At 38.5% G+C, this 85,000-nt stretch carries 51 protein-coding genes, 20 tRNA genes, 1 rRNA gene, 11 pseudogenes, 1 riboswitch and 1 other annotated feature (2 of these 85 cut by a window edge); of the genes and pseudogenes, 64 read left to right on the top strand and 19 right to left on the bottom strand.

Features of this window, described 5'->3' with window-relative positions; all coding sequences use genetic code 11:
* From MKX69_RS11535 to MKX69_RS11425, 23 genes are all read left to right on the top strand, one after another.
* Positions 1 to 85: transfer RNA gene (locus MKX69_RS11535), tRNA-Leu, on the top strand (it extends 1 nt beyond the left edge of the window).
* A 10-nt stretch (positions 86 to 95) separates the two neighbouring features.
* Positions 96 to 169: transfer RNA gene (locus MKX69_RS11530), tRNA-Arg, on the top strand.
* A 9-nt stretch (positions 170 to 178) separates the two neighbouring features.
* Positions 179 to 252 (top strand) — tRNA-Pro (locus MKX69_RS11525).
* Between the two features lie 19 nt (positions 253 to 271).
* Positions 272 to 344 (top strand) — tRNA-Ala (locus tag MKX69_RS11520).
* A gap of 27 nt (positions 345 to 371) precedes the next feature.
* Positions 372 to 445, top strand: a tRNA-Met gene (locus tag MKX69_RS11515).
* A 13-nt stretch (positions 446 to 458) separates the two neighbouring features.
* Positions 459 to 532, top strand: a tRNA-Ile gene (locus MKX69_RS11510).
* A gap of 23 nt (positions 533 to 555) precedes the next feature.
* Positions 556 to 645, top strand: a tRNA-Ser gene (locus MKX69_RS11505).
* 12 nt (positions 646 to 657) lie between these two features.
* Positions 658 to 731, top strand: a tRNA-Met gene (locus MKX69_RS11500).
* 18 nt (positions 732 to 749) lie between these two features.
* Positions 750 to 822: transfer RNA gene (locus tag MKX69_RS11495), tRNA-Asp, on the top strand.
* A gap of 3 nt (positions 823 to 825) precedes the next feature.
* Positions 826 to 898, top strand: a tRNA-Phe gene (locus MKX69_RS11490).
* A 4-nt stretch (positions 899 to 902) separates the two neighbouring features.
* Positions 903 to 973, top strand: a tRNA-Gly gene (locus MKX69_RS11485).
* Between the two features lie 12 nt (positions 974 to 985).
* A tRNA-Ile gene (locus MKX69_RS11480) sits at positions 986 to 1,059 on the top strand.
* Positions 1,060 to 1,070: 11 nt separating this feature from the next.
* Positions 1,071 to 1,142 (top strand) — tRNA-Glu (locus tag MKX69_RS11475).
* Between the two features lie 22 nt (positions 1,143 to 1,164).
* Positions 1,165 to 1,254 (top strand) — tRNA-Ser (locus MKX69_RS11470).
* A 12-nt stretch (positions 1,255 to 1,266) separates the two neighbouring features.
* Positions 1,267 to 1,340, top strand: a tRNA-Met gene (locus tag MKX69_RS11465).
* 18 nt (positions 1,341 to 1,358) lie between these two features.
* Positions 1,359 to 1,434 (top strand) — tRNA-Asp (locus MKX69_RS11460).
* A gap of 1 nt (position 1,435) precedes the next feature.
* Positions 1,436 to 1,506, top strand: a tRNA-Gly gene (locus MKX69_RS11455).
* 12 nt (positions 1,507 to 1,518) lie between these two features.
* Positions 1,519 to 1,592: transfer RNA gene (locus MKX69_RS11450), tRNA-Ile, on the top strand.
* Positions 1,593 to 1,616: 24 nt separating this feature from the next.
* Positions 1,617 to 1,704 (top strand) — tRNA-Ser (locus MKX69_RS11445).
* Between the two features lie 21 nt (positions 1,705 to 1,725).
* Positions 1,726 to 1,797 (top strand) — tRNA-Glu (locus tag MKX69_RS11440).
* A gap of 188 nt (positions 1,798 to 1,985) precedes the next feature.
* Positions 1,986 to 2,065: riboswitch (SMK box riboswitch) on the top strand.
* The gene (metK, locus tag MKX69_RS11435) at positions 2,063 to 3,256 is read left to right on the top strand and encodes a methionine adenosyltransferase (RefSeq protein WP_002289731.1); all 1,194 of its coding nucleotides are present in this window, start codon (positions 2,063 to 2,065) and stop codon (positions 3,254 to 3,256) included. (Overlaps the previous riboswitch by 3 nt.)
* 129 nt (positions 3,257 to 3,385) lie before the next feature.
* Positions 3,386 to 4,858, top strand: coding sequence for an MDR family MFS transporter (locus tag MKX69_RS11430; RefSeq protein ID WP_341010284.1), 1,473 nt, complete (start codon positions 3,386 to 3,388; stop codon positions 4,856 to 4,858).
* A gap of 82 nt (positions 4,859 to 4,940) precedes the next feature.
* Positions 4,941 to 5,729 carry an alpha/beta hydrolase gene (locus MKX69_RS11425; protein WP_002299077.1) on the top strand — a complete coding sequence of 263 codons (789 nt, stop codon included), beginning with the start codon at positions 4,941 to 4,943 and terminating at the stop codon, positions 5,727 to 5,729.
* Positions 5,730 to 5,795: 66 nt separating this feature from the next.
* On the opposite strand, the gene MKX69_RS11420 is transcribed toward MKX69_RS11425, so the two are convergent.
* Positions 5,796 to 6,464 (bottom strand): TetR family transcriptional regulator, encoded by a 669-nt coding sequence (locus MKX69_RS11420; RefSeq protein ID WP_341010280.1) that lies wholly within the window; start codon positions 6,462 to 6,464, stop codon positions 5,796 to 5,798.
* 162 nt (positions 6,465 to 6,626) lie between these two features.
* Here MKX69_RS11420 and MKX69_RS11415 point away from each other — a divergent pair, with 162 nt between their 5' ends.
* Complete coding sequence (locus tag MKX69_RS11415) at positions 6,627 to 8,288, top strand: ABC transporter ATP-binding protein (protein ID WP_341010542.1); 1,662 nt, start codon at positions 6,627 to 6,629, stop codon at positions 8,286 to 8,288.
* A gap of 2 nt (positions 8,289 to 8,290) precedes the next feature.
* On the top strand, positions 8,291 to 10,060 hold the full coding sequence (locus tag MKX69_RS11410; RefSeq protein WP_341010278.1) for an ABC transporter ATP-binding protein: 1,770 nt from the start codon (positions 8,291 to 8,293) through the stop codon (positions 10,058 to 10,060).
* A gap of 204 nt (positions 10,061 to 10,264) precedes the next feature.
* Here MKX69_RS11410 and MKX69_RS11405 read toward each other — a convergent pair whose 3' ends face one another.
* Genes MKX69_RS11405 through MKX69_RS11395 form a run of 3 tightly spaced genes read right to left on the bottom strand, consistent with a single transcriptional unit; the run spans position 10,265 to position 12,443 of the window.
* Positions 10,265 to 10,831 carry a class I SAM-dependent methyltransferase gene (locus MKX69_RS11405; protein ID WP_341010277.1) on the bottom strand — a complete coding sequence of 189 codons (567 nt, stop codon included), beginning with the start codon at positions 10,829 to 10,831 and terminating at the stop codon, positions 10,265 to 10,267.
* Positions 10,831 to 11,787, bottom strand: a complete 957-nt coding sequence (locus tag MKX69_RS11400; protein ID WP_341010275.1) for a TIGR01212 family radical SAM protein — start codon at positions 11,785 to 11,787, stop codon at positions 10,831 to 10,833. Before MKX69_RS11400 ends, MKX69_RS11405 begins: the two co-directional genes overlap by 1 nt.
* A complete protein-coding gene (locus MKX69_RS11395) occupies positions 11,787 to 12,443 on the bottom strand; it encodes a phosphatase PAP2 family protein (RefSeq protein WP_002297384.1) in 657 nt (218 codons plus the stop codon). Before MKX69_RS11395 ends, MKX69_RS11400 begins: the two co-directional genes overlap by 1 nt.
* Positions 12,444 to 12,812: 369 nt before the next feature.
* On the opposite strand from MKX69_RS11395, the gene MKX69_RS11390 reads away from it, so the two are divergent.
* From MKX69_RS11390 to MKX69_RS11370, 5 genes and pseudogenes are all read left to right on the top strand, one after another.
* Positions 12,813 to 14,831 carry a LysM peptidoglycan-binding domain-containing protein gene (locus MKX69_RS11390; RefSeq protein WP_341010272.1) on the top strand — a complete coding sequence of 673 codons (2,019 nt, stop codon included), beginning with the start codon at positions 12,813 to 12,815 and terminating at the stop codon, positions 14,829 to 14,831.
* A 69-nt stretch (positions 14,832 to 14,900) separates the two neighbouring features.
* Positions 14,901 to 15,107: a binding site (T-box leader), on the top strand.
* Between the two features lie 150 nt (positions 15,108 to 15,257).
* On the top strand, positions 15,258 to 17,672 hold the full coding sequence (gene leuS, locus MKX69_RS11385) for a leucine--tRNA ligase (protein WP_002285916.1): 2,415 nt from the start codon (positions 15,258 to 15,260) through the stop codon (positions 17,670 to 17,672).
* A 327-nt stretch (positions 17,673 to 17,999) separates the two neighbouring features.
* Positions 18,000 to 18,885: pseudogene (locus MKX69_RS11380) on the top strand (IS30 family transposase).
* A gap of 908 nt (positions 18,886 to 19,793) precedes the next feature.
* A pseudogene (locus tag MKX69_RS11375) lies at positions 19,794 to 20,087 on the top strand (IS607 family transposase); the annotation flags it as partial.
* 671 nt (positions 20,088 to 20,758) lie between these two features.
* On the top strand, positions 20,759 to 23,848 hold the full coding sequence (locus MKX69_RS11370; protein ID WP_341010270.1) for a SpaA isopeptide-forming pilin-related protein: 3,090 nt from the start codon (positions 20,759 to 20,761) through the stop codon (positions 23,846 to 23,848).
* A gap of 361 nt (positions 23,849 to 24,209) precedes the next feature.
* Here the strand turns inward: MKX69_RS11370 and MKX69_RS11365 are convergent.
* Positions 24,210 to 25,048 (bottom strand): annotated as a pseudogene (locus MKX69_RS11365) (transposase); the annotation flags it as partial.
* Between the two features lie 152 nt (positions 25,049 to 25,200).
* On the opposite strand from MKX69_RS11365, the gene MKX69_RS11360 reads away from it, so the two are divergent.
* Positions 25,201 to 26,313: an FUSC family protein gene (locus tag MKX69_RS11360; protein ID WP_002321621.1), complete on the top strand. Its 1,113-nt coding sequence runs from the start codon at positions 25,201 to 25,203 to the stop codon at positions 26,311 to 26,313.
* 77 nt (positions 26,314 to 26,390) lie between these two features.
* Here MKX69_RS11360 and MKX69_RS11355 read toward each other — a convergent pair whose 3' ends face one another.
* Positions 26,391 to 26,684: a putative quinol monooxygenase gene (locus MKX69_RS11355; protein WP_341010266.1), complete on the bottom strand. Its 294-nt coding sequence runs from the start codon at positions 26,682 to 26,684 to the stop codon at positions 26,391 to 26,393.
* Positions 26,685 to 26,851: 167 nt separating this feature from the next.
* Here MKX69_RS11355 and MKX69_RS11350 point away from each other — a divergent pair, with 167 nt between their 5' ends.
* From MKX69_RS11350 to celB, 5 genes and pseudogenes are all read left to right on the top strand, one after another.
* Positions 26,852 to 27,166: a PTS cellobiose transporter subunit IIB gene (locus MKX69_RS11350; protein ID WP_002297720.1), complete on the top strand. Its 315-nt coding sequence runs from the start codon at positions 26,852 to 26,854 to the stop codon at positions 27,164 to 27,166.
* 20 nt (positions 27,167 to 27,186) lie between these two features.
* Positions 27,187 to 29,166, top strand: a pseudogene (locus tag MKX69_RS11345) (BglG family transcription antiterminator).
* A 12-nt stretch (positions 29,167 to 29,178) separates the two neighbouring features.
* On the top strand, positions 29,179 to 29,505 hold the full coding sequence (locus MKX69_RS11340) for a PTS cellobiose transporter subunit IIA (RefSeq protein WP_002285954.1): 327 nt from the start codon (positions 29,179 to 29,181) through the stop codon (positions 29,503 to 29,505).
* Between the two features lie 15 nt (positions 29,506 to 29,520).
* Positions 29,521 to 30,039 (top strand): hypothetical protein, encoded by a 519-nt coding sequence (locus MKX69_RS11335; protein ID WP_341010263.1) that lies wholly within the window; start codon positions 29,521 to 29,523, stop codon positions 30,037 to 30,039.
* Positions 30,039 to 31,391 (top strand): PTS cellobiose transporter subunit IIC, encoded by a 1,353-nt coding sequence (gene celB, locus MKX69_RS11330; RefSeq protein WP_341010261.1) that lies wholly within the window; start codon positions 30,039 to 30,041, stop codon positions 31,389 to 31,391. Before MKX69_RS11335 ends, celB begins: the two co-directional genes overlap by 1 nt.
* 82 nt (positions 31,392 to 31,473) lie before the next feature.
* Here celB and MKX69_RS11325 read toward each other — a convergent pair whose 3' ends face one another.
* Both MKX69_RS11325 and MKX69_RS11320 read right to left on the bottom strand, forming a co-directional pair.
* On the bottom strand, positions 31,474 to 32,979 hold the full coding sequence (locus MKX69_RS11325) for a UDP-N-acetylmuramoyl-L-alanyl-D-glutamate--L-lysine ligase (RefSeq protein ID WP_002294486.1): 1,506 nt from the start codon (positions 32,977 to 32,979) through the stop codon (positions 31,474 to 31,476).
* A 91-nt stretch (positions 32,980 to 33,070) separates the two neighbouring features.
* Positions 33,071 to 33,661 (bottom strand): YitT family protein, encoded by a 591-nt coding sequence (locus MKX69_RS11320; protein WP_002285964.1) that lies wholly within the window; start codon positions 33,659 to 33,661, stop codon positions 33,071 to 33,073.
* A 178-nt stretch (positions 33,662 to 33,839) separates the two neighbouring features.
* Here MKX69_RS11320 and MKX69_RS11315 point away from each other — a divergent pair, with 178 nt between their 5' ends.
* From MKX69_RS11315 to MKX69_RS11280, 8 genes and pseudogenes are all read left to right on the top strand, one after another.
* Complete coding sequence (locus tag MKX69_RS11315; RefSeq protein ID WP_341010260.1) at positions 33,840 to 35,486, top strand: putative polysaccharide biosynthesis protein; 1,647 nt, start codon at positions 33,840 to 33,842, stop codon at positions 35,484 to 35,486.
* A 48-nt stretch (positions 35,487 to 35,534) separates the two neighbouring features.
* Positions 35,535 to 36,254, top strand: a complete 720-nt coding sequence (locus MKX69_RS11310; protein ID WP_002285969.1) for a pseudouridine synthase — start codon at positions 35,535 to 35,537, stop codon at positions 36,252 to 36,254.
* A 358-nt stretch (positions 36,255 to 36,612) separates the two neighbouring features.
* Positions 36,613 to 37,560: an ABC transporter permease gene (locus MKX69_RS11305; protein WP_341010258.1), complete on the top strand. Its 948-nt coding sequence runs from the start codon at positions 36,613 to 36,615 to the stop codon at positions 37,558 to 37,560.
* A gap of 11 nt (positions 37,561 to 37,571) precedes the next feature.
* Positions 37,572 to 38,492 carry a carbohydrate ABC transporter permease gene (locus MKX69_RS11300; RefSeq protein ID WP_341010256.1) on the top strand — a complete coding sequence of 307 codons (921 nt, stop codon included), beginning with the start codon at positions 37,572 to 37,574 and terminating at the stop codon, positions 38,490 to 38,492.
* A 40-nt stretch (positions 38,493 to 38,532) separates the two neighbouring features.
* On the top strand, positions 38,533 to 39,990 hold the full coding sequence (locus MKX69_RS11295) for an ABC transporter substrate-binding protein (protein WP_002285974.1): 1,458 nt from the start codon (positions 38,533 to 38,535) through the stop codon (positions 39,988 to 39,990).
* A gap of 343 nt (positions 39,991 to 40,333) precedes the next feature.
* Complete coding sequence (locus tag MKX69_RS11290) at positions 40,334 to 40,948, top strand: DUF624 domain-containing protein (RefSeq protein ID WP_002297732.1); 615 nt, start codon at positions 40,334 to 40,336, stop codon at positions 40,946 to 40,948.
* Complete coding sequence (locus MKX69_RS11285; RefSeq protein ID WP_341010252.1) at positions 40,941 to 42,665, top strand: sensor histidine kinase; 1,725 nt, start codon at positions 40,941 to 40,943, stop codon at positions 42,663 to 42,665. Before MKX69_RS11290 ends, MKX69_RS11285 begins: the two co-directional genes overlap by 8 nt.
* Positions 42,662 to 44,113: pseudogene (locus tag MKX69_RS11280) on the top strand (response regulator transcription factor). Before MKX69_RS11285 ends, MKX69_RS11280 begins: the two are co-directional and overlap by 4 nt.
* Before the next feature lie 595 nt (positions 44,114 to 44,708).
* Here MKX69_RS11280 and MKX69_RS11275 read toward each other — a convergent pair.
* Together MKX69_RS11275 and MKX69_RS11270 are read right to left on the bottom strand one after the other, a co-directional pair.
* Positions 44,709 to 46,862, bottom strand: coding sequence for a GH92 family glycosyl hydrolase (locus tag MKX69_RS11275; RefSeq protein WP_341010250.1), 2,154 nt, complete (start codon positions 46,860 to 46,862; stop codon positions 44,709 to 44,711).
* 1 nt (position 46,863) lies between these two features.
* Positions 46,864 to 47,889, bottom strand: a complete 1,026-nt coding sequence (locus tag MKX69_RS11270) for a GntR family transcriptional regulator (RefSeq protein WP_341010248.1) — start codon at positions 47,887 to 47,889, stop codon at positions 46,864 to 46,866.
* 149 nt (positions 47,890 to 48,038) lie between these two features.
* Between MKX69_RS11270 and MKX69_RS11265 the strand changes: the two genes are divergently transcribed.
* Genes MKX69_RS11265 through MKX69_RS11255 form a run of 3 tightly spaced genes read left to right on the top strand, consistent with a single transcriptional unit; the run spans position 48,039 to position 52,885 of the window.
* Positions 48,039 to 49,328: a glycoside hydrolase family 125 protein gene (locus MKX69_RS11265; RefSeq protein WP_002294491.1), complete on the top strand. Its 1,290-nt coding sequence runs from the start codon at positions 48,039 to 48,041 to the stop codon at positions 49,326 to 49,328.
* 12 nt (positions 49,329 to 49,340) lie between these two features.
* The gene (locus MKX69_RS11260; RefSeq protein WP_341010246.1) at positions 49,341 to 52,043 is read left to right on the top strand and encodes an alpha-mannosidase; all 2,703 of its coding nucleotides are present in this window, start codon (positions 49,341 to 49,343) and stop codon (positions 52,041 to 52,043) included.
* A complete protein-coding gene (locus MKX69_RS11255; protein ID WP_002285988.1) occupies positions 52,028 to 52,885 on the top strand; it encodes an ROK family protein in 858 nt (285 codons plus the stop codon). Before MKX69_RS11260 ends, MKX69_RS11255 begins: the two co-directional genes overlap by 16 nt.
* A 70-nt stretch (positions 52,886 to 52,955) precedes the next feature.
* On the opposite strand, the gene MKX69_RS11250 is transcribed toward MKX69_RS11255, so the two are convergent.
* Positions 52,956 to 53,813: an RluA family pseudouridine synthase gene (locus MKX69_RS11250; protein WP_341010243.1), complete on the bottom strand. Its 858-nt coding sequence runs from the start codon at positions 53,811 to 53,813 to the stop codon at positions 52,956 to 52,958.
* 210 nt (positions 53,814 to 54,023) lie between these two features.
* On the opposite strand from MKX69_RS11250, the gene MKX69_RS11245 reads away from it, so the two are divergent.
* Entirely contained in the window at positions 54,024 to 56,189 is a 2,166-nt protein-coding gene (locus MKX69_RS11245; RefSeq protein ID WP_341010241.1) for a PBP1A family penicillin-binding protein, read from the top strand.
* A 67-nt stretch (positions 56,190 to 56,256) separates the two neighbouring features.
* Positions 56,257 to 56,598: a YlbF family regulator gene (locus MKX69_RS11240; protein ID WP_002285994.1), complete on the top strand. Its 342-nt coding sequence runs from the start codon at positions 56,257 to 56,259 to the stop codon at positions 56,596 to 56,598.
* Between the two features lie 276 nt (positions 56,599 to 56,874).
* On the opposite strand, the gene MKX69_RS11235 is transcribed toward MKX69_RS11240, so the two are convergent.
* The 7 genes and pseudogenes from MKX69_RS11235 to MKX69_RS11205 all read right to left on the bottom strand — a co-directional run bounded on the left by MKX69_RS11235 (position 56,875) and on the right by MKX69_RS11205 (position 65,719).
* Positions 56,875 to 58,629, bottom strand: coding sequence for an ABC transporter ATP-binding protein (locus MKX69_RS11235; protein WP_341010238.1), 1,755 nt, complete (start codon positions 58,627 to 58,629; stop codon positions 56,875 to 56,877).
* 10 nt (positions 58,630 to 58,639) lie between these two features.
* Complete coding sequence (locus tag MKX69_RS11230) at positions 58,640 to 59,476, bottom strand: sugar phosphate isomerase/epimerase family protein (RefSeq protein WP_341010236.1); 837 nt, start codon at positions 59,474 to 59,476, stop codon at positions 58,640 to 58,642.
* A gap of 1 nt (position 59,477) precedes the next feature.
* On the bottom strand, positions 59,478 to 60,161 hold the full coding sequence (locus MKX69_RS11225) for a rhamnogalacturonan acetylesterase (RefSeq protein ID WP_341010233.1): 684 nt from the start codon (positions 60,159 to 60,161) through the stop codon (positions 59,478 to 59,480).
* Positions 60,162 to 60,319: 158 nt separating this feature from the next.
* Positions 60,320 to 61,714, bottom strand: coding sequence for a glucuronate isomerase (gene uxaC, locus MKX69_RS11220; RefSeq protein ID WP_341010231.1), 1,395 nt, complete (start codon positions 61,712 to 61,714; stop codon positions 60,320 to 60,322).
* Between the two features lie 38 nt (positions 61,715 to 61,752).
* A complete protein-coding gene (locus tag MKX69_RS11215) occupies positions 61,753 to 63,252 on the bottom strand; it encodes a UxaA family hydrolase (protein WP_341010229.1) in 1,500 nt (499 codons plus the stop codon).
* Positions 63,245 to 64,667, bottom strand: a pseudogene (locus MKX69_RS11210) (tagaturonate reductase). The gene MKX69_RS11215 and the pseudogene MKX69_RS11210 overlap by 8 nt, the downstream one beginning before the upstream one ends.
* A 59-nt stretch (positions 64,668 to 64,726) precedes the next feature.
* A complete protein-coding gene (locus tag MKX69_RS11205; RefSeq protein ID WP_002332384.1) occupies positions 64,727 to 65,719 on the bottom strand; it encodes a LacI family DNA-binding transcriptional regulator in 993 nt (330 codons plus the stop codon).
* Between the two features lie 231 nt (positions 65,720 to 65,950).
* Between MKX69_RS11205 and MKX69_RS11200 the strand changes: the two are divergent.
* Positions 65,951 to 68,036, top strand: a pseudogene (locus MKX69_RS11200) (AraC family transcriptional regulator).
* 581 nt (positions 68,037 to 68,617) lie between these two features.
* Here MKX69_RS11200 and MKX69_RS11195 read toward each other — a convergent pair.
* The gene (locus tag MKX69_RS11195) at positions 68,618 to 69,472 is read right to left on the bottom strand and encodes a carbohydrate ABC transporter permease (RefSeq protein WP_341010541.1); all 855 of its coding nucleotides are present in this window, start codon (positions 69,470 to 69,472) and stop codon (positions 68,618 to 68,620) included.
* 275 nt (positions 69,473 to 69,747) lie between these two features.
* Between MKX69_RS11195 and MKX69_RS11190 the strand changes: the two are divergent.
* From MKX69_RS11190 to MKX69_RS11125, 14 genes and pseudogenes are all read left to right on the top strand, one after another.
* A pseudogene (locus tag MKX69_RS11190) lies at positions 69,748 to 69,849 on the top strand (sugar ABC transporter permease); the annotation flags it as partial.
* Positions 69,850 to 69,958: 109 nt separating this feature from the next.
* Entirely contained in the window at positions 69,959 to 70,867 is a 909-nt protein-coding gene (locus tag MKX69_RS11185) for an IS982-like element ISEfm1 family transposase (RefSeq protein ID WP_002343056.1), read from the top strand.
* A 20-nt stretch (positions 70,868 to 70,887) separates the two neighbouring features.
* Positions 70,888 to 71,769, top strand: a pseudogene (locus MKX69_RS11180) (ABC transporter permease); the annotation flags it as partial.
* Positions 71,770 to 71,790: 21 nt separating this feature from the next.
* Positions 71,791 to 72,483, top strand: coding sequence for a YesL family protein (locus MKX69_RS11175; protein WP_341010226.1), 693 nt, complete (start codon positions 71,791 to 71,793; stop codon positions 72,481 to 72,483).
* A pseudogene (locus MKX69_RS11170) lies at positions 72,449 to 73,957 on the top strand (extracellular solute-binding protein). Before MKX69_RS11175 ends, MKX69_RS11170 begins: the two are co-directional and overlap by 35 nt.
* 73 nt (positions 73,958 to 74,030) lie before the next feature.
* Positions 74,031 to 75,074, top strand: coding sequence for a glycoside hydrolase family 88/105 protein (locus MKX69_RS11165; protein WP_341010224.1), 1,044 nt, complete (start codon positions 74,031 to 74,033; stop codon positions 75,072 to 75,074).
* Between the two features lie 2 nt (positions 75,075 to 75,076).
* Positions 75,077 to 76,413: pseudogene (locus MKX69_RS11160) on the top strand (glycoside hydrolase family 28 protein).
* A complete protein-coding gene (locus tag MKX69_RS11155; protein WP_016627941.1) occupies positions 76,400 to 77,278 on the top strand; it encodes a dienelactone hydrolase family protein in 879 nt (292 codons plus the stop codon). Before MKX69_RS11160 ends, MKX69_RS11155 begins: the two are co-directional and overlap by 14 nt.
* A complete protein-coding gene (locus MKX69_RS11150; RefSeq protein WP_341010222.1) occupies positions 77,275 to 78,198 on the top strand; it encodes a pectinesterase family protein in 924 nt (307 codons plus the stop codon). The genes MKX69_RS11155 and MKX69_RS11150 overlap by 4 nt, the downstream gene beginning before the upstream one ends.
* Positions 78,195 to 78,605, top strand: coding sequence for a DUF4064 domain-containing protein (locus tag MKX69_RS11145; protein WP_341010220.1), 411 nt, complete (start codon positions 78,195 to 78,197; stop codon positions 78,603 to 78,605). Before MKX69_RS11150 ends, MKX69_RS11145 begins: the two co-directional genes overlap by 4 nt.
* A gap of 3 nt (positions 78,606 to 78,608) precedes the next feature.
* Positions 78,609 to 80,177, top strand: a complete 1,569-nt coding sequence (locus MKX69_RS11140) for a glycoside hydrolase family 43 protein (protein ID WP_341010218.1) — start codon at positions 78,609 to 78,611, stop codon at positions 80,175 to 80,177.
* Positions 80,178 to 80,414: 237 nt separating this feature from the next.
* Positions 80,415 to 81,833 carry an MFS transporter gene (locus tag MKX69_RS11135; protein ID WP_341010216.1) on the top strand — a complete coding sequence of 473 codons (1,419 nt, stop codon included), beginning with the start codon at positions 80,415 to 80,417 and terminating at the stop codon, positions 81,831 to 81,833.
* A gap of 11 nt (positions 81,834 to 81,844) precedes the next feature.
* Complete coding sequence (locus MKX69_RS11130) at positions 81,845 to 83,167, top strand: glycoside hydrolase family 28 protein (protein ID WP_341010214.1); 1,323 nt, start codon at positions 81,845 to 81,847, stop codon at positions 83,165 to 83,167.
* 522 nt (positions 83,168 to 83,689) lie between these two features.
* A 16S ribosomal RNA gene (locus tag MKX69_RS11125) occupies positions 83,690 to 85,000 on the top strand; it runs 249 nt beyond the window's last position.

Below are 85,000 nucleotides of genomic sequence, written 5' to 3'. Positions count from 1 at the left end.
CCGGGGTGGCGGAACTGGCAGACGCACAGGACTTAAAATCCTGCGGTGAGTGATCACCGTACCGGTTCGATTCCGGTCCTCGGCATTTCAAATATGCGCCCATAGCTCAACTGGATAGAGTGTTTGACTACGGATCAAAAGGTTAGGGGTTCGACTCCTCTTGGGCGCGTTAATTAAACGGGAAGTAGCTCAGCTTGGTAGAGCACTTGGTTTGGGACCAAGGGGTCGCAGGTTCGAATCCTGTCTTCCCGATAATTATAAATTTAAACACGGGGCCTTAGCTCAGATGGGAGAGCGCCTGCTTTGCACGCAGGAGGTCAGCGGTTCGATCCCGCTAGGCTCCATTTCATTTAAATAATGAATATCTTTTTCGCGGTGTAGCTCAGCTGGCTAGAGCGTCCGGTTCATACCCGGGAGGTCGGGGGTTCGATCCCCTCCGCCGCGATTTTTAAGAGCCTGGACCTTTAGCTCAGTTGGTTAGAGCAGACGGCTCATAACCGTCCGGTCGTAGGTTCGAGTCCTACAAGGTCCATTGTGGCGTTGTAAGTTTCATATGGAGGATTACCCAAGTCCGGCTGAAGGGAACGGTCTTGAAAACCGTCAGGCGGGTAAAACCGTGCAAGGGTTCGAATCCCTTATCCTCCTTTTTCATATTATCGCGGGATGGAGCAGTCTGGTAGCTCGTCGGGCTCATAACCCGAAGGTCGTAGGTTCAAATCCTGCTCCCGCAATTAAAAACTAAAAACACTGGTTCCGTGGTGTAGGGGTTAACATGCCTGCCTGTCACGCAGGAGATCGCGGGTTCGATTCCCGTCGGAACCGTTTGGCTCGGTAGCTCAGTTGGTAGAGCAATGGATTGAAGCTCCATGTGTCGGCAGTTCGATTCTGTCCCGCGCCATTATGCGGGTGTAGTTTAGTGGTAAAACCACAGCCTTCCAAGCTGTTGTCGCGAGTTCGATTCTCGTCACCCGCTTTTAGTTTTTATGGGCCTATAGCTCAGCTGGTTAGAGCGCACGCCTGATAAGCGTGAGGTCGATGGTTCGAGTCCATTTAGGCCCATTTATTTTATTGGCCCGTTGGTCAAGCGGTTAAGACACCGCCCTTTCACGGCGGTAACACGGGTTCGAATCCCGTACGGGTCATTAATTTAATATAGTTTTACATGGAGGATTACCCAAGTCCGGCTGAAGGGAACGGTCTTGAAAACCGTCAGGCGGGTAAAACCGTGCAAGGGTTCGAATCCCTTATCCTCCTTTTTCATATTATCGCGGGATGGAGCAGTCTGGTAGCTCGTCGGGCTCATAACCCGAAGGTCGTAGGTTCAAATCCTGCTCCCGCAATTAAAAACTAAAAACATTGGTTCCGTGGTGTAGGGGTTAACATGCCTGCCTGTCACGCAGGAGATCGCGGGTTCGATTCCCGTCGGAACCGCCATGCGGGTGTAGTTTAGTGGTAAAACCACAGCCTTCCAAGCTGTTGTCGCGAGTTCGATTCTCGTCACCCGCTTTTAGTTTTTATGGGCCTATAGCTCAGCTGGTTAGAGCGCACGCCTGATAAGCGTGAGGTCGATGGTTCGAGTCCATTTAGGCCCATTAGTACAAAATCTTATTGGTTTTGGGGAAGTACTCAAGTGGCTGAAGAGGCGCCCCTGCTAAGGGTGTAGGTCGGGAAACCGGCGCGAGGGTTCAAATCCCTCCTTCTCCGTTTCAATATTTTGTTTTACCTGGCCCGTTGGTCAAGCGGTTAAGACACCGCCCTTTCACGGCGGTAACACGGGTTCGAATCCCGTACGGGTCATGGAAGATACTTTTTGAGTATCTTTTTCTTTTTATCTGAAAGAATGATTTTAAAAAGCTTAGCAGAGTTATCTTTATGGATGATTGTGCTAAGCTTTTTTGGACAGTTCTAATGTAAAATATTTTTATATTTTTTAAGCAAAAAAATGAAAAAATACGAGCAGAAAACTGTTTTATCTGCTATACTTGGTTCGTTGCAAGTTCCCGAAAGGATCCGCAAGACGGAGATGCCTTGTAACCGAATTTAACTAGGGGGAATCATTATAATGGTAGAAAGACACTTATTTACATCAGAATCTGTTTCTGAAGGACATCCAGATAAAATTGCTGACCAAATCAGTGATGCAATCTTGGATGCAATTTTAAAACAAGATCCAACAGCACGAGTAGCGTGTGAAACGTCTGTAACAACTGGTCTTGTTTTAGTATTTGGAGAAATATCTACGACGGCATATGTAGATATTCAAAAAGTCGTACGGGAAACAATAAAAGAAATTGGTTATACACGTGCAAAATTCGGATTTGATGGAGATACAGCAGCTGTATTGGTTGCGATTGATGAACAATCTCCTGATATTGCTCAAGGAGTTGATGAAGCACTTGAGATCCGGGATGAAGATAAAAAAGACGTATTAGATGAGATTGGTGCTGGTGACCAAGGTTTAATGTTTGGGTTTGCTGTAGATGAAACACCAGAATTGATGCCTTTACCAATCGCTTTGAGTCATCGTCTGGTACGCCGCTTGGCAGATTTGCGTAAATCAAATGAATTAACGTATTTACGTCCAGATGCAAAATCTCAAGTAACGGTTGAATATGATGATCAAGGACAACCGGAACGCGTAGATACAATCGTTATTTCAACACAGCATGATGATGCAGTAGATAATGAAACAATTCGTCATGATGTCATCGAAAAAGTAGTGAAGGAAGTTATTCCAGCTGAATTATTAGATGATCAAACGAAATATTATATCAATCCGACTGGCCGATTTGTCATTGGTGGTCCTCAAGGGGATGCCGGATTAACAGGAAGAAAAATCATTGTTGATACGTATGGCGGTTATGCTCGTCATGGTGGCGGTGCTTTTTCTGGTAAAGATGCGACAAAAGTTGACCGTTCTGCCAGCTATGCTGCACGTTATATTGCTAAAAACATTGTTGCAGCAGGGCTTGCTCGCAAAGCAGAAGTACAGCTAGCTTATGCGATTGGTGTTGCTCAACCTGTTTCGATCTCAATCAATACTTTCGGTACTGGAACGGTTCCGGAAGAAGAACTGATTGCTGCAGTGAGAGAAAACTTCGATCTTCGGCCAGCAGGAATCATCGAGATGCTTGATTTGCGTCGTCCGATTTACAAACAAACAGCTGCTTACGGTCATTTTGGTCGTACAGATGTAGATTTGCCTTGGGAACATACGGACAAAGTAGATGCGTTGAAAGCAAGTTTAGCAAAATAAGTTATATTCAGCTGGAACGATCGCCAAGTGGTGGTTGTTCCAGCTTTTTTTATGGCAGTTAACCTCTTGAAAAAGATAGTAATTATTTATATATTTTTAGATCCTGTCATAATGAAAGGGAGGAATAAGATGAAAAAAGAAACAAATGTTACTTTGGTCACAGTGAGTATTTTCATTGCAACGTTCATGACGGCTATTGAAGGTACAATCGTAACAACCGCTATGCCAACGATTGTCGGTTCATTACATGGAATGGAAATCATGAACTGGGTATTTTCGATTTATTTGCTGACAAACGCTATGCTTACTCCGATTTACGGAAAACTTGCGGATAAAGTGGGACGGAAACCAATCTTTATTTTTGGGACATTATTGTTTATTATCGGTTCGTTATTTTGCGGTTTATCTCAAAGCATGATTGGGTTGATTGCTGCTCGTGCGATTCAAGGGATGGGTGCTGGGGCAATGATGCCAGTAGCTTTGACAATCATCGGCGATCTTTATTCTATTGAAAAGCGAGCAAAAGTTTTAGGTTTGAATAGTTCAGCCTGGGGGATTGCCAGTGTTTTTGGACCGCTTGCGGGAGGATTCATCGTTGAAACGATCAGCTGGCACTGGATCTTTTTTATCAATGTGCCGATCGGTATTCTATTAATTATTTTGATTTGGCTATATTTAAATGAACCAAAAATCATACATGAGTCTAAACCAATGGATATTTTTGGTAGTTTTAGTTTGATGGCTATGCTGGTCTCATCGCTGTTAGGGTTCCAATTATTAGGAGACGAGGGAATGAGTCCGCTTGTTTCTGCTTTGTTGCTATGCAGTATCGTACTGTTGGGTGTTTTTATTTTTGCTGAAAAAAGAGCTAAAGATCCTGTCATCATGATGCATTTATTCAAAAATCCACTATTTGTTGTGGTAAACTTGGCTGCAGCATTGGCTAGTGGTTTTTTGATGGGAATCGATGTTTATATTCCTATGTGGATGCAAGGTGTATTAGGACTGAATGCAGCAATTGGTGGGTTGGTATTAGCACCATTATCACTAGTCTGGATGGTCGGTTCTTTCCTTGCAAGCAAGTGGATGACTCAAATGAAAACTCATTGGGTCTTGAGAATTGGACTACTAATCGCAGCTATTGGGGGCGCTTGGTTGTATCTTATGCCTTTCAGAAGTAACTATTTATGTTTTTTTGCTATATCAACGGTCATCGGTATAGGCTTAGGTGTGACCATGACTACCTCGACTGTCAGTGCACAAAATAGTGTATCTCGTGACCAGCTTGGTGTAGCAACTTCTTTTAATACGTTAGTTCGAACAATTGGTCAAACAGTCATGGTTTCTATTTTTGGTTTATTGATAAATGGGGTAACTAAACGAGAACTTGCAGCAGCAAATTTAACAAATGATGCAGATATCATGAATAAACTGGTGAATCCACAAACGGCTAAATATATTGATGCGGATATTTTGTTACCATTAAGAAAAATTCTTTATGATGGGTTACATTCCGTTTATCTAGTTGGCTTGTTACTCGTGATCATTGCTTTGGTCTTAACGCTTTTCGTTCATGAAAAAAGTGGTAAAATAAAACAGTAGTTTCGGTTAAGATATGTACGTAGCCGAATCATTCAAATTTAAAGTTATTCAAAAATAACTTCTTACTAAGGAAGGCGAAAATATGGCATTTATTCAAGCAAATATTTATTCGAATGTGTTAGAAATGGAAGTCAATCTAAATGTGATACTACCGCAAACAACAAAAAAGGTGATTGGCACCAGTTCAGAGCAAGAGACAACGGATATACCTGTTTTATATTTACTTCATGGAATGGGTGGCAATCATAGTGTATGGGAAAGACGTACGTCGATTGAACGTTATGTAGCAGACTACGGATTAGCTGTCATCATGCCATCTACTGATCTTGGCTGGTACACAGATACAGTTTATGACATGAAGTATTGGACATTCATTGCAGAAGAGCTACCTGAGATTTGTCATGAATTATTCCCGCAATTAACAAGAAAAAGAGAAAAAACATATGCCGCTGGATTATCGATGGGCGGATATGGCGCGTTAAAACTAGGCCTTGCAAAATCAGAAAATTTCGCAGCAGTAATCTCTCTTTCAGGCGCTGTTTCTGTAGGAAATCGAATGGATGATCTTTTGATGGTTCGTAAAGCAGCTTTTTGGGAAGGGATCTTTGGACCATTGGATCAAATCGAAGGTTCAAAAAATGATCCGCAATACTTATTGAAAGAACTAGTAAAAAGCGGAAAACCAGTTCCAAGATTTTATATGGCTTGTGGGGAATCTGATTTTCTTTATCAGGCAAATCAGGAAATGGTATCTGCTATGCAGGAACAAGGCTTGGCGGTCACCTTTGAACAAGGACCTGGCGATCATAACTGGATCTTCTGGGACCAATGGATTCAACGTGCATTGGCGTGGCTAATGGAAGAAAAATAAAAAAAGAGTCTTAAAAAGATAGCTCCTATAGAGATCACTATGTTTGTGATCTCTATAGGAGCTTTTTTACTGCTCGTTTTCTCTTCTTTTATTTTGTTGGCATAAACCTTCAATATAGGTTTGTGCACTCGTTAGAAAGAGTGCTTTTTCATTCAATTCTGCATGGGACTGCATACTTTCTTTAAATCCCTCTAATTGATTTTCAACTACATAATTACGCATAAATAGAACTGTTTCTTTCAAAAATTCATTTCCGTCCATAATCTTTTGCCGAAGCTGTTGTTCATGCTGCTGATCCATTAACTGTCCAATCAATAAATTGTGGAGAGAGGCAATGGCCTGATGACTTTGGGTGACTGAAAATCCTTCACGAACAAGTGATTGGATCATTTGCTCCAAATGTTCTAATCGACTCGGAAAAGCGGGCACAGTATTGATTTCTAATTCTGCCCCACAAGGGAAACGTGTGTAAAGGTCATAGTAATTTTCCATATACTGCAGCAACTGTTCATTCCAAGGCAAAGTTGGATCTGGAAGCGCTAATTCTTCTTCCATTGTTTCAGCCATTTTCTGCAAGAGCTGTTGTTTGTTTTTGAAATACCAATATAAAGCAGGTGCTTGAACATGAATTCTGTTTGCGATGTTTCGCATGGAAAGCTGCGAAAGAGCTTGTGTTTCAGCCAGGATATCAAAGGCGGCCTGAATGATGATTGCTTGAGAAAGCTTTATTTCCATTTTATCAACCTCGTGTATTGCATTATCTTTTTAAACATGGTAAATTGTTAGTCGGTCTAATTTTACAGTGTTAAATTAGTCCTGTCAATTTAAACAAAGGGGTGTAATCAACGAATGAAATTAATCTTATGACATGCGAAAAAATATAAAGTAGCTGTTTTTATTTCCTTGCTGTCCGTAGCAGTCATGGTTGCAGCAGCATTATGGCAACCTAAGTTACTACAGCAAGTATTGGAAGCTATTATTACAGAAGATAATGATGAAATGAAAACAATTGGTATTTACCTGATCAGTCTGGCTTTGCTAGGATTAGCCGCAGGTGTAACGAACACGATTTTCTCTGCAAAAGTAGCTCAAGGCGTAAGTGCAGATATCCGAGAAGAAGCATTTCGAAAGATCCAGACATTTTCATTTGGAAATATCGAACAGTTCTCTGCTGGAAATCTTGTTGTTCGTCTAACAAATGATATCACGCAAATCCAAAATTTAGTGATGATTTCTTTGCAATCACTTTTTCGAATTCCATTCTTATTTATTGGTGCCTTCATTTTAGCTATGATCACGATGCCGCAATTATGGTGGATCATCGTAGCGCTTATCGTTACGGTATTTCTGATTACGGCACTTTCATTTACAAGGATGGGCAAGCACTTCATGATCATTCAAAAACTGATTGATCGTGTGAATAGCATTGCAAAAGAAAACTTACTAGGGATTCGTGTAGTGAAATCTTTTGTACAAGAAGAAAACCAATTGAAGTCATTCAGCAAAGTAAGTGAGGACTTAACAAAACACAACATCATAGTCGGTACATTATTTTCTGTGATGATCCCGTCCTTCATGCTGGCTGCCAATTTGGCTGTGGTTGGGGCGATCTTTTTTGTGAGCGATCTTGTTAAAGATGATCCTACGTTAATTGGTGGAATTGCTTCATTCATGAACTACTTGATGCAGATTATGATGGCAATCATTATTGGCGGAATGATGATGATGACTTCCAGAGCAGCCGTATCGCTGAAGCGGATTGCGGAAATTTTAGATGCTGAACCAGATCTTACTTATTTAGACGTTCCAGAACAAGAGTTGACGGGTTCTGTCACTTTTGACCATGTTTCTTTTCGTTATCCTGGTGAGGATACAGATACGCTTAAAGATATCAGCTTTTCTATCAAACCTGGAGAAATGGTTGGTATCGTCGGGGCGACTGGTGCCGGGAAGTCAACACTAGCACAATTGATCCCTCGTCTATTTGATCCGACAGAAGGCAAAGTTGAAGTAGGTGGTGTAGATCTTCGTCAAGTAAATGAAAAGAGTTTAAGACAAACGGTGTCCTTTGTTTTGCAAAAAGCAATTTTATTCTCAGGAACGATTGCTCAAAACTTGCGTCAAGGGAAAAAGAATGCAACAGAAAAAGAGATGGAACATGCTTCTTCTATTGCTCAAGCAAAAGAATTCATCGAAAAGTTATCTGATCGTTACGAAGCACCAGTAGAAGAACGTAGCAGTAACTTTTCTGGTGGTCAAAAGCAACGTTTATCCATTACTCGTGGCGTTATCGGTAATCCAAAGATCTTGATCCTAGATGACAGTACGAGTGCATTGGATGCTCGCTCTGAAAAGCTGGTCCGAGAAGCACTCGATCGAGATTTGAAGGGAACAACGACGATTGTCATCGCACAAAAAATTGCTTCTGTTGTCAAAGCAGACCGCATCTTAGTATTGGATGAAGGCAGATTAGTCGGCGAAGGAACCCATGAGGAATTGGTAGCTGGAAACCGTGTCTATCAGGAAATCTTTGAAACTCAAAAAGGAACGGAGGAGTAAGTATGACTGATCTAATAAAAGCAAGTAAATTTTTCTATCACTATTTGAAGCGGTACAAACTCTCCTTTTTCTTTATCTTTATCACAGTGATCATTGCTACCTATCTACAAGTAAAGGCACCTCAATACATCGGGGAAGCTTTTCAAGAATTAGCTAATTACGTAGGAGGCTTGATGCAAGGCGTAGACGATAAAAGCAAATTTGTTTCTGTAATATGGAAACTCTTGCTGTTTTATGTACTAGCTAGTGCAGCCAACTTTATCTATAGTATTTTGTTCACACAAGTAGTAGGGAAGTCAACGAACCGAATGCGTATCGGTCTATTCAACAAATTGGAAAAATTGACGATCCGTTTCTTTGATTCTCATCAAGACGGTGAAATTTTAAGTCGTTTTACCAGTGACTTAGATAATATTCAAAATAGTTTGAACCAAGCTTTGCTTCAAGTCATCACGAATGCTGTTTTACTTGTCGGGATCTTGATCATGATGTTCCGCCAAAATGTAGAGTTAGCTTGGGCTACAATTGCTTCCACTCCAGTAGCCGTTTTGATAGCTGTCTTGATTATCCGCAAAGCACGGAAATATGTGGATCTTCAGCAAGATGAAGTGGGGAAACTAAATGGTTATATGGATGAAAAAATCAGCGGACAACGTGTCATCATCACAAATGGCTTACAAGAAGAAACGATTGAAGGATTCTTAGAGCATAATCAAAGTGTTCGCGAAGCAACCTTCAAAGGACAAGCTTATTCTGGTCTATTATTTCCGATGATGCAAGGAATGTCACTGGTCAATACAGCGATAGTTATCTTTTTCGGCGGCTGGTTAGCATTAAATGGTGATTTGGAACGTTCGGTGGCATTAGGCTTAGTTGTGACATTCGTCCAGTATTCACAACAATATTACCAACCACTGATGCAGATTTCATCTGGATACAGCATGATCCAATTAGCGATTACAGGGGCAAGACGATTGAATGAAATGTTTGATGAAAAAGATGAAGTCAAACCAGAAAACGGTAAAGCATTTGATGGTGTTGAAAAAGGTCTTGCGTTGCAGCACGTAGATTTTGGTTATTCTCCAGAAAAACTAGTCTTGAAAGATGTCTCGATCAATGTGGACAAAGGAGAAATGGTTGCTCTTGTTGGTCCAACAGGATCGGGGAAAACGACGATCATGAATCTGCTAAACCGTTTTTACGATGTCAATGATGGTTCAGTAGTCATCGATGGAATAGATATCCGAGATTATGATCTTGATGCATTACGTAGACATGTAAGAATCGTTTTGCAAGAATCTGTATTGTTCTCCGGAACGATCAAAGACAATATCACATTCGGCAAACCGGACGCTTCAGATGAAGAAGTCATCAATGCAGCAAAACAAGCGAATATTCATGACTTCATCATGACGTTAGAAAAAGGTTATGATACAGAGATATCCGAAGAAAATAACTTATTCAGTACAGGTCAAAAGCAGTTGATCAGTATTGCTCGAACGATTATCACAAATCCATCTTTATTGATTTTGGATGAAGCAACAAGTAATGTAGACACGGTAACAGAAGCAAGGATCCAAAAAGCAATGGATGAAGCAATCAAAGGAAGAACCAGCTTTGTGATTGCTCACCGGCTGAAAACAATCTTGAATGCAGATAGAATCGTTGTCTTGCGTGATGGGGAAGTCATTGAAGAAGGCAGTCATCACGAGTTATTAGCAGAAAATGGATTTTATGCGGAACTTTATCATAATCAATTTGTATTTGAATAAAGAGGTTGTGAAAAAGCTGTCCTGCATCAAGTAATAAGAACAGCCAATCAAAAACAGCTTCTCATGTTTTTGATTTGGTTGGACTTATTACCGCAGATATAAGCTTTTGAGCACCGTGAATAAAGAGGTTATGAAATCAACGCCTTAACCTGAGTATTAGAGAAAAAAACGCAAAACATATCATTTATGTTTTGCGTTTTTTATTTATCTTTTTTTCTCAATACAATATAAAATAGGCGGCTGGTTCTTTTGGTTGATAAACCGATAATTCAGCACATTATATGTTTCCTGTGGCAGTTTGGAACAAAAAGAATCAACCATATCCAGTTCTTTTTCTCCACCTTCATGACCATAGTAGACGACAAGGATCAATCGTCCGCGAGGCACAAGTCGTTTCAATATTTCTTCCATAGCTGTGCGTGTAGTCTCTGGCATAGTGATGATTGCTTTATCACTTTTTGGGAGATACCCTAGATTGAAAATCCCTGCTTTGAGATTTTGTTGTTCAGCTATCACTTCTCCTAACGTTTCGTGGCCTTGTAGAATCAATGAGACACGTTCTTCTAACTGACGCTGTTCTAGCCTTTCACGAGTAGCATCGATTGCTTGTTGCTGGATATCGAAACTATAGACATGACCAGTTTTTCCGATGTGTTCTGCTAGAAAAACCGTATCGTGGCCATTGCCCATCGTTGCATCTACGACGTGATCCCCTGGTTGCAAGATTTCTTGCAGTAATGTATGGCTGAAATGCAAAGCAGTTTGCAACATCAGACGCTCACCTTTTTCCGTACATCATATTTTCCTTGGAAGCTATCTCTGCGAAGAAGTTCTTCATCAATTGCATTCAAGACTTCCCATTTTTTCAAGCTCCACATTGGTCCAATCAAGGAATCCCACGGCGCATCCCCTGTCAAACGATGGATGATGATCTCTTTTGGTATCATTTCCAGCTGGTCGCAAATGACATTGACATAGTCAGGACGGCTCATTAATTGAAGGCGACCTTCATGATAGTCCCGCAACATTCTCGTTTTGCGCATCAGATGCATCAAATGGAGCTTGATTCCTTGGATATCTGAATCTAAAATGGTGCGTCTGACATTTTCTTTCATCATTTCTAAACTTTCGCCTGGTAATCCGTTGATCAAATGCGTACAAACACGGATATTATGTTTGCGCAATTTAGCCACGCCATCTAAATAAGTTTGATAATCATGTGCTCGGTTGATCAGTTTTGAAGTTTCTTCAAAAGTTGTTTGCAATCCAAGTTCTACCCATAAATACATCCACTCGTTCAGTTCAGCAAGGTAATCAACTACTTCATCTGGCAGACAATCCGGTCGTGTACCGACTGATAATCCTACGACACCTGGTAAATTGACTACTTGCTCAAATCGTTCTTTGATTATTTCAACTGGCGCATGGGTGTTTGTAAAATTTTGGAAATAAACGATGTATTGTTGGACATGAGGCCATTTTTGATGCATCATGTCGATTTCTTTCTGGAATTGGATTGGAAGAGGGTCTTCAGGTGCAACGATCATGTCACCCGAACCAGATACACTGCAAAAAGTACATCCGCCATGGGCAACAGTCCCATCTCGATTCGGGCAGTCGAACCCTCCATCGATAGGCACCTTGAAAATTTTCCCGCCAAACTCATTTCGTAAAGCGTAATTCCAAGAATGATATCTTTTATTTCCTTCTGAATAAGGAAAAGTCATTAAAAGTCCTTCTTTCTGTAAGAGTTATCTATTTGTTTTCTTTTTTCTCTATACACTGGATAAGTCAGGCACAGCCAAGAAAGACTGAGTAAGTAGCCGCCGATGATATCAGTAGGAAAATGAACGCCCAGATAAATGCGGCTTATCCCGACACTTACTATAATAAACACCATCAGCAATTGAAGCAATGTGCGTAAGGTTCTTTTTTGAACAAAAGCTGGAAGCAGAAATAGTAAAGAACCGTAAAGAATCATACTGCCTGCTGCATGTCCACTAGGGAAACTGTAACTTGTTTCAACTACTAAGTGCGCCAATGAAGGACGCTCTCGCATGAAAAATAGTTTGATCACCGGGTTGATGATTCCAGCAATTACAATAAATCCAGAAACGAACCAAAATGTTTCTGCCCTTTTTTTCTTATACCACATCCATAAAGCCGCACAAGCAAATAAAATGATGACGGTAAGAGGATTACCGAATTTAGTCATAAAGAGTTGGTAGCTGTTCAGATCAGGATAAGAAGCTCTGACAATGCCTGTAAACCACTGATCGAAACCAGAAAGCCACGACAGATGGAACTTTACGATCCAGCCCAAAATGAAAAACAGGACAAGAAAGAAGCTACCAGCCACCTGAAATGATGTTTTATATTTCATACAATTCCTCCTTTGAAGCAATGACTTATTATAGCATTTTTGGTCCAGCGAAAAAAACGGTAAAGAGATAAAACCAATGTATGATTCCTCTTTGAATAACCAATATTCTTATAAAAAAAATAACTGTAATCGGAAAGACATTTTTTGGTAATGCAAATGAAATGTTAGGGAAATAAAATCAGTGTTTTTCGAAATCCTTTTAAACAAGAACGTAGACGTAGGAAGAACTTGAAAATGAACAGAAGTTGTTCATTACGGTAAATTACAATATGATTACAAAAAACAACAAAGCTCTTAAATAACTTTTAATAAATATTAAGAGAAGTTATAATTATTAATAATAGATAAATTGAAGTTGGAGGATAGAAGATGGAAAACATTGCAAGAAAAGAACGGAGACGTTTAGAACAGACCAAACGTTTTCGAAAAGCAAAACGAGGGGCAGCAATCGTGGGAACTGCGATGGTAGGCTGTTCTGTCGCTGCCCCATTAGTACAGCCGGTTCCTGTTCAAGCGGATGAAACACCTGTTCAGTTCGGCGCAAGAATCAATACAGCGGCATTTATCACAGAAATTGCTACTTATGCTCAACCAATCGCTCAAGCCAACGATCTATATGCATCAGTGATGATCGCACAAGCAGTTGTAGAAAGCGGTTGGGGCAGTAGTGCGTTATCTCAAGCACCTTATTATAATCTTTTTGGGATAAAAGGCAGCTATCAAGGACAAACCGTCTACATGGATACGCTTGAATTTTTAAATAATCAATGGGTAAATAAAAAGGAGCCTTTCCGACAATATCCTTCTTTTGCTGAATCTTTCAATGACAATGCCTATGTACTTAGAAATACTTCATTTGGCAACGGTTATTACTATGCCGGTACTTGGAAGAGCAACACGAAATCCTATACAGATGCGACAGCTTGTTTGACAGGGCGTTATGCGACTGATCCTGGTTACGCAGGCAAATTAAATAATATCATCGCAACTTACGGATTGACCCAATATGATACACCAGCTAGCGGAAACGCAGGCGGTGGAGCGACTACAGGTGGCAATAATACTGGAAGTGCAGGTAGTACTGGCGGTTCAAGCAATTCTGGTAATACAAACTCAGGTTCAGCAACTTCGACCACTTATACTGTCCAATCTGGTGATTCTGTTTGGGGAATCTCAAATAAATTCGGTATCACAATGGATCAATTGATCCAATGGAACAACATCCAAAACAATTTCATTTATCCAGGACAAAAACTGACAATCAAAGGTAGCCAGGAAAATGGCTCTTCGACGAATAATTCCGGTAACAATACCAATTCTTCAGGAAATGCTGGTACATCAAACGGAGGACAAACAACTGGTGCGAAATACACTGTTCAATCTGGTGATTCTGTTTGGAAGATCTCAAATGATCACGGAATTACGATGGCTCAATTGATTGAATGGAACAATATCAAGAACAATTTCGTTTATCCAGGACAACAGCTAATCGTATCAAATGGCGGTTCTTCTAATGCTGGAGCAAATACTGGCTCAAATACTGGGAATACAAGTGGCTCTAGTTCGTCCAGCTCAAGTTCTTCTAATACAGCTTCAGGAACGAAATATACAGTTAAAGCCGGAGACTCTGTTTGGAGCGTCTCAAATAAATACGGAATTACGATGGCTCAGATAATCCAATGGAACAATATCCAAAATAACTTTATCTACCCAGGACAACAACTGACTGTTTCAAACAGTGGATCAACAAACAGCACGTCAGGTAATACAGGTTCGTCAACCAATACAAATAACAGCAGTTCAGTTAATACTGGCAGCAGTTCGTCTCAAGGCACTTATACCGTGAAAGCAGGTGAATCTGTTTGGAGCGTGGCAAATAAAAACGGCATCACGATGGATCAGTTAATCGAATGGAATAATATCAAAAACAACTTCATTTATCCAGGACAGCAATTGATCGTTAAAGGTGGAACTTCGGCAAATACAAATACAGGTTCAACTACTTCTGCAGCGAAAACAAATACACCGAATACGTCTGCTACGACAAGTACATCATCCACTGGTAATACGATGTATACCGTGAAAGCGGGCGAGTCAGTTTGGAGCGTAGCGAACAAACATCATATCACGATGGATCAGTTAATCGAATGGAATAATATCAAAAATAATTTCATCTATCCAGGACAGCAAGTGATTGTGAAGAAAGGTTCATCTCAATCAACAAACCAACAATCAGTTACTGGTTCGAAAACCTATACTGTGAAATCTGGAGAATCTGTTTGGAGTGTTGCTGACAGTCATGGAATTACAATGGCTCAACTAATCGAATGGAACAATATTAAGAACAACTTTATTTATCCAGGTCAAACGTTGATTGTAGCTAAATAAAATAGCTGTTCGAAGAAATAACGATTGAATTCCACAAAAATATTTGTTACTATAAGGCTACTTAAATATGACAACACTTGAAAAGGAAGTAGTAAAAAGACTGAAGTTTCAGAGAGCGCATGGCTGGTGAGAATGTGCACGGATGCTTTTGAACTCGCCTTTGAGTTGCCCTTGCTGAATACCCGAGTAAGCAAGCGGCGGTGACGGCCGTTACAACGTTCGAGGCCTTTTCACTAAGGTAAAATTAGGTGGTACCGCGTAGATTACGTCCTATAAAAAGAGCAATCTTTTTATAGGATTTTTTTATTTCTTTTGTGAAGTTTGAGAAAACAAAGCAAAAGGAAATAAAAATAAACAGATTCTGCCGGTTTTTTCGTTATATTTATAATAGAAACAAGTGTTTTCAATAGAACAGGAGGACAGCAAATGAGTTACAATCATAAAGAAATTGAGAAAAAATGGCAAAAATACTGGGCAAAAACGAATACTTTCAACACCCATGATGATCCTGAAAAGCCAAAATTTTACGCACTGGATATGTTTCCCTATCCATCTGGTCAAGGGCTACATGTAGGGCATCCTGAAGGTTATACGGCAACGGATATCCTTTCACGTGTGAAAAGAAGTCAAGGATACAACGTACTGCATCCAATGGGGTGGGATGCATTCGGTCTGCCTGCTGAACAATATGCGCTAGATACAGGAAACGATCCGGCTGAGTTTACCCAAAAAAATATCGAAACATTCCGACGCCAAATCAATTCTTTAGGATTTAGTTATGACTGGAATCGCGAAGTGAATACAACTGATCCGGAGTATTATAAATGGACACAATGGATCTTTACGAAGCTTTATGAAAAAGGTCTAGCTTATGAAGCAGAAGTAGCGGTAAACTGGGTACCTGAATTAGGAACAGTTATTTCAAATGAAGAAGTGATCGATGGGAAAAGTGAACGTGGTGGCTATGATGTAGTCAGAAAACCAATGCGCCAATGGATGCTGAAAATCACTGCTTATGCTGATCGCTTATTGGATGATCTAGAATTAGTTGATTGGCCAGAAAGCATTAAAGAAATGCAAAGAAATTGGATCGGTCGTTCAGTAGGAGCAAATATTGAATTTAAAGTGGCTGGTACGGATAAATCCTATACCGTATTTACGACACGACCAGATACTCTATTCGGTGCAACTTACTCGGTTCTTGCACCTGAACTAGATCTTGTTAGAGAAATTACGACCCCTGAACAAAAAGCTGCTGTAGAAGCTTATATCGAAGAGACAGCTAAAAAATCAGATCTAAAGAGAACCGATCTTGCAAAAGAAAAAACAGGAGTATTTACTGGTGCTTATGCAATCAATCCAGTTAATGGCAAAGAAATCCCAATCTGGATTGCCGATTATGTATTATCTTCATACGGCACAGGAGCCATCATGGCTGTTCCAGCACATGATGAACGTGACTTTGAATTCGCTCAAACTTTCGGACTAGAGATTCTTCCAGTTATCGAAGGTGGAGATGTTGAAAAAGCTGCTTACACAGAAGATGGTACGCACATCAACTCTGAATTTCTAGACGGCATGAACAAACAAGAAGCAATCGATAAAATGAATGAATGGCTAGAAGAAAATGGCGTAGGGAAAAAAGAAGTCAGCTATCGCTTACGTGACTGGCTATTCTCCCGTCAACGTTACTGGGGTGAACCAATCCCAATCATCCATTGGGAGGACGGAACAGTCACAGCTGTCCCAGAAGAAGAGCTACCATTACGGTTGCCTAAGACAAAAAACATCAAGCCAAGCGGTACTGGAGAATCTCCATTAGCAAATATCGAGGAGTGGGTCAATGTCGTTGATCCTGTAACAGGTAAAAAAGGCCGTCGCGAAACGAATACAATGCCACAATGGGCAGGAAGCTCATGGTATTACCTGCGTTATATCGACCCTCATAACAAAAAAGAACTAGCAGATTATGAAAAGTTGAAGCGTTGGCTACCAGTTGACATCTACATTGGTGGAGCAGAACATGCGGTACTTCATTTACTATATGCACGATTCTGGCATAAATTCTTATACGATATCGGTGTTGTTCCTACAAAAGAACCATTCCAAAAACTATACAATCAAGGAATGATCTTAGGCGAAAACAACGAAAAAATGTCAAAATCTCGTGGTAATGTAGTCAATCCTGATGATGTGGTCGAAACTTACGGTGCAGATACACTGCGCATGTACGAAATGTTCATGGGGCCATTAGATGCTTCGATTGCTTGGAGCGAAAATGGCTTAGAAGGAAGCCGTAAATTCTTGGATCGTGTATGGCGTTTGATCGTTGATGAGAACAATAAAATGCGTGACCGTATCACTACATTGAATGATGGCAAGCTTGATAAAGTGTATCATCAAACAGTGAAAAAAGTGACAGAAGACTATGAAAATCTTCATTTCAATACAGCAATCTCCCAATTGATGGTCTTTATCAATGAAGCCTATAAAGTGGACGCTCTGCCTTATGAATATATCGAAGGATTTGTTCAACTACTCGCACCGATTGCTCCTCACATGGGTGAAGAACTATGGGCAATCCTTGGAAATGATGGTGGTATTTCTTACGCACCATGGCCAACATACGATGAAGCAGCACTTGTTGAAGACGAAGTAGAAGTTGTTTTCCAAGTAAACGGTAAAGTTCGTGCGAAAAGCAATGTTCCCCGAGACTTAGGAAAAGATGAGCTAGAAAAAGCAGCATTAGCCAATGAAATAGTGCAAGAATATATTGAAGGCAAAACAGTCAGAAAAGTTATTGCGGTACCAAACAAGTTAGTCAATATCGTTGCTAATTAATTGGCTCTTTGTCAATAAGGACTGATGAGTTGTGCAAAATCAAATCTGGGCCAGAATGAACTTCATTCTGTCTCAGATTTTTTGTTATTTCAAATTGATTAATTGATTGATCAAAAAGGTTTTGATTTTCATGTTCTCAAACACGTTCAATGTCTTTTTCTTCTGAATGGTCTTGTAAGAGATCTCTGTAATCATCAAATTTTTGTCTATTAATCTTAGTATTTTTTGATGCGCGAATTGTAAAATTAAGTTAGAAAAATAAAAAGGCATTTATGGTACACTCAAATTGTATTTCCGACGAAAGAAAACAAAGGAGTGTAACCATAAATGACCTACAAACATCTTACCATAGACGAACTGACAATGATAGAATCATATTATCTTCAACATAATAAGCCGGTTGAAATCGCTAACCGAATGGGACGTGCTATACAAACTATTTATAATGTAGTCAATAAGTTCAAGCAAGGTAAGACTGCTCTTGATTATTGGCACCAGTATAAAGAAAAAATGTGGTAGAAAAGTCATTCAATTACCTGCTCATGAAGTAGATTACATTAAAGAGAAAGTCACTCTTGGTTGGACGCCTGACGTCATTATCGGGCGAAAAGAAAGACCTGTTTCATGCGGTATGAGAACACTTTATCGTTTATTTTCTAAAGGAATATTTGATATTGACACACTACCGATGAAAGGTAAAAGAAAACCCAATGGCCATCAGGAAAAACGGGGAAAACAACAGTATCAGCGCTCAATCCATGATCGACCTGATAATTATCCTGATTTCAATTTAGTTGAAAGATTATCTAAAGTCATTATCACGATTAAACCCAACGGCCGTAAGGCATTAGATATTGAAACTGCCCTTAATCAATGGTTTTCTCGCTTCCCTAAAAACTTCTTTAAATCTATTACGTTTGACTGTGGAAAAGAATTTTCTAACTGGAAAGCCATTAGTAACCAACATGATATTGATATATATTTTGCGGACCCTGGAACACCTTCTCAACGCCCATTAAACGAGAATTCTAACGGGATTCTGCGTCGTAATGGACTGCCGAAATCAATGGATTTTAGAGAAGTGAATCAGACATTTATTTCCAGTGTCAGCAATCAACGTAATCATATTCCAAGAAAATCATTGAATTACAGAACACCAATCGAAATATTTTTGAGCTATGTACAAGAAGCATTTTATTCTAGCTTAATTTGACAAATCATATTATAAAGAAAAATTTTCTGGTTCGATTACGGGTTTAATGTGGGGGATTATTAGTCGTGGATAGATAGAATTTTAGTTTTTTAGAGGAAATATGTCTTTAAAAATGGAATGGTTGCAATTCTTAGCGATATATACGATGTAATTGTCCTCTTAAAAAAGTATGGAAAAATAATTGTATTGGGTGTTATGTATAATTCATGGTGAACTGAGACTAATGAGAAGAAAAATTCATATTGTTATGAGTGAGATTGTATCAGATGAGAATGATAAATTAAATAGGTGCATAAAAGCATTACACTTAAAATACATTGTTGCTTACATTATTACAATATGTTAATAAGGCAAAAATAAATAGATGGATTGAATAAACATATTTTTTAATCAAATAGTCCCTACTGTGACTTTCCTCAGCTATCGGTGATACTACCGATAGCATTTTTTTTGCTTATAAAATAATTATAAGTATTTAGAGATTTTTCTTCTAACATTCTTCAAACAAGAAAAATCACAAAGGTTATTGTTATTTTTATATATTCTTTTTAAGAATGATTATTTTTTTATAGAAATTTTAAAAAATAAAACACGTTATTGATGGATAGTTAGTTTGTTATTTGGTAATATTATAGAAGTTGACTGGTAGTGATTTATTTTTCGTCGTTTTATAAAAATGTTATTTTTTGGAAAAATTCACAAATATGTAACGAATGTTTTTCTGGAATTTGCTGCGTTAAAAAGCAGTATGACTAATATAAATACTATTGTCATTTATGCAATTTTTTATGGATAGTAATTTTAGAGGGGAATCAATGAAGGAAGAATAGAAGGGAAAAATAGTTGCAAATACGCCAGTTAGCAAAAATAGCAATACATCTTCAAGCTTTAAAATTCGAGAGAATCATCTTGGTAGTGGAATCAACTACAACAAAAGGATTAAACCAATTAATAGACAGAATTACCAATGGAAAAATAGAAAAGGTAGTTATTCTATACAAAAGTTGTTTAATTCGCTTCGGTTATGAACTTAGTGAAACCCTTTGCAATATATGGTACAGAATATAGAAATTATTGACATTACAGAAAATGATGAAGATTTAATACAGATTGTCACTATTTGTAGATACCTTTTACAAGGAAACCGAGCCAATAAAGCTAAGAAGATGATTAAGGAGTTGATGGAAGACGATACAAGTTAAGAAAGTAAAACTACGCCCAAATAAAGAGCAAAAAGAGTAATTGGACGTGGAAAATACAAGAAATGTACCATCGATTCGGTGGACAGTTTATTAGTAATGACGGTTTGAGAACATCCATGACGAGAATGAAGGAACATCCTAAATGCGTTTAGTTGAACCAAGTGCCAAATAATATGGCCAAATAAGCGATCAGTTATCGATGAATCCCAAGTATTCTAAACTATATATTCATTTTGATGCTAAGCATTGATATATTTTTTTGGGATTGATGAAGGTTAACCAATACAGGGACTCACTGATGAAATTCTAGAGTCTGACCTTGGTATCAACGATTTAGTGATTGTTTCTAATGGAAAAGTATAAAAGTATATAAGTACATTAACAAAATAACTATTAGGGTTACGCTCCAGCTTGTGCAAGGCACTGGCAGGAGGAATCGTGAAATCATAATTATGGTTAAGCCACACGGACAACTAAAAGTCATACAAAGCTATCGAATCAATCAACAGAAGACAATCGGCAATCATTAGCTTTGTTTACAGCTTACATTGCAACGCTTGAGTTGAACCGAAAATACGAGGGAGGTAACGCAGCCATTTTGAGTTGGGGAATCTTTTTAGAAAATTATCGGGTACCTTGTTGTTTAGTCAAAATTATAAGGGGGAGTAATAGTGAGGAACAAATTTCATAAACTGTTAAGTATGTTTCTAGTTATGCTTATTGTGATCAATCAATTTGGGAACATAACGGTTCTAGCTGAGTCTTTAGCAGAACAGCCAGAGCGTTCGCTGACGATCGAAGTTGATCAAGAGGAGGCTGCTTTGGGTGAGCAGTTCCAGTTGCGAGTCAGAGGAACACCAGACCTGCTAAATGCATTGGTCATTGATAAGAGTGAGGATTTGATTGAAGGGGAAGTGAAGCAACTCAATGATTACGAACGTCTGATTACTTATTCTTCCCAGCATTCAGGTAAATACGAATTGACCGCAAGAAGCGGTGATATTCAATCAAATACGGTCTCAATAGAAATCAGTGTACCAGAAGAAAGCACAAGTGAGTCTTTAAATGTACCAGAAGAAAGCACAAGTGAATCTTTTAATGAAGCGAGATCATCTGAGCCATCTATAACGCAGGAATCTCAGATTGAAAGACAAGAGGAGCTCTTGAATTATGACATCGGCATCTCTGCTGAGCGCCCCACTTTGCCGAGCAGGCATACACAAACGTTAAAGGGATACATTCAAGGAGGCGCTGGCGATATTCTTGAAGAATATGGGGAGATGGTCGTACGAGTTCCTAGAGCATCGATTGGCTTAATTGAGTTCATTAGAGTGGAGGTCGCTGATGATTCACCTTTAAAGCCACTGGCATTTTACCAAGAAGGCACAGACGTTGTTTTTCCATTTACCTTTGATTATGAAGGATTAAATGAAGCCGCTCAGTCGTATACATTCAGTATCACGTTTGAAGTTGCTTTCTTTCAATCAGGCGGTACTGAGCCAAATAATGACTTTCAAGTGAGTCTTACTTATGCTGAGCGAGCAGCAAACACGGAATTTTTAATTACGCCTATTCCTTCATCAAGACCCATTTTTTCGAAATTATACTATGGCTCTAGAGAAATCGACAGCCAAGGAAATCTTGGGAATCTGCTGATTGACGGGCAAGACGTGACCAACAGTAATAAATTTATTTTGCAGGTAAATTATGAAGGATCACGAAAAGACGGTGTAGTGGTTACCGATGTACTACCGCAAGGAACAACTTTGGCACCGAATCCGACTACATGGAGTTCCACTGGAAATAGAGAACCTATTTCAGGTGGGGTTCGGATCGCAGAAGTAACGAATCCAGGTGAAGCAAACGTTAGAACTCATTATGTTTCCGAGGAATTTGTGGACAAAGTATCTTTTAATAAGGAAACGAATACACTTGTTGTGGACTTTGGTAATCTAGCAGAGGGTCAATCGTATTTTATTGAATATGCTCTTGAAGTGACCGATGTCGACTTGTTCAATGAAGGAAGACAAGAGGATGGGTTTTCTCGGAATCGAGCGAGTATGACCTACAATAATCAGGTAATGAGCCGAGACTACCGCTTGAGAATCCCTGAAAGTAATCTTCCGGCAATCTCTTTAAGAAAAAGTGTGGATAAAAATGTTATCAATCTCAATGAAAATGAACTAACGTATACTCTGCATGTCTCGATGTTTTCTGGAACAAGCAATACGCTTGTTATTGAAGATGTTTTGGAAGAAGGCATGGAATTTGTGTCATTTCTATCAGATATTCCCTCTTTCATTGATGCCGAAGTCAATAATGGAATAGTTCGTTTCAGTGCGAATAATACGATTGGTGGTCCGACAAGTTTTACCCTCTCTTTTAAGGTCAATGTAGAGGCGTATGCGGTCGGCGATCAAATTTTAAACTTTGCAACGCTTGTGAATAGTGACAATCGATTGAATACGAGTACTGTAAGAACAAGGAAAATCGATGGGCGTATTAAAGTAATTAAAACTGATGAGAATGGCCAAAGGCTGGCAGGAGCAAAATTTGAAATTTTATCAAGCGATTCACAAGTGATACAAGAAGGTATAACGGCAGAAAACGGAGAATTTTTAAGTGAACCGCTTCCTGTAGGCAGCTATCAAGTCCGAGAAATAGAAGCACCGGAAGGGTATCTTTTAGATGCGACGGTACATGATGTTTTTATAAATGAATACTCCATAGAAGAAGTGACGTTAACCATTGAAAACATCCTTGATACGGGTGGTGTTGAACTAATTAAACATGCTGAAGGCAGCGGTGAGGTCCTGCAAGGAGCTGTTTTTGAGTTACAGAACCGAGAAGGAGAAACGCTACAAACCGGTTTAACTACAGGAGAAGAAGGAAAACTGGCAATTGAAGGCTTAGCACCAGGAGCATATCAGCTGGTAGAAACTCAAGCGCCAATAGGGTATGAATTGGATGCGACACCGATCGAGTTTGAGATCGAAAGAAGTCAGACAGCGGTGGTAGAATTGACGAAAGAAAACCGACTTACACCAGGCGGTGTCGTGTTGACAAAGATCGATGACCAAAGCGGGGAAGTCCTGCAAGGAGCTGTTTTTGAGTTACAAGATGCCAATGGAACCGTTCTGCAGTCAGGTTTAACCACAGGAGAAGAAGGAAAACTGGCAATTGAAGGCTTAGCACCAGGAGCATATCAGCTGGTAGAAACTCAAGCGCCAATAGGGTATGAATTGGATGCGACACCGATCGAGTTTGAGATCGAAAGAAGTCAGACAGCGGTGGTAGAATTGACGAAAGAAAATCGACTTACACCAGGCGGTGTCGTGTTGACAAAGATCGATGACCAAAGCGGAGAAGTCCTGCAAGGAGCTGTTTTTGAGTTACAAGATGCCAATGGAACCGTTCTGCAGTCAGGTTTAACCACAGGAGCAGATGGAAAACTGGCAATTGACGGTTTAGCACCAGGAGCATATCAGCTGGTAGAAACTCAAGCGCCAACGGGGTATGAATTGGATGCGACACCAGTAACTTTCAAGATCGAAAAAGAACAAGAAGTGGCGATCTTTTTAACAAAAGAGAATAGAAAAGTTGCTGATAGCTCAGATATAAGAGGAAACAATCCAACAAGCAGTGGAAATAAGCATCTTCCAAAAACTGGAGAAACCATCATTAGCCAGTTTATATTGTCAATATTGGGTGTGCTACTTGTTTTCATCAGTATAAAATTTAGAAAGAAACGAAATATATGAGCTAAAATAAAAAATTGAATAAGCATAGTTTTTAAAATCAACTAGTACCCATCAATTGAATGGAAACTACCGATTTTAGAAGGGGTATACAAACAAATATTAGTATCGGAGTAGAGAAGGTTGAACCCAACCAGTAAATAAGTAAAGACAATTTTGTGCTGCGTTGAGAAGTGAAAAATAAACCTTTGTAGTAATACTAGTTAATAAAAAATATACAAAAACACTGCGAAAATCATTCTTGAGTTTCGCAGTGTTTTTTGCCTAATGACTCAAGTTTATTGGGTAATACTTTGATTTTCTTTCTACAAATAATCAGCGATCAGTTGTAATTTTTTCTCTAGTTTTAATGGCTCTTTGTCAATAAGGAGAAAAACAAGTCGGGTCTTTTGTCTCGGAAAGCTTCAACCAACTCGTGAATAAAGGTTACGCTTCCTTGAAAGGCGTGGAAAAACCAAGTAATCGATCAATCACCAATTTCGCATTTGGTAGAACATGTTTGGTGAGCTGAAAGTAGGTGGCGTTCATGTCTGTAACTAAGAATTCTATTTCTTTAGGATTAGTGCAGCTAAGGAAATAGTTTGTTAATCGAGGAATTTTTTGTGTAGGTAAATTTTCTCGATTAATTTTACTGTCTCGCCATCCGCGGAAATAAAACTCAGTTTATCCTCAACGGAAACGTGAGAACGAAATTCACAACCCTCAACACTCAAGACAGAATTCTTTTGGAAGACTTTGGTAAATAGCTTCTCAACTCTTTCAATGTGCGAATAACGGTTGTCAAAGATACCTAACAACTTTTCGAAATAAAAAATAGCGACACTTTTTCAGTCAGTAAAGAAGTGATTTTATGTCTGACATGATTTGAAATCGAGTGCCTTGGACGGATAAAATAACTTTGAGCGGTCCAATGGCTTCGACAGTTTTTACAGGTATAGCGCTGCTTTTTTAGGCGTATAACCATTGGCATATGATTATATTATTCAAAGTGGACAATGGTTTCCTTCTTCTTGTTTTTCACCACCATTAATTTCCTATTTCCATCTACCACAGCAGAACCACAATTTCTACAGACACATGGAGCAGGGAAGAGAACTGCAGCAACGATCAATGTTTTTTCTTCTGTAAGGTTTCGTAAGAGACCTCTGTAATCATCAAATTTTTGTCTATTGATCTCAGAATTTTTTTGATAGAACCATTCATAAAGCATATCGTTCTCTCAGTTGTTTATTTTGTGGTGATTTAATCATACAAGAAAACGATATGTTTTTTTATAAAAACATGAATAGGAAAAATAGTTGACAAGAAAATGACAACGCCATATGATGTTCCATAGTATTTACAACCTGTCATAGATGACTGTAAAAAATAAAAGTAAAAAGAAAGGACGACAACAGGTGGATTTTTATCAGTCTCTACAACTAGATCCGTTTATTTTAAAACAAAAAATACGAGAAGCAGCTTCTAAAAAAGAAAAGTGCATGTATATTTGTTCATTGTTTTTACGATCATTATTCATCGTATTGTTTGCCATTTGTTTTATCATTATAATTACAACATTATTTGAATCGAAGCATAAACCATACGCTGTCGTTTTATTCTGTATGTTGATGAGTATTCGTTTTGTTGACTTTGGTTATAAGATTTCCCATTCGATCATAGGTTTAGCAATCGTCATGTTCTCACTATTAGTAGCACCGTATGTCCAGCTGATCAAATGGTCAGTTATGGGCATGTTGATTCATTTTATTTTACTAAGCAGCATATTAATGGCAACCGCTAGTGATCCCAAAATGGGGAATGCTTCTTTGTACGGCTTTTCATATCTCTTTATTGTTTATTCGTTACCTAAAGATTCGTTGAACAAGAATTTCTTTACACAAACAAGTAGCTTATTATTTTTGTTTTTTTGTTGGTTTTCAGTTCTCCTTTACAGAAAACATCGAGAAAAGAACAAAGACAAAAGCTTGTTTAAAGAGATTTTTTTGAAAGGCATGTATTCGCAGGAAAAAATTTGGATGCTCATCTATGCATTTGGCATTAGTCTTTTGATCGTTGCAGGAGAGTATGTCCCTTTTCAGCGATTGATGTGGGCAGGGTTTGCATTTTCTTCTATTGTATCTAGCTATGGATTGATGTCGATTGGTTTCAAAGAACGAGCAGTAGACCGAATCATTGGCTCATTGATTGGATGTGTTTTATTTATTGGTATCAGCCAATTTATTCCTTTTAACTGGGTCGGTATATTAGGTGGTCTAGCTTTAGGTGTTTGTTCTACCTATAGATATAAAACAGTTTTTAATTCTTTTGGTGCTTTGGCAATCACTGCCAGTTTATTCGGGGTTCCAGGAGCAGTAACGATCCGCATTTTTGAGAATATCCTTGGGGTATGTTTAGGAATCATGTATATTGGGGTGACTGAAATACTTATCCGAAAAATAAGAGAAAAACACGGTTTGAATCATTAGATGAGATCGAATAAAAAATAAGGAAAAAGTGAAGATACACATGGATGATAAATTGCTATCATTCCATGTGTATCTTTTTACGGTAAATCAGTGAAACGTTCGACTTTCATTTTTAATTTATACTTTTTATGGAGTTCGTTTATTTGAGCCATCATTTCGGATTTGTGATGCTTTTCGATTGCTTCTTCATCTTTCCAACGGTCGATCAGTAAAAGAGATTCTGGATCTTCTAGTGGAAAGTAATAGTCATATTTCTCGTTTCCTTCTTCTGCACGAATCGCTTTGACAATGTTTCTTTCGACCATTTCTTCTGTAAATTTTCTGGCTTGTCTATTTGTACTTGTATACAAAATATTCACTGTGATACTCACTAAATCCCCTCCTGAAAAAATTCTATCACTAGTATATCACGGTGCCAGAAATTATTATTCAAGATATGATACACATTTTTTCCGCAATACTACGGAAATATATATTTTGAATAGAAAACGATTACAAGATATGCTTGGTTTATAAAAATAAAAGGAGTGATTGATTTATGAAAAAAGCATTGATTATTTGTGCGGCAGGAATGTCATCCTCGATGATGGCCTCAAAGACAACAGATTTCTTTAAGCAAAAAGGAGAAGAGGTACTCGTAGATGCAGTTTCAGCTACAGAAGGCGATAATATGATTAAGAATAGTGATTTTGATTTATTTCTGATCAGCCCGCAAACGACGATGTTTTTGGATAAATTCAAAAAATTAGGAGAATCTGTTGGAAAGCCTGTTGTTAGTATCCCTTTCCAAGCGTATGTCCCAATCCCTACAGGCATCCAGAAGTTAGCAGAGGTGATCGAAGAGAACATATGATGGAATAGGAGTGGATGATAATGAAACAGAAGGAAAAATTGCTGTTGAGATATTTGATTGATCACAAGAAGGAGTATGTCACCAGTCAACGTTTAGCTTCTGAATTGTTATTATCTGATCGGACAATCCGTAATTACTTGCAGCGGATCAAAGAGTTAGTAGAAAAAAACGGAGGTAAGATCATTGCTAAACCAGGTTATGGCTACCAACTGCATATTTTACAAAGACTGACATTTGACTTGTTCTTGAGTCGGCAAGAAATAGTACCTGGATATGCTAGAGAACCGCAAGGATTTTATGAGTCCGAAGATCGACAAAAGTATATATTGAACCAATTGCTTTTGGAAGATGCCATTCTTTTTATGGATGATTTGGCAGAAGAGCTTTATATCAGTCGTTCCAGTTTGACAAAGGACATGCAAGAAATCAAGGAGCGATTGATTCCATATTCACTAAAAATCGTTTCTAAGCATGGTCAAGGAACATGGATCGAAGGGGAAGAAAGAAATCGACGGCATTTTATCATGGATACTTTTTTTGGAAACTATTATGGAAATTCATTGAAAGAATATTTAGGACAAAGCCGTTTTTTACCAGACATCAGTTTTGAAGAGCTAGTCATTATCATTCTCGATGAAACAAGAGAAGCTAAGTTAAAAGTTTCGGATTTTATCATACAGAATCTGACTTTACACTTGGCTTTGGGGATCAAACGGCTCCGAGAAGGGTTTGAAATCAAGGAATTAGGCATCGAACAAGAAGTTTCTAAGCGAGTAGAGTATCAAGTGGCGCAGCGGATCGTTCAACGTATTGAGGTAATCGCAGGTGTATCGTTTCCCGAAGAAGAAATTGCTTATTTGACATTACATCTCATGGCTAAGTCGAATCACAAAGAAAATAAAAATGATCAGGAACTATCAAAGGAATTAGCGAAAGTTCTGAAAAGATTGTCTCAGGAATTTCATTTTTCATTAGTAGAGGATCTCCAGCTTTTCAATGGACTACTCGATCATTTGTCATCGATGATGATTCGATTGAGCCGAGGTATTCGCATTGAGAACCCATTGACTGAGGAGATAAAGAAAGAAAATCCCAAAGTCTTTGACGCAGTAAAAAGGCATTTCAGCAACATGCCGGCTTTGAAAAACTATACCATCAATGAAGATGAATGGGCCTATTTGGCTTTGCATCTCATGGCGGCATTGGAAAAAGAAAGAGCTGCGCATAAACTACATGCATTGATTATCTGTGCAACGGGTTACGGCAGTGCCCAACTATTAAAGAATCGTGTAGTCAGTGAATTCGGTAAAAATATTACAGTGGTAAGTGTAAAAGGCTATTATGAGATCAATGAAACAACTTTAAAAGGAATCGACCTGATTATTTCTTCTATTGATCTTTCGACAATGTTTTTCAAAATTCCAGTTTTACATGTCAGTATTTTTTTGAATGAAGATGATGTTCGTAAAATACGAAAGGTAGTTGGAGAATCTATACCCTATCATTCCTCAGATAGACCGATACCAGCATTTTCTCTACAGCAAAAAAAGCAGATTTACACCGAACAGTTGTCTGAAAAATTTTTCAAGACTTATACGTACGAACCGAAAAAGGAAGAAATTCTTCATGATTTGCTGCAAAAGCTGAGCATAAATGAAGAAGAAGGATATATAAGAGAAATGCGAAAGCAGATCTAACAACGTGAAAATATGGGACCAATCATATTCAGTGATACAGTGGCAGTCCCACATCCCGCTGTTCCAGTTGGAATCGAAACAAAGGTAGCCGTTGCATTGATTCCTTCTGGGATGCAGTGGGATCAATATCAAGAAATTCATTTTGTTTTTTTAGTTTCGCCTTCTTATATCGAAAATGAAGGAATTACGGTCGTGACTAAAGCAATCGTTAGGTTAGTTGACCAGCTAAAAGTACAGCAGGAAATCTTAGCTGAACCTATTTTTGAGAATTTCAGCAGTAAATTTATCAAACTGATCGAATAAGGAGGAAAACAGATGGCTGAAAAAATAAACAGTGAAACACTACAAGTGACTTCTTTTGATATCATTTTCCATAGCGGAAATGCACGTACACTGATACATGAAGCATTTCGCTCGATGCGTAAAGAGATGTTTGAAGAAGTAGAAGAGAAGTTGCGACAAGCAAATGAAGAGATTCTTCATGCGCATCAGTCACAAACTCAACTTCTGAAAGAATATGCCAGCGGGACAAAAATAGAAATGGAAATTATCATGGTCCATGCACAAGATCATCTGATGACGACGATGACATTATTGGAAGTTGCACAGGAAATGAATTATTTGTATCAAAAAAATAAATAGAAAGGAAGGATCATTGTGCAGGATACAGTAAAAAGGAAAATCGAATTAGAAAAAAAGCAACTTAGTTTGAAAAACATGTATTTCAATCGTTATCTAATCGTACGTTACCTGACTGCCTTTTTCTTTTTCATGAACATGCAATGGATGATTCTGCTTCTATCAGCTAAAAGTTTAGGAAGTAGTTTACCGATGATTCTGATTTTAGCTATTTTGCCTGCAGTAGGAGAACAAGTAAAGCTTTATCGAAAACACCAAACGAACGTTCCATGGACAAAGTGGTATTTTTTGTTCCAGAGTGTCTTTAATTTATTATTGATTCCAGTGTTGTTTACCTCAGGATTTACATTCTTGTATCCTTTTATGGCAAATAACAATGGAGGACAGTTATTTGTTTTCATTCTTTTTGTAAGCGGTATTTTTACCAGTGCATTTATACAGTATCGTTTAAAGAAAATTTCACTCAACCAAGACCAACAGTATATCCGTATTAAACAATATGAAAAAGCGTTATATTTAGGAAAGGAGAATAACTAATGTTTGATTTTTTGCAGAAATACCTGATGGGACCTATGGGGAAAATTGCGCAACTTAAAATCGTTCGGGCTGTCATGGCAGCGGGGATGGCTTCTATTCCTTTCACGATTGTAGGCTCGATGTTTTTGGCTTTAAATATTTTGCCATTACCGTTCCCATTTTTAGAAGGATTTTTTAATGCAACTTTTTTCAAAGTTAGTGACTTGTACATGATCGTCAATACAATGACGATGGGGATTTTATCTATTTACTTTGCCATTGTGTTTGCTTATGAATTAACGTCAATTGAACGAGATGAACAAAAATTAAATGTTAATCCGCTCACGGGGGCATTACTATCTGTTTTTGCATTCTTTATGTGTATCCCTGAATTGATCATGACTGATGGTAAAATCAGCTTGATTGCTTCTATCAATGAGACAGAAACTGTAGTAAATGGTATTAGGATGGGCTCTTTTGTCGAACGTTTAGGAACTTCAGGAATCTTTACAGCTATTATTATGTCGATTATTGCGGTCGAATTGTATTGTATGTGTGTCAAGAGAAATTGGGTCATAAAAATGCCAGATGTTGTTCCGCCAGGAGTTTCTCGTTCTTTCACTGCTCTGATCCCAACATTTGTCATTGCGTTTGTGGTGATGATCATCAATGGATTATTAGTTGCACTAGGAACGGATATCTTCAAAATGATTGCTATCCCATTTGGGTTTGTTACGCAGTTGACGAATACATGGCTTGGTGTCATGGTGATTTATTTCTTGATCCATGCATTGTGGATCGTAGGGATCCATGGAGCGAATATCATCACTTCTTTCTTGACCCCGATCGTATTAGCTAATATGGCAGCTAACGCACAAGGCGCAAATTATCCGTTGGCAGGAGAATTCAACAATTCTTATGTAACCGTTGGTGGATCAGGTGCGACTTTAGGATTGATCATCTTTATTGCATTCCTCGCGAAATCTGATCAGCTGAAAGTGTTAGGAAAAGCCTCACTTGTACCAGGATTATTCAATATCAATGAACCAATCATTTTCGGGATGCCAATCGTCTACAATCCCTATTTAGCGGTTCCGTTTTTCTTAGCTCCGATGGCTTCTGCTACACTCGCTTATTTTGCCATTCGGCTGGAAATCGTCAAACCGATGCTTGCACAGATGCCGTGGCCTTCACCAGTCGGGATCGGAGCATTTGTTGGTAGTGGTGGTGATTGGAAAGCGGCTGTGTTAGCAGTCATTTGTGCAATCATCGCATTCATTATCTGGTTCCCATTTATCAAATTCTATGATAATAAATTATTAAATGAAGAAAGAGAAAAGGCAGCAGAATTAGCTAGTGAAAAGTTAAAATGATTTCTAAGAAAAAAGGAACTGTGACAAAAAATCACAGTCCCTTTTTTCTTAGAAATGGGAAACCACTAGTATATAAATACCATTATTCTTCAATCAACCGCTTCACGATTGCATAATCCCCTTCATAAGGTTCATCTACACCATTGATTTTTTGATAGGGATCCACGCCTTTTCCCGCAATAACGACTGAATCTTGCGGAGCGCTTTCTGCTAAAGCGCGTCGAATCGCTTCAGGACGATCCATTTCATAATGAACGATCAAATCTGGATTAGTAATTGCTTCATTGATTTCTTCCGCGATTTTTTTCGGATCTTCAAATGCTGGGTCATCTGCCGTCAAAAAGGCGATGTCAGCTGTTTCTGATAGCACTTTTCCAAAATCATGTCGACGGGAGATTGCTTTGTTTCCTGGGCTGCCTAATACAACAATTACACGGCCATCTGGATGTTCATTTTTGGCAAATTCCAGCAATGTTTTCAAGCTTAGATAATTATGTGCGTAGTCCACATAGACATGCGCTCCATTGGATTGGATCAATTGATCCATTCGGCCTGGTACACGAGCTTCTTTTAATCCGTCTTGTGCATCTTGACTGGAGGCACCTGTTAGTGCTGCGGCAATGATCGCACTGGCTGCATTTTCTTGGTTGAATCCTCCAGCCAGCAAAATATCATAAGCAGTATCGCAGATAGCTAAGCGATCTTCATGAGAAGATAAAGTAAAACCGTGAGTACCTTTATCTGAACGGATCACTTGATAATTGCTTTCTTCCGAACGACCATAAGTGATCGTTGGAATCTGGAATAGATCGGCTGTTTCCCTAAGTAAATCAAAATAGTCACTTTCATGATTTAAAACAACTGTTTTTGAATTCAAGATCAATTGTCGCTTGCAATAGAAATAGTCATCAAATGTCGGATGTTCGATCGGACTGATATGGTCAGGCGAGATATTCAAGAAGATTCCGACATCTAAAGTCAAGCCGTATACGCGTTGTGTTTTGTAAGCTTGTGAAGAAACTTCCATCACTAGATGAGTCATACCATTTTCAACTGCTTCTGACATCATACGATATAAATCTAATGACTCAGGCGTTGTCAAATGGGATTTGAAATATGTTTTGCCATCTAACGTTGTATTCATAGTAGAAAGCAATGCTGTTTTTTTATTTGTTGTGTGATCCAAGATTGCTTTTGTAAAGTACGCAGCAGTTGTTTTACCTTTTGTTCCAGTGAATCCGATCACTTTCAATTTATTTTGCGGATAGTCGTAAAAAGCCATAGCAAGAAGCGCCATTGCTTTACGGATATCCGTTACGATGATTCCTACTGCTGAATTTTCGTATGGCTGTTCTGATACATAATATTGAATACCCTGTTCGATTGCTGAATCCAAATATTCTTCTTTGAAATTCATTCCTTTACAGAAAAACAAAGTAGAAGCATCAGCTTTTCTTGAATCATAACTTAACTGAAGAAATTCAGCTTTTTCTGGTACATCAAGATGCCAGCCTCTTGTTGAAACAAATTCTTTTAATAGATTTTCTTTTAATAGTAAATGACGGATGTCTTCTAAAGAGAAGCTCATTGATTGATCCCTCGCTTCATTCAATTTCTTGGTTTATTATAGCACACTCTTTTTAATATATCGTTTGTTTCCGCTATGACAAAATCCAGCTTTATTCAAATTTTCTTGACACAGGGGACAAGCGGATGAGTATTTTCATAAACAATGAACTGACTGTAATAGATAGGAGAACGAATAGTGTCTCCAACAATCCAAAAACATAATAATTCAAAAAGACGATAAGACTATTGGTAAGTAAAAGTCCTTGCGGCATTGGAAGCCGAAAAAATTTGTGGAAAATAATCGGCGGTATCGTTATACCGCCATTTGAGGCCCCGACTGTGTACAATGTGTAAACCCCAAGACTGAACAAAAGACTTCCTGAAATCAGTGAAAAGAAATGTGAGGAGATCATTTCCACTTTTGGAACAATCTCTAAAACAACAGGAAAAAGCAGACTTCCCGCTACAGTCTTAAAAAATACTGATTTTCCTAATAGGACAGCGGCTAGAAGCAGCATCATAAGATTGATGCTCCAAACAGTAACTGAGCGTTGGATAGAAAAGGCCGTTTCAACTAAATGTCCGATGGCGCCCACTCCGGCGGAAGCTATATCGTGAGGGAGCAAGAACCAATTCAATCCAACTGTGATAAAGAAAAGACCTAAAAATATAACGGGTAGTTTTTTTATTTCTTGTGTCATTGATATCTCCTATAAATGTTAGCCATAAAAGGCTGTATATTTCTTTACTTTACCAAAAAAACGAAACCGAATTCAAAAAAACAATTGTTCTTATAAAAGTTATATAAAATCGATTGCCAGTTTCTGTTTTACCAATTAAAATGATAGTAATGTTTTGTAGAAAGTTGGAATCTGACCGATGGATAATCAAAGAAAACCAGCATTAGATCAATTAACACCGCAAGAAAAAATGGCACGAGGCTCTGCTTGGATGACCGCCAGTAATATCATTTCAAGATTGCTAGGCGCTGTCTATATCATTCCCTGGTATGCTTGGATGGGCGAAAATGCTAAGGCTGCCAATGGATTATTCAATATGGGATACAATATATATGCATTGCTTCTACTGATCTCTACAGCAGGAATACCTGCTGCGATTGCAAAACAAACTGCACGCTATAATTCATTGAATGAATATGGCACTTCACGACGATTATTTATCCGTGCATTACAGATGATGGGCGGGTTAGGTCTATTGTTTGCTTTGTTCATGTACATCGCCTCTCCTTGGCTAGCTCATGCTTCTGGTGGCGGAGAAGAACTGATTCCAACGATGCGTTCTTTGAGTATCGCTGTATTGGTTTTTCCTTTTATGAGTGTGATACGAGGGTATTTTCAAGGCAATCAAGAGATGATGCCTTATGCGCTGTCGCAGATTGTAGAACAGGTGGCACGTATTTTTTATATGCTATTGGCTACATTCATCATCATGAAAGTCATGGATGGTGACTATGTGACGGCGGTCACGCAATCAACTTTCGCGGCATTTATCGGTATGCTAGCAAGTATTCTTGTCCTTTTGTATTTTTTGAAGAAACATCAAGCGTATACATCGGCGTTTATTCACTACAGCGAAAACAAAGTAAATATTGCAACGAAGGAATTGTTGTTAGATACCGTTAAAGAAGCGATTCCGTTTATTATTGTGGGTTCAGGGGTAACGATCTTCAAATTAGTCGATCAGTTCACTTTTATGAAGATCATGTCTGCATCCACCGAATATTCCAATGCACAGTTACTGGATCTTTTTTCGATTTTTAGTGCCAATCCAGATAAGTTGACGATGGTAGTTATCGCATTGGCAACATCGATCGCGTCTACTGGGTTACCGTTGATTACAGAAGCTGTTACGTTGAAAGATCGAGTAGGTCTGGCAAAATTGACAAGCGGAAATTTACAGTTGTTTTCATTTTTTATGTTTCCGGCGACATTTGGTGTTATGTTACTTGCCTATCCGCTAAATACATTATTTTATACACCGGATTCTCTAGGAAGTAATGTACTGATCCAAGCAAGTTTTGTAGGACTCTTCCTAGGACTATATATGCTAGTTTCCAACATGCTGCAAGGAATGTTTGAAAACAAGGCGGCAATTAATTATTTGGTTATTGGGTTTCTAGTGAAACTCCTTCTTCAATACCCAGCCATTCGTTTATTTGAAGTATACGGCCCTTTATTGGCGACAATGATCGGATTTGCTGTGTCTTGTACCTTGATCTTAAAGAGAATCCATGAAGTAGCCCGCTTTAAACCAAGTTTTGTCTGGCGCAGGACATTGCTGATCTTTATTCTTACCTTGATTATGCTTTTGGCTTCGTGGATCACAAAGATGATTTTTGGTGCTTTTTTAAACGAAGATAGCAAATTCCAGTCTCTATTGTTGATTCTTGTAGTAGCAGGTATAGGGGCTTTAGTGTATGGTTATTTAGCTTTGAAAATCCGCTTGGCAGAAAGACTACTAGGACCAGGAATAGCGCGTTTACGACATAAATTAAAAATAAAATAAGTGAATCAGAAGAGCTAGATTGATGCTCTTTTGAAATGGGGGAAACGCATGCGTTTAGATAAGTTTTTAGCAGATATGGGACTTGGCAGCCGCAAAGAAGTCAAAGGATTGATCAAAAAAGGAACGATCGAAGTCAATGGACAAGTGGTGAAAAGCGATAAAGCGCAAGTAAATGAATTCGAAGATGCGGTTACTTATTTAGGAGAAATCATTACGTATCAAAAAGATTTTTACTACATTTTGCATAAACCTGCAGGAGTCATTTCTGCTACTCAGGATAATCATGATCAAACCGTAATCGATTTATTGGAAGACCAGGATTATCGGGAAGATCTTTTTCCAGTCGGCCGATTAGATAAAGACACAGAGGGCCTCTTGATTTTAACGAATGACGGGGTGTTTGCCCATCAGTTACTATCACCTAAAAAACATGTGGAGAAAGAATATCTAGCTGAGGTTAGCGGTATAATGACAGAAGAAGATATCCGTTTATTTGCGGAAGGACTGATTATTGATGGCGATGAGCAGACATTGCCGGCAAAACTCCAAATTGATCAAGTAGATCAAGAGACAGAAACTTCAATTATCCGTCTGATTTTGCATGAAGGAAAGTTTCACCAAGTTAAGCGAATGGTCAAAGCAGTAGGAAAAGAAGTCTTATATTTAAAAAGAATCCGTATGGGAAAATTTTGGCTGCCTAAAGATTTGAATAAAGGGCAATATCGACCCATGACCAAAGAAGAGCTAGAACAAGTGAGAGAAAAATAATTGAATGGATAGCTAAAAGAATAAGCAGAGTAGTTGTAGCGCCATCTGAAAAGCAGACTTGTCCGTCTGACTTTCGGATGGCTTTTTTGTGAAATTTCGGCTTATTTCCGTAGAAGCTACTTCTGGAACACCGTTTGTTCGGAATAAGGGACTGTGACAAGACTTTTGTCACAGTCCCCATTGTTCCTTGTGACTCAGAGTTAGATAGTAAGGACACGATCTCCCTAATACTCAGGCCAAAACGCTGAATTCACAACCTCTCCTATACTTTGTTTCATTTTCCCTATACTTTGTTTATTTATTCTCATTATTGAAAGCGCTATAATTGAGTTGCGAATGAATCGAAAGGGGTTTTTAGATGAAAAAACGAAAGGGGTTCAATTATTTTTTTATGAATCTATGGCGTTATAAAGCACTTGTCCTGATGGCTGTACCGGGTATGCTTTGGATGATTTTTTTCTTTTACATACCTGTAATGGCGAATGTCGTAGCATTCAAAAATTTTCATATTTCAGCAGATGGGTTCTTGGCTAGCTTGAGGGAAAGTCCTTGGGTGGGTTGGGAAAATTTCAAATTTTTATTTTCTTCGGATCAAGCATTTCTCATCACTAAAAATACAATTTTATATAATGTAGCATTTATCCTTTTGAATCTGCTGATCTCAGTCGTATTTGCAATCATTATGAGCGAGTTGAGAAATAAACGACTCGTTAAAGTTTATCAAACGATGTCCTTACTACCTTATTTTCTATCTTGGGTCATTATCAGTTACTTTGTTTACGCTTTTTTAAGTCCCGACAAAGGAATATTCAATCAGTGGATCACTGGACATGGAGGAGAAGCTGTCAATTGGTATAATGAACCGAAATATTGGCCGTTTATCTTGGTGTTCATCGGTACATGGAAAGGGATTGGTTATAACAGCATTATTTACTTTGCATCTGTTATGGGAATCGATCCGACTTATTATGAAGCTGCTATGGTTGATGGAGCTAGCAAATGGCAGCAGATCAAACATGTGACGATACCACAACTTATTCCACTAATGACGATTTTAACGATTTTAGCCGTAGGAAACATTTTCCGAGCTGATTTTGGCCTGTTTTATAACATTCCTAGGAATTCCGGTGCATTATATGATGTGACTCAAGTTTTGGATACGTATATCTACAATGGCCTGACATCCACAGGAGATTTTGGTATGACGGCTGCTGCAGGACTTTACCAATCAGTTGTCGGCTTTGTCTTGTTGATGATCACAAATACGATCGCCCGACGTTTTGATAGCGATTCTGCATTATTCTAAGGAGGAAAAAAATGAAAAAAAAGAAAGTGGAGAGAGTCCAAGTCCGCTCTTTCAATAAGACGGCTAATTTTTTCTCTAATATAATGATTGCACTCTTTGCTATTTCCTGTATTTTGCCATTTATATTTGTTATCGCCATCTCTTTTACCGATGAGTCCATATTGTCGACTCACGGGTACAGTTTTTGGTCAGAAAAGTTCAGTATATTTGGTTATACGTACTTGTTCGACCAGATGCAGGATAAAATTTTCCAAGCGCTTTTCGTCACTGTACTTGTTACTGTTTTAGGTACACTGATCAATAGCACGGCTACTTCTTTATATGCTTATGCGATTTCACGGTCAAACTTTCCATTCCGTCGTTTTTTTACCGTTTTTTGTTTGATTACGATGTTGTTCTCACCAGGGATGGTGGCCAATTATCTTGTTATGACAAATCTTCTTCAGTTAAAAGATACGATTTGGGCATTGATCTTGCCAATGGCTGTCAGTCCCTTCAATATTATTGTGATGCGCACATTCTTTAAACGTTCGGTCTCAGATTCGATTATTGAATCGGCACGGATCGATGGAGCTAGCGAACTGCGAATATTTGTTCAGATCGTTTTACCGTTAGCTGTTCCAGGTATTGCGACAATCAGTTTATTTGCCGCATTGGGTTACTGGAATGACTGGTTCAATGCTTTACTATACATCCAAGATGATAAGCTAGTTCCACTACAGTATCTTTTGATGAAAATCCAAAGTAATATTCAATATCTGACACAAAATTCAGGAGCAGGAAGCCAATTGACAGGCGGATTAGCCTCAGTTCCAGGAGAATCTGCCAGAATGGCGATCGTAGTCATCTCGACGTTGCCTATTGCGATCAGCTATCCATTTTTCCAGAAGCATTTTGTCAAAGGTCTAACAATCGGCGGAGTAAAAGAATAAAGAAACAAAAATATAAATCATAAAATTAGGAGGAAGAAAAATGAAGTTATGGAAGAAACTAGCCTTTACAGGTGTTTCAGCGTTGTTGTTGGGAACATTAGCAGCATGCGGAGGTTCTGGTTCTAAAGACCAGGCAGAAGCTAGCAATTCGGACACTTTGCAGATGTATCAAATCGGAGATAAACCAGATAATTTCGATCAATTGATGGAAGTAGCAAACAAACGAATCGAAAAAGAGATCGGTGTAAAAGTCAATATCAATTACATTGGCTGGGGCGATTACGAAAAGAAAATGAACGTCATCATTTCTTCCGGGGAAAATTATGATATCGCCTTTGCGAACAACTATGTTTCCAATGCCCAAAAAGGAGCCTTTGCTGATTTGACTGAATTAGCGCCTAAGTACGCTGAAAAAGCTTATAATGATTTAGATGAAGCATATATTAAAGGAAATCTGGTCAATGGAAAATTATATGCTTTCCCAGTCAATGGAAATGTCTTTGCTCAACAAGTACTTACTTTTAACAAAGCTTTACTAGATAAATACGATCTTTCAATTGATGGAATCCAATCTTACGCTGATGCAGAAAAAGTCTTGAAGGAATTCCATGAAAAAGAACCAAACACGGCAGCTTTTGCCATTGGACAAGGCTTCAAAGTCCAAGGGAACTTTGATTATCCTTTAGGGAATACGTTACCGTTTGCTATTGATCTGGATGGAGATGATTCGAAAATCATCAACCAATACGATAATGAAACGTATATCGGACTGTTACGTACAATGCATAGCTGGTACAAACAAGGACTCATTCCAAGTGACGCTGCAACGAGCAATAAGGATTATCCACTAGAAGGAAATACTTGGCTAATGCGTGGAGAAACACAAGGACCGTATGATTATGGCGATACAATTTTGACAAATGCAGCAAAACAAGAACTTGTCTCAAAAGCAATTACTGTTCCACTAAAATCTACAGCTCAAGCACAAATGGCAAATTTTGTCGTATCAAATACTTCAAAAAATAAAGAAAAATCAGTAGAGCTTCTAGGGCTGCTTAACAGTGATCCAGAATTATTGAATGGGCTTGTTTGGGGGATCGAAGGAGAAGCATGGGAAAAAGTCGATGGTTCAGATGATAAAATCAAATTGCTAGATGGTTATCAGCCAAATACACATATGTCTGCTTGGAATACAGGAAACAACAAGATTCTATATACACAAGAGTCTATTACGGATGACATGATTGCCAAACGTGATCAATCGATTGCTGATGCAGAAACTTCACCGATTTTAGGATTCAGCTTCAACACTGACAGTGTCAAAACAGAATTAAGTAATATTTCTAATGTCATGAATCAATATTTAGATGGATTGAATACAGGGACTGTTGATCCAGATGAAACATTACCGAAATTGAAAGACGCTTTGGACAAGGCTGGCTATGATAAGGTATTGAAAGAAATGCAAAAACAATATGATGAGTTCCGACAAGAATAATAATGAATAAAGACAAAGGGGTTGTGACAAAAGACGTGTCACAACCTCTTGTTCCGAATAAACGGTGTTCAAAAGCCAGTTTCTCGGTATTAAGCTAAATATATGTAAAAATGTGAAAGCCATATTCACAAAATTTTTCTTACTACTCGAAACTAAGCGGCTATTTCACAACCTCTTGGTAAACGGTGTTCAATCAGCTGACCCTTGGTATTCGCTCACAAAACGACAAAATATGAGGAACTATTTTTCCGTTTGTTTCTCTAATAATCAGGTCAAGGTGCTGATTGCCTAACCTTTTTTTGTATAATGAGAAAGTATAAACTTAATGTTTGGAGGAGAAGATATGTTAGGGAAGGTTTTGGAAGAGTTATTTATCCGGATCTGGGTCGTTATAAAACTAACCTTGTATTTCTGGATATATACATTTGCCGGCGGGATCATCTTTGGATTAGGTGCGGCATGGAAAACAGTCAATGAACTATTTTATTTGTACGGATTCGAGTATAAAGAAATCACAATAAAAAGAGGCTGGAATATATATAAAAGAAATTTTTTAAGAGGCAATCTGCTATTTAGTTTATTTTTATCTGGTACTGCTTTATTGAGTTACAATTTATATTTATCTGTTCAAATCAAAGGGCTCATTTTTTTAGCTATTGATTTTATTTTACTTTTTGCCTTGCTCTGCTTATTTGCTACTTATCAATACAGTATGATTTTAGATAGTGAATATACGATCTCTGTTCCTAATCTGCTAAAGCTAAGTTTTATTTCGGTTTTTTCCAGCTTTTCGTCTTTTCTAAAAATAATTATTGGTAGCGGTATAATTTTAGGCGTGACTTGGCAATTCAAAGGATTGATCCTGTTTGGTGTCATTGGTCTTTTGACAGTTTGGAATGGTACGATGACAACACACTGGCGTGAAGAATTAGATAAACAGTTGGAAAGTTATGAATAAGTTTCGGATTCTATTTTCAAAAGGAACCTTACTCAATCGTCTGTTGCGGAAATACGCGGTTATCATGATCGGTGTAACGATGACTGCTACCGTTATTTTTAGTATCCATACTTGGGAACAAAATCAAAAACAGGCAGAAAACATGACAAGTGATGCCGTTCAAAGCACAAGCAGAATGCTGAATGATAAAACAACCTTGAGTAGGATCATCAAAAACCAGCTTGTAGGGAATTCCAAAAAGATCGAAAATGTGACGACCTACTTAACAAAACCCATAGATCAGTATCTGATGTATGTATACGAACAGCAAAACAGTACTGATGAATTAGTTTCTTTCCCAAATCAAATCAAAGATCTCTACGCAAATTATGAAGAACTAAGTGCGATATATATCGTGTTGAATCAACTACCGGAGTATTATGAATCTTCTAGAGAAAACAAAGGTGGGGAAATAAAAAAGGGGACACCAAAATTACTAGACGCTTTTTATATCAAGTTGCCTATCACACAAGGAGGAGCTGAGTCAGGAAGTATTTTTATTGGTTTTCAAAAGAAAGAACTAGATATGATTTTAGAAAATCTAACGTCATTCAATGGACTCTCTTTATACATGATTTCTGGAACGACAAATCGACTATACACATTCCATGATAATAAAATAGCTAAAGAAACGTTTGAAAGACAAGAAATGATCATCACAGAGAGTCTGCAGAAAAATTCACAATTGCCGATTGACGATCTGGAAAAAAACAATTTTGTTCAACACCAAGAACTGTCTGATGATTATCGTATATTAGCTGTACTAGATAAAAAAAGTGTAAAAATCGAAACGGGAAAAAATCTTGCCCCGCTGATCATTGGTATCATTATTTTAGACAATATATTGCTTATCTTTCTTTATAAAACATTCAAGCGATATTCACAGCAAGTATCTATCGTCATGCAGGCCATGGATCAAACAGCAGCAGGGAATTTAGAGACGCGGATCGACATAACAAACACGGAATATGAACTGAAGGAACTTTCAATCGGTATCAACGAAATGTTGGATAGCATCAATCAGTTTGTAGAAGACATCTACAAATTAGAAATCAAACAGCAAGACGCACATATGCGGGCGCTTCAAGCACAGATCAATCCACATTTTTTATATAATACATTAGAATATATCCGAATGTATGCAATCAGCGAAGGAAGTGAAGAATTAGCAGATGTTGTATATGCGTTTTCCGCTTTGCTTCGAAACAATACGAATCAAGAGAAAACGATCACTTTAAAAGAAGAACTGGACTTTTGCGAAAAATATGTCTATTTGTATCAAATGCGTTATCCTAATCGAGTAGCCTATCATTTTATGATCGATCCTGATTTGGAAAAGATCGAAGTACCTAAATTTGTGATCCAGCCATTAGTTGAAAATTATTTTAAACACGGTATTGATTTTACTCGATTCGATAATGCGCTAAGTGTCAAAGTCTTGCAGGAAGGCAAACGGGTAAGGATCATCATCAAAGATAATGGAAAAGGGATGACTGAAAAACGGCTAAAACAGGTGGAAGAAAAACTGTCTCATCCTAAAGTGGAACTTCACGGATCTATCGGTCTGCAAAACGTGAATGAACGTTTACGTGCCAGCTTCGGCAGCAGTTATTATATGTCGCTTGAGAATAATGAGACAGGTGGACTGACCGTTTCTATTACATTCAAGGAGGGATGAGCGTGTATCAAGTGTTATTGGTAGATGATGAATACATGATTTTGAATGGGTTAAAAAAGATAATTGATTGGCAAAGTTTAGGCTTTCAAATAGTAGCAACAGCAGAGAATGCCAAAGAAGGACTAGCTGTACTTGAACAGCGACAGATTGATTTAGTAGTAACGGATGTGACAATGCCAGAAATAAATGGACTGGAATTTATTGAAGCGGCTCAAAAAGAACGTCATAATTTTGAATTTATGATTTTATCAGGATACCAAGAGTTCGATTATTTGAAAGGAGGTATGCAATTAGGCGCCGTGAATTATTTGATGAAACCCGTGAATAAGTTCGAATTGGTTGAAAGCCTCAAGAAAATCAAAACACGGTTAGATCAGCAAAATGAATAAAAAAATCAACAAGAAATCTATCAAGAACTGTTATTCAGTCAATGGTTGAATGAAGAATTGGATGAAATAAGTGAAGAAGAAATAATAGGACAAATAAGTGAGAAGCAACATAGGATAGTATTGATTCAACTGGCAAGAACTCATGATACTCTTATCAATAGATGGTTGCAAGAACGGCAACAAATCTTTTACTATCAACGAAATTACGGAGACCGTGTATTGATCACGTTGTTGTTGGAGGCAGATGAAGTTGATGGCTTCTGTTGTTTTGTTCAAGAAAACTTTCCTGATCAGGAATGGCTGATCAGTATCGGGGAAGAGACAGATTCTTTGGACAAAATCCCTGAAACATTCCAACAAGCGAAAGACAATCTACAGTTGCATCAATTTTATGGAGATAAAGACGAGCATGTTTTTTACGCAGTACAAGCAGAAACAAAAGATCAAACCATCGATTTTTCAAGTTTCAGACGCGTGCTGCAAAATAAACAATTGGAAGTCGCTCAAAAAATGATCACTGATTTTTTTGAACAGTTTCAGTTAGCAGCCATGATGCCGGAAGATATACGATATTCCAGTTTTTTACTGTTTATGGAGATTCAACGGGAATTGATTGATCTGGAAGATGAGGAATATTTACAAGGAATCGAAAAAATCCATCAGGCAAAAACGGTGCAAGAACTTCAGCAGCTACTTCTGTCATTCATCAAAAAGCATCAGAGACAGAAAAAGTACAGTGACAATGTGGAAAAAGTAATCGTAATCCTGCACCAGCATTATCAAGAACCACTTACACTCAAAGAAGTGTCAGAAAACCTGCATTTAAATGTCATGTATCTAGGACAGCTGTTCAAAAAAGAAACGAAAAAAAGTTTTTCAGCTTATTTGAACCATTTACGTATGGAAAAAGCGAAACAACTGCTTTTGCACAGTAATCAAAACATCAATGAGATAGCAAGTGAGATTGGCTACAACAACACCACGTATTTCTCTAAATTATTCAAGAAAATCGTCGGCAGATCCCCTAAAGAGTACCGAGAAAACAGTGGAGAATCATAAAAGAAAAAGCCAATGTAATGAAATAACTTATAAAAAATTGTCTAGAAATCTAATTTTTGGCTGTTCTTATTACTTGAGGCAAGGCAGCTTTTTCACGACCTCTCGATAAACGGTGTTCAAAAGCTTGCATCTGCGGTAATAAGCCCAACCAAACGAAAAATATGAGGAGCTATTTTTGCTTGGCTGTTCTTATTACTTGATGCAGGGCAGCATTTTCACGACCTCTCGGTAAACGGAGTTCAAAAGCCAGTTTCTCGGTATTAAGCCAAATTTATGCAAAAATGTGGAAAGCCATTTTCACAAAATTTTTCTTAATACTCGAAACTAAACAGCTTTTTCACGACCTCTCCACTAAACGGTGTTCAATCAGCTGACCCTCGGTATTAGCTCAAAAAATGGCAAAATATGAGGAACTATTTTGCCATTTGTCTCTCTAATACTCAGGTCAGAACGCTGATTTCACAACCTCTCAATAAACGGAGTTCAAAAGCTTGCATCTGCGGCAATAAGACCAACCAAACGAAAAATATGAGGAGCTATTTTTGCTTGGCTGTTCTTATTACTTGATGCAGGACAGCTTTTTCACAACCTCTTGTTAATTATAGTTTGATAAGGAAAAAGGCAAATCTTTTGCTTGATATTTCTTAGGGTGAGGGACGATCCCTAATTGGTAAGAGATCGTGCCGCCTTTCAGCAAATCTTGATGGGTAAAATATAATTTCGTATATTCTTTGTCCATCCGTTTGATTTTATGGATAAATTGTTGCTGCGGCCGATTAGGCGTTGCTTCAATCGTCAATTCCTTTCCATTTGACAAAAGCAAAACAGCCTTGTCAATTAATGGCATACCGATAACATATTCACCGGTTCCAGGCGTGACAGGATAAAATCCCAGACTATTGAAGATATACCAAGCGGCCATACTTCCATTGTCCTCATCTCCAGGGTAACCCATTGGAGAATCGTCGAAGGTCTGAGTCATCAACTGTTTAAGCAGTGGCTGTGCCATTTCAGGTTGTCCTATATAACTGAACAAGTAAGGATAGTGAAAACTTGGCTGGTTTGAAATAGCTAATTGTCCAAATTCTATCGCGGCCATCTCACTCATTTCGTGGATCTCAAAACCATATCCTCCTGGGTCAAACGTTGGGGGCTGATTGCACAGCTCAATGAGTTTTTCTTTATATCTCTCACTGCCACCATATTTTCCGATCAGTCCTGAAAAATCGTGATAAACAGCAAAGCTGCTTTGCCAAGCACTTCCTTCTGCATAATCTTGTCCCCAACGATTAGCTGAAAATGGTTCTCTGAACTTGCCATCTTTATCTTTTGAACGCATAAATCCTGACTCATAGTCAAAGATATTTTGATAGTTCAATGATTGCTGCTGATATTTCTTCGCCATTTCCTCCTCTTCTAGTACCTTGGCAACTTGGCTAATACAAAAATCGCTATAAGCATAGTCTAATGTGTGATTGACTGATTCGTGGTAGTGATTAGGAACATAGCCATATGTCAAGTAATCTTCTGTTCCTTGTCGTCCATAATTTGGATGTTTGCTTTGAACCGTAGCACCTTTTTCCATTGCCGTTAGAAATTCAGGCATCAAGTCTCGTCGGATATCTTTTACAGCAGCATCTGCAATGACCGCATCGATCAATGTCCCAGGCATAAGTCCACGTTCATCAGGAGACAGCCATTTTGGCAAATAGCCACTTTCTCTATAGCTGTTCAAAAAACCTTCCAGCATTTCTTCGTATTTTTCTACAGCAATCAAAGAATAAAGAGGATAAACCGTTTTATACGTATCCCAAAACCCATTATTTGTATAGAGAACACCAGGTTTTATAGATCGACTAGTCGTATCATAGTGGATTTTTTGCCCACTAGGATCAATTTCATAAAAAGTTTGTGGAAATAAAAACACCCGATATAAATTATGATAAAACGTCCGCAATTGTTGTTGATCATGGTGTGTGAGCTGTATACGATCAAAATAGGACTGCCATTGTTCTTGACTGTGAGCAAGGTAAGTCTCTTTGCTTTGGTTTTGTTCTAGTTCCAGGTTATAAGCTGCTTGTTCCGAGCTGATAAAAGATGTCCCAAATCGGATAGTTTGTTTTTTTGTCTGTTCAAAATACAACGGGATCGAGTCGCTATTTTTGTTGGAAACAGCTAACTCATCAATTGTTAAAGGATATTCAAATCTCAATATAAAATAAAAAGAAAAATCAGGATCTTCTGAACCAGCAAAATGTGTGATTTTTCCTTCCACTGTGTAAGGATCTATAACAAAGAGCTGATGGCGTCCCGGAAAGGATAAAAGTAAACCGCTGTTATTTTTGCTGTAATCAATAGATAAGATTCCGCCATACATGCTAGGTATCAATGTAGAACAGATGCCATAACGTAATTGACAGATCGACAGATGAGTCGGGCAAAATATACTTTCTTCTGGGCGGTAAGAACTTTGAGCATGGAAAAGGGTGTTCTCCTGTAGTTTTCCATTGATCGGCGTAAACAGCATATGACTGAAATCACCCATCCAAGGACTTGGTTGATGGGTAAGACGGTAGCCTTGAAAAACACGGTCATCAGGATGAAACCACCAGCTGCCGTTTTGATCCGTAGTTTGCGGTGCAAAATAATTCATCCCAAAAGGAACGCCAGTATAAGGCTGGCAGTTCCCATTAGAGAAATTTGGCTGATTCGCTGTTGCATGTCTAGTATCTATTTGACCGATATTCATTTTATTTCTCCTTTGTTGATTGTCTTTTGATGAATGAAACTGAAAATTTACTATCGGATGGTCGATCTTTTGTCTCTAACCAAGTGACCAAAGCATCTCCCGCAAGCTTACCTAACTGTTCAAAATCTTGTGCGATGGTTGTCAGTGGCGGGTCAACAAGAGCTGCTGCTTGGATATCATCAAATCCGATAATTGAAAAATCTTCAGGGATATGATAACCATGCTGTCTCAAGAGATTCATGGTCTGGATAGCGACAACATCGTTTTCACAAACAAAAGCAGTTACTTCATACTTAGTGATATAAGAAAGCAATTCATCTAATGTCGCGCTTTTGTCATCCAGTGAAGTGTGGAAAGTCAAACCAGCTTTGTCCAATGCTTCAAGGTAACCAAGGTAACGCTGTCGAACGGATTGTGGATGAGTCTGCGTACCAAACAAATAAGCGATTTTTGAATGACCCTGTTCGATCAAATAAGAGGCAGCAAGCGCACCGCCTTGGAAATTATCGGAAAGAACGGTAGGAAAAGATAACTCATAGATTTTTTTATCTAATATGACGACAGGGAATTCTTTCAATGAAAGCTCAAAAAGTAAGTCGAGATGTTGTTCTGTATCAAGAGCATAATAAATCAATCCGTCAAATTCATTGATTAGCTCTTTTGCTGTTTTATTTTGTAGAAAGTCAAGCGTCGTCATCATGACATCAATCTGTTTATCTTGCATCACAGGGTTCAATCCCTTGCTAAAATCACCAACAGACAAATCAGCGACATATGGAAGAAGAAACAGAATCCGTCGTGTTTTTGTAGGAGAAGCGGATTTAACGAAACTGCCTTTCCCGCGAACGCGATAAATAAGTCCTAATTGCTCTAATTCGGTCAATGCACGTTTGGAAGTGATTCTGCTTACTTTATAGGTACGTGAAAGTTCTTTTTCAGTTGGTAGTTGGCTGTCTACAGGTAATTCACCAGTTAAAATAGCCGTTTGCAAATCATTAAATATTGTCTGGTACAATGGTTGATTCATATAAACACCTCTTAATGATATATCATATTTAAATAATACCATAATGGATGAAAAAGTAAATAAAAAGATATTTTTTGAAAGCGTAGACATAATTGGTTGTATGAAGTATAATCTTTAAAGATATATCAAATAGAAAGAAGGTTTTATTAGTGGTTTATAAAGATATACCAAAATCGGTGCAGAAATTTATGGAAGATATCACACAAAAATGTGGGGATATCCATGCGGACTGGGCAAAGAATTTTACAGCAGCATTTGCCAATACTCTGTTGACAACAGTCAAAAAGCAAAATGACGGAACCACCTTTTTATTGACGGGAGACATTCCAGCGATGTGGTTAAGAGACTCTACTGCACAAGTTCGTCCTTATTTAGTGATTGCAAAAGAAGATGAGGAATTAGCTGACATGATCAGCGGGTTAGTCAAAAAGCAATTTTTTTATATCAATATCGATCCATATGCGAATGCCTTCAACGAAGAAGCTAACGGTGCTGGCCACCAAACAGATCATACAAAAATGAACGATTGGATCTGGGAAAGAAAATATGAAATTGATTCTTTATGCTACCCAATACAGTTGGCCTATCTTCTTTACAAAAATACAGGAAAAACTGATCAATTCAATCAATCTTTTATTGAAGGTATCAAAAAAATCTTGGACGTGTTCAAAACAGAGCAAGATCATGAACACTCTCCTTATACATTTGTACGAGACACGACAAGAAAAGAAGATACGCTGATCAATGACGGGCGAGGTGCAAAAACAGCTTTTACAGGAATGACATGGTCTGGTTTCCGTCCTAGCGATGATGCTTGCCGTTATGGATATCTGGTACCATCCAATATGTTTGCGGTGGTCGTGTTAGGTTATGTGGAAGAAATTTTTCAAACGATACTCGATGATAAAGAAATTGTACAGCAAACACAGAAATTGAAGAAAGAGATCCAAGAGGGGATTCAGAATCACGGACGAACGGTTAATCAAAAAGGGCAAACGATTTATGCATATGAAGTAGATGGAATGGGAAACGCCACAGTCATGGATGACAGTAATGTGCCCAATCTGATCGCCGCACCTTACTTGGGATATTGTTCTGAACAAGAGGAAGATTATCTGCAAACAAGAAGAACATTGTTGAGTAAAGAAAATCCATATTTCTATGAAGGAAAGTACGCAAAAGGAATTGGATCCTCCCATACGCCAGAAAAATACGTTTGGCCGATTGCATTAGCTATGGAAGGAATGACAACGTCAGACAAATCTGAAAAAGAGCGGATATTGAATTTACTTGTAGCAACTGACGCAGGAACACACCTTATGCACGAAGGATTCGATGTGAACAATCCTGAAAATTATACGAGAGAATGGTTTTCTTGGGCAAATATGATGTTTTGCGAATTAGTCATGGATTACTTTGATATTAGAGTAGAAAAGTAGGAGGTATCGTAAATGAAAAAGAAAGTATATATCATTTCTCATAGCCACTGGGATCGTGAATGGTACATGGCTTACAAACAGCATCACATGCGACTGATTGAATTGATAGACGATCTACTAGAGCTATTTGAAGTTGATCCGTCCTTCAACAGTTTTCATTTGGATGGGCAAACGATTATTTTAGATGACTATCTTCAAGTAAGGCCAGAAAAAAGACAGGCAATCCAACAAGCAATCAATGAAGGAAAATTGAGAATTGGACCATTTTATATCTTGCAAGATGATTTTCTTATCAGCTCGGAATCGAACGTGAGAAATATGCTGATTGGCATGGAAGAAAGCCGTAAATGGGGAACCCTTGTCATGTTAGGCTATTTTCCCGATACATTTGGAAATATGGGACAGACGCCTCAATTAATGAAACAAGCTGGTATTTCAGCAGCAGCGTTTGGCCGTGGTGTAAAACCAATTGGCTTTGATAATCAAGTTTTGGAAGCAGAAAACTATTCTTCCCAATACTCAGAGATGTGGTGGAAAGGACCTGATCAAACAGCAATCTTTGGTCTGCTATTTGCCAATTGGTATAGCAACGGGAATGAGATTCCAGTAGAAAAAGAAGCAGCTCTTGCCTTTTGGAAGCAAAAATTAGCGGATGCAGAACAATATGCCTCTACGAACCACTTATTGATGATGAATGGTGTTGATCATCAACCGGTACAAAAAGATATATCAAAAGCAATCCATCTCGCAAATGAACTGTTTCCAGATTACGAGTTTATTCATTCTAATTTTACTGACTATCTGGAAGCAGTTCAAAAAGATGTGCCAGAAGACTTAGGCTCAGTAGAAGGAGAATTGACAAGTCAAGAAACGGATGGCTGGTATACTTTAGCCAATACAGCATCTGCTCGGGTTTACTTAAAACAATGGAATACCAAGGTCCAGCGACAGCTAGAAAATATTACAGAACCACTTGCGACGATGGCTTATGAAGTTAGTGGAAACTATCCCCATGATCAATTAGATTATGCTTGGAAGACATTAATGCAAAATCATCCTCACGACAGTATTTGCGGTTGTTCAGTCGATTCTGTCCATCGGGAAATGATACCTCGTTTTGAAAAAGCAGATGAAGTTGGAAAGTATCTTGCACAAGATTCCTTAGAACAGCTGACCGCAGCAATCGATACGACCGGATTCCCAAAAGACAGCTTTCCATTTGTCATTGTAAATACTGCAGGAATGGATAAAACTGGTGAAGCAGAAATAACCATCGAATTAGAAAGAAAAAGATTCGCTGAAGGAATACCTGAACAACTATATCAAGAGTTAGAAAATTTGCCTAAACGTAAGTATCATGTAGAAACAAAAAGTGGGGCCACTATACCAGCTATTTTATCTGAAGAAACTGTCCAATTTGGTTATGATTTGCCGAAAGACCGTTTCCGTGTGCCATATATGGCAAGAATGATCAAAGTGACTTTACCATTAGAAAACATGCCAGCATTTTCTTGGGAAACATTCGCGCTTGTAGAAGGGGAAGCGACAGCAGAAGAAAAGGAAACAATGATTCATCAGAGTGGACGAATCATCGAAAACGGCCCTCTACATTTGACGATTGAAAAAAATGGTACCATTACAATGGAAGATCGCAAAAACAAACGAAAGTTGAATAATCTGAATATTTTTGAAGATATCGGCGATATAGGAAATGAGTATATCTTTAAACAACCTTTCTGTGATCAGCCAATCCTATCCAGTAACAAAGAAAACTCTGAAGTAAAAGTATTAGTAGATACACCGGAAATAGCAAAAATAAGTATTCTACAGGAAATGGAAATCCCTGTTTCTGCAGACGAGCGTTTAGAAAAAGAACAGCAGATGGTTGTGGAATTTCGTTATCGAAAAGCAGAACGTTCCAAAGAAAAACGAATCCTTCAAATAAAAACAATCATGACAATCAGAAAAGATAGTAAAAAAATCGACTTTGAAACGACTCTCGACAATCAGATGAAAGATCATCGCTTACGTGTCTTGTTTCCTACAAAGTTACATGTGGAACATCACGAAGCAGATAGTATTTTTGAAGTGGTGAAGCGCCCAAACCATGTGTCTAAAAGTTGGGAAAACCCCACGAATCCGCAACATCAGCAAGCATTTGTCAATATTCATGATGAAGAGTACGGTGTAACAGTCGGAAACTTTGGTTTGAATGAACATGAAGTAACAGAAGACGAACAAATCGCAGTGACGCTACTTCGCAGTGTGGGAGAACTAGGCGATTGGGGATATTTTCCAACACCAGAAGCACAGTGTCTAGGTGAGCATCGGTTCAATTACAGCATTGAACTACATGGACCAGAAGAAAAATTCTCTACTTATTTGCATGCATACGCAGCACAGATTCCTTTTTCCACTCAACAAATCAAACATCATGAAGGAACATTGATTTCAAAACAACAATATTTAACGATAAAAAGTGAAACGTTTGCAATTACAGCTTTGAAACGCAGCAAGTTTAGTGATAAAGTAGTAGTAAGAGGTTTCAATATGTCTAGTCATTTAGAAAAATTGGAAATAACTAAAGACAATGGAAAAACTGTCATATTGAATCTGCTTGAAGAACCAACGAAGCAAGCGGTTGTCCCAATAATCCAACCTTATGAGATTCGGACAATCGGATTCGAGGAGGAAAACGAATGTATGGCGGAATAGAAGCAGGCGGAACAAAATTTGTGTGTGCGGTTTCAGATGGTGGAGAAATTTTAGAAAAATTAAGTATCCCTACCACAACACCAGAAGAAACATTGGATCAGGTATTTGAATTTTTTGATCGTTATGAATTGAAGGGAATCGGGATTGGCTCATTCGGCCCGATTGGTATCGACAAAACAAAAGATAATTACGGATACGTTTTGGCAACTCCCAAAAAAGGGTGGGCACAATTCGATTTTCTTGGCACAATCAAGGAACGCTACAATATTCCTGCTGCTTGGACAACGGATGTCAATGCTGCTGCATATGGGGAATTGAAGCAAGGAGCAGCACAAGGAAAAAATAGTTGTATTTACCTTACCGTGGGAACAGGAATCGGTGCAGGTGTCGTGATCAATGAAGAAATTTTTTCAGGGATCGCACATCCTGAAATGGGACATATTTGGGTGAAACGCCATCCAGATGACCATTATGAAGGTACTTGTCCTTATCATAAAGATTGTTTAGAAGGATTAGCAGCAGGACCGTCTATTGAGGCACGCACAGGGATCAAAGGGCAAGATCTGCCGCAAGATCATCCTGTTTGGGCTATTCAGGCTTATTATATTGCTCAAGCACTGATCAACTATACGTTGACGTTAGCACCTGAAAAGATTATTTTAGGCGGTGGGGTAATGAATCAGGATCATCTCCTTCAAAAAATCCGTCAGCAATTTGTTGAATTGATGGGTGGTTATATGGAAACACCTCAAGTAAGTGAATATATCGTTCGTTGGGGACTGCCGAATGAAAGTGGGATTATCGGTAGTTTGCTGTTAGCAGAACACGAACATCAAAAGTAAGCAGACAAATTACACAAAAAGAACAGAGTCTTATCATTATCTGCTGATAAGACTCTGTTCTTTTTTCTTTCTATTCCCATAATCCAGGTAAAGCTTTACCGACTATTTTTTCTTGAGTAAATGGATGGATCATGTGCAGTTCTAATGCATGGAGCATCAGTCGTTCAGCTGTTCTATTTTGGTAGAGAGGGTCTCCAACGATCGGATGTCCCTTATGAGCTAAATGAACTCTGATCTGGTGTGTACGTCCGGTTTCCAAAACACAATAGACTTGTGTTTGTTCAGAAAGTACTTTGTTGACAGTGACATGTGTCAAGGCGCTCTGACCATTTTTATCATCTACGACCCTTTTTCTCCGATCATGGCGATCTCGTCCAATTTTATTGGTGATGGTCATATCTTTGGCAATTTCTCCCCATACGATGGCTTGATATCTCCGATAGATCATTTTTTGTTCCAACAATCTTCCAAGTATCGGCAAGACAAATGGATTTTTTGCAAATAAAACGGCACCGCTTGTTTCTTTGTCCAAGCGATGGACAACGTAAGGTCGTTGCTGTTTAGTGTCGAGATAAGCAGCTAAATGATTGAGCAAGGTACTGTTTTCTGTCGGTTCATTTGGATGAGTCTTCATTCCTGCAGGCTTATCAACTATAATCAAATGCTCATCTTCATGTAAAACGCGGATGTGCGCCGCATCTCCAAGCTGGACTTCTTGATAATTATAATCTGTTTCTTCGAATAACAATGTGATCTGGTCATTGCCCTTTACTTCATGATGGAACAAAGCAGGTTGTTGATTGATCCAAACGTTTTTACGTATACGCAAAAAATGTCGAACCTTTCTAGGGACTAACCATTCCTTTTCAAGCAAGTCGCGAATCGTTGTTTCAGGATGGTTCATAGGTAAAGTGATCGTGATTTTCACAAGTGTACTCCTTTCAGTGCAATTGCAGACTAATTGTACCATTTTTAAAACATATTTAAGAAAAAACTTACATTTTTCTGTTCATTCTTATGTTACTCTACTTGCACTAACGTAAAAAAACATATTGAACTACAACTTAAGCAGGAAGAAAACACTCTTTCACTATGGTAAAATAAGACGATTGAATCGAATAGACAGGAGAAGAAGCAAATGGATTTTCAAAGCATTTTAGAAAAGATAAAAGCTGCTTTGATCAGTTTTTGGCGTTGGATCAGACCATATCTCGGACAATTCCATCGATGGCGAAAGCGCATCTGGAAAAAATATCATGTGAACAAATTGATTTTGCTGATTGGTTTGATCTGTGTCTTAGTGACAAGTATCTACCTCTTTATTTTAGCAAAACAAGCAAATGTCGAAACGTTAAAATCAGGATTAAGCCAATCGACAGTCATTTATGATAAGAAAAACGAAGAAGCTGGCACACTGTACGCCCAAAAAGGAACATATGTAGAATTAAACGCGATTTCTCCCTATATCCAAGATGCAGTAATCTCGACAGAAGATAGGAATTTTTACGAGCATCACGGGTTTGATATCAAAGGGATTGCCCGTGCAGCAGTCCGAATGGTCTTGTCTGGCGGAACATCAGGGGGCGGAGGAAGTACGATCACTCAGCAGCTTGCCAAAAATGCGTATCTGACATTAGACCAAACGTTTGATCGAAAAGCGAAGGAATTATTTTTGGCAATCGAGATCGAAAAGAAGTACAGCAAAGAAGAAATCTTGACCATGTATCTTAACAATGCCTATTTTGGCAACGGGGTATGGGGTGTCCAAGACGCTTCCAGAAAGTATTTTGGAGTAGATGCAACGAATGTTACGCTGTCTGAGGCTGCTACTTTGGCAGGAATGCTGAAAGGTCCTGGTATTTATAATCCGATCGATCACCCAGAAAATGCGAATGATCGGAAAAACACAGTACTAAGTGTAATGGAAGAAAACGGAAAAATCACAAAAGAACAAGCAGAAAGTCAGACAGATATCAGCGCGTATCTTAATGACACATACGATAATTCAGATTCTGGTTATCGTTATCCTTATTATTTTGATGCAGTGATCGATGAAGCAGTTAACGAGTATGGTCTTGATGAAGAAGATGTCATGAATAAAGGCTATAAAATCTATACAGCTTTAGATCAGGATTATCAAAAGCAATTAGAAGCTACTTATCAAAACAGTGCATTATTCCCAGCAAATGCTTCAGATGGTGCCATGGTCCAATCTGCTTCAGTAGCTTTAGATCCGAATACAGGTGGTGTACAAGCACTAGTAGGACGAAGAGGAGATCATGTCTTTAGAGGATTCAGCTTTGCTACACAGATGCGTCGTTCACCAGGATCAACGATCAAACCATTAAGCGTATATACACCAGCACTGGAAGCTGGATACAAGCCTTCCAGTATCTTGAAAGACGAACCGCAAAGTTATTACGATGCGCATAATTTTGACGGGACATACCAAGGAGAAGTACCGATGTATCAAGCTGTTGCACAAAGTTTGAATTTGCCTGCTGTATGGCTTTTGCATGAGATCGGTTTACAAAAAGGATATGATAAAGCAGAAGAATTCGGCCTGCCTTTAGCAAAATCTGATAAGTATTATGGCTTAGCCCTTGGTGGACTGGAAAAAGGAGTATCTCCATTGATCATGGCGGGTGCTTACAGTGCATTTGCCAATGATGGTCAGATGTATACGCCGCATCTTATCACGAAAATCGTTGATTCGACTGGAGCGGTGATCGTCGATAACACAAACAAAAAACCAAAACAGGTCATATCAAAGGAAACAGCCGATGAAATGACCAGCATGCTTCTTGGTACATTTTCAAATGGAACAGCGGCTGCTGCGAATCCTGCAGGTTATACGATAGCAGGGAAAACAGGAACCACAGAAACTAATTTCGATGCCACAAAAGCAAATGACCAATGGATGATCGGTTACACGCCAGACGTAGTGATTTCGACATGGATGGGTTACGAAGAATCCAGCAAGCTGCACTATTTGGAAGGGACAAGTGGAAATGTTGTCGGGAAAGTCTTCAAATCAGCGGCAGAAGGCATCCTTCCGTATACTTCAAAAACAGGATTTAGTGTAGCAGATGCCTATGCCACAGGAGGACAAGTGGTAGCTGCAGATCAAGTTGGAAACACAGGAAATTCTAATGGAGAGTCTGGAAATTGGCAAGATAACTTGAATCAATATGGTGAACAAGCAAAAGAAGGGCTGAAAAACTTCGGCGATATGGTGAAAGAAGGCGTTCAGGGAATTGGTGAAGCGGCTAAAGACCTCTGGCGGAAATATCAAGGAGAGTAGACCCTTTGAAAACGAATAACCCCATGTTACAATAGAGAGTAACTACTAAAAGAAAAGAGGGCATAACATGTCAAACATCTACGATAGCGCGAATCAAATCGAACGTGAGATCCGTGAATTACCAGAATTCAAAGCGTTGAAAGAAGCGTACGAGAAAGTACAAGCAAACGAAGAAGCACACAAACTGTTCAAAGACTTCCAAGCGATGCAAATCGAATTACAAGAAAAACAAATGAGTGGACAAGAATTCAGCGACGAAGATGCAATGAAAGCACAAGAAATGGCTGTGAAAATCCAATCAGAAGAAGTAATCAATGACTTGATGCAAAAAGAGCAAGGCTTCAGTACAATCATCAATGACTTGAACCGTATCATCATGACACCAGTTCGCGACCTTTACAGCGAATAAAACTATTTTATGAAACAACAGAGGGTGTGAAAGAGACGTTCGGCCTTGAGCGATGACAAAATTGCTTCTTATTGCCGATAGGCTATCTCTTGAATACCGTTTACCAAGAGGTCGTGAGCCTACCGTTTAGCTCTGAGTTACAAGGAACAATTTCAAAAAACAGCTTCTCATGTTTGATGACTATTGTGACTTGTGACCGAGGAGTTGGCAGGAGAACACCTTTTATTCAAAAATAGGAGCTACGACAAAAGTCTTGTCATAGCTCCTATTTTTTTGTCATTCATTTTTCAAGCGGTAGAAATAGCCTTTTTGAGCTAACAGTTCTTCGTAAGTACCTATTTCAACGATTTTTCCTTCATCGATCACAACGATTTTATCTGCCTCTTTGATCGTTGAAAGCCGATGAGCCACAATAAAAGTAGTGGGTGTTTCTGTCAGGTAATTCAGGGCCTGCTGGATTTTTTTCTCTGACTGGTTATCTAAAGCTGAGGTTGCTTCATCTAGCAAAATGATTTTTGGCTGACGTATCAACGCTCGTGCAATGGAGATACGTTGCTTTTGGCCACCAGACAGCTTGTTGCCATGTTCGCCTACTAAGGTATCCAGACCATCAGGAAGCTGGTCAATCAGTGAAGAAAGTTGCGCAGCTTCGATGACTTCATCTAAACGTTCTTTTGATACGTTTTTCAAGCCATAAGTGATGTTCTCTTTGATCGAAGCGGAGAACAACAAAGTGGTTTGAGGAACAACGGCTAAATAATTACGCACACTTCGCATATCCAATTCATCCAAAGGCTGATTATCTAGGAAAATCCTCCCTGAAGACGGCTGGATAAATCCAATCAATAAGTTAAGGAGTGTAGATTTTCCAGAACCAGATGGCCCAACAAAAGCAATTGTTTCTCCAGCTTTCACCTCTAGAGAAAAATGATCGATAATCGGCTTGAGTGAGTCCGGGTAATGAAAAGAAACATCCTCAAAACGAAAATTTCCATCCAAATGTTGGATTTTTTTCTTACCGTGATAAGTTTCTACATCGCCAGCAATCAACAGTTCGCCAATAGAAGTGATAGATTCCATGCCTTTTGAAATCGTAGGAATCAGCGTGATCATTCCAGAAACGGAATTGACGATCGTCGTGAAATACGTCTGATACATAACGACATCGCCGGGTTGGATGCGCCCTTGTAAAGCTAATATCCCAGTGAAATTCAAACAAATCAGCTGAAATATCTGAAAACTAGCCCAGCTGACTGATCCGAAAACAGATTGCAGGATATCTAAGTGGAATCCTTTTTCATAGATTTGAGTAAAATGCTTATTTAAGCGAGTTGTTTCGTGTTTTTCTAACCCATGAGCTCGAGCAATCGGTGCTAATTCGATCACTTCGATCACTTTTGCAGAAGTCTCTTCCATTTCTTGCCTGAAGTCTGAGTTGGACTGTCTGATCCTTTTACGGAAAAAGAGAGTAACGAATGCGGCGAGAGGAACAGTCAATAAGAAAAACATGAAAACAACAGGAGTTTTATAAAGCGTGATACCTAAAGCTACGAATAAATTGACAGCGATATTTAATCCGCTGACAAATACTTGAGAGGACAACGTTTGGATAGCTTCTACATCACGGATGATCTTTGACTGGATTCGTCCAGATTGCAATTCTTTTTGATAAGGAATAGATAGTTCTTGGATTTTCTTGATAAGGGTCGCTCTTAGTCCAGCTTCTACTTGACGGATCGAAGTGCTATGGTATTTTACATGAAAATAATTCGTCAATATATTTTGACCAATCAGACAAGCCATCAAAAAAGCGTTGAAATAAATGGCCTGCAACTGAGAAGAATCTTTCGATGAAGCTGCATTGATTACATTGGCAATAGCGATCGGCATTAACCAAGATGGAAGATGTTTGATAATAAAAAAGAGTCCTGACATGGCAAAACGCCAATAATTTCCCTGATAAAGATGCAGCAATGTCTGAAAAGCATTTGCATGATATTTTTGATAACTTTTCTGTATTCGTTCCTCCATAATCTTCTCCTTAACAATCTTGGTAAATAAACTGCAAGTGTTCTATTGCTTCAGGAACATAAATCTCAGGAGTAGCTTCAAGAGTGGCGTACATTAGAGGACGCTCATATTTGATATAATGCAGTACCGGGCGGAAATCTAAACAGCACTTGCCAACAGGTACCATGCGGATCTTTCCATTTTCCATGATATAGTCTTTGAGATGAAGCGCTGTAATATAACCATGTAAATTGTCCAAGGTACCTCGGATCACTTTTTCCTGATCAGCATGATTTTCTTTATGCATCAAATTCGCACAATCTAAAATGATTTTTAAATTTGGTGAAGCTACTTCATCGATTAAACGTTTAGCTAACTGATAGTTATAGATTGGATGATTGATCCCTGCTTCAACAGCAACAGTTACGCCAAAATTTTCTGCATGAGCGACTAATTCAATGATAGAATTTCTGGCGATCTGATAAGCTTCTTCAGTAAAATTTTCTTTTGTGTAACCGACAGAGACACTACCGGTTTCCGTAGCAATCATCTTGGCTTGATAGGCAGAGCACAGAGCAATTTGCTGTTTGAAAGTTGCCAATGCTTGTGCACGAACTTCTTGATTTTTGCTGGATAGGTTGATATAGCATCCTAAAATGGAAAGTTCGATATTGTTTTTTTGGAAGTATTCACCAAAATAGGCAGCACTCCCAAGTGTCATGTCAGTTAATTTAAGTTGTTCAGGAAATGCTTTTTGTGGTGCAAATTGGATATGGGACAAGTGAAGCTGTGATACTTTTTGAACGATTTCTTCACGATTTCGAACATCTAAATCGTGGGCACGGATGCCTAAATTTAATGGAAACATCTCAAACTCCTTTTTGTAAATAATTAGCAAGAGGCAGACGGGATTCTTTTATCAATTCAACAATTATTCGGGCAACTTTATCAGCGCCTTCTGGACTAAAGTGGGTATTGTCCTTTAGTCCTTCTGGGTAATTTTTACAAGTATCAGGCATAAGATGCAGGTAGAATTTTTTTGTCTCTTCTTTTGAGAAGGTCTGGAACAATTCTTGTGATCTTGAGAACACATCTAAAAGAGGAATATGGTGTTTCTCAGCAAATGCACGCATCGCTTTTGGATGGTCTCCAAGTATATCTGGATTCAATGTTCCGTTTTCTAAGTAATCTCGTCGCGTCACAGATGTCAGTAAGACCATTTGGACGTTCGCTTTTTTTGCGCATTCAAAAAATATCTGCAGATTTTTTAAATAGCTACCGAAGGGAAGCGTACCTCTTTCTTCTTGGATTTTCTGGTCGTTATGTCCAAATTGTACAAATAAGAAATCATTCGGCTGAAACTGTGAAGCTAGACGGGCTAACCTTCCTTCCTGGATAAATGATTTGGTGCTGCGTCCATTCTTTGCTTGGTTATTGATCTGGATCTCGGGTGAAAAATAAGCAGAGATTTTTTCTCCCCAACCTGTCTCGGGACGCTTGTTTTCATCTTTTTCTGCCGCAGTAGAATCACCGGCAATATGGATAGTAGGCATGTTATCTCTTCTTTCATAAAGGTTTATAGGCAATGAAGCAGAACAGCAAGAGAAGAAGACGGAGCAAATTTGGTCCGTCTTCTTCTCTAAAACGTGGATAAACGGATTCCGTTATTTCGCTATCCTGTTTTTGATTCGTTACTGTTACTATTAATCAATTAGGCAAAAAAGCCAAAGTAATTTTTAGCATTTGTATAACTAATCGCTTGAACTAGACTTCCTAAAAGTTGTTCATCTTCAGGTGCTTCTCCTCGCATGACCATTTCTCCTAAAAATTCACAAAGAACACGACGGAAATATTCATGTCTAGTGTAGGACAGGAAACTTCTTGAATCTGTCAGGATGCCGACAAAATTCCCCAAAGCACTACCATCAGCAAATTGTGTCAATTGATCGCGCATACCAGCTCGAGTATCGTTGTACCACCATCCAGAACCTAACTGCAGTTTTCCATTCTGTTCTTTTTGGAAACAGCCCATCAAAGCTAAAATCGCAGGATAGTCATTCGGATTCAATGAATAAAGGATCGTCTTTGGCAACTGATCCGTTTCTTCTGCACGATTCAATAATTTTTTCAGAGGAATAGTCAAAGAAAGATCATTCATTCCATCATAGCCGGTATCGGGCCCTAATTTTTCCAACATTTGTGTATTACAGTTACGATAAGCATGGATGTGCAGCTGCATCGTCCAATTATGAGAATGATAGAAGTGGGTCAAATGTATCAGTGTTTCTGTACGATAAGCATCGATTTCATCTGAAGATAATAGTTTGTTAGCTCGTGCTTTTTGAAAAATCTCTTCTAATACTGTTTCATCCGCTTCTTTATAGCGTAAGATGTCTAAAGCGTGGTCGGAAACACGACATCCATGTTGATGGAAGTATTCTATCCGCTGCCCTAAGACTTCTATCAGTTCTTGATAGGTGGTGATCGTTTGGTCAGCTGCTTCTTCCAGTAGTGTGACCCATGCATTAAATCCTTCTTTTTCAATATTGAGTGCTTTATCTGGACGGAATGAAGGGAGAACCTTCAAATCTGGTTCTTCATGAGCAAGCAACTGATGATAGTGCAAGTCGTCTGCGGGATCATCTGTTGTACAAATCACTTCTACATTCGATTTTTTTGCGATTTCCCGACGGCGAAAATCAGGAGCTGCCAAAATTTCATTTGCTTGTGTCCAAATTTTCTCTGCATTTTCTTCATTTATCAACAAGTCAATACCGAAGAAACGCTTCAATTCAAGATGTGACCAACTGTAAAGCGGATTTCCGATAATTTTTGGCACGGTTTGACACCAAGCCAAAAACTTTTCAAAATCAGAAGCATTTCCTGTGATTTTTTCTTCAGGTACGCCACAAGCTCGCATCAAGCGCCATTTGTAATGATCGCCTCCCAGCCAAGCTTCCGTCAGATTGCTGAAATTGTTGTTTTCGTAAATTTCTTTTGGATCTAAGTGACAGTGATAATCAATAATGGGCATGTTTTTTGCGTAGGAATGGTAAAGCTTTTTCGCCCAATCGTCTTTTAATAAAAAATCATCAGATAAAAACATAAATCTTCCTTCTTTCTTTTTATACTATTTTATGAAAATCAAAGTGTTACTCCATTTTTAAAAATGGCAATTTCTCGAACGTCATTTTGTTCATTTTTCGTTTCTTCTCCACTAGCTACAGAGATGATTTTTTGAACAAACGATTCTAAGATTACTTCCATTGGTTGTTCTAATAAGACGCCTGCATTAAAATCCATCCAATGACCTTTACGTTCAAAAAGAGTCGTATTTGTAGATACCTTGACCGTTGGGACATATGAGCCAAACGGAGTTCCTCTTCCTGTGGTAAACAAGACCAACTGGCAATCTGATGAAGCAAGAGCAGAAGCAGCTACAAGATCATTTCCGGGAGCTTGCAACAAGCTAAGCCCTGGTTTTCTGATTTTCTCGCCATATTGCAGCACATCAACGACAGGAGAGCTTCCTGATTTTTGTGTGCAGCCTAATGATTTGTCTTCTAATGTAGTGATTCCACCTGTTTTATTGCCAGGAGATGGGTTTTCGTAAACTGGTTCCCCGTAAGACAAGAAATACTGTTTGAAGTCATTGATCAAGTCAACGATTGAGTCAAAAACTTCTTCATTTTCCGCTCGTGCCATCAATACTTGTTCTGCACCAAACATTTCTGGCACTTCTGTTAAGATCGTGCTGCCTCCTTGAGCAATCAAGTAGTCAGAAAATGCACCAAGTAAAGGATTAGCAGTTATTCCCGATAGACCATCAGAACCGCCGCATTTCAAACCGACATTCAACTTAGAGAGTGGGACTGATATGCGCTGGTCATTTTCCGCCGCTGTTAAAAGCTCTTCTAATAGAGCCACACCTTGTTCGATCTCATCGTAAACATCTTGAGCCACTAGAAATTTCACTCGGTTTTCATCATATTCGCCTAAAATTTTTTTGAATTCAGGAACTGTATTGTTCTCACAACCTAATCCAAATACTAAAACTCCGCCGGCATTGGGATGGTTTACTGCGTCCGCTAAAATTTCTCGAGTATTTTGATGATCTTTTCCAAGCTGCGAACAGCCATAAGGATGCTTTAAAATTGTAATATGGTCAAACTGTCCCAGATCTGGATGTTTTTCCTTGAACTGTTTGACGATCAGTTCAGCAATGCCATTTACACACCCAACGGTAGGTACTAAAAACAAATCATTACGAATCCCTACTTTTCCATTTTTTCGCAAGTAACCTTGAAATGTTCGGTTCTCAAAAGGGTAATGACTTGGATGGACATCTTTTTCATATCGATAATCCAATTCACCAGAAAGATTGGTTTTTACATTATGAGTGTGCAGCCATTGACCGGCAGTTACGTCTGTCGTCACATGACCGATTGGATAGCCATATTTGATCACGTTGTCTCCAGCTTTCAAATCACCCAATGCAATCTTATGACCTTGCGGGATATCTTCAAGAGTGGTGATCATTTGCTGATCAATCGTCAGCTGTGTTTGTTTTGGAATAGGTGTTAATGCGACGACCACACTGTCTCGTTGATTTAATTTCATTGTTGGTTGAAGGGTTTCAAGCATGGACCATCGTTCCTTTCATTTCTTGTAATACTGATCGGACACCTTTTTGATCGATCTTTGCAGCTATTTCTTGAACTGTATCTGTCACATTCGGTATTTGAGACAAATTTTCTCCCCAAAGCGCAGCGTTTTGCAATAATCGAGGAATAGCTGTTCCATTATCAGACCAAGCATCAGTAAATTCGCTTATCGTCTTTTCATCATCATGTGGCTTTACTTGATCGCCTCGATACATAAGAAATAGCGCAGCTAGTGAAACAGTGATTAACGGTGGTACCTGATTTTGTTCTTCGATATACTTCTTGAACACTGGAAGCAGACGGGTGCTGAACTTTGAAACACTATTTAATGAAATCGCTTCTAATTTGTGATGGGCAAAAGGATTCAAGAAACGTTCTTTGATTTGGTCAGCATAAATGGCTAATTCATCTTTAGGTAAAGAAAGCATAGGAATCAATTCTAGATTGAATAACTGATCAACATATGCGGAGAATAAAGAATCTTTCATTACTTCTTCTACAGTTTCCAATTCCGCCAACAAAGCAAGAGGGACCATCGCTGTATGCGGTCCATTAAGCAAATGCACCTTACGTTCACGATAAGGAGTCATATCATCTGTGATGATGACATTCAAGCCAGCCTGTTTGAATGGTAGTTGATTCTCCAATTCTTTAGGCCCTTCGATCACCCAAAGCATGAATGGTTCTGCTTTGACCATCAATTGATCTTCATAGTTATGCCGTTGATTGAAAACACCTGCATCTTCGCGAGGATAACCTGGGACGATGCGATCAACTAAACTACAACAGAAAACATTTTCTTTTTCTAACCACTCAACAAAAGCAGGTTCTAAATCCCATTTTTCTGCGTAGCGTAAAATAATTTCTTTTAGACGTTCGCCGTTTCTGTCAATCAGTTCGCAAGGAATGATGGTAAAGCCAGCTTTGTTTAATTTGAAACGTCGGTATAAAAAGGCTGTCAGTTTGCCCGGGAAGCTCTGTGGGGGAGTATCTGTTAAATTATCAGTCTCCACGAATTGGATTCCTGCCTCTGTTGTATTGGAGACGATATAGGCCAAGTCATCATTTTCTGCTAGAGATAGATAAGCATCCCATTCATCATAAGGATTGATCATTTGTTCTACTACGGTGATAATCTCGGAAGTATCAACGATTTCGCCATTGCTGAGTCCTTGTAAAATGACCGTATATAAATTGTCTTGCTGGTTCATCATATTCCCAAGACCTTGTTCTAAAGGTTGAATGATTGCAACATTACCTTTAAACAATTGTTGGTTATTCAGCTGCTGAATCTGCCAATCAATAAATCCACGCATAAAATTGCCTTCGCCAAACTGAAGAACTTTTACGGGTGCTTCGTTTTTTTTTCACTAATTCTTTTGTCAGTTTTTTCATATAAACTTCCTTTCTGTGTTATGCACACGTTAACATTTTTATATAAAATTACTTGTAGTTTACAAGTAATTGATCGACTCACGAAGCATCAACAAGGTGGAGAGCTCAATTTTAGATTGCTCGATCGTCCTGCCTTCGATCAAATCTAGTAAAAGCTTTGTTCCTTCTTGACACATTTCTTTCAAAGGCTTACGTACGGTGGTAAGCGGCGGATTGAGATAGGAGACGACTGGAGAATCATCGAACCCGATCAGAGAAATGTTCTGGGGAACACGGAGGCCAGCTAAATGTACAGCTCTCAATGCACCAATCGCTATGTCGTCGTTGCCGCAAAAAACCAGAGTAGGCAGGTCAGAAAGTGATAATAGGTATTCCATGTTTTGGAGGCCGCTTTCTAAGCTGTAATCTCCTGTTAAAAAATAGGCTGGATTGACAGGGATGCTCGCTTTTTTTAGACTTTTCAATACCCCTTTTTCCCGTTCTTTTGTCGAACGAAAATTTTTCTTTCCGCCAATATAAGCGATCTTCGTATGTCCGCATCCAATACCGTAATCTACTGCCTGCATAACACCGGCCGCATCATCGGCAGTGACGTTGATAACCGCTGGATCATTGATGTGACGATTGACAACAACGAAAGGAAATTTTTTTTCTTTGAGATAGTCGATGAAAGGCTGATCATCATCACTTTGACTCATAACGATCAGTCCATCGTAGCGTTGCAGGTTGATTTCTGTTAAATCAACAACATCGATACTTTCAACAGATAAACTGTAATTTGTGTCTAATACTGAATGGATGCCTGCAATGGAATCTGCTAGGAAATTTGATGAAGTTCCTTTATGCAAACTTGAGAAAAATAGTCCGATTAGATATTTTTTTTGATTCACTAAACCTTTTGCACTATAGTTTGGCGAATAATTCATTTCCTTAGCTAGTTGTCGTATTTTTTGTTTTGTTTCATTTTTTATTAAACTGCTGTTATTCAAAGCACGAGAAACTGTCGTATGAGAAACGCCAGCTGCTTTAGCGATATCTTTGATCGTTACCATTCCATCATTTTCCTTACTTTTTCACTTTTTGTTAACGCATTCATCATATTACGATAACTACGATAAGTCAATAGATCTTTGATATGAAAAGATTGCACACGTTAAAAATTACTTGGATTTTTATTTTTAATTATGCTATTCTTGAAAGCGGGGAATGCTCATTTAATTAGATGAGTATCAATTTTACAGAAAAATGAAAGCCTTTTATTTTAAAAGGAGGAGAGGAAGAAAATGAAGAAAAGTACAGTATTTTATAAAATATTTTTACCGATGTTTTTATTAGGAGCCGTACTTGTCATAGGATTTAGTTTATTCATTTACCAGAATACCTATGAATCGATCGAATCGAGTTATTTAACAGACAAAAAGAATTTGCTCAGGCAAGTTAAAACTAACGTTGAATGGAAAATTAGAACGATTGAATATTCGTTTTCTACGTATGGTTCGACCAAAAATTTCTCGGACATATTCAAGCATCCGCTGACATATACAGATTACTCCACTTATTCTGAAATCAGGAAAGAACTAAATTTTATAGAAACGATTGTTATGGATGATAATAATTATGATTTAGTCAGTTTGGCTGGTAAATGGGGAGTAATCAATGGATCGTTGAGTCAACTGACCGAAGAGGAAGTTGAAAAGTATCAACAGAAGTACATAAATAACAAAAATAATTTATTTTGGCAAAAGAAAAACAAAGGAATCGAAATGGTGATTCCTTTGCCAATGTTTGAAAAAGAAAAATATGTATTGGGAATTGCTACGATAGAGAAACATACAATAGAACAAGTTGTTGGTGAAAGTGGAGAAGACATACTTTCTATTGAAAACGAAGTTGGCAACCTTTTTACTACTCAGACAGTAAAAAATAAAGAGCAACCAACTGTATTAACGGACGTGGATCTAGATTACAATCAGCTGAAAGTGATAAGAGAAAAAGATAAAACGTATATAGTACTGAAATCAGATTATAATAATTGGATTTACAGATTAGAAGTTGACTCTAGTGCAATTGGCGCAATGATCCGCAATCTGAGAATCGGGCTAGTTGCAGTGTCTTTAACACTGGTAGGACTCATTGGTCTTCTTTCCTACTTATTTTCGGACAGATTTGCCCGTCCGATTTCTCAAATACAGGAACGTCTGAATCTTAAATCAAAAGGATTCAGTGGGAAAGAACTAGATTTGGTCGCTCAATCAGTCAGCCGGATCATAGGAGAAAAAGAAGCGTTAAGTGCACACTTAGTTACCCAAAAGCCACAGCTGGAAACGCTATTTGTACTTAGTTTATTTAGAAATCGAGTAGAAAGGCGAGAACTAGATCAGCGGTTGCAGCAATTTGGATATAGTTCTCAAAATGACTGCTATTATACAGCTTTGGTTCAAATCGATCTGTTAGAAGATAGTCACGGTGGGGAGCGTGATTTGCTACTTTTAGCGATCAACAACATGATCACGGAAATTGTGCCAAAGGAAAATCGAATGCTGCCGATCGTTTTGAATGAAGAAATGCAAGCCACTATTTATCGAATGGATAAAGATGATGCAGAAGCAAGCAAAAAAGTCATGGAGTATTGCCGACTCATTCAAAAACGTGTAAAAGAATACTTGAATTTAACTATCAGTATAGGCATCAGTAACCGGTTCGAAACGCTGAATGAAAGCAAGCAATCGGTTGATCGGGCAAAAGAAGCCCTGTATTATCGTGTAAATACTGGTCCAAGTTCAATTATTTTTTATCAGGAAATCGTTCCTGCTGCTCATGAAAAAACACTTATTAGATATCCGATAGAAGAACAAAATCGATTGTTTGAAGCCATTCGTTCTGGAAATCAGGAAGTGAAGAATTTAGTACATGAATTGATTGATGCATTGTTTGCACAAAATAAAAATCCTTTGAGTCTGGAAGTAGTTTCGGTCCGCTTGATCAATGAACTCGTTCAATTAGGACAGTTATTGGGAGTAGATTCAAAAAACTTTGATAACATGAAACAAATTTATGTAAAAGCACTGAACAATTATCATCCCAAAGAACTAGAAAAACTTGTTTTAGAACAATTAGTTCTGCCAATCACAGAATGCTCTCAAGCAATCACTGATCATGAATTTAAAAATTTGTCGGAGAATATTATGCATATCGTCTACACAGAATATGATCGTGATCTGTCTTTAGATGTGATCGCTGATAGGTTGCATTATAACCCTAACTATTTAAGTAATGTATTTAAAAAGGAAACAGGAGAAAAATTTGGTGATTTTCTTTAAAAAGAAGGAATCGATTACGCCGGGAGAATATCGAAAAAAATATTTGTGAATCAAGAGGCTGTTTTTCTTGTGATCTGATTCAAGCAATAAAAGAGGATAGCAAAAAACAGCACTTCATGGTTTGCTGCTGGCTGATTTTATTGCCGCAGAATCAACAAGATAAACGCCGTTTAATCAAGAGGCTGTTTTTCTTGTGGACTGATTCAAGCAATAAAAGAAGTTAGAATAACCCTAGTATTTGTATTTATGGATAGTTAAATTTCAAGGCTAAGCACGCAAAAAGAACTGTGACAAAAGTCTTGTCACAGTTCTTTTTTACGAATAAATGGCGTTCAAGAGACAGCCTATCGACAATAAGGCATAATTTTGTGAAATATGGGAAGCTATTTTTCAAAATCGCTTCTTATTGCTCCTGTGGGTTACTCGTCGCAATGTTTGTGAGAGTTTTTATCATCGCTCAAGGCTGAACGTCTCTTTCACAACCTCTGATACACGGTGTTCCAGGAGTAGATCCTTCGAAAAATAAGCCGAAATTTCACAAAAATTTAAGAAGCAATTTTCGTAAATGCCTTCTTATTTCTTGAAGCTGACCACTTCTGACACAACTACCATTTTGCGTTCAGTACATAATCACCCTTTGACAGAACCTACGAGTGCTCCTTTGACAAAATATTTCTGAACAAAAGGATAAGCAATCAGCATAGGCACTGTTGCAATAACGATAACAGCCATTTTAACTGTTTGTGCTGGTGGAATCACATCAACGGCACTACTTTCTGCTTGCATCCCACTTGATACAATGACGATTTGGCGTAAAAGAATCTGTATCGGCCATTTAGATGAGTCGTTGATATACAAAATAGCAGTCATATAAGTGTTCCAGTAAGTAACAGCATAAAAAAGCGAGATAGTAGCAATAGACGGTAACGCTAATGGCAGCATAATTTTGAAAAATACACCAAAATCTGTGCAACCATCCATTTTTGCTGATTCTTCCAAACTATCCGGCAAGGCTTGGAAAAAGTTTCTCATAATGATCATGTTCATTGCATTAACAGCCACAGGCAGGATCATGGCCCAGTAAGAATTGACCAGCCCTAGAGAACGAACAACTAAGAACGTTGGAATCATCCCCCCGCTGAACAACATAGAAAATACAACAAGAAAGTTGACGAAACCTCGACCAAACAAATACTTTCTGGAAAGACCGTAGGCCATCAGTGAAGTTGCACACATACTGACGATCGTTCCGACACCTGTAACACCAATCGAAACAGCAAGTGCTCTAAAAATGGTCGGCGTAGAAAGAATGTAGCGATACGCGTCTAAAGAAAAGGTAGTAGGAAAAAGGATAAACTTTTTCGCGACGACTTCTTGTGTAGAAGCAAAAGATGTAGCGATGATATTTAAAAAAGGAACGATACAGATCAAAGCTAGCAAAATTAGAAACGTATTGTTGAAAAGTGTAAAACTTCTTTCTCCTATAGAGACTTTCTTTCTCCTATAGAGACTTTCTTTTTCATATAGATAGGCTCCTCCTCAAAATAAATTAAATGTTTCTGTTTCTATATGTTCAATTTATCATCGGTGAAAGATTACGTATATAATCATTTCCTATGCTAAGTGTCAGATAGAAAAAAATAGAAGGTTTGCTATGTAAGCGTTTTTACATACGATAAAAATGATTATATACGTAATTCAGATAGTTATCTATCATGAAGTCATAAGTAGCAAACATTCACAAAACTAAGGAGGGGCTTATGGAAAGTGTAAAGAAACAAGAACCATTTCAACTGACGCTATCGAAAAAAGAAGAAAAGCTCAGAAGACGAAAAAAAATAATTTCAGGAATCAAAACGAACCCGTGGTGCTAGTTAATTTTTTCCTAGAGGAAAATGTCTAAACATGTTGGTAAATCAACAAAAAAACGCATATAGTAGTCTCAAAACTCCCAAGAAATGAGGACTACATATGCGTTCATCAAAATATACTGAACATTATACAGATACTTTTATAACATTCAAGGAAATTATGAGAACTGTTTCTAACATATACCACAATTGTGTACCAGATAAGATTAAAAACCGAAGAAATACTGATCAACTGAAGCAACGCGATACAGTGATTATTGCTTGTGTTATATGGGGCATAATTAATGGCTATACTAGCCAAAGAGCCACGTATAGAGCGGTTTGTTCCGTCTTATTTCCTAATGGTGACTTTCCTAGTAGGAGTCGATTCACTCGCTTAAGTTCAAACTTAGCTTACACTATCAAGATTATTCGATACTTTTTCATCAAGAAGCTCACCAAAGGTGAACTAGTCGGAATTATAGATAGTTTTCCTAGTCCATTATGTAAACCAGTTAGAAATAGACAAGCAAAACTATTGAATCAAATAGCCAAAGTTGGCTATAACTCAACAAAAAAATCTTATTTTTATGGTCTTAAAATTCATATGATCGTTACTAAGACTGGCTTTCCGATTACTTACTCAATCACGAATCCAGGTGTCCATGACGTGAAAGTGTTAGAGACTTTATCGGAAGAAGCGAATCTTCCCAATATCCTAGGGGACAAAGGATATATTAGCCATAAAATCCATGAAAAGCTTGCCCTTAAGGGCATTACTATATCCGTTCCGCCACGTAAAAACATGGATAAATCAGAAAAACTAGACCACAGCTTACTTGGAAAACAAAGAAAAACAGTTGAGACTGTTTGTTCTTCCTTAGAAAAATTAGGTTGTCAAAATTTCAACTCACGTTCTGTTAAAGGGCTAGAGAGTAGATTTGAAAGCATATTACTGGCTTACAGTGTTCTATTAAGTCGAGCACAACGACGTTTTGAAGGAACTTTGAGATATTCTTTAGGATATTAAAATTAACTAGCACCACGGGTAAAACGAATAAATTTTTATATGTGATGATTCTGCCGGGAGTCCTTTATTTTTTGATTTTTAGATATCTTCCTATGGGGGGACTCGTTATTGCTTTTCAATATTATCAACCATTTTTAGGAATAATGGGAAGTCCTTGGGTCGGTTTCAAACATTTCATTCGTTTGTTTACAGAACCGACATTCTTTACATTATTAAGAAATACGTTGATCTTGTTCGGATTAAATATCTTCGTGTTTTTTCCGATGCCAATCATTTTGTCTTTACTATTAAATGAAGTAACGAACAAACGATTGAAAAACGGGATTCAAACGATCATTTACATCCCTCACTTCATGTCTTGGGTAATCATTGTTTCGATTACTTATGTATTTTTGAATGTTGACGGAGGGGTATTGAATGAATTCCTTGCAACGATGGGATTTGAAAAAATCAGTTTTCTAACATCCCCTGAATGGACACGCACAGTATATATCGGACAAGTGATCTGGAAAGAGTTGGGCTGGTCTACGATCATCTACCTTTCAGCGATAACTGCAGTCGATACACAGTTGTATGAAGCTGCAGAAATGGATGGAGCAGGACGCTTACGCAAAACATGGCATGTTACATTGCCGGCAATTCGTCCAGTAATCATTACCTTGCTGATTCTAAAAATCGGTCAGACATTAGACTTAGGGTTCGAGCATATGTACTTGTTATTGAATTCATTGAATCGAAGCGTTGCAGAAATTTTCGACACCTATATTTATACAGCTGGATTGAAGAATGGACAGTTAAGTTTCAGTACAGCAATGGGATTGTTTAAAGGGGTCGTAGGATTGTTTATGGTAATTTTAGCTAACAAGATTGCCAAAAAGCTAGGAGAAGACGGCGTTTACTAAGATAGAAAGAGAGGGAAAGATATGCTGCAGTCATTAGATAAAATAAACGGAAGGCTAAATCGTATTTTACAGTTGGTTTATTTGAATTTTCTGTGGGGCGGTTTAGTCATCGCAGGTTTGGGAGTTTTTACTTTCGGTCCTGCATCGTATGCGATGGTTGCAGTGATTAGAAAATGGCTGCGCTCAAAAGAAACGTTTCCTTTGACGAAAACGTACTTCTCATATTTTAAAGAAAACTATCGTGAAACCTTGCTGATGAGCTGGATATATGGCACCATCGGGATTGTTTTACTTGTGGATCTTTCTTTCATACACAATTGGTATCTTAGGATCGCTTTGTATATTGCTGCGTTCATATATGTGCTCTCAGCACTCTATATTTTCCCAATCATGGCTCATTATGATTGGAAAGGATATCTTTTCAAAATGAAAATGGCATTTTTATTCGGATTCTCACATCTTCATTACTCATTAGTGTTGATATTAAGTATGGTAGGGATTTATCTGATGATCATCCAAACAATGCCAGGTGTTTTAACCTTTATCGGTGGCAGTCTCTTCTTTTCCGCAGTCACGTGGACAGCAAATTCTATATTTTGCCATTTGGAATGGAAGAACTCATATACAGAAAAAACAGAAGAAAACAAAAATATTATTAAAACAGTGAAGGAGAAAATTTATGAAAAAAGCAACGCTCGTAAAATTAGGTCTTAGTTTTGCAGGAATTCTAGCACTTGCCGCATGCGGCAGCAGTTCAAGTAACAGTTCTTCAGAGACAGAAGATGGAAAAGCTAAAATCACTTGGTTAAATATTTTGCATCATGCTTCACCGCCTACAGACACGATTGTGAACTTGATCGAAGAAAAAACCGATACGGAACTGACATTCAACTGGATTCCTGATGCTTCAAAAGAAGAAAGATTAACAACTGCATTGGCTTCTGATGAACTAGGAGATATCGTTACACTTCAAATTGCGATGTTGAAAAACTCTTCTGTCCGCAATGCGTTAAAATCAGGCGTATTCTGGGATGTATCAGAATATTTAAAAGACTATAAAAATTTAAGTCAAATTTCTGAAGATAGAATCGAAGCTGCGAGTATCGACGGTGCCTTGTACGGCGTACCGATACAAAAAGACTACGCTCGTGCTGGCTTAGTCATTCGAAAAGACTGGTTGGATAATCTAGGACTAGATGTTCCAACTACCATGGATGAGCTTTATGAAGTAGCTAAACAATTTACAGAAAACGATCCTGATGGAAATGGTGTGGACGACACAGTTGGTTTTGGCGATCGTGCGCCTAGTGATATTCGTTATACCAGCTTTAAACTTTTCACTTCTTATTTTGGAGCACCAAATGGATGAGCTGTAGACGATAATGGCAAATTCACTCCAGAATTTGATACAGAAGAGTATATGAAAGCTTTGAATTTTTCAAGAGATCTATTTGAGAATGGCTATTTGGCACAAGACTTTGCAGTTACCCAAAAGACTGATCAGCAAGAACAATTTGCACAAGGAAGAACTGGAATCTACACTGGAATGGTGGATATCAAGAATCTGAAGACGATGGGTCAAGGTATTCAAGATGATATGGAATTAGTGCCTGTAAACAAGATCTCAGATGGTGAAGGCGGCGGTTATCATGTTTGGTCAGAAGGAAATGGTATTGGCGGCTTGCTAGCATTTCCCAAATCTCAAGTAAAAGACGAAGCACAATTGAAGAAATTACTTCAATTTGTTGATGATCTTTTAGAAGAAGATGTGTATAAATTGATGGCTGGCGGTATCGAAGGAACGCATTATGAATTGAATGATGATGGCTCTATCGAATTTATCGATATGGATCTTTGGCAGCAAGAGGTGCAACCGTTATCAAGCTCTCGTCCTAGTGAAGTGACGTTCTCTTTCAAAGATACAGACCCTGAAAAAGAATTCTCTAATCAATTGATCAAAGAAAATGAAGAATTTGCTGTAATGGATCCTTCTGTGCCATTGGATTCATCGACGAACAATGAAGTAGGATCAGAAATTGAAAAAATCGTCATTGATGCTACGGTGCAATACATCATGGGACAGCTTGACGAAGATGGATTCAAAAAAGCTGTAGAAGACTGGAAAGCACAAGGAGGCGATCGAATCACACAAGAGTACGAGGAAGCATACAAAGCAGCGGCACAGTAATATAGACGATTGGGACAAATACTTCTTGGTATTTGTCCCAAATCCTATTTTAATTTTTAAAGGAGAGCAAATAATGGAAAACTGGTCAAAGAAATTAGCAAAAAGTATCATGGAAAGAACACCTCGCTTATATGAAGAAAAGTGGTATAAAGGAAAATGGTCTTATGACTATGGCGTCGTACTTAAAGGGTTCCAATTACTTTGGGAACGAACCCAAGAAAAAATTTATTTTGATTTCATAAAAGACAATATCGACTATTTCGTGCAAGAAGATGGAACGATCCGTGGCTACAGCGTTGAAGAATACAATATCGACCATGTAAATACAGGAAAGCTTTTCTTTTTATTGTACAAAGAAACAGGCGAAGAAAAATATAAAAAAGCAGCAGAACTCCTTTCCCAGCAGTTGGCAAACCATCCACGCACATCCGAAGGAGCTTTTTGGCATAAAGAAATTTATCCTTATCAAATTTGGTTGGATGGCTTATATATGGGTTCTCCTTTTTATGCTGAATTTATCCAGAATTTTAGTGAAGAAAAAGATTACCAAGATGTTTTGAGACAGTTTGAAATCAGTTATAAACATCTATTCGATCCAAAAACAGGTCTATCCCATCATTTTTGGAGTCGATCGATTGGCTGGTATTTGATGGCTGCAGCAGATACCTATGAATTACTTCATGAAGAAACAGATTGTTCTTTGCTGAAAGAAATTCTAGAAAAGACACTGGCTGCATTACTTCCATATCAAGAAGAAAACAGCGGGACATGGTATCAAGTAACAACAGAAACAAAACGGAAAGGAAATTATCTGGAAGCTTCCGGCAGTAGTATGTTTGTTTACGCAATGGCTAAAGGAATACGTTTGGGCCTGCTGAACAAAGAAGAATGGCTTCCACAAGTGAAGAAATCACATCAAGGATTACTTGATGAATTTGTTCTGGAAACAAAAGAAGGCTGGCTGAACTTGAATAAAAACTGTCAAGTAGCAGGGTTAGGCGGAGCAGATCAGCGAGATGGTTCATATGCTTACTACATCAGTGAACCAATTATTTGTAATGATCAAAAAGGCGTTGGTGCATTCTTGCAAGCATTGATTGAAGTGGAGGCATTATAAATATGCATGATATTTTGACATTTGGCGCATCAATTGATGAATTGAATACTGAAGCAATACAACAAGCCATTGATGCTGCAGCAAGTGACGGAGGCGGGACCGTAGTTGTTCCAGCAGGTGAATTTCTAACAGGAGCTTTATTTTTAAAAAGCAATGTCGAACTTCATTTAAGCGCAGGAGCGGTTCTGAAATTCTCTGACGATCCAAAAGATTATCCTGTTGTTCATTCACGTTGGGAAGGAGTCCATCGAAAAGTTTATGCTTCCTGTATCTATGCTCAAAATGTAGAGAACATCTCTGTCACTGGTTTCGGTACATTAGATGGAAATGGAAAAAATGGTGGCATACTTTTAGAAATGAACCAGATAATCTCGCTTATCCTCGTCCTAAATTGATGAGTTTCCATAACTGTCATCGAATTACTGTGAAAGATATTAAATTGATCCAGTCACCAAGTTGGACGATCAACCCGATTCTTTGCAGTAATGCAACGTTTGATAACTTGACGATCTTGAACCCAACGGATTCACCAAATACAGACGGAATTGATCCAGAATCATGCAAAAATGTGCGTATTAGTAATTGCCATATTGACGTGGGAGATGACTGTATTGCAATCAAGGCAGGGACTGAAGATACGTACGAAAGGATCGCTTGCGAAAATATCACGATCACAAATTGCACGATGGTCCATGGACATGGTGGTGTCGTATTAGGAAGTGAAATGAGTGGTAGTATTCGTAATATTACCATTTCAAATTGTATCTTCCAAGAAACTGATCGAGGAATACGATTGAAATCTAGACGAGGTCGAGGCGGGATCGTTGAAGATATTCGAGTATCCAATATAGTCATGGATAATGTGATGTGTCCATTTATACTGAATCTTTATTATTTCTGTGGTCCGCGAGGGAAAGAACCGTATGTATGGGAAAAAAAGGCTTATCCGATAGATGAACGGACACCAGCATTCAGAAGGATCCATTTTTCGAATATCACGGCAAGGAATGTCCATGCTTCTGCAGGTTTTATTTATGGATTAGCGGAACAATTCATACAAGAAATCACATTTGACAATATCGATGTCTCGATGGCCCAAGATGCAGTTCCCGGTGTTCCTGCTATGATGACAGGAATAGAGGAAATGAGCAGACAAGGATTTTATATTGGCTTTGCGGGTAAGGTTTCCTTTAACCAGATGTCGATTGAAAATCACGAGGGACCAGCATTTCTATTAGAAAATACTAAAGAAATCAGTATTGAGAAATTCCAATCAAATCAATCAGAAAATATGGATGAACTGGTTGTTCGTAAAAACTTTGCTTATGCAGTTGAATGATTTTTTAGGTGCTCCATCTAGCAGACGTACCCCTAGTGGAAAACGATTATACCGAGAAAAACAAAACGGTTTTATGCTTGAATACTATCAACTGTACTTAAATGAATTGGAAACAGTACCAGCCCTCTATGCTTATCCAGAAAAAGAAGGACCGTTTCCGACGGTCCTTTACCTGCATTCTCACGGCGGAGATTTTTCAGTCGGGAAAAGTGAATTGATCCATGGTGCTCCTTACTTAGCTTCTCCATCTTTTGCAGAAGTACTGACAGGGATGGGATATGCTGTTTGGTCGATTGATGCTTGGGGATTTGAAGAACGCGGAGGTATTTCTGAAAGCGAGTTGTTCAAACAATTTTTATTAACAGGAAAAACGTTATGGGGAATGCGTATTTATGATGTGATCAGCTTGATCGATTATTTGGAGACAAGGGAAGACACAGATACTCAACGGCTCGCAACGATTGGTCTTTCTATGGGAGGCTTATTAAGCTGGTGGGTGGCAGCATTGGATTCTCGTGTCAAAGTTTGTATTGATCTAGCGGCACAGGTGGACATCGAAACACTTTTGCTACATCGCCGCCTAGATCATCATGGGTTTTATTACTATGTGCCAAATCTATTGACAGCTTATACAACGTTAGCAATCCAAGAAAAAATCGCTCCGCGCCCTCGTCTTAGCTTAGTTGGAAAAAACGATACGATGTGCTTGGACGAAGGCGTACTGAAGCTGAGAAAAGGGCTGGACAAAAAGTATCAATCAATGGGTAGTCCAGAAAACTTTTCTTCTTTTTCTTTAACAGGCGGTCATATGGAAACACAAGAAATGAGAAACATTTGGAAACAATTTATAAGGGAGCATTTATGAGGATGAAAGACAAACTGATAATTGGAAAAAATGCTATAGATACCCCGACGGATTTTGAAACTATCCAAGAAGGAATCGATTATTTGGCAGGCCTGCCGGATAGCTATCCAAAGGTCTTGATAGTAAAAGAAGGAAGATATGATGAATATATAGAAAGCAGATTATCCAATTTTAAACTTGTGGGAGCAGGAACAGTAGTGATCTCCGGTAATCGTTTTGCAAAACAGGAGTATCTTGACGGTAGCCAGTTAGGGACTTTCCGAAGTGCTACTTTTTTCTTAGAAGGATCGAATGTCGTATTAGAAAATCTTCACATCGAAAATACAGCAGGTCCAGGAGAAAAGGTAGGACAGGCTGTTGCTTTATTCAATTCAGGAGATCGCGTATCTTTAAAAAACTGTCGACTATCTGGTTATCAGGATACCTTATGCACGGGTCCGTTGCCTGATTTGCAAAAAGATGGTACTCCTTTTTGTACACCGGCTTCTGCCAATCCTGAGTATTGTCGTCAGACCTATGAATATTGCTGGATTGAAGGAACGGTGGATTTCATATTTGGTGGGGCAGATGCCGTTTTTCATCAGTGTCATATCCATAGCTTAGCCAGTAAAAATCCTGGATACATCACAGCAGCATCTACGCCGAAAAATCAAAAAACAGGGTATCGTTTTGAAAGCTGTACCTTGACTGCAGAACCTGATACTAGAAACGTCTATTTAGGAAGACCGTGGCGTCCGTATGCAAATGTCTTATTTGAAGCGTGTAAGATAGGTGGGCATGTTCACCCAACTGGTTGGGATAATTGGGATGACAAGAAAAATGAACAGACTGTCAAATTCTCTGAACGTAATAACAATTATGAAACATCGATCAAAAGACCTGAATGGATCCATTTAGAAAAGCAGGGGGTTCAGAAATGAAAAGAAAATGGGAACTATTGCTAGGAATGGTCGGTGGCAGTCTATCTTTGATTTTCTTTGGCGGGTTAGCAGTTACTTTAAGTAATATGTCTGCGTCAGAGTTTAAAAAAAGTTATCAGTCGCTTGCTGTAGATCATCCAACTTTGTCTTTAGAAAATATATTTGGATTATTACAGGACATGACTGGTCTGTTTGCTGTTGTGTTGTTTATTTCACTTGCTTTTTTAGCAGTAGCATTGTTTTTGACTGCTAAAGGAAAATACTTAACAACTGCCACTGGTTTGTATTTTATAACAGGATTCATATTGTTGATTGGCACTCAGTTTATTGCGTTTCCTTTTGCATTTTTTTATTTCGCAGCTGGGGCATTCAGTTTATATCGAGTAAGAATGAGAAAAGGAGCCTGAATCATGCAGACTATCAAAGTGAAAAATCCTATTTTAAGAGGATTCAATCCAGATCCTAATATATTAAGAGTGAAAGAGCGGTATTACATTATTGTCTCCTCTTTTGAATGGCTTCCAGGAATCCGAGTATATGAGTCGAAAAATTTAGTCAACTGGTCACATACAACGGATATTTTGACCACTCAAGTATCTTTGCAAGGAAATCCTACAAATGGAAGTATATGGGCGCCACAGATCAGTTATGCTGATGGATTGTTTTATCTTGTTTACACAGATGTCAAAAGTGCAGGCCGTCCGTTTAAAGATGTCCACAATTATTTGATTACTGCATCTGAGATCACAGGTCCTTGGTCCGAACCAATTTATTTAAATAGTAACGGCTTTGATCCTTCTTTGTTCCATGATCTTGAAACGGGGAAAAAATGGCTTGTCAATGAACTATGGGATTATCGTCTGGACACACCGAATAAATCCAGCGGTATCGTATTACAAGAATATGATGCAGAGAAGAAGAAGCTTGATGGTCCCATCTATAAAATATTTGCAGGTACAGAATTAGCGAAAACGGAGGCACCGCATTTGTATTTTCGTAACGGGTATTATTATTTGATGACGGCAGAAGGCGGTACAGGAAGAGGACATTCAGTTACAGTTTGCCGAGCAAAGAATATTACTGGTCCTTACGAGCTTGATCCTGGTTTTCCTATGCTGACAGCTAGTGACAAACCTGCTTCTACATTGCAATGTACAGGACATGGGAGCTTAGTACAAACCCCGTCAGGAAGATGGTACATGACATATCTTTGTACCAGACCATTAAACGGTGCGGCTATTTTGGGAAGAGAAACCGCTATTCAAGAAGTGTATTGGACGTCCGACGATTGGTTAAGACTTAAAGATAGCCAGACAACTCCGATGGAAGAAATAATGATTGAGACAAATGAAGAGGTACAACAAGAAAAAGATCATCAGTTTATGGATACATTTGAAGGAGAGCTAAAGAAGAACTGGAATGCCAGACGCATTTTGCCAAATGCTGATTGGTGTGATACAAAATGTAGACCAGGTTTTTTACGTCTGATTTCCGGTGAATCTCTTCAATCTACCTTCGAACATCATTTGTTAGCTATTCGGCAAACGGATTTTACTTTTGATGCGGAGACAGCATTTGAATACATGCCTAATAATTTTAATCAGATGGCTGGACTGGTACTGTACTTAAATGAATCCAATTATATTTATTGCTATGTTACTTGGAATGAGGACAAGGAAAAATGCCTACGTATGATAGAATCAGAAAACGGAGTAGCACAAATAGAAGATTGGACGATTCCACTCACAGAAAAGAAGACTTTTTTGAAAGTCACTGTAAAGAAAGAGACAGCACAGTTTCATTTGAAAGACGTATCAACTGAAGAATGGAAGAAAGTAGGTCCGCAAAAAAACATGTGTATACTCTCAGGAGGGTTTACTGGAAATTTTATCGGGATAGCAGTGCATGATCTAAATAAAAAAAGAGGGAGTTATGCTGATTTTGAGTTTTTCAAGTATGATGGAAAAGATCATCTGTAATTTAATTCTTTAATAAATGAGGTTCACTAACTTATTTTCACTAGTTAGTGAATTTTTTTGTTTGTATATATTGTTATGTAAAAAAGTTATCAATCTTATGTATCAATGTTTTTAGATTATTTTTTGTTTTTATCTGTCAAGATAATGCAATAAAAAGCCAACATTGTGAATATAAAAACAAGAAAAAAAGAGTTATAATTTCGAAAACGTTTACTAGAAAAGGTAGGAGGAATTCAAATGCTTTCACAAAATGCTGTTACAGCAAATACAGTAAAAAAAGAAAAAAAGGAATTTGGGATTTCCGATAAGATAGGCTACATGTTCGGTGATCTAGGTAACTGTTTTATTTTAGGTTTAGTCAATAGTTTCTTGATGATTTATTATACGAATGTTCTTGGCGTTTCAGGGGCAATCGTAGGTACGTTATTCTTGATTTCGAGAATTTTGGATGCGTTTGCTGATGTGATGGTTGGAAGATTATGTGATGTCTCAGAGTTAACAGAAGCTGGTCGATTTATTCCTTGGATCAGAAAAATGAAGTATCCATTTTGCTTAGTAACTGTCATTTTGTTTTTGCCATTCGTCCAACATCTTCCAATGACGGTGAAGATTGCTTATATTTTTGTTTCATACATTGTTTATGGGATTTTTCTCTCAACGATCAATATCCCGTATGGAGCAATGACAGCAGCAATTAGCTCAAATCCTAATGACCGCACCTCGTTGTCCACTTTCCGAAGCATTGGTTCTGCGATTGGCGGATCAACTACAGGATTCTTCATTCCGATTTTAATGTATACCCATAACAAGAGTGGACAACAAGTCGTTTCAGGGAATCATTTCTTTTGGATTTCAATCGGATGTGCTGCAATAGCATTTGTCGCATATATGTTAACTTGTAAATTGACTACTGAAAGAGTAAGAGTTGTCAAAAACGAAAAAGTATCTGCTTCTCAGTTGGTAAAAGGTTTGTTAGCTAATCGAGCACTGATTATTTTAGTCATTGTTGACATTTTCATTGTGATCAATCAGATTTTAGCTGGGACGAATATGACTTATTTATTCAATGATTACTTCCATAATAAACAAGCAATGTCTGTTGCTCTTTTATTTACTTACGGAACAGTAGTAGTTTTAGCACCATTTGCTACAAAGCTGACAAAATTATTTGGTAAAAAGGAAGCAAGCGTATTTGCGTTACTTGCTTCTTCATGTATGTACTTGCTGATGTATTTCCTTCATATAACAAATGCATGGGTATATCTGATTCTTTTATTTATCGCTACTTTAGGATCTGGTTTTTTCAATTTGATGGTCTGGGCATTCATTACTGACGTGATTGATTATCATCAATATAAGACAGGCTTAAGAGAAGATGGAACAGTATACGGAGTAAATTCTTTTGCGAGAAAAGTAGGACAAGCATGTGCAGGAGCGGTAGGCGGATTTATGCTGGCACTCATTGGTTACCAATCGTCTACAACAGGTGGAGCCATCCAATCAGTTTTAGTACAAGAAAGGATTTATACGATGGCAAACTTGTTACCAGCATTCTGCTTATTTGTATCCGCAATCATTTTGCTAGTAGGTTACCCACTGAATCGTTCAAAAACTGTATTTATTGGTGAAGAATTGAAAAAAATCAATGAAAGATAGGGAGAAACGTATTGCGGACAAAAAAAGGGATTATCAATGCTTTGAACTTTAAAACAAACGACACTCAACAAGATGATACAATAATACTGCAAAAAGCAATCGATCAAGGTGCGAAAGAACACTTACCTGTATTTATTCCAAAAGGCATTTATTTAGTCGGAGCCTTAGTCGGAGCCCTTTTTTTAAAAGATAAGAATCATCTTATCTTTGAAGAAGGTGCAGTCCTCAAGGGGAGAACAGATATCGAAGCATTTCCAGAAATCGATACACGAGTAGCCGGCGTAGAAATGAAATGGCCAGCAGCGATTTTGAATGTTCTCTCGGCGAAAGATATTCTTATAGAAGGAAAAGGAATAATCGACGGTCAAGGAGACCATTGGTGGGAGCTGTATTGGGGAAAAGATCAAAAAAGCGGGACAAGAGCTGAATACGATCAAAAGGGACTTCGTTGGATTGCGGATTATGCTATTAAACGTCCACGCGCTTGTTTACTGTATCATGCAGAACATGTTGTTGTTCGTGATTTGATTTTTCAGAAATCAGGTTTTTGGAACTTGCAAATCACTTATTCTAACGATGTATTAGTAGAAAAAGTAATCATCCGCAACAATGATGGATCAAGTACAGATGGGATTGATATTGATTCTTCAACAAATGTGCGTGTCTATGAATGTGATTTGGCCTGTGGTGATGATTGTATTGCTATTAAGTCTGGCAGAGATGGCAATGGTGCAAGAGTCAATCGAAAATCATCAAGAATCGAGGTTGCTAGATGTAAAATCCGTTCAGGATACGGTGTAACTATTGGTAGCGAAGTTAGTGCTGGAGTTAGTGACGTATATATTCACGATATCGATTTTTTTCAGTCAGACTGTGGTATTCGAATGAAATCTTCAAAAGAAAGAGGGGGAGTGATCGAAAATATCAGGGTAGAAAATCTGAATATGATTGATGTACAATTTCCTTTTTCTTGGATAATGGACTGGCATAATGAATACAATAGAAAAAATAGCAATGACCTTACTCAAATGCCAGAAAGTTGGCAAGCAGTGGCTGAAGAAATACCTGAATCAAAGCAAATGACGAAAGTCAAAGACATACACATCAAAAACGTACAGGCATGCCTTTCTCCAGGTTACTCACTTCCTTCCCGAGCTTTTGATTTAGTAGCATTTCCTGAAAAGCCTATAGAAGATGTCTGCTTTTCTCATTGCCAAATAACTGCAAAAGAATTCGGGCGAATTGAAGCAGTACAAAACTTATGTTTCAAAAGCTGTGATTTATCTATAGAAACTGGCAATACAGCTGCAAACAATACTTTTGACAATCGTTGAAATTATAATAAGGTCAAGCTTAAATAATATTTTAGCTTGACCTTTATTTTTTTTAATGATATATTAAACAACGTTGTCGCGCTTCATTGAAACATTTTATGAAAATTCCAAAAAAGAGTTGACACATGTTTTTAGACGTGATAAGATAACTAAGTCGTTAAAAGGAACCACTTGCGAAGCTTGATTCTATCGAAAAAAACTTCAAAAAAGTTCTTGACAAATAACAAACGATAAATTATGATAAATGAGTTGCTGAAAGATTTCAAAAAACGAAATCGAAAAAAACTTTTAAAAAAGAGTTGACAATCGCTTGTCTCTCTGATATGATATAAAAGTTGCTGCGGCAGCCAAAAATGAATCGGGAAACACTCTCGATGAAGTAGACCTTTGAAAACTGAACAAAGTAAGACAAACCAAATGTGTAGGGCGTCTTGATTCAATTCAAGACAACAAACATTTTTAACAAGCAAGCAATATGCTAGCAAACAAATTGAGCTTAACAATCGCAAGATTGTTCGAACTTTTTATGAGAGTTTGATCCTGGCTCAGGACGAACGCTGGCGGCGTGCCTAATACATGCAAGTCGAACGCCTCTTTTTCCACCGGAGCTTGCTCCACCGGAAAAAGAGGAGTGGCGAACGGGTGAGTAACACGTGGGTAACCTGCCCATCAGAAGGGGATAACACTTGGAAACAGGTGCTAATACCGTATAACAATCGAAACCGCATGGTTTTGATTTGAAAGGCGCTTTCGGGTGTCGCTGATGGATGGACCCGCGGTGCATTAGCTAGTTGGTGAGGTAACGGCTCACCAAGGCCACGATGCATAGCCGACCTGAGAGGGTGATCGGCCACATTGGGACTGAGACACGGCCCAAACTCCTACGGGAGGCAGCAGTAGGGAATCTTCGGCAATGGACGAAAGTCTGACCGAGCAACGCCGCGTGAGTGAAGAAGGTTTTCGGATCGTAAAACTCTGTTGTTAGAGAAGAACAAGGATGAGAGTAACTGTTCATCCCTTGACGGTATCTAACCAGAAAGCCACGGCTAACTACGTGCCAGCAGCCGCGGTAATACGTAGGTGGCAAGCGTTGTCCGGATTTATTGGGCGTAAAGCGAGCGCAGGCGGTTTCTTAAGTCTGATGTGAAAGCCCCCGGCTCAACCGGGGAGGGTCATTGGAAACTGGGAGACTTGAGTGCAGAAGAGGAGAGTGGAATTCCATGTGTAGCGGTGAAATGCGTAGATATATGGAGGAACACCAGTGGCGAAGGCGGCTCTCTGGTCTGTAACTGACGCTGAGGCTCGAAAGCGTGGGGAGCAAACAGGATTAGATACCCTGGTAGTCCACGCCGTAAACGATGAGTGCTAAGTGTTGGAGGGTTTCCGCCCTTCAGTGCTGCAGCTAACGCATTAAGCACTCCGCCTGGGGAGTACGACCGCAAGGTTGAAACTCAAAGGAATTGACGGGGGCCCGCACAAGCGGTGGAGCATGTGGTTTAATTCGAAGCAACGCGAAGAACCTTACCAGGTCTTGACATCCTTTGACCACTCTAGAGATAGAGCTTCCCCTTCGGGGGCAAAGTGACAGGTGGTGCATGGTTGTCGTCAGCTCGTGTCGTGAGATGTTGGGTTAAGTCCCGCAACGAGCGCAACCCTTATTGTTAGTTGCCATCATTCAGTTGGGCACTCTAGCAAGACTGCCGGTGACAAACCGGAGGAAGGTGGGGATGACGTCAAATCATCATGCCCCTTATGACCTGGGCTACACACGTGCTACAATGGGAAGTACAACGAGTTGCGAAGTCGCGAGGCTAAGCTAATCTCTTAAAGCTT

This window comes from Enterococcus sp. FSL R5-0957, from assembly GCF_038008005.1.
In the GTDB taxonomy this organism is placed as follows: domain Bacteria; phylum Bacillota; class Bacilli; order Lactobacillales; family Enterococcaceae; genus Enterococcus_B; species Enterococcus_B faecium.
This window is presented reverse-complemented; position numbering and strand designations above follow the sequence as displayed.

Bases quoted from the DNA above. Each gene is read 5' to 3' on its own strand.
- metK (WP_002289731.1), top strand. From the start codon at position 2,063: ATGGTAGAAAGACACTTATTTACATCAGAATCTGTTTCTGAAGGACAT.
- MKX69_RS11430 (WP_341010284.1), top strand. From the start codon at position 3,386: ATGAAAAAAGAAACAAATGTTACTTTGGTCACAGTGAGTATTTTCATT.
- MKX69_RS11425 (WP_002299077.1), top strand. From the start codon at position 4,941: ATGGCATTTATTCAAGCAAATATTTATTCGAATGTGTTAGAAATGGAA.
- MKX69_RS11420 (WP_341010280.1), bottom strand. From the start codon at position 6,464: ATGGAAATAAAGCTTTCTCAAGCAATCATCATTCAGGCCGCCTTTGAT.
- MKX69_RS11410 (WP_341010278.1), top strand. From the start codon at position 8,291: ATGACTGATCTAATAAAAGCAAGTAAATTTTTCTATCACTATTTGAAG.
- MKX69_RS11405 (WP_341010277.1), bottom strand. From the start codon at position 10,831: ATGTTGCAAACTGCTTTGCATTTCAGCCATACATTACTGCAAGAAATC.
- MKX69_RS11400 (WP_341010275.1), bottom strand. From the start codon at position 11,787: ATGACTTTTCCTTATTCAGAAGGAAATAAAAGATATCATTCTTGGAAT.
- MKX69_RS11395 (WP_002297384.1), bottom strand. From the start codon at position 12,443: ATGAAATATAAAACATCATTTCAGGTGGCTGGTAGCTTCTTTCTTGTC.
- MKX69_RS11390 (WP_341010272.1), top strand. From the start codon at position 12,813: ATGGAAAACATTGCAAGAAAAGAACGGAGACGTTTAGAACAGACCAAA.
- leuS (WP_002285916.1), top strand. From the start codon at position 15,258: ATGAGTTACAATCATAAAGAAATTGAGAAAAAATGGCAAAAATACTGG.
- MKX69_RS11360 (WP_002321621.1), top strand. From the start codon at position 25,201: ATGACTGTAAAAAATAAAAGTAAAAAGAAAGGACGACAACAGGTGGAT.
- MKX69_RS11350 (WP_002297720.1), top strand. From the start codon at position 26,852: ATGAAAAAAGCATTGATTATTTGTGCGGCAGGAATGTCATCCTCGATG.
- MKX69_RS11340 (WP_002285954.1), top strand. From the start codon at position 29,179: ATGGCTGAAAAAATAAACAGTGAAACACTACAAGTGACTTCTTTTGAT.
- celB (WP_341010261.1), top strand. From the start codon at position 30,039: ATGTTTGATTTTTTGCAGAAATACCTGATGGGACCTATGGGGAAAATT.
- MKX69_RS11325 (WP_002294486.1), bottom strand. From the start codon at position 32,979: ATGAGCTTCTCTTTAGAAGACATCCGTCATTTACTATTAAAAGAAAAT.
- MKX69_RS11320 (WP_002285964.1), bottom strand. From the start codon at position 33,661: ATGACACAAGAAATAAAAAAACTACCCGTTATATTTTTAGGTCTTTTC.
- MKX69_RS11315 (WP_341010260.1), top strand. From the start codon at position 33,840: ATGGATAATCAAAGAAAACCAGCATTAGATCAATTAACACCGCAAGAA.
- MKX69_RS11310 (WP_002285969.1), top strand. From the start codon at position 35,535: ATGCGTTTAGATAAGTTTTTAGCAGATATGGGACTTGGCAGCCGCAAA.
- MKX69_RS11305 (WP_341010258.1), top strand. From the start codon at position 36,613: ATGAAAAAACGAAAGGGGTTCAATTATTTTTTTATGAATCTATGGCGT.
- MKX69_RS11300 (WP_341010256.1), top strand. From the start codon at position 37,572: ATGAAAAAAAAGAAAGTGGAGAGAGTCCAAGTCCGCTCTTTCAATAAG.
- MKX69_RS11295 (WP_002285974.1), top strand. From the start codon at position 38,533: ATGAAGTTATGGAAGAAACTAGCCTTTACAGGTGTTTCAGCGTTGTTG.
- MKX69_RS11290 (WP_002297732.1), top strand. From the start codon at position 40,334: ATGTTAGGGAAGGTTTTGGAAGAGTTATTTATCCGGATCTGGGTCGTT.
- MKX69_RS11285 (WP_341010252.1), top strand. From the start codon at position 40,941: ATGAATAAGTTTCGGATTCTATTTTCAAAAGGAACCTTACTCAATCGT.
- MKX69_RS11275 (WP_341010250.1), bottom strand. From the start codon at position 46,862: ATGAATATCGGTCAAATAGATACTAGACATGCAACAGCGAATCAGCCA.
- MKX69_RS11270 (WP_341010248.1), bottom strand. From the start codon at position 47,889: ATGAATCAACCATTGTACCAGACAATATTTAATGATTTGCAAACGGCT.
- MKX69_RS11260 (WP_341010246.1), top strand. From the start codon at position 49,341: ATGAAAAAGAAAGTATATATCATTTCTCATAGCCACTGGGATCGTGAA.
- MKX69_RS11255 (WP_002285988.1), top strand. From the start codon at position 52,028: ATGTATGGCGGAATAGAAGCAGGCGGAACAAAATTTGTGTGTGCGGTT.
- MKX69_RS11245 (WP_341010241.1), top strand. From the start codon at position 54,024: ATGGATTTTCAAAGCATTTTAGAAAAGATAAAAGCTGCTTTGATCAGT.
- MKX69_RS11240 (WP_002285994.1), top strand. From the start codon at position 56,257: ATGTCAAACATCTACGATAGCGCGAATCAAATCGAACGTGAGATCCGT.
- MKX69_RS11235 (WP_341010238.1), bottom strand. From the start codon at position 58,629: ATGGAGGAACGAATACAGAAAAGTTATCAAAAATATCATGCAAATGCT.
- MKX69_RS11230 (WP_341010236.1), bottom strand. From the start codon at position 59,476: ATGTTTCCATTAAATTTAGGCATCCGTGCCCACGATTTAGATGTTCGA.
- MKX69_RS11225 (WP_341010233.1), bottom strand. From the start codon at position 60,161: ATGCCTACTATCCATATTGCCGGTGATTCTACTGCGGCAGAAAAAGAT.
- uxaC (WP_341010231.1), bottom strand. From the start codon at position 61,714: ATGTTTTTATCTGATGATTTTTTATTAAAAGACGATTGGGCGAAAAAG.
- MKX69_RS11215 (WP_341010229.1), bottom strand. From the start codon at position 63,252: ATGCTTGAAACCCTTCAACCAACAATGAAATTAAATCAACGAGACAGT.
- MKX69_RS11205 (WP_002332384.1), bottom strand. From the start codon at position 65,719: ATGGTAACGATCAAAGATATCGCTAAAGCAGCTGGCGTTTCTCATACG.
- MKX69_RS11185 (WP_002343056.1), top strand. From the start codon at position 69,959: ATGCGTTCATCAAAATATACTGAACATTATACAGATACTTTTATAACA.
- MKX69_RS11175 (WP_341010226.1), top strand. From the start codon at position 71,791: ATGCTGCAGTCATTAGATAAAATAAACGGAAGGCTAAATCGTATTTTA.
- MKX69_RS11165 (WP_341010224.1), top strand. From the start codon at position 74,031: ATGGAAAACTGGTCAAAGAAATTAGCAAAAAGTATCATGGAAAGAACA.
- MKX69_RS11155 (WP_016627941.1), top strand. From the start codon at position 76,400: ATGCAGTTGAATGATTTTTTAGGTGCTCCATCTAGCAGACGTACCCCT.
- MKX69_RS11150 (WP_341010222.1), top strand. From the start codon at position 77,275: ATGAGGATGAAAGACAAACTGATAATTGGAAAAAATGCTATAGATACC.
- MKX69_RS11145 (WP_341010220.1), top strand. From the start codon at position 78,195: ATGAAAAGAAAATGGGAACTATTGCTAGGAATGGTCGGTGGCAGTCTA.
- MKX69_RS11140 (WP_341010218.1), top strand. From the start codon at position 78,609: ATGCAGACTATCAAAGTGAAAAATCCTATTTTAAGAGGATTCAATCCA.
- MKX69_RS11135 (WP_341010216.1), top strand. From the start codon at position 80,415: ATGCTTTCACAAAATGCTGTTACAGCAAATACAGTAAAAAAAGAAAAA.